This is a genomic window from Streptomyces sp. NPDC005811 (assembly GCF_040630405.1).
Classification (GTDB): domain Bacteria; phylum Actinomycetota; class Actinomycetes; order Streptomycetales; family Streptomycetaceae; genus Streptomyces.
In genome coordinates, this window is record NZ_JBEXXK010000046.1 from 1 (window position 1) to 102964 (window position 102964).

Below are 102964 nucleotides of genomic sequence, written 5' to 3' on the forward strand. Positions count from 1 at the left end.
TTGATTTTTGGCACGCTGTTGAGTTCTCAAGGAACGAAAGCTTCCTTTGTACTCACCCTCTCGGGCTTTCCTCCGGGCTTCCCTTCGGTGTTTCCAACACTATCAGGGTTTTTCCGGCCTCCTGACCACCGTTCCGCAGGCATGCAGAAGATGATCCAGAGTGAGGATCCATCAGAGTCGGTTGCTGCCCTGTTAAGCGCGCTTGATCGCGTCGCTCACCCTCAGGCAGGAGTACGACTGTACACGGGGCCGCAGAGCGCGCGCAAATCCATTACGCTGGTGGTCTAGACCACGGATCGGACTCTCGTGCGGAACCGGTACTTCATCTGACATACCCTGCTGCACAGTGCGCCGTCCGGGACAAGCAGTAACGGCCCTGTACATCTCCACCCCTGGGAGGCTTCCCATGACCACCGTGACGTCCCCTCTTGCAGGACGCGCCATCGGACTGGCCGCGGTGCCCGATCCGGTCTTCTCCGGAGCCATGGTCGGCCCCGGTACCACGATCGACCCGGTGCGCGAACCCTCCGAGGCCGTGTCGCCCGTGGACGGAGTGATCGTCTCCCTCCACCCGCACGCGTTCGTCGTCGTCGACTCCGAGGGGCACGGTGTGCTCACCCACCTCGGTATCGACACCGTGCAGCTCAACGGTGAGGGCTTCGAGCTCCTGGTGAACAAGGGCGACACCGTGGCCCGCGGTCAGGCCGTCGTGCGCTGGAACCCGGCGGCGGTCGAGGAGAGCGGAAGGTCCCCCGTGTGCCCCGTCGTGGCACTGGAGGCCACCGCCGAGGCCCTCGGCGAACTCCGCGAGGACGGCGACGTGAAGGCCGGCGACCTTCTCTTTACCTGGCAGTGATGCCGCCCTCTACACGGCAGTGATGCCGACGCCGTCGTGCTGGAAGGCGCGACGGCACGGAGACAACCAACGCGGCGGCGGGACCCGCCGCTCTATCGGAGACGGGTGAGATGGAGACAACGCTGCGAGGCGTCGGCGTGAGTCACGGTGTGGCGATCGGCGAGGTTCGGCACATGGGAACGGCGGTGCTCGAGCCGCCGGCCAAGCAGATACCGGCCGAGGAGGCGGAGCGCGAACAGGGGCGCGCCCGCCAGGCCGTGGAGGCCGTCGCGGCCGATCTGATGGCGCGCGGCAATCTGGCGGGCGGCGAGGCCCAGGCGGTGCTCGAGGCGCAGGCCATGATGGCCCAGGACCCCGAGCTGATGGTGGACGTCGAGCGGCGTATCGCCGTGGGCAGCACGGCCGAGCGTGCCGTGTACGACGCGTTCGCCGCGTACCGCGAGCTCCTGGCCGGGGCGGGTGAGTACCTCGCGGGTCGGGTGGCCGACCTCGATGACGTGCGGAACCGTATCGTCGCCCGTCTGCTGGGCGTCCCGATGCCGGGCGTCCCGGACAGCGACGAGCCGTACGTCCTGGTGGCCCGGGATCTGGCGCCCGCCGACACGGCGCTGCTCGACCCGACCCTGGTGCTCGGCTTCGTGACTGAGGAGGGCGGGCCGACCAGTCACAGCGCGATCCTGGCCCGCGCGCTCGGTGTGCCGGCGGTCGTGGCACTGCCGGGCGCCGGTGAGCTGGCCGAAGGCACGATGATCGCGGTCGACGGCAGCACGGGCGAGATCTTCGTGCACCCGAGCGACGAGAAGAAGGCAGAGCTCCGGGCCGCGGCCGCGGAGCGCAAGGCCGCGCTGGCGGGGTCGACCGGTCCGGGTGCGACCGCCGACGGTCACAAGGTGCCGCTGCTGGCCAACGTCGGTGGGCCGGCGGACGTGCCGGCCGCCGTCGAGGCGGGGGCGGAGGGCGTCGGGCTGTTCCGTACCGAGTTCCTCTTCCTCGACGACAGCAAGAACGCGCCGTCCGAGGAGAAGCAGGTCGAGGCCTACCGTCAGGTGCTCGAAGCCTTCCCCGAGGGGCGGGTCGTCGTGCGGGTGCTGGACGCGGGCGCGGACAAGCCGCTCGACTTCCTGACTCCGGCCGACGAGCCGAACCCGGCGCTGGGTGTGCGGGGTCTGCGCACCCTGCTGGATCACCCGGAGGTGCTGCGGACCCAGCTGACGGCGCTGGCGAAGGCGGCCGAGGGGCTGCCGGTCCACCTCGAGGTGATGGCCCCGATGGTGGCGGACCGTGCCGACGCCAAGGCGTTCGCGGACGCGTGCCGCGAGGCCGGGCTGCGGGCCAAGTTCGGTGCCATGGTGGAGATCCCGTCCGCCGCGCTGCGGGCCCGTTCGATTCTGCGGGAGGTCGAGTTCCTGTCGCTGGGGACGAACGACCTCGCGCAGTACACGTTCGCCGCCGACCGGCAGGTGGGTGCGGTGTCCCGGCTGCAGGATCCGTGGCAGCCCGCGCTGCTCGACCTGGTCGCGCTGGCGGCCGAGGCGGCCGGGGCCGAGGGCAAGAGCTGTGGTGTATGCGGTGAGGCGGCGTCCGACCCGCTGCTCGCCTGTGTGCTGACCGGTCTGGGCGTCACCTCTCTCTCCATGGGCGCGGCGTCGATTCCCTATGTGCGGGCGTCTCTGGCGAAGTACACGCTGGCGCAGTGCGAGCGGGCCGCTGCGGCGGCGCGGGCGACGGACAGTGCCGAGGAGGCGCGGAGCGCGGCGCAGGCCGTGCTGTCCGGGGAGTAGTCGCCCGGGCCGGCCTCCGGTCGGTGGGTCGTGGGGCGCTCCGCTTTCGAGTGGAGCGCCCCCTTCTTCTTTCAGTGGTGGTGGTCGGGCAGGGGGTCCTCCTCCAGGTCCGGCGGGACGCTGTAGTCGACTCCGGACTCGGGGGCGATGAGGTCGCCGGATTCGGCGTCGGTGCAGTAGGCGTCGAAGACCTCGCCGGCGGTCAGGGGGTCGAGGCCGTCGCCGCGCATGCGCCAGCCGTAGACCCGGTCGGGGCCGCCGGGCGCGCTCGTGCGCATGACCAGGCCGCCGGGTCCGCGGGTGGCGAGGCCGAGGGCGAGGACGGTGGTGAACTCCAGGGCTTCGGCCTCGTCCACCTGTGTCGCGCTGTCGGTCTCGTCGTCGGCGTGGAGGACGGCGACGAGGGTTTCGGGTGTGCCCGTGACGCTGCAGACGAGGTGCCGGTCGCCGGGCGGTGCCGTGTCGAGGATGCGGACGACGAGGTCGGACGCGCGCTGGAAGGCGGCGCGGCCGATGTCCTCGCCGCAGGTGGCGCAGGCCCCGAGGCGGGCGAGCAGGGTGGCGGCGTACTCCCAGGTGGCCTGGCGTACGGCTTCGTCGACGAGGGCGGGGAGCAGGTCGGCGAGCGGCCGGCCGTCGTACGGGATGGTGGGGCCGGTGGTCGCGAGCTGGGCGGTGAAGCGGCTGCGGCTGGCGGGGAGGTCGGGGTCGAGGTTGCCCGCGGCGCAGTAGTCGGCGTATTCCTGCGGGTCGAAGAGGGCGACGGTGGTGTGGGTGCCTTGCAGGGCGCGGGCCCTGAGGAGGTCCTCGACCTGGCGGAGGTAGGTGGTGTGGTCGTCGAAGACGAAGCTGCGGTAGCGCTTCATGGCGCGGAAGTCGTGTTCGTCGGTGAGCAGGCCGATGGTGCCGGCGATTTCGCGGCGCAGGACGCGGCGCATGAGCTGGCGGTCGGTGAGTGCCATGTTTCCCCCTGGGTGCACGGTCGATCAATGCTCACTCACAGTAACCGTCGCCACTGACAATGGCCCTCGCGTGAGCCGTCCGCGGACCAGTCGGTGCTGGATCGCGCAGGTCAGGGCGATGGTGGTGCCGAAGGTGAGCCAGCCGAGGGGGCCGGTGGCGATGGCGGCGGTGACGGCGAGTGGTCCGATGCCGCGCTGGACGGACTGGGCCAGGCCGTGGACTCCGAGATAGGCGCCCTGGGCGGTGTCGGGGGCGAGAGCGACGGAGAGTTCCCAGGAGATCGTGGCGTGGAGGATCTCGGCGAGGGTGAAGAGGGCGGCCGCGGTGGTGAGGAACAGGGTGGTGGTGAGGGTTCCGCCGGTCGCGGAGGCGGCCATGGCGAAGCCGGCGAGGGCGAAGGCCGCCGAGAGCGGGGTGAGGAGGAGGCGGGCGCCGGCCGTGGTGGCGCCGAAGCGGGCCAGGGGGACCTGGAGGGCCACGACCATCACGTTGTTGAGGACCATCAGCAGCGGGGCGAGGCCGTGGGGTGCCGTGCCGGTGTGGGCGATCCAGAGGGGCAGGCCGACCTTGAAGACGGCGTCGTCGAGGAAGAGGACGGTGTCGGTGGCCACGTAGGCGAGGTAGGTGCGGTCGCGCCAGGGGCTGGTCGGTGCGGTGGTGGGCCTCGGGTCCTTGGAGGTGGTCACCGTGCGGGTGTGCGAGCGGGGTTCGCGTACGCGGAGGGTGAGCAGGGCGCAGGCGAGGAAGGAGAGGGCGTCGCCCGCGAGGAGCCAGCGGTAGGCGGCTGTGGTGCCGAGGGCCAGTGCGGCTGCGGCGGCGAGGCCGCCGAGGGCCCAGCCGATGTTGGCGACGGTGCGTTGGAGTGCTTGGTAGCGGACGCGTTCGGGGCCCGCGACGCGGGTGGCGTAGAGCTTGGTGAGGACGTTGGCGGCGCGGTCGCCGAGGCTGCCGAGGGAGCAGGAGGCGACGAGGAGCGCGTAGTGGTCGGTGGTCAGCAGGGCGAAGGAGGCGAGGGCGCGCAGCAGTTGGACCGTGATGAGGACGCGGGTGACCGGGAAGCGGTCCGCCAGGCGGCCGCCGAGGGGGGCTCCGGCGATTCCGGCGGCGCCGGCCACCGCGACCAGGGTGCCGATCTGGGCGACGGAGAGGCCCGAGACGTAGGTGAAGTACAGCACGCTGACGGATGCCCACAGTCCGCTGCCGACGCGGTCGACGAGGGCGATGGTCAGCATGCGGCGTCCGTCGCGCCCTCCGGGTGTGCCGCGGGTCCAGGTGACTGCGCGGTGGATCGGTCGCACGGGCTCCCCCTTGCCTGGAATTATGTATTGATACATACTTGGCAATGTGGCAACACAATATGGGATCAGTGGTACGACGGCCAAGGGGATTGCCGCGTCCGTCGAACGCGGCGTGGCCGAGGGCGCGTTGGGGCCGGGGACCGCGCTGCCGCCGGTGCGGCGGCTGGCGGACGGGCTCGGGGTCAGTCCCGGGACGGTCGCCACGGCCTACAAGGAGCTGCGGCGGCGGGGCATCGTCGTCACGCGCGGGCGGGGCGGGACCGTGGTGGCGCCGGTTCCCGCCGTGGCCTCACGCAGGCCGCCGAGGGTGCCGGAGGGCCTGCGCGACCTGGCGGGCGGGCATCCCGATCCGGCGCTGCTGCCCGCGCTGGTGCCTCCCACGCGCCTGTCCCCCGGCGCCCGTTCGCATCGCGCGACGCCCCGGCTGGAGCGGCTGGAGGAGGCCGTACGGGACTGGCTGCGGCCCGACGGCGTACCGGTGGAGCAGGTGACGTTCGCACACGGTGCGCTGGATCTGGTCGGCCGCCTGCTGTCCGTGGAGCTCCGGCCCGGGGACGCCGTCGCGATGGAGGATCCCGGATATCACCATCTGCTGGACCTGGTCACGGCCCTGGGGCTGCGGATCGTGCCGGTCGCCGTGGACGAGCGGGGGCTGCGCCCGGAGGCGCTGCGGACCGCCGTACGGGCGGGGGTACGCGCGCTGGTGTGCAGTCCCCGGGCGCAGAACCCCTATGGGGGCTGTTTCTCCGAGGCGCGCCGGGACGAGCTGGTCGAGGTGCTGCGCGGCGAGCCGGAGCTGCTGGTCGTCGAGAACGACCATGCCTCCGTGGTCGCGGACGCGCCGCTGTGGTCGCTGACGTCGGGCGGGCTGTCGCGCTGGGTGCATGTGCGGACGGTGAGCAAGTTCCTCGGGACCGACCTGCGGTGGGCGGCGGCGGCCTGTGATCCGACCACGCTGGCCCGGCACGACGGGCGGCTGCTGCTGACGTCCGGGTGGGTCAGCCATCTCCTCCAGGAGACGGTGTACGGGTTGCTGACCGATGACGGCACGCGCGCGTTGGTGACCCGCGCGCGGGAGACGTACGCCCGGCGCAGGGCGGCGTTGCTGCGGGAACTGGCGGACCGTGGCATCGCGGCGCGGGGTGCGAGCGGGATCAACGTGTGGGTGCCGGTGCGGGACGAGTCGGCCGTGGTGAACGGGCTGCGGTCGCAGGGCTGGTGGGTGGCGGCGGGAGCCCGGTTCCGGCTGGCGTCGGAGCCTGGGGTGCGGATCTCCGTGGCCGAGCTGGAGCCGGCCGACGCGGCACGGCTGGCCTCGGACTTCACCGCGGTGCTGGGCGAGTCCGAGGCCACCTACGGCGGCTGAGCGGCCTGGCGGGGCGTACCGCGTGGGTCAGGCCTTCTTGCGCGCGAGTTCCTCGTAGAAGTGGAGGAGTTCCAGGTTGTCGATGGAGCCCGGGTTGACCGCCTTCTCCAGCGGGGTGCCCTGGAGGAGGCGCTTGACGGGGACCTCGATGCGCTTGCCGGTGAGGGTGTGCGGGACCCCGGGCACCTCGATGACCTCGTCGGGGACATGGCGCGGCGACAGCTGCTCGCGGATGGCCTGCTTGATGCGGCCGAGCAGGGCGTCGTCGAGGACGGCTCCGGGGGCCAGATGCACGAACAGGGGCATCCAGTAGCCGCCGTCGGGCTGTTCGACACCGATGACCAGCGATTCCTTGATCTCGGGCAGCCGTTCCACGACCTCGTAGATGTCGGCGGAGCCCATCCGGACGCCCTGGCGGTTGAGCGTGGAGTCGGACCGGCCGTGGATCACGACGGAGCCGCGTGAGGTGACGGTGATCCAGTCGCCGTGGCGCCAGACGCCGGGATAGGTGTCGAAGTAGCTGTCGTGGTAGCGGCTGCCGTCGGGGTCGTTCCAGAAGTGGACCGGCATGGAGGGCATGGGGCGGGTGACGACGAGTTCGCCGACCTCGTCGACGACGGGGTGGCCGCTGGGGTCCCACGACTGCAGATCGGTGCCGAGGCCGGGCGCCTGGAGCTCTCCGGTGTACACGGGCAGGGTCGGTACGGCGCCGGCGAAGCAGGAGCACACGTCGGTGCCGCCGCTGACGGAGGCGATCCACAGATCCTCGCGGACCTCGTCGTGCAGCCAGCGGAAGCCGTCCGGCGGAAGCGGGGAGCCGGTGGTGGCCACGCACTGGATCCTGGAGAGGTCGAAGTCGCGGGCCGGGTGTACTGCGGCCTTGCGGCAGGCCATGACGTACGCCGCCGACGTGCCGTACAGGGTGGCTCCCGTGCGTTCGGCGATCCGCCACTGCGCGCCGGTGTCGGGGTAGCCGGGGCTGCCGTCGTAGAGGACGACCGTGGTGCCGGTGAGGAGGCCGGAGACGAGGAAGTTCCACATCATCCAGCCGGTCGAGGTGTACCAGAAGAAACGATCCTCGGGGCCGAGGTCGCAGTGCAGGCCGAGCTGCTTGAGGTGTTCGACCAGGATGCCGCCCTGGGACTGGACGATGGCCTTGGGCAGGCCGGTCGTACCGGAGGAGTAGAGGACCCACAGGGGGTGGGCGAAGGGGACCTGTTCGAAGACGGGTTCCTCGTCACCGGCCGTGAGGGCCGTCCATTCCAGGGCTCCCTCGGGGGCCTCGGTGCCGAGGAGCGGGATGTGGACGACGGCGCGCAGGGTGGGCAGCTCGCGGCGCAGTTCCGCGACGGTGTCGCGGCGGTCGTGCTCCTTGCCGCCGTAGCGGTAGCCGTCGACGGTGAACAGGACGACGGGTTCGACCTGCTGGAAGCGGTCGAGGACGCTGCGGGCGCCGAAGTCGGGGGCGCAGGAGGTCCAGACCGCGCCCACGGCGGCGGTGGCGAGGAGGGCGACGACGGCCTGCGGGATGTTCGGGAGGTAGCCGCTGACCCGGTCCCCGGGGCGCACGCCCAGGTCGCGCAGCCGTGCGGCCAGCGCGCCGACCTGGCGGCGCAGCTCCGACCAGGTCACCGGCTGTGGTTCATGGGACTCGTCGACATACAGCAGGGCCGGTTCGTCCGGGCGGGTGGCGGCCGCGCGCAGGGCGTGCTCGGCGTAGTTCAGCGTGGCGCCGGGGAACCACTCGGCACCGGGCATGGAGCGGTCGCCCAGCACGCGCGCGTAGGGCGTGGAGAACCGTACGTCGAACCATTGCGTGACAGCTGCCCAGAACGACTCCAGCTCGTCCACGGACCAGCGGTGCAGAGCCGGGTACCCGCCGTCCGCGGGGGCTCCGTGGTGCTCGGCCGCCCAGGCCTGGAACCTGGTGACCTGGGCTTTCGCGATGCGCTGCGGATCTGGCCGCCAGAGCGGCTCGGGGTTCACGGTCGACATGGGGGCGGCTCCCGGACTGTGGCGCGTCGTATGCGTCGTCCGCGCACGTGCGGGGTTGTGCGCGTGACGCGGCTGACAGGGACGATGCCATGTGATCGACTTCTGCACCAGGGTGTGCCCCACACAGTCCGTGTCGTGAAGATGTGGTCCCGACATGGGTGAACGGCAGTTGAACGACACGCGCGTGTGGAGCGGTCAGTGGCAGGGTGAACAGCATGGACGGTCGTGACCTGGTGCGTTCGATGAAGACGGTGGGCTCCGCCGGTGCGGCCCGGGGGCTGCGTACCGTACGGGCCGCCTGGCGCCGACGGCGCGCCGACGCCACCGGGTTGCCGGCGCGGGGGGCCGAGCGGGCCCGGGTGCCGGGCCCGGTGCTGGACGTGGAGCCGGGGCCCGGTGGGGGCACGATCCGCTTCAGCCGCTCGGACCTGCGGATCTTCGTGGCGGTGAACGGGGCGGTCTTCTGGGGCTGGGACGGGGCCGAGCCGGAGCCGTCGTACGCGCTGGCCGGGCGGTGCCCGGAGCCCGATCCGCGGGCGGTACTGGAGCCGGACAAGGACGGCGGCTGGCGGGTGGTGGCCGAGCGGGTGACGGTGGTGGTCTCGCGGCACGGTGCGGTCGAGGTGTGCACCCCGGGCGGGGTGACGTTGCGGCGCGATCTGCCACCGCGCTGGTGGGAGCCGAGGGACGGCGGTCCCGGGCGCTGGATGCAGCGGTCGGAGGTGGCGGCGGACGCGCGTTTCTTCGGGCTCGGCGGGCGGGCGTCGGGGCCCCGGCTGCGGGGCGGGACGTACCGGCTGTGGAACACGGATCCCGGACACGCGTTCGGCCGCGAGGACGATCCGCTGTACCTGACGATGCCGGTGCAGCTGGTGGTGTCCGACGCGGCCACGCATCTGGTCTTCCACGACACCTCCTGGGACGGCACGGTGACCCTGCGGGAGGGCGAGGAGGGCGCCGGGTCGGGGCACGACCGGCCGGGGTCGAGCGAGCTGCGGATGGACGGCGGCCCGTTGCGGTGCTGGGTCGTGGTGGGCACCCCCGCGCGCGTGCTGCTCGCGTGGGCCTCGCTCACGGGGGCTCCGGCGCTGCCTCCCGCGTGGGCGCTGGGGCACCATCACGCGCGCTGGGGCTTCGGCAGCGAGCAGGAGGTGCGGCGGATCGTCGCGGGCTATCACGAGCACGGTCTGCCGCTGGACGCCGTGCATCTGGACATCGACCACTACGACGCGCATCAGGTGTTCACCGTCGACCAGGACCGCTTCCCGAAGCTGCCGGTGCTCGCCGAGGAGCTGCGGCGGGACGGCATCCGGCTGGTGTCGATCGTCGATCCGGCGGTCAGGGCCGAGCCGGGCAACGCCGTCTACGACAGCGGGCTCGCCGAGGACGCGTTCGTCAAGGACGCCGCGGGGCTGCTCGTCGAGGGCGTGGTGTGGCCGGGTGAGTCGGTGTTCCCGGACTTCACGCACGCGCGCGTGCGGCGGTGGTGGGGACGGCTGTACGCGGAGCGCATCGGGCAGGGGTTCGCCGGCTTCTGGCACGACATGAACGAACCGACGTCGTTCACGGCCTTCGGCGAGCCGACGCTGCCCCGGTCGGCCCGGCACGCGCTGGACGGGCGGGACGGCGATCACCGGGAGGCCCACAACGTCTATGCGCTGTGCATGGCCAGGGCGGCGTACGAAGGGCTGCGGGAGCTGCGGCCCGAGGAGCGGCCGTTCCTGTTCTCCCGCTCCGGGTGGGCCGGCCTGCAGCGGTACGGCGGGACCTGGTCGGGGGACGTGGCCACGGGCTGGCCCGGGCTACGGGCGTCGCTGTCGCTGGTGATGGGGCTCGGGCTGTGCGGGGTGCCGTACTCGGGGCCGGACGTGGGCGGCTTCGACGGAAGCCCGTCGCCGGAGCTGTACATCCGGTGGTTCCAGTTGGGCGCGTATCTGCCGTTGTTCCGGACGCACGCGAGCCTGCGGGCGGGTCGCCGTGAGCCGTGGGAGTTCGGTCCGGAGGTGTTGGAGCACGCACGCGTGGCGCTCGTCGAACGTCGGCGGCTGCTGCCGTACTTCATGACGCTGGCGCATCTGGCCCGTCGTACCGGGGCACCGTACGTGCGCCCGGTGTGGTGGGGCGCGCCGGAGGACCGGGCGCTGCGGGACTGCGAGGACGCCTTTCTGCTGGGTGACAGCCTGCTGGTGGCGCCGGTGCTGGATCCGGGGGCCGAGCAGCGTGCGGTGCAGCTGCCGAGGGGGCTCTGGTACGACACGGCGACCGGCCGGCGGCACCGGGGGCCGGGGCAGGTGCTCGTGGACGCGCCCCTGTCGCGGATCCCGGTGTTCGCGCGCGCGGGTGCCGTCATACCGGTGCGCGGGGACGACGGGGGGCTGGAGCTGGAGGTGTGGACGCCGGCCCGGGGGCGGACCGGCGGCGGCCTGGTGGTGCGGGACGCGGGCGACGGCTGGGGCGAGCCCGAGGTCGAACGGTACGTCGCCCGGTGGGAGGGCCGGCAGGTCGTCGTCGAGCGGGAGGGCGAGGACGGCCTGCACGAGCCGTCCCGTCCCGTACGGGTACGCGGGCTCGGCTAGCCCCTGCGGCGCCCGAGGCGTCGAGCGGTGGGCTCAGATGTAGCGGCCCTCGAAGAACGCGCGGGCCGCGTGCGTGTGCAGCGGGAAGGCGAGTTCCTCGGGTCCGCGCAGGACGTGCCAGCCCTCCGTCTCGTCGGTGGCCGCCGACTCCGGGAGGCGGTCGGCGGGGCACTCCGGGAGGAGCCCGAACAGCAGCAGATGGCCGTCGGGCGAGCTCATGGCGTCGGCGAGGCGGACGTCGCGGCTCGCGGCCTCGATGCCGGTCTCCTCGCGGAGTTCGCGGACGACGGCCTGCCGCCAGTCCTCGCGGTGGTCGATGAACCCGCCGGGCAGGGCGATGCCCCCGCGCGCGGGGGCGATGGTGCGGGTGATGACGACCAGGCCGGTGCCCGCCGTGTCGTACACGGGCTGGAGGGCGACGGCCACCGGCAGCGGGTTGCGGTAGGCGATGGTGGCGCAGGCCGGACAGGTGCGGGGCCAGCCGGTGACACCCTCCCCGTAGGGCGCCCCGCAGCTCGAACAATGGGAGTCGCGCGCGGAGTTCGCATGGGAGTGCAGAGATTCGGACACGCGGCGGAGCGTATCCGATCTTGGGGAGGGCGTCGTGCGCGCGGGGCTCAGTCCGCGGTGGTGAGGGATGCGGTGGAGACGGGGAAGTCGAAGTAGGTGTCCGGGTAGGGCTCGGGCTTGAAGGTGTAGTGCCACCATTCCTCGGCGAGGTTCACGAAGCCGAGCCCTTCCAGGGTGTTCTTGAGGAGCAGCCGGTGGGCGAGCTGCCGGCCCTGGATGCGCGGGTCCAGGGTGTGGGCGAGGGTGTCGAAGCAGTCGTAGCCCGTGCCCATGTCGACGGAGTTGTCCGGGAAGCGCTCCTCCTGGGGCGCGTGGCAGGGCACGAGGGTCTCACCGGGTACGTAGGGCCTGGTCGCGAGGGCGGGGAGCTGCACGATCGTGAGGTCCGTGGTGGAGCCGCGGCTGTGCCCGGACTTCTCCGCGATGTAGCCGTCCTCGAAGAGCCGGGTCTTGTCGACGTCCGGGTAGAACTCGCCCTTCGTGGCCTGGTCGTCGAGGTCCTCGGCCCAGCGGACGAAGTGGTCGACGGCGCGCTGGGGCCGGTAGCAGTCGTACACCTTGAGCGAGTACCCCTGGGGCAGGAGTTCCTCCTGGGCCCGGTGGAGGGCTTCGGCGGCCGGCCGGGTGAGGAGGCAGACCGGTTGCAGGTAGCCGTCGACGGGGGCGCCGACGAAGTTGTGCGGGGTGAAGTAGCGCATCTCCTGGAGGATCGTCGGGTCCACGGTTCTCAGGGCGACGAAGTCCGCGGGGGCCTCGGGTGCGGTGTTTGCCCGGGCGGTGGCGGGGGCGGCGGTCGCGGTCAGCAGGGCGGCGAGCAGGGTGACGAGTCCGCGGACCGCTCTGGAGCGTCGTGTCATGTCTCCTCCCTGCCCATTTCCCGGTGTGCGTGCCACACTCCTGACGTTCCGTCAGATCCGGTGCGGAGGAGGCGCCTTGTCACGTACACGCACACCCGTGGTGGCCGGGTGGTTCACCGGGGACGGGGAGGACTTCACCTTGCTCGGCACGCGCTGCACGGCGTGCCGGTCGGTCTTCTTCCCGCGCGAGGACACGCACTGCCGCAATCCGGGCTGCCGGGGCGGAGAGCTGGAGGAGGTCCCGCTGTCGCGGCGGGGACGTGTCTGGTCGTACACGGACAGCCGCTACCGCCCTCCGTCACCCTATGTGACCGATCCGGAACTTCCGTGGGAGCCGTACGCGTTGATCGCTGTGGAGCTGGAGTCCGAGCGGATCGTGGTGCTGGGACAGGCGGTTCCCGGGGTCACCGTCGCGGATCTGGCGGTGGGCATGGAGGTGGAGGTCGTGCCGGGCGTGCTGAGCGAGGACGCGGAGACGACCTGGACGACCTGGCAGTGGCGGCCGACGGGGGTGGCGGGATGACGGCGGAGGTGGCGGTGCTCGGCGTGGGGATGCACCCGTGGGGCAAGTGGGGGCGCGGCTTCGTGGAGTACGGCGTGGCGGCCGCGCGGGCGGCTCTGGAAGACGCCGGTCTGGACTGGCGGGACGTGGGCGCGGTCGTCGGCGCGGACACGGTGCGGGGCGGCTACCCGGGGTATGTGGCCGGGGCGACGTTCGCCAGGGCCCTGGGCTGGCAGGGCGCGCGCGTGACGAGTGTGTACGCGGCGTGCGCGTCGGGCGCGCAGGCGATCGACGCGGCGCGGGCGCGGATCCTCGCGGGTCTGACGGACGTGGCGCTCGTGGTGGGGGCCGACGCGGCGCCGAAGGGCTTCTTCCGGCCCGCGGGCGGGGACCGGCCGGACGACCCGGACTGGCTGCGGTTCCGGGTCCTCGGTGCCACGAATCCGACGTATTTCGGGCTGTACGCGCGCCGGCGCATGGCGGTGCACGGGGACACCCCGGAGGACTTCGCCCAGGTGAAGGTGAAGAACGCCGCCATGGGGGCGCTGAACCCGTATGCGCGCTACCGCAAGCGGGTCACCGCCGAGGAGGTCGCCGCCTCCGCGGTCGTCGCCGATCCGCTGCGGCTGCTGGACATCTGTGCGACCTCGGACGGCGGGGCCGCCCTGGTCCTGTCGAGCATGGAGTTCGCGCGCCGGCACGGGGCGGCGGAGCCGGTGCGGATCCGGGCCGTGTCCACCGTGACGCCCCGTTATCCCGCCACCGTTCTGGATCTGCCGGACATCGCGACCGACTCCGCGGTCGCGGTGGATCCCCCGGACGAGCCGTTCCGCGCGTCGATCGCCCGCGCGGCCTACGAGGAGGCGGGCGTCGGCCCCGAGGATCTGTCCCTGGCGGAGGTCTACGACCTGTCCACCGCGCTGGAGTTGCAGTGGTACGAGGATCTCGGCCTCTGCGGTGAGGGCGAGGGCGCCAAGCTGCTGCGGGAGGGCGCGACGGCGCCGGGCGGTCGCATACCGGTGAACACCAGCGGGGGGCTGGCCTCGTTCGGGGAGGCGGTGCCGGCGCAGGCGATCGCCCAGGTGTGCGAGCTGACCTGGCAGTTGCGGGGGCAGGCGGGTGAGCGTCAGATCCCGCACGCGCGCGTGGGCGTCACGGCGAACCAAGGGCTGTTCGGGCACGGGTCGGCGGTGCTCGCGGTGCGGTGAGGAGCCGTCCGGGCCGACGGGGCCGGTCGGGGTGCCGGAAGCGGGCTCGTCGGCCGGGCGCGGACGGCGTCCGCGAGGGGCCCGGAAACCTGCGTGAACGTCTCGTGAACTGGGCCTGGGCGTCCCTCGGCGGCGCCATCATGCTCCCGTGCAGTCCTGGACGGATACTCTGCGCTTCGCGTTCCAGCCGGTGGTCAATCTGATCACGGGAGGGGTGGCGGGGCTGGAGATACTCGCCCGCCCGGAGTCCGGCGACGTTCTCGCCGAGGCCCGGCGGGACCCCGAACTCGACGGCCGGCTCGCCGTGGCGGCGGTCCGGGCGGCCGCGCGCAGGGAGACGCTGCTGCCGTTGCACGTCAACGTGTTCGCAGGGACCCTGGCCGACCTCGGTGGGCTCACCCCGCTGCACGACGCGGTGCGTGCGGTGGGCCGGCTGCCGTGGGAGATCACGGTCGACGTCGTGCCGCCGTACACCCATGTGCCGCAGCGCGCGCTCCTCGAGGCGGTGGGGGCGCTGCGGGAGCAGGGCTTCCGGATCAGCGCGGACGGGGTCGGGGACGGGGACGTACCCCTGCGGCTGCTCGTCGACCTGGCCCCGGACCTGGTGAAGCTCGATCCGTCCCTGCTCGCGCGGCCCGCGGCGGTCCGGGCGATGCGCTTGTGGTGCGAGGAGACGGGTGCGCTGCTGGCGGTGGAGGGGGTGGAGACCGAACTGCAGTGTGCGGCGGCGCTGTCGGCGGGCGCGCAGCTGGCGCAGGGCGTGCTGTTCGCGCCGCCGGCCCGGCTGCCGGTCGCCGAGGTGTACGTCCCGCCGCGGGTTCCCGGCCCGCCGGCGGTGACGCTGTCGGGGCCGTCGGTCCGGGAGTTCGTGCGGCCGGCCGCACTGCTGCCCGCCACCGCCTCCGCGGGGCAGGTGCGGGCGCTGCTGACCGGTTCGCCGGAGGTCTCCGGAGTGCTCCTCGTCGACCGGGCGGGTGTCCCGGTCCGTTCGGTGCAGCGGTCGCGTTTCCTGCTGTCGCTGTCGGGGCGTTACGGCCATGCCCTGTACGCCGACCGGCCCGCGGCCAGACTCGGCGACCCGCCGCGGACGGTGGGCATCGACGCGACGGCGTGGGAGGTGCTGGACGTGGTCGCGGTCGGCGACCGGGACCGCACCTCCGACGATGTGGCGGTCGTCGACCGGCTCGGACGGTGCGTGGGCGTGGTGCGGCTGGCGGATCTCGTACGGGCGCTGGCCGAGAGCCGGGTCGAGGAGGCGGTGGGGCTCAATCCGCTGACCCGGCTGCCGGGTTCGGACGCGATCACCTCGGAGGTGGACCGGCGGATCGCGGAGGGCCGGGGCTTCGCGCTGAGCTGGCTCGACGTGGACCACTTCAAGCAGGTGAACGACGGCGCGGGGTTCGCGGCGGGCGACGAGCTGATCCGGTCGGTGGGAGGGGCGTTGCAGATCGCGGCGTCCGGGAGCACCCGGGTGGGGCACATCGGCGGGGACGACTTCCTGGTGCTGGCCGATCCGGAGGGGTTGGATCCGCTGGCGGCGTCCGTGCTGGGTGCGCCGTGGTCGGCGGGTGGGCGTCCGGTCACCCTGTCGCTGGCCACCGTCCTGTGTCCCCCGGGCAGCGTGGCCGACCACCGGCAGGCGGCGGCGTGTCTGGCGCCGCTGAAGAAGGCCGCGAAGTCGCTGCGCGGGGCGAGTTGGGTGGTGGGACGGGCGGGGTTCTCCGGCCACGAGGTGCGGCGGGGGTCGCCGGTGGCCGCGGAGGCGGTGGGGGCGGAGCCGGGGCTGGGATGAGCGGGGGGATGAGCAGGGGGCGATGAGCGGAGGGCGATGAGCGGGGCAGGGCGGGGGCCAACCATTGCCGTCCGCCTCCTTGACGCTCCCTGGGCGCCGGTGAACACTTCCCGGTGTCAGCCGACATCGCCGTACATTCTCGGCGTATCCAGGCATGCGCCACGCGGACGTCATCGACCGCGGCCCCCTCTTCCAGGGCGATTCGGCCTCTGACGGCACGCTCGTCACGGACGCCGGGCGGGGCGCGGGAACTCCCTGCCATGGCCGAAGCAGCCACGCGCACCGCACCCTGCACAGCGCACCGGGGCCGATCGCCCCGGGCCGGCCCCAGGAGCCGCCATGAGCAACGGAGACATATTCGTCGGCGAGGTCATCGGTACCGCGATCCTCATCCTGTTCGGCGCGGGGGTCTGCGCCGCCGTCACCCTCAGACATTCCAAGGCGCGGGCGTCGGGGTGGGTGGTGATCGCCTTCGGCTGGGGGTTCGGCGTGCTGGCGGGGGCCTACACGGCCGCGCCGCTCTCGGGCGGGCAGCTCAACCCGGCCGTGACCCTCGGCATCGCCGTCGACACCGGCAAGTGGGACAAGGTCTGGGTCTATCTGCTGGGGCAGATGGCCGGGGCGATGCTCGGTGCCGTCCTGGCGTATCTGGTGTATCTCGCGCAGTTCCAGGCCAACGTACGGCAGCCGGGCGCCGCGGAGGACGCGGCCGAGGAGCCGACGCCGACGCTGGGCATCTTCTCCACCATCCCGGAGATCCGGAATCCCGTCGCCAACCTGATCACGGAGATCATCGCGACGATGGCGCTCGTCCTGCCGATCCTCGCCTTCGGTCTGACGAAGGGTCTGGGCGAGTCGGGCACGCTCGTGCTGATCGTGTCGCTGCTCGTCGTCGGCATCGGGCTCTCCCTGGGCGGGCCGACCGGCTATGCCATCAACCCGGCGCGCGACCTGGGCCCGCGGATCGTGCACACATTCCTGCCGATCCCGAACAAGGGCACCTCCGACTGGGGTTACGCCTGGATCCCCGTCGTCGGCCCGCTGGTCGGCGGAGTGCTCGCGGGTCTCCTCTACCACCTGGCCTTCTGATCGGACCTCTGCATCCAGCCCAAGGGGTAGCCATGACGGACAACGCCGAGAAGTACGTCGCCGCAATCGACCAGGGCACCACCTCCAGCCGCTGTATCGTCTTCGACCACAGCGGCGCGATCGTCGCCGTCGACCAGCGGGAGCACCGCCAGATCTTCCCCAAGCCGGGGTGGGTGGAGCACGACGCCACCGAGATCTGGTCGAAGGTGCAGGCCGTGGTCGCCGGGGCGATCGCGAAGGCGGGACTGCGCGCCGACCGGATCAGCGCGCTCGGCATCACCAACCAGCGTGAGACGACCGTGCTGTGGGACCGCGCCACGGGCAAGCCCGTGCACAACGCCATCGTGTGGCAGGACACCCGGACCGCGGCGCTCTGTCACGAACTCGGCGGCCCGGACGGGCAGGACCGGTTCCGGGACCGGACGGGGCTGCCCCTGGCCAGCTATTTCTCGGGGCCCAAGGCGGCCTGGCTGCTGGACAACGTGCCCGGGCTCAGGGAGCGGGCCGAGCGGGGTGAGATCGCCTTCGGCACGATCGACTCCTGGCTGATCTGGAACCTGACCGGCGGCCCGGACGGCGGCCGGCACGTGACCGATGTGACCAATGCAGGCCGGACCATGCTGATGAACCTGGAGACCCTTCAGTGGGACACCTCCATTCTGTCGGCGATGAACGTGCCCGAGGCCGTGCTGCCGGAGATCAGGTCCTCGGCAGAGGTGTACGGCACCGCCGTGGGACAGCTCGCCGGAGTGCCGGTCGCCTCGGCACTGGGCGATCAGCAGGCGGCGGTGTTCGGGCAGGCCTGCTACGACGTGGGGACGGCGAAGAACACGTACGGGACGGGCAGTTTCCTGCTGCTCAACACCGGCACCCGGCCGGTGCCGTCGAAGAGCGGTCTGCTGACGACGATGGGCTACAAGATCGGCGAGGAGGCGCCGGTCTACTGTCTGGAGGGTTCGATCGCGATAACGGGTGCGCTCGTGCAGTGGTTCCGCGACCAGCTGGGCATCATCCGATCGGCTGATGAGATCGAGACGCTGGCGGCGAGTGTCGAGGACAACGGCGGGGCGTACATCGTGCCCGCCTTCTCAGGACTTTTCGCGCCGTACTGGCGTTCGGACGCGCGCGGTGTCGTCACCGGGCTGACCCGCTATGTCACGAAGGCGCACCTCGCGCGGGCGGTGCTGGAGGCGACGAGCTGGCAGACGCGCGAGGTCGTGGACGCCATGGTCCAGGACTCCGGGGTGCGGATCACCACCCTGAAGGTGGACGGCGGCATGACGAAGAACAACCTGCTCATGCAGCATCAGGCGGACGTTCTCGGGGTGCCCGTGATCCGGCCCAGGGTCTCCGAGACGACCTGCCTGGGCGCGGCGTACGCGGCGGGGCTGGCCACCGGGGTGTGGAACGACCTCGACGAGCTGAAGGCGCACTGGCGGAAGGACGCCGAGTGGACTCCCGCGATGGAGGCTCCGGTACGGGACCGCGAGTACCACAACTGGCGCAAGGCGGTGGAGAAGAGCCTCGGCTGGGTGGAGGACGGTGAGGGCTAGTACGCGCGTGTGCGTCTCCCGCACGTCGTGAGGCTGCGGCCCGTACCCCGGTCGGCGGGGGTACGGGCCCTGCGGGGCTCAGGTGGTGACGGTCTGACGGCGCTCGGTGCCGAAGTCCATCGCGTGCTGGACGACACCCACGAGGACGTCCCTGACGGAGCGCCGGTCGCGCGCGTCGCACAGGATCACCGGAATGTCGTCGTCGAGGTCGAGGGCCCCGCGCACATCCGCCTCCGGGTAACGGTCCGCTCCCTCGAAGCAGTTGACGCCGATGAGGAAGGGGATGCCGCGCCGCTCGAAGTAGTCGACGGCGGCGAAGCAGTCCTCCAGGCGGCGGGTGTCGGCGAGCACGACGGCGCCGAGCGCGCCCTCGGAGAGCTCGTCCCACATGAACCAGAACCGCTCCTGGCCGGGTGTGCCGAACAGGTACAGCACCAGGTCCTCGCGCAGGGTGATGCGCCCGAAGTCCATGGCGACGGTGGTCGTGTGCTTGCGCTCGACACCGGTGAGATCGTCGATCGGGCGGCCGGCCTCGGTGAGGTACTCCTCGGTGCGCAGTGGCCTGATCTCGCTGACGGCGCCGACGAGGGTGGTCTTGCCCACCCCGAAACCGCCGGCGACCAGGATCTTGAGCGTGACGGGCTCGACCGGGGGCTTGCCGCGCTCAGGACGCCCGAGGATCATCGTTCACTTCTCCTGCTTGATGGTGTGACTGGGGTGTGGGGCGGTGGGCCGTAGCCTCCGCCGCCGGGGGTCTCGACGACGAGTACGTCACCGGGGCCGACATCCGTGGAACCGCTCCCGCCGAGCCGGACGACCGTGCCGTCGGCGCGTTCCACCCGGTTGGCACCCGGCGCACCGGGGGCCCCTCCGGCCATACCGTACGGGGGAACCCTGCGGTGTTGGGAGAGGGTGGAGACGGTCATGCGTTCAAGGAAGCGGATCCGGCGTACGGCGCCGTCCCCGCCGTGCCATTGTCCGGCCCCGCCGCTGCCGTACCGCACGGCGAACTCCTCCAGTTGTACCGGAAGCCGCCACTCCAGCACCTCGGGATCGGTCAGCCGGGAGTTGGTCATATGGGTCTGGACGACGGCGGCGCCGTGGAAGCCGTCGCCCGCGCCGGACCCGGAGGCCACGGTCTCGTAGTACTGGTGGCGCGCGTTGCCGAAGGTGACGTTGTTCATGGTGCCGGAGCCCTCGGCCTGGACGCCCAGGGCCGCGTAGAGAGCCCCGGTGATCGCCTGGGACGTCTCCACGTTGCCCGCGACGACGGCTGCGGGCGGTTCGGGGGTGAGCAGGGAGCCGGGCGGTACGACGATCCGGAGGGGGCGCAGGCAGCCGTCGTTGAGGGGGATGTCGTCGGCGACGAGCGTGCGGAAGACGTACAGGACGGCCGCGTTGACGACCGCGTAGGGGGCGTTGAAGTTGGTGGCGAGCTGGGGTGAGGTCCCGGTGAAGTCGACGGTCGCGGAGCGGCTCTCGCGGTCCACGCGCACGCGTACCCGGATGACGGCGCCCGAGTCGGTCTCGTAGGTGTACGCGCCGTCGTCGAGGGCGTCGATGACGCGCCGTACCGCTTCCTCGGCGTTGTCCTGGACGTGACGCATGTAGGCCTGGACGACGTCGAGCCCGAAGTCCTCGATCATGCGGGCGACCTCGTCGACGCCCTTCTGGTTGGCGGCGATCTGGGCGCGCAGGTCGGCGAGGTTGGTCGTCGGGTTGCGGGAGGGGTACGCGGCACCGGTGAGCAGACCGAGTGTCTCCTCCTCGCGGAAGCGTCCGCGCTCGGCGAGCAGCCAGTTGTCGAAGAGGACGCCTTCCTCGTCGATGGTGCGGCTGTCGGCGGGCATGGAGCCGGGGGCGATGCCGCCGATCTCGGCGTGATGGCCTCGGGAGGCCACGTAGAAGAGGATCTCGCGGTCACTCTCCGTGATCTCGCCGCCGTGGGCGTCGAAGACCGGGGTGATCACGGTGACGTCGGGCAGATGGGTGCCGCCGTGGTACGGGTCGTTGACCGCGTAGGTGTCCCCGGGGCGCATCGCCGCGCCGCGGCGGCGGATGACCTCCTTGACGCTGGTGCCCATCGAGCCCAGGTGGACGGGGATGTGCGGCGCGTTGGCCACCAGGTTTCCGTCCGGGTCGAAGAGGGCGCAGGAGAAGTCGAGGCGTTCCTTGATGTTGACGGACTGGGCCGTGGACTCCAGTCGGGCGCCCATCTGTTCGGCGATGGACATGAACAGGTTGTTGAAGACTTCGAGGAGAACCGGATCGACTCGTGTAGCGAGATCGGAACTCTGCGTGACCGCCGTGCGTTCCATGACCAGATGCCCGTCGTGGGTCGGCGCCGCCTCCCAGCCGTCGTCGACCACGGTCGTGGCACTGGCCTCGGTGATGATCGCGGGGCCGATGACGGGCTCGCCGGGAGGAAGGTCCTCGCGGCGGTGCAGGGGTACGTCGCGCCAGGCGCCGCCGGTGTGGAGGCGGACGGTCCGGGGCGTGGCGGTGCGGCCCTCGTAGGGGGCGAGGGCGGACAGATCGGGGGGTGGTGTGATGCCGGTGGCTTCCACGGAGAGCGCTTCGACGACGATCGGGCGGTCGAGCGTGAAGGAGTACGTGGCGTGATGACGTTCTTCGAAGGCGCGTGTCATCGCGGCGGGTTCGGTGAGTGCGACGGTGAGGGTGGTGTCGGTGCCGTCGTAGCGCAGCTGTGCGCGGCGGGTGACGCGGACGCGGTCGTCGGGGACGTCCTCGGCGCGCAGTTCGGCGCGGGCCGCCGCTTCGAGGTCGTCGGCGGTCTTGCGGATGCCGGACATGGCGCCGGCTTCGAGCGGCGCCTCGACGGACTGTTCGCGCATCGCGGTGGTGTCGGCGAGGCCGATGCCGAGCGCGGACAGCACACCGGCCAGGGGCGGCACCAGGACGGTGCGGATGCCGAGCGAGTCGGCGACCCGGCACGCGTGCTGGCCCCCGGCCCCGCCGAAGGTCGTCAGGGCGTAGCGGGTGACGTCGTGGCCCTTCTGGACGGAGATCCGCTTCACGGCGTTGGCGATGCCGGCCACGGCGATCTGCAGGAAGCCCTCGGCGACCTGCTCGGGGGTGCGGTCGTCGCCGGTCCGCTCGTGGATCTCCTGGGCGAGGGCGGTGAAGCGGTCGCGGACCGGGGCGGCGTCCAGGGGCTGGTCGCCGTCGGGGCCGAACACCTCGGGGAAGTGGGCGGGCTGGATGCGGCCGAGCATCACGTTGGCGTCGGTGACGGTGAGCGGGCCGCCCGCGCGGTAGCAGGCCGGGCCGGGGTCCGCGCCGGCGGAGTCCGGTCCCACGCGGTAGCGGGAGCCGTCGAACCGCAGGACGGAACCGCCGCCCGCGGCGACGGTGTGGATGTCCAGCATGGGGGCGCGCAGCCGGACGCCGGCGAGTTGTGTGGTGAAGACGCGCTCGTACTCCCCCGCGAAGTGGGAGACGTCGGTGGAGGTGCCGCCCATGTCGAAGCCGATGACGCGGTCGAAGCCGGCGAGCTGGGACATGCGGGCCATGCCGACGATGCCGCCGGCCGGGCCGGACAGGACGGCGTCCTTGCCGCGGAACTGGTGCGCCTCGGCGAGCCCGCCGTTGGACTGCATGAACATCAGCCGGACGTCGCGCAGTTCGTCGGCGACCCGGCGGACGTACCGGCGCAGTACGGGCGACAGGTAGGCGTCGACGACGGTGGTGTCCCCGCGCGGGACGAGTTTCATGAGGGGACTGACCTCGCTGGACAGCGAGATCTGCGGGAAGCCGATCCGGGCGGCCAGCCGTCCCACGGCCCGCTCGTGCTCCGGGTGGAGATGGCTGTGCAGGCAGACGACGGCGACGGCCCGGATCCCTTCGTCGTACGCCTCGCGCAGGGCGCCCGCGAGGGAGTCCAGGTCGGGGGCGCGCAGCACGGTGCCGTCGGCCGCGATGCGCTCGTCCACCTCCACGACCCGCTCGTGGAGCAGTTCGGGGAGCTCGATCCGGCGGGCGAAGATCCGCGGGCGGTTCTGGTAGGCGATCCGCAGGGCGTCGCGGAATCCGCGGGTGACGACGAGCAGGGTGCGTTCGCCCGTGCGTTCCAGCAGGGCGTTGGTGGCGACCGTCGTCCCCATGCGGACGGCCTCGACGGGGTCGTCCGAGTCCGCCAGCAGGGCGCGGACCCCGGCCACGGCCGCGTCGGCGTACCGCGCCGGGTTCTCGGACAGCAGCTTGTGGGTCAGCAGCCGGCCGTCCGGGCGGCGCGCGACGATGTCGGTGAAGGTCCCGCCCCGGTCCACCCAGAACTGCCAGCCGCTCACGTCCTCACCTCGCTTCCGCGCTGCTCACAGCGCTCGGAGGCCGTTGATCACGTCACGCAGAATACTCACGTCCACCAGTTCGGCAGGGGGTACGGGCCGGTTCACATGGACGAACTCAGTGTCCACGAGGTCTCCGACGAGGACCCGTACCACGCCGATGGGCAGGTCGAGCCCGGCGGACAGCTCGGCGACCGACTGCGGTGCCCCGCGGCACAGGTCCACGATGTGCACGTGTTCCGGGGACAGCGAGGGGTCCGCCTCGGCCTCGTCCGCGTGGGGCTCGGCGACGACGAGTGCGATCAGATCGAGACGGTGCTGGACCGCACTGGTGGTGCGGCCCCGTGTCATGGCGTAGGGACGGACCACCGGACCGGCCTCGTCGTCGAACCAGTGGCTGCTTCCCTGACCGTCTGTGCTCATGCCATCCCACTACCCGCCCGAGGACAGATCGGTGCGCGGAGCGGTGCCCAGATGTACGCCGACCCGCTTGACGAGCAGGGTCATCTCGTAGGCCACCTGGCCCACGTCCGAGTCGGCGTCCGAGAGGACGGCGAGGCAGCTGCCGTCCCCGGCGGCGGTGACGAACAGAAAGGCCTCGTCGAGCTCGACGACGGTCTGGCGGACGTCGCCGGCCTCGAAGTGGCGGCCCACGCCCTTGGCGAGGCTGTGGAATCCGGAGGCGACGGCGGCCAGGTGCTCGCCGTCCTCCCGGGTGAGGTCCCTGGACGTGCCGGTCGCCAGACCGTCGCCGGAGAGCACGACGGCCTTGCGGATGCTGGCGACCCGGTCGACGAGTTCGTCGAGGAGCCAGTTCAGTTCGCCGTTGTTGCTCATGTGGCCGGTCGCCTGCGGTGCGGTCATCGACCGTCCCCCTTTGTCGTTCGTTGTGGTGCTGTGTTGCTGTGGGTCTCGTCGCCCGCGGCGTTCTCTTCGCGGCCGCGCTGCCAGCCGCGCTGGAGCGAGGCCATCCGGCTGCGGACCTCGTCGGCGTCCCGCTCCTCGATGTCGGACCGGTTCGCCGTCGTGCGCGGCGCGGGTCCCTGCCTCAGTTGCGGGGCCAGGTTGGCCTGCCGTACGCGGCGGGGCAGCGCCGCGGGGGCGGAGCCGGTGTCATGAGGCCGGTTGCCGAGGGTGCGGTCCTGCGGGCCGCTTTCCAGCGTGCGCTCCCAAGGGCCGCCTGTGCCACTCAGGCGCGGGTCGGGCAGCTGGTGCGGGCGTGCGGCCGGGCCGTCCTGGGCGCCGGACGTGGCCTGGCGGGTGCGCTGCGGGAGGGCGGGGGGCTGCGACGGGCCCTGGGTGCCGTGTCCGTTGCGGACCGGCGGTGCGGGGGGCTCGGTCGCTCCGGTGCTCCGCGGGATCTGTGCCCCGCTGCCCCGGCGGCGCGAGGGCAGCGGCGCCGGCCCGTCGGTGTCCGCGCGGTGGGCCGCGGGGCGGTGGGCGGAGTCCTCGGCCGTCTCCTGGGGGCGCGGGTCGCCGACCGGGCGGCCGTGCGAGCTGACCAGCTTGGGCGTGCGGCGGTCGGGCAGCGGCAGAAGGGCGGCCGGGGCGTCGGTGCCGTGGTCCGGCTCGCGGGTGTCGGGCAGCCTGCGGTGCTGGTCGACGGAGGTGACGACCGGGTCGTCCTCGGGGCGGGTCAGGGAGCGGTGCGGGCGGAACAGCACACCGCTGTCGTCCTCGTCGTCCAGGGCGGGCGGGAAGCCGCCGAGGGCGTCGAGGCCGACGGGGGCCTCCAGCTCGACGGGGCCGTCCAGCACGGGCAGGCCGGGGAACTGAGCCGACGGGGAGAGCTCGGGCCGGTGGGTCTCGGCGGACTCGGCGGCCTTCGGGGCCCGGGGGCGGTCGAGGCGGAAGCCGATGCCGTTGGTGTCGGGGACGTCGTCGGTCAGCAGCGCGTCGGGGATGAAGACGACGGCGGTGGTCCCGCCGTAGGGGGAGGGCTGGAGCGAGACGCGGACGTTCTGACGCTGGGCGAGGCGGCTCACCACGAACAGTCCGAGGCGGTCGGTGTCGGACAGCTCGAACTCCGGGGTCTCCGCGAGGCGCAGGTTGGCCTCCAGGAGCGCTTCGGGCGCCATGCCGAGACCGCGGTCGTGGATCTCCAGGGTGAACCCGTTGGCGACCCGCTCGCCCAGGACCTGGACGGCGGTGTGCGGCGGGGAGAACACCGTGGCGTTCTCCAGGAGTTCGGCCACGAGGTGGGTGAGGTCGGCGACGGCGGGGCCGGTGACGGCGAGGCGCGGCAGCCGGCGGACCTCGATGCGCTCGTAGTCCTCGACCTCGGCGACGGCGGCGCGCACGATGTCCATGAGCTGGACGGGTTTGCGCCACTGCCGGGAGGGGGCCGCGCCGGAGAGGATCACCAGACCCTCGGCGTGGCGGCGCATCCGGGTGGTGAGGTGGTCGAGCCGGAAGAGGTCGGCGAGTTCCTCGGCGTCCTCGGTGCGGCGTTCCATGGTGTCGAGCAGGGTGAGCTGCTTGTGCAGGAGGACCTGGCTGCGGCGGGCGAGGTTGACGAAGACCTCGGAGACGCCGGCGCGCAGTTCGGCCTGTTTCACGGCGGCCTCGACGGCCGCGCGCTGAAGGGTGTTGAGGGCCTGGCCGACCTCGCCCATCTCGTTCTTGTCGTACTCCAGCAGCGGTACCTCGGTCTCCACGTCGACCTGTTCGCCCGCGGAGAGACGGCGCATGACGCTGGGCAGCCGCACGCCGGACGCCTCGTGGGCCTCCAGTCGCAGCTGGCGCAGGTCGCGGATGAGACCGCGGCCGATGCGCACGGACAGCACGAGGGAGACGATCAGGGCGACCAGTCCGAAGACACCGGCGAAGGCCGCCTTGACGATGACCTCGATGGCGACGGGCCGGACGCGGTCCTGGTAGCGGTCGTTGGCCTGTTCGTCGAGGGTGCCCAGCTCCTGGAGGACGTCTCCGGCGGCCGTGTCCCAGTTCCTCGCGGTGACGCCCTTGGGCAGGTCGCCGGAGCCGGCGGCGACGACGGCCTGCTCGGCGGTGCGCAGGGGGGCGGTGGTGGCGTTCTTCCAGAAGCTCTCGTAGCGCTCGCGTTCCGCGGTGGGCAGCTGGGCGAGGCTGATGTCGTAGACGACGTCGCGCTGCGACCGGAGGTCGGAGACGTCGCGGATCTCGTCGCGGGTGAGCCGGCCGACGACCAGGGCGGAGCCGAGCAGGGCGTCCTCGCGGGAGAGCAGCTCGCGGGCGAGGGCGACGCTGACGAGCGCCCGGTACTGCTTGTCCATCTCCACGCTGTCGACGACGTCCAGCTTGGCGAGCAGGGCGTAGCAGGGGTCGATGAGCTGGTTGTAGAGGTCCAGGGCCTGGGCCCGGGTGACAGTGCCCTCCTCGACGCTGCCGCGCAGGGAGTCGAGCCCGTCGAAGGCGTCGAGGACCGCGGTCAGGCCTTCGGAGTCGTCGGGGTCCAGGACGTCGCGGACATCCGAGTCCCGGGCGTTGCGGCGGATCTCGGCGAGCGCCTCGTCGGTGGCGGTCCTGGTGCGGCGGAGCGCGGAGAGCGCGTCGGCGGCACGGGGATCGGCGAGGTAGACGAGGGTCTGGCGACGTTCCTGCTGGACGACGCGGACCGTATCCTCGATCGGGTAGCCGACCTTCTCCACGAGGGACGACACGGTGAACAGACGGTTCGCCTCACGGCCCGTCAGTACCGTGGCGAAGCCCCAGATCGCGGTCAGGGACACCAGCGGCACGAGAAGCAGCGCCACGATCTTCCGGCGGATCGACTTCCCGCGAAAGCGCATGGCCTCCCCCAGCTCGAACCCCCTCCGTCAGGGGGTACGCATGTGCGTCAACAAACGGCGCGAGCCTACTACCGACGCACAGTGAACTCGAAGAGCGGTCCGGAAGCCGAACTTCCGCACGGGAGCCCGGACATGGGGAATTGTCCGGGCAATACGGCGGATTGCGACCCCGAAACCCGCCTTCGCAAGAAGACCGGATCCGATCGGCCGCGTCGGCGACTTGGCCAGAATTTTTCGGAACTTGGGAATCTTCGCGGCTTCTCGCGCGTCTTCATCATTGGGAATCGGGGGCGGAATCGGCCACAGGAGCCGCAGGGCGTTCCCCGTCGGCGTAAAACAGAGCAAGCCGGGCAGCCACTGGGGAGCCGGGTCTTCGACCCGGAGGTGAGCGGTCTGCCGGCGGTGGGGAGTGACACGGTGATGGGCACGGCGGAGCGGAGCAGAGCGTCCGACGAGGATGCGGCGGCCATGACGCAGGAGCGGTCGTCCTACCGGCCGTTGTGGGTCGAGGAGCCCGCGCGGCGGCGTCGGCTGCCGGATCCGGTGCGGACGGCGGCCGTGCGAGCGGTCCTGATCATCTCTCTGACACTGCTTCAGGCGATGGTGGCGTTGCTGTGCACCCTCGCCGAGTCCTGGCTGGCCTTCCCGATGGTGATCAGCAGTGTGGTCAGCACCGTGGTGGCCACCTGGTCGGTGCTGGACGTCTGGGTGACCCGCCAGGTGTGGAACCAGCGCAACGGCGTGGTGTCGGCGCCCAACAGCACGGCCCGCTCGCTGCGCCGTGAGCGCCGCCGGGCGCGGCGTCAGGCCCGGGCCGCGGAGCGGGCACAGGAGCGGATACGCCGTCAGGGCGGCGCGGGGCAGCTGTCGCACCCCTGAGGCCCCGTCAGCGGCGCCGGACGGCCCTGTGCGGTCGTCCCTGAGGGCCGTCGGCGCCGCTGAAGTCTTGACTCGGCGGCACCGACCGCCCCGTGCCTCCTACGAGGCGCTGGTGGCCGCGCGCTTGTACATCCGGGTCGCGGTGATCTCGCTGTGCACCGCCTCGCCCGCCTGCGGCGGCTGGGGCAGGCCCGGGCGCAGGTGCTCCTCGACGCTGATGTACTTCAGGCCGGCCCTGAGGTCGGCGTCGTTGCGCAGCCGGATGACGAGCGGGAACTCGGCCAGCGCCGTCGTGTCGAACAGGCCGGTGGTGTACAGCAGCTGGACCCCGAGCGCATCCGACACGGCCCGCTGGAGTTCCAGCAGGTAGGTCGCGTTGGCGCGGCCGATGGGGTTGTCGAGGAACAGGGTGCCGGCGTGCCGGTGCTTGTCCCGTCCCCGGTCGTTGGAGCGCAGCGCCGCCATCGTGCAGTACAGGGCGATGGCGGCGGTGAGCAGCTGGCCGCCGGAGAACACGTCGCCCATCTGCCCGACGGGGACGCGCTCGGCGCGCAGCACGGCGTCCGGCTTGAGGATCTCGACCGCGATCCCCTTGGGCTGGAGAGCGGCGCCCACGCCGCGCAGCAACAGTGACATGCCGTCACGCCGCAGGTCGGAGTTCTTCTTGACGGCCGCCCGGGTCGCCTCGTCGATGACCTCGCCGAGCCGCTCGGTGAGCGAGGCCTGGTCGGGCTCCTCGAAGCGGATGAGCAGGAACTCCTGCCCGGACCACTCCCCCAGCCCCTCGGGCAGACGCGACAGCCGCTGGGCCGAGCGCAGGGTGGCGAGCGCCGACTCGACGAGCCCGCGCAGCCGGTCCACGATCGAGTCCCGGTTGCGCTCCAGCTGTTCCAACTCGTCGGTGAGCACCCGGAGTCGGGGGGCGAAGGCGTCGGCCCACTTCTGGGCGTGCTCGGGCAGGGCGGAGGCGGGCAGTTCACGGATCTGCTGCCGGGCGGGCGTACGGACCTGCTCGTAGCGCGTGGAGTTGGCGTGCCGGACGAGCACGTCACTGGCCTCGCGCACGGCGGACTCGGCGGCGGAGAGGTCGGTGGCGCAGCCGCGCAGCGAGCGGCGGGTCTCCGCGGCCGACTGGCGGGCCTCCTCCAGCGTCCCGGGATAGGGCTCCGGGGTCTCCTGCTCCTCCTCGGAGTGCTCACGGGCCTGCTCACGCATCAGGTCGCGCAGCATCGCGGCGATCTCGTCGAAGCCGCCGGCCGCGTCCTCGGCGGCCCGGTGCGCGTCGAGCAGTTCGGCGTGCGCCTCGCGGGCCTGGGCCAGCGCCTCGGTGCGGGAGGCGAGTTCGGCCGTCGCGGTGCGCAACAGGGCCTGGGCGTGCTCGGCGTCGCGCGGTTGGAGCTCCTCGGACAGCTCGGTGTGCGCCTCGCCGTCCTCGGGGGAGTGCCGTTCGGCCTCGCCGCGCAGCCGCCCGAGCTGCTCGCTCGCGGTGGACATACGGGTCTCCAGGAGCTGGACGAGCTCCTCGGCGCGGGCGGCGGCGGCCTGCCGGGACGGCCCGTCGGAACCGTCGGGCGACTGGAGCAGCTGCTCGGCGCGGGTGCGGACCTTGTTGCTCAGCCGGTCCAGTTCGGCGCGGGCGGCGCTCTCGTCGCTCTCCGCGCGCGCCTGCTCGGCCCGCAGGTCGGCGCCGACGCCGACCTTCTCGTAGACCTGGGAGGCGGCCCGGTAGGCCTCGCGCAGGGCGGGCAGGGAGGACGTGGGCGCGTCGGCATCGTCCTGCGGTACGTCGTCGGGGGCGCCGGCGATCTCGGCGCGCTCGGCGCGCAGTGCCCGTGCGGTGCGGCGGGCGTCGTCGGCGGCGCGCTGGGCGGCGCGGCGGTCCTCGTCGGCGGCCCGGGCGCGTTCCAGGCAGGCCTGGGCGCGGGCCTCCGACTCGGTGGCCTCGTCGGCGAGTTCCCGCAGCTTGACCTGCCAGCCGGCGCGCTCACGGAGCCGGAAGGCGAGCCCGGCGAGGGCGTCGGCGGCGCGCCGGGCCTTCTGCGCGGCTTCCTGCTTCTCGTCGCGGACCTGGGCGGCCTCGGCGGCCGCCTCCTCCGCCTCGGCGCGCACGGCGCGGGCCTCGGCGAGTTCGGCCTCGGACTCCTCGGCGAAGAGGCGCGCGTCCGCGGCGGCCCGGTCGAGTTCGGTGAGCCGTCCCGCGGGACAGCCCGTGCGCCAGGACGCCAGGCGGGCCGACAGTTCCCGGTCCTTGCCGAGCCGTGCGGCGAGCCGGCGGATGTCCTCGTCCCGCTCGGTGGCCCGGGCGCGCAGCGCCTGGCGTTCCTCGTCGGCGGCGTGCTCGTCGTGCATGGCCGGGTTCGGCGGGACGAGGAAGACGTCCCCGCTGTGCGCGTCGGCGGCCGGGGTCGGTGCGAGCAGGGCGGCGGCCGTGCCGACCGCCACGGCGGAGCGCGGCAGCAACGCGGCGTCGCCGAGGGCGCCCCGCGCGCGGGCGTGCGAGGCGGGGTCGGTGATGATCACGCCGTCGACCAGTTCGGGGCGGGCGGCGAGCACCCGCGCGTGGTCGGCGGGGTCGACGGCCTGGGCGAGGTAGCGCCAGCCGGGCAGCGCCGGGATGCCGTGCTCGCCGAGGAACTCGACGGTGGCCAGTACGTCGGGGCCGGGCGGCAGCAGCCCTCCGTCGCCGAGCGCGCCGAGGATGCGGGAGTCGTCGGCCGCGGCGGTGCGCAGGTCGAAGAGCTGCCGTTCGGCGGAGGAGACGGCGTCGTCGAGGAGCCCGCGCAGGTCGTCGGCGCAGCGGTCGAGGTCCTCGGGGGTGAGGGGGGCGCCGTCGTGCGAGGCCGCGTCGTCGTCCGTGTCCTGCCGCGGCTGCGGGATGGGGCCGCGTACGGTGCCGCCGGTCAGGCCGAGCAGTTCGGCGAGCCGTCCCTCGGCGGCCAGGGTCTCGGCGAGCCGGATCTCGGCCTCGTACGAGCGCTGTGCCGCCGCGGCCGCGTCCGCCGCGCGAGCCGCGGTCAGCTCGGCACGGGACTCGGCGGAGGCGGCCTCCCGGGCCTGCTCGCCGGCCCGCCGGGCGGTCTCCCGGACGGTGTCCCAGGCGGCCACGGCGGTCTTCTCGGCGTCGCTGGCGGCGAGGGCCGCCCGTGCGGGGTCGGCGTCGGGCGCGCTGTCGTCCAGCCAGCCGGCGCGGACGGCCTCGGCGGTCTCCTGCTCGACCTCGGCCAGTCGCTGGCGCAGATGCCCGATCTCGCTGCGGGCGCGCTGTGCCTCGGTCGCGGCGGAGGTGGCGTCCCGGTGGGCGGTCTCGCCGACCTCCTGGAGGGCGGCCGAGCGTTCCTCCCCCTCGTTGGCGAGGGTCTCGGCGCTCTCGGCGGCCGCGTGCAGGGCCCGTACGAGGTCGACGGCGGCCTTGGCGCGGGCGGCGAGGGCCGGGGCGGCGTCGCGCTCGGCCTCCTGGATCGCGGCGGACACGCGCGCGGCGCGGTCCGCGGCGGCACGGTGGCGCAGGACGGCCTCGGCGGCCTGCCAGGCGGAGTGCAGGGTGCGCGCGTCGGCGAGTTCGCGCTTCTGGGCGGCGGCGGACTTCTCGGCGGCGGCCAGGGCCAGTGAGGCGTGCCGGAAGGCGAGTTCGGCGGCGATCAGCGCGCTGCGCTCGCGTCCCCCTTCGGAGTGGGTGACGGCGTAGGCGGCGGCGGTGACGCGCTGGGCGAGGTCGGCGGCGCGCAACCGCTCCTGCACGCCGCGCGCGGACAGCCGGCGCGCGAGGGTGCGGGTACGGCGCTCGGCGCCCGTGTGGATGTCCCGCGCGCGTGAGCGGCCTTCCGCGGCCTCCACGATCCGGCCGAGCAGATCCACCGAGCCGGCGGTGAAGTCCCGTTCGGCGATCAGCTCGGCGCGGCGGCCGAGCTTGTTGCCGAAGCCGCTGACGAGGTCGGCGAGTCCGTCGGTGTCACGGGTGTCCGTGACCGCCCGCAGCAGCAGATCGGTGAAGTCGGCGTCCTTCTTGACGGCGAAGAGGCCGGCGGCCTCGCCCTCGTCGGCGTTCATCTCCCGCTGATAGCGGAAGAGTTCGGGATCGAGGCCGAGTTCGGTGAGGTGCTCGACCCACCGGTCGTGGATCTCCTCCCAGTGCACCTCCAGGTGCGGGTACGCCTTGCCGGACTCGGTGAGGGCGTCCCGGAACCCCTTCATGGTGCGCCGTCGCCCCTGGGCCCCGGAGGCGCCGTCCACGGGCGGGCGTACGGCGGTGGACTCGGCGACGGGGAGGTTGTCCAGGCTGAGCCCGGGGCCGGGCCGGAAGGAGTAGAAGGCCTCGGCGAACTTCCGCGGGTCGTTGGAGACCTGGCGTCCGCGCCATTCGCTCACCTTGCCGACGACGACGCACTCGCCGGTGAGGACGTGCTGCCATTCCAGGGCCACGTGCCCGCAGTCGTCGGCGAGCAGGAACTTGCGCAGCACGCCGGAGCTGGCGCCGCCGAGGGTGTTGCGGTGGCCCGGCAGCATCACCGAGAAGATCAGTTTGAGCAGGACGGACTTGCCGCCGCCGTTCTCCAGGAAGAGCACGCCGGCGGGCGCGGGCCGGCGCGGCGGACCGACGGGCTCAGCCGCGAAGAACTCCGCCTGCGTGGGGGCGGGGTCGGGCACGACGTCACCGACGCCCCGCAGGTCAAGCACGGTGTCGGCGTAGCGCGCACCGGCGGGCCCGATGGAGTAGAGGCGGACCCGGGACAGCTCGTACATGGCGGACTCTCGTAAGTCTTCGGCAGATCAGGGGGGTTCGGGGGCGGCGGGCGGCCCTGGGGCGGACGGCCGCCGGGCGGGCGGCCGTCAGGAGTGGAACGGCAGTCCGGCGTCGGCCACCAGCTCCAGATCGTCCGTCTCGTCGGGGGGCAGCAGCGTCGCCGTACCGTCGGTGACCGGGACGACGCCCAGTTCCAGCAGCTCGGCCAGGGCCGCGCTGCCCGCCATGTCGCGGACCTGGAGCTGGTAGCGGGCCGTGGTGCGGTACGTCCCGCCGTTGTCGTCGCCGGTGCGCTGGAGGAAGCCGGAGTCGGTGAGGAAGGCGACGGCCTTGCCGACGATCCCGGTGGTCGAGCCGGCGAGTCTGCGGGCGTCCTTGGTGGCTCCGGTGGCGCTGCGTCTGGCCCAGATCCGCCAGGCGGCCTCCAGGCCGGGGGCGTCGGTGGCCGGGTCGGTGTTCTCGCCCTGTTCCTCGGCGCGCTCCTCCAGCCGGCGGCAGGCCTGGCGGACGAAGGCGTCGACGCCGTTGACGCTGACCCGCCCGATGTAGCCGTCGTCGGCGAGGTCCTCGGGGCGCGGGAACGCCATCGCGGCGACCGCGAGATGGGCGAGTCCGTGCAGGAAGCGGTCGCCCCCGTCGGCGGACGTGCGACGCGCGTAGTCCCCCATCCGGACGGCGAACACCGAGTCCTCGGCGGCGGTCACGGCCATCCCCGCGCGTGGGGACACCTCCAGCACGATCAGTCCGAGTCCGGCGGCGACGGCGTCGGCGAGCCGGGCGAACACCGGGTCCTCGCGGTGGCGGCGCAGCAGGTCGGCGTACTCCTGGTCGCGCGCGGGCTGCAGTTTGGGCTGCAGGCCGAAGGCGACGAGCCGCGCCGCGTCGGCGGCGTCGGCGGGGGTGAGGGGCGCGGACACCGGCGCGGGTCCGGTGTCCGGCTCACTCCACTCGACGTGCTCGCTCACGGGTTCGGCTCCTCGGTGTTCTCGTGGTGATTCACGTGCTGATGCACACGGTGCACGCGGTGCTGCAGGGGAAGTCCGGGCCGGCTCATGCCGCCTCCGTGCGGTCGGCCGCCATCCCCGCGGCGTCCAGCAGGGCGGTCCCGACGATGAGGTCGGCGCCGCCGAACTCCGGGTCGTCCAGCTCCGCCCCGTCGTCCACGGCGAACAGCAGCTTCTCCTCGCCCTGCCGGTAGGCGGTGCCGACCGCGGGGCTCGCCGCGTGCACGGCCAGGAGCGCCACCAGGTACGGCAGATCGGGATCGGTCCGCCGGGCCTCGGCCAGCAGGCCGGAGAGTCTGCGGGGCGCGTCCGCCGGGAGGTCGAGCAGTTCCATGGCGGCCGCCAGCTGCTCCTCGCTGAAGCGGCTGTCGTCCGGGGTCGCGATGAGGTCGGGCTCCGGCATCTCCGCGCCCAGGTGCTCTCGCTCCACCGGGGGCGTCAGCAGCAGGTCGACGAGGTCGCCCATGCGCACGGTCGCGGGGGTCCGGAATCCCGTCCCGCGCGCGAAGAACGCACCGGTGACCCGGGCCGCCTGTGCCAGCGGCAGCGGGAGCACGGGGGTGACGAGGTGGCCGTAGAGGTCGATCCCCGACGACGTCATGGGCGTGGCGAAGGCCTGCCGGTCCTGTTCGGCACGGAAGAGCGGACCGGCCTCCAGGAGGCGGGACTGGAGCTGGGTGTGGCGTCGGATGCAGTCCTTGACGATGTCGACGAGTTCGGCGGCGCGCCGCTTGTTCTCGGGGTCCTCGATCTCGTCGCGGGCCTTGCGGATGTTGGTGAGGATCGCGTTCTCGTGGCGGTAGCGGTCGGCCACGTGGTCGAGGGCCTCGGCGATCATGTCGGGGACGGCGTTGAGCCAGTCCACCGCCCGGACGTTGCGCCGGGTGGCCTCCAGGGCCCTGCGGAGGGTCTCGGAGTACTGCACGGTGCGGTAGCGGGCCTGCTCGGCGGCGAGCTGGGCATCGGCCAGGCGGCCGCGGCGGATGAGGACCTCGAGCTTGACCTCGGCCGCGATCTGGGCGCTGGTGACGTCGGTGTCGAGAGCTCCGACGAGGACGTTGACCGCCTCGTCCGTGGTCCGCAGGTAGACCGTGCCGCCGTAACCGGGGACCTCTTCGATCAGCTTGAAGTCGTAGTCGCGGCGCACATAGGTGCCGTCCGCCGCGAAGGTGCCGTACACGGCGCGGAAGCCGCGGTCGACGCTGCCGACGTTGATCAGGTTCTCCAGGACCCAGCGGGCCACGCGCTCGTGCTCGGCGACGGGCCGCCCCGGGGCCTGTGCGGCGATGCGCGGGATGAGCCGGGCCACGATCTGGTCGTGGTCGGCGCCGGTGTCGAAGTCCATGTTCAGGGTGACGAGGTCGATGGAGGCCAGGGCGATCTCCGCCATGCCGTAGACCGAGTACTCACCGGCGAGGTTGGCCTTGCGCGCGTCGAGGTCGTGGAGGGGCGCGGTGCAGGCGAGCGCGCGCAGCCGCCGCGCCAGGCCCTCGTCGGCGGCCGGGCCCGGGGCCGGGCGCGGCGCCGCGCCGGGCTGGGGCGGAACACGGTCCGTCGATGCAGGCGAAGTCACGGTGCACAGCGTAGGTCCTCGGTCTGACAACGACCCAAACGACCGCAGATGCGACCGGGGGCGGGGACCGCGCCGTCGCGGGGCCGCGCGGCGGCCTCAGGCGCCGTCCTCGCCCGCGGCGGCTTCACCCACCCGGCGCCGGTACACCTCGACGACCCGGGCCAGGGAGTCCCGCAGGTACACCTCCAGCAGCCGCTCCGCCTCGACCCGGTCGCCGGCCTCGAGCGCCTGGAGGATCTGGAGGTTGCGCATGAGGTACGGCTCGTGCAGCCGGCGCGGGTCGTCGACCAGGTGGAAGGCGAGACGCAGCTCCGCGAAGACGCTCCGCATCAGCTCGTCGGTGCGGGCGCTGCCGGCCAGGGCGACCAGCTCGCGGTGGAAGTGGATGTTGGCGGTACCCACCACTTTCCAGTCATTCTCCAGCGAGGCCACCTGGCCCTCGGTGACGGCCGCGCGCAGTCCGTCCAGGGCGTACGGCGGCTCGCCCAGGCTCCGTACGACGGCGCACTCGACGAGCGCGCGCGTGCGGTAGATGTCCTCGACATCCTCGACGGTGAGGACCCGCACGAACACGCCCCGGTTCAGCTCGTGGACGAGCAGCCGCTCGTGCGTGAGCAGCCGGAACGCCTCACGGAGCGTGTTGCGGGAGACCCCGAGCGCGCCCCCGATGCTGTCCTCCGACAGCCGGGTGCCCGGCGGGAAGAAGCCTTCGGCGATCCGGCTCCTGAGGATGTCCGAAACCCGTTCGGCCGTGCTGGTGCGCCCCAGGAGGGCGCGGTCGTCGGCCAGTCCCGCCAGCTGCTCTGCCATGCCCGGAATTCAACCGCAGAACACGAGAACGAAACAACAGGGGTATTGAAGGATCGTTCAACGATCCTCTACCTTCCTGTCCACGACACGACACGACACTGCACGACCCGGCACGGCTCACTCCCCGCACCCTTCGTCATCCCTCTGCGAGGTGCCCCATGAGCACGACCCCTCCACCCCAGGCCCCGAGCCACGACCAGCGCCCCGCCACCGCCGCCCACGCCCCCGATGACGGGGCGTTCGCCTGGCTGCGGGCGCTCGGACCGCGTGGCCGCCGCGCCTTCGCCGGCGCGTTCGGCGGCTACGCCCTCGACTCCTACGACTACTTCACGCTGCCGCTGAGCATGGTCGCCCTCACGGCGTACTTCGGCCTGGACAACGGCCAGACCGGTCTGTTCACCACCGTCACCCTGGTCGTGTCCGCGATCGGCGGCGCCGCCGCGGGCATCGTGGCCGACCGGATCGGCCGGGTCAGGGCGCTGATGATCACGGTGATCACCTACGCGGTGTTCACGGTCGCCTGCGGCTTCGCGCCGAACTACGAGACGCTGCTGGTCTTCCGTGCGCTCCAGGGCCTCGGTTTCGGCGGCGAGTGGGCGGTCGGGGCGATCCTGGTGGCCGAGTACGCGAGCGCCCGGCACCGGGGCCGCACCCTCGGCGCGGTCCAGAGCTCCTGGGCCGTCGGCTGGGGCCTCGCGGCGCTCGTGTACACGCTGGTCTTCTCGTTCTTCGACGACGATGTGGCCTGGCGCGTGATGTTCTGGACCGGCGCGCTGCCCGCGCTGCTCGTGGTGTGGATGCGGCGCCGGGTGAAGGACGCGCCGGAGGCGGCCGCGGCGCGCGAGCGGAGCGCGGTGAAGGGATCGTTCCCGGCCATCTTCAGGGGCCCTCTGCTGCGCACCACGCTCTTCGCCGGGCTGCTGTCCACCGGCGTCCAGGGCGGCTACTACACCCTGGCGACCTGGGTGCCGACGTATCTGAAGTCGGAGCGGGGCCTGTCGGTGGTCGGCACGGGCGGCTATCTGAGCTTCCTGATCTCCGGCGCCTTCCTCGGCTACCTGACCGGTGGCCTGCTCACCGACCGGCTGGGCCGGCGCCGCAACATCTGGCTGTTCGCGCTGCTGTCGGCGCTGTGCATCCTGGCTTACGCCCATATCCCGGACGGCGCCAACACCCTGCTCCTGGTCCTCGGTTTCCCGCTCGGGTTCTGCATGTCGGCGATCTTCAGCGGCTTCGGGTCCTATCTGAGCGAGCTGTACCCGACGGCCGTGCGCGGCACCGGGCAGGGCTTCACGTACAACACCGGTCGCGCCGTCGGTGCCGTCTTCCCCACCACGGTCGGCTATCTGGCCGACAGCTGGGGTGTGGGCGGCGCGCTGGTCTTCGGCGCGATCGGCTACGGGATCGCCGCCCTGGCGCTGCTGGGGCTGCCGGAGACGCGTGGGAAGGAACTGGAGTGAACCGTCCGATCCTCACCGAGGACCGCCCCTCGGCCACCGCGGGAGACGTCCCGCTGACCCTGGTGGACCAGCACGCGCACGCGTGGAGCCCGGAAAGCGCCCGGGCCCGCTTCCGGGAGGGGCTCACGGGCCCCACGGCCGGGGTCGCCGCGGGCCACACCCAGGTGAACCTGATCTCGGTGCCCGCGGACTGGGCGTACGACATGCTCCTGTTCTGCCAGCGCAACCCGAAGCCGTGTCCGGTCCTCGACGTCACCGACGCGGGTGCGTGGACGACGGTCCTGGCCGAGGGCGCCGATCTGCGCACCGATCTGCCGCGCTACCGGGTGTGGGAACACGGCGAGCTGGTGGACGAGCCGACGGACGCGCGCGCGTACTGGCGCGAGGACCTGGTGTCGTTCCTGATCGGGTGCAGCTTCACCTTCGAGTGGGCGCTGTCCGGGGCGGGCGTCCCGATCCGCCACCTCGAACAGGGGCGCAACGTCCCGATGTACGTGACGAACCGTCAGTGCCGGCCGGCGGGCGGACTGCACGGCCCGATGGTGGTGTCCATGCGTCCGGTGCCGCCGCGGCATCTGGCGGCCGCCATCCGGGAGAGCAGCCTGCTCCCGGCGGTGCACGGCAGCCCCGTACACTGCGGCGATCCCTCGGGACTGGGCATCGACGACCTCGGCCGGCCCGACTTCGGCGATCCGGTGGACGCCGAACCGGACGACATCCCGGTGTTCTGGGCGTGCGGGGTCACCCCGCAGGCCGCGGTGATGGCCTCGCGCCCGCCGTTCGCCCTCACCCACGCCCCCGGCCAGATGTTCCTGACCGACGCCCGCGACGAGCAGTACCGCGTGGCCTGAACAGATGCACCAGCACCCGCATTTCAGGACGGATTCCAGGAAGGAACCATGAGCGCGATCGATCTGAACGCCGATCTCGGCGAGGGCTTCGGCCGCTGGCGGCTCACCGACGACGAGCAACTGCTGTCCGTGGTGACGAGCGCCAACGTGGCCTGCGGCTTCCACGCCGGGGACGCGGCCACCATGCGGCGGGTGTGCGAGCTGGCGGCCGAGCGGGGCGTGACGATCGGCGCCCAGGTCTCCTACCGGGACCTGGCCGGGTTCGGGCGGCGCGCCATGGACGTGCCGCCCGCCGAACTGACCGCCGAGGTGGCGTACCAGATCGGCGCCCTGGAGGTCTTCGCCCGGGCTGCGGGCGCGCGCGTGGCGTACGTCAAGCCGCACGGCGCGCTCTACAACCGGGTCGTGCACGACGAGGAGCAGGCCGGCGCGGTGGTCGACGGGGTGCTCCTCGCCGACGCCGCACTGCCCGTGCTCGGGCTGCCCGGCTCGCGTCTGCTGGACGCGGCCCGCACGGCGGGTCTGCCGGCCGTCACGGAGGCGTTCGCGGACCGCGCCTACACCGAGCAGGGCACCCTCGTGCCGCGCGGCCTGGACGGGGCCGTGGTCACCGATCCGGTGACCGTCGTGGAGCGGTCGGTGAGCCTGGCCCGTTCCGGCACGGTCGCCTCCGCCGCGGGGTCGATCATCGAGGTACGCGCGCGTTCCCTGTGTCTGCACGGCGACACGCCCGGCGCGGTGGAGCTGGCGCGCCGGGTCCGGCGGCGGCTGGAGGAGTCCGGGGTGCGCGTGGAGGCCTTCGCATGAGCCTGCGTGTCCTGCCGGTCGGCGACGACGCCCTGCTCGTCGAGGTGGCCTCGGGCGCCGCGGCGGAGTCCCTGCACGCCGAGCTGGTACGGCGGCGCGCGGCCGGACTGCTGACGGTCCGGGAGATCGTCCCGGCGGCCCGGACGGTACTCCTGGACGGCGTGCCCGACCCGGTCCGGCTGGCGTCGGAGCTGACGGCCGCCGAGATCCCGCCCGCTCCCCCGCGGACGGCCGAGGTGATCGAGCTGCCGGTGCGCTACGACGGCCCCGACCTCGCGGACGTGGCCGCCCACTGGGGCGTCCCCGCGCGCGAGGTGGCCCGCATCCACGCGGCGACCGAGTTCCGGGTCGCGTTCTGCGGTTTCGCGCCCGGCTTCGGCTACCTCACCGGGCTGCCCCCGGGCCACGACGTCCCGCGCCGGGCCACGCCGCGCACGGCGGTGCCGGCCGGCTCGGTGGCCCTGGCCGGGCCGTACACGGGCGTGTACCCGCGTGCGTCGCCGGGCGGCTGGCAGCTGATCGGCAGCACGGACGTGGTGCTGTGGGACCACGCGCGCGTGCCGGCCGCTCTGCTCGCGCCGGGCACGCGTGTGCGTTTCGTCGCGGCGGAGCCGGTGGGTGCCGGGTGACGGACCGCGCTCTCTCCGTCGTCCGCGCGGGGGCCCTGACCACGGTGCAGGACCAGGGGCGGCCCGGGCACGCCCACCTCGGCGTGCCCCGCTCCGGCGCGCTGGACGGGCCCGCGGCGGCCCTCGTCAACCGGCTCGTCGGCAATGCTCCCGGGGCGGCGGTCCTGGAGACCACCGTCAACGGCTGCGCCCTGCGGCCCCGCCGCGCGGTCACCGTCGCGGTCGGGGGCGCGCCCTGTCCGGTGACGGTCAACGGGCGCCCGGTCGCCTGGGGCGCGCCGGTACGGGTGCCCGCCGGCGCGGTCCTCGACGTCGGGTCCGCCGTGTCCGGCCTGCGCAGTTATGTGGGCGTGTCCGGCGGCGTCACCGTCGAACCGGTCCTCGGCAGTCGCTCCACGGACCTGCTCTCGGGGCTCGGCCCCGCACCCCTCACCGACGGCACGGTCCTGCCCCTGGGCCCGGAACCCGCCGTGCACGCCCGCGTGGACGTCGCCCCTCAGGCCGCTCCCCCGGCCGAACTCGTCCTGCGCGTCACGCTCGGCCCGCGCGAGGACTGGTTCACACGGGAGGCGGTCCGGGTCTTCACCACGCGCGCGTACCGCGTCTCCCCCGCGAGCAACCGCATCGGCCTGCGCACCGAGGGCCCCCTCCTGGAGCGTGCCCTGCCCGGCGAGCTGGCCAGCGAGGGCATGGTGCTGGGCGCCGTCCAGGTGCCGCCCGACGGCCGGCCGGTGGTCTTCCTGGCCGACCACCCGACCACCGGGGGCTACCCGGTGATCGGGGTCGTCCGCACGGCCGACCTCCCGGCCGCCGCCCAGGCGGTACCGGGCACCCCGGTCCGTTTCGTGGCGGTACGACGGCGATGACGGCGGCGACGGCGATGACGGCGGCCGTGACGACGGCGACGGCAGTGACGACGCCGGTCATGGCGTCCCCGGCCCCGTCGCCGTCACCCTAGGCGGCGTCCGGCTGCGGTTCCGTCGCCGACAGCGCCGCCAGGGCCGCGGAGACCGCCGCCGACGCCCGCAGGTCGAGCCGGGCGCTCGTCCCCCGCGCGCGGTGCCGCATCTCGTCGGCGGCCAGCCCGAGCAGCTGGGGCAGCAGGTCGGTGCAGCGCCGGGCCACCCAGCCGGTGCCGGCCGTCGCCAGCCACCACAGGCTCGCGGACGTCGTCGGCGCCGGGTGCTCCGGCTCGGGCGAGGGCGCGGTGCCGGTGGCGAGGCCCGCCTCGGCCAGCAGCGCGTGGAAGCGCACGGCCAGCTGCCGGTGCCCCCGTTCGCCCGGGTGCAGCCGGTCCGCGCTCCACATCGCGCGGTCGGTCAGCCAGGCGCCCTCCGCCGCGTGCAGATGGACGGCCCCGTACCGTTCGGACAGCGCGTGGACGACCGTGTTGACCGCGCGCTGGCGCCGGGCCAGCGGACGGGCGAGGGCTCCGGGCAGGCCGAGCATGGCCCCCGGGTCGGGCAGGCACGCGGTGAGCAGCACCGCGCCCTGCTCGGCGAAGGCGGCGTACACGGTGTCGAGCCGGGCGGCGACGGCGTGGATGTCGAAGGTGCAGCGGAGGGTGTCGTTGACGCCCACGACCACGGACACCACATCGGGCCGCAGTGCCAGCCCGGCCGGGAGCTGCCGTTCCAGCACGTCCCGCGTCTGCGCGCCGCTGACCGCGAGGTTCGTGAACTCCACGGACTCCTCGCCGAGCCCCCTGGCGAGCAGCGCGGCCCAGCCGCGCCACCCGTCGCCGGCCGGGTCGCCCACCCCCTCGGTGAGGGAGTCACCGAGGGCGACGAAACGGGCCCGTCTCATCCGACCCCTCCGGTCACGACGGAACGCACCCGTACCGTCGCGTCGTGAGCCGCGAGGAACGCCTCCACGGACGCCCCCCACCCGAAGCACTCCGCACGCGCGCGTGCCGCTTCCCGGCGCTCCGGCACCGAGCGCTCCAGAAGGCCCTCCACGGCGTCCGCGAAGGCACCGCCCCGGTCGGCCGCGACCGCGCCCGCCTCGCCGATCACCTCGGGCAGCGCCGAGGACGCGCTCACCACGACCGGCGTCCCGCAGGCCATGGCCTCCAGGGCGGCCAGCCCGAACGTCTCCGCGGGCCCCGGCGCCAGGCACACATCGGCACTGGCCTGGAGTGCGCCCAGGGCGTCCCGGTCGGCGACGTGCCCCAGGAAGGTCACCGGCAGTCCGCGCTCGCGGGCGCGCTGTTCCAGGCGCGGTCGCAGCGGGCCGTCCCCGGCGATCACCAGTACCGCCCGGGCGCCCCGCGTCACCAGCGCCTCCAGGGCGTCCAGCGCGGTACCGGGCCGCTTCTCCACGGACAGCCGGGTGCAGGTGACCAGCAGGATCTCGTCCTCGCGCGCGTGGCGGGCCCGTACACCGGCGTCGTACAGCGAGGGATGCCGTGCGACGAGGTCGACGCCGAGCGGGGCGCGCACCACGTTCCGCGCCCCGATCCGCACGAACTCCCGTTCGGCGAACTCGGTGGTGCAGACCACGCGCGCGTAGGTGTGCGCCGTACGGATGTTGAGCGCGTCGGCGGTGCGCCGGGCGGTGGCCTCGGACAGGCCCCAGGTGCGCAGCACCCCGTCGGCGGTCTCGTGGGAGACCATCACGGCCGGGACCCGGGCGCGCCGCGCCCACTTGCCGGTCCAGCGCAGCGTCGTACGGTCGGAGACCTCCAGGCGGTCCGGCGCGAGGTCCTCCAGGAGGCGGGTGAGGCGGCGCCTGTCGGTGAGGACGCGGTAGCCGCCGGTGCCGGGCAGCAGCGGTCCGGGCAGGGTGATCACCCGGCCCTGCTCGGTGTCGCGGTCGCTCGCCCGCTCACCCGGCACGATCAGGACGGGTTCGTGACCCGCCGCGCGGTAGCCCTTGCCGAGTTCGCGCAGCGCGGTGCGCAGTCCGCCCGAGGCGGGGGCCACGAAGTTGGCCAGGCGGACGATCCGCAGCGGCCCACCGCCCGCGCCTCCGCTCACGCAGCCGGTCGCACCCCCGCCGATCGGTCCGCCGCCGATCGGTCCGCCGCTCACGCCGCCACCACCAGTCGGCGCGCGGCCAGCACGTCCCCGTAGTGGCCGATGAGCTGGTCACCGACGGCGGCCCACGTGCGCCCCTCGACCGTGGCGCGCCCCGCGGCGCCGTACGCCGCGCGCAGGGCCGGGTCGGCCGCCAGGGCCGCCACCGCGTCCCGTACGGCGGCCGTGTCGCGCGGCGGGAAGAGCAGGCCGGTGCGGCCGTGGGCGACCAGGTCCAGCGGGCCGCCGGCGGCGGGCGCGACGACCGGCACGCCGCTGGCCATGGCCTCCTGCACGGTCTGGCAGAACGTCTCGAAGGGGCCCGTGTGCGCGAAGACGTCCAGCGAGGCGAAGATCCGCGCCAGGTCGTCGCCGGTGCGGCGGCCGAGGAAGAGCGCACCGGGCAGCGCCTCGTCGAGGTGGGCGCGGCTGGGCCCGTCGCCCACGACCACGACCCGTACGCCCTCCAGCCCGCACACACCGGACAGCAGTTCGACCTGCTTCTCGGGGGCGAGGCGGCCGACGTAGCCGACGATCAGTTCGCCGTTGGGGGCGAGTTCGCGGCGCAGGGCCTCGTCGCGGAGCTCGGGGCGGAAGCGGACGGTGTCCACGCCGCGCTGCCACAGCTTGACCCGGGGTATGCCGTGCGTCTTCAGGTCGTGCTGGGCGGCGCTGGAGGGCGCGAGGGTGAGGTCGGCGGCGGCGTGCACGGAGCGGATGCGCCGCCAGGCGGTGGCCTCGCCGACCCCCATGTACGTACGGGCGTATCCGGCCAGATCGGTCTGGTAGACGGCGACGGCGGGGATGCCGAGCCGCGCGGCGGCCGTCATGCCGCGCACGCCGAGGACGAAGGGGCTGGCCAGGTGGACCACGTCGGCACGGTGCTCGGCCATGGCCGCGGCGACACGTCGGCTGGGGAGGGCGACGCGGACCTGGGGGTAGCCCGGGAGCGGGAGGGAGGGGACACGGACGACGGGACACGGCGCCGAGGCGTCGGGCCCGGTACCGGCCGCGGTGGCCGGTGCGACGACGAGCGGGGAGTGACCGCGATCTACGAGGTGCCGGGCGGTCTGGAGCGCGCAGTGGGCCACGCCGTTCACGTCGGGGGGAAAGGATTCGGTCACGATGACGACACGCATACCGGTGTTGTCGCCGCCCTGGACGTGGCCGCGTCAACGTGGATCTTTCCTGACGACAAACGTCCCATGAGCGTTGCGCTGCGTGCGCCGGCGCACCCCGGACGGCCCGCGCCGCCGGTGACCGAGCAGGTCGGACGGTGTCCATGCCCGCCTGACCCGTGGGTCATCCGGTGTTCACCGGGCGGGCGCACGTCGGCCGCTCCGGCGGCGCCGGGCCGGTCCCGGGCCTACATCGCGGACGCCGCGTCCGGTCCGATGCGGCTGCGTACGGCCGTCTGGACCTCGGCCTCCTCGGCGGGGTCGACGGCGAGCCGCCGGAGGCGTTCGACGACGCGGGCGTCGCCGGTCTCGGCGTGCCGGGCGGCGATCTCCCGGGTGGCCTCCTCGCAGTCCCACAGGCATTCGACGGCGAAGCCGGTGGCGAAGGAGGGGTCGGTGGCGGCCAGGGCGCGGGCGCAGCGCCCGCGCAGGTGGGAGGAGGCCGTCTCTCGGTAGATGTGCCGCAGCACGGGGGCCGCGCAGACGATGCCCAGGCGTCCGGTGCCGTCGACGAGGGTCCACAGGGTCGAGGCGTCGCAGCCTTCGCCGCGGACTGCCTCGCGCAGGGCGCCGAGGACGAGGTCGCTGTCCTTGGTGGCGCCGCGACAGGCGAGCATGCGTCCGGCGGCGGCGCCGAGGGCGTCGGGCCGGTGGGCCCAGCCGCGGGCCCGCTCGACGGCGGCGACGCTGCGCATGCGTTCGAAGGCGTCGACCGCGGCGTCCACGACGGCGTGGGAGCCGGTGGTCACGGCCTGCTCGACGAGGTTCAGCGCGTCGGGGTCGTTGCAGTCGGCGAGGTAGCGCAGGGCGGTGCAGCGGGCCCCGTCGGTGCCGTCCTTGGCGGCCTGCACGATCTCCGGGCGGTCCTCGGGACCCGCCACGGCGGTGAGGCAGCGGGCGGCGGGGACATGGAGGGCGGCACCGCGCTCCAGGCCCTGCTGCGCCCATTCGAAGACGGCCCGGACGCTCCAGCCGGGGCGCGGTCCGCTGGGACTCATCTGGCGTTGCCAGCGGTCGAAACAGCCGGCTTCCTGGGCGGCACGCACCCGCGTGGAGACGTATTCGCGGGGATCCTCGGCCCAGAGGCGCCAGGGCCGTGGCTCGAAGGCGTCCCGCACGGCGGCGGCCAGTTCGGCCTCGCCCTCGGTGTCGGTGGCGAATCTGGCGAGCACCGGTGCGGCGAGGGCGCGCAGGCCGGCGTCGTCGTCCCGCAGGGCCAGCTCGTCCAGGGCCCAGGCCCAGTTGGTGCCCGTGGCCGCGTACCGGCGCAGGAGCTCCAGGGCGTCCCGCCGGCCGTAGGAGGCCAGGTGGCCCAGGACGGCCAGGGCCAGGCCCGTGCGTGACTCCTCGGTGTCGAAGGCGTCCTCGACGTCGAAGAGGTGCGCCTCGATCTCGTCCAGCTCGCCGCTGAGGTCGAGGTAGAGACGGGCGTAGTAGAGGGAGCGGTTCTCCACCTGCCAGTCGTGGCGGGGATCGCGCAACACACAGTGGTTCAGTGCCGCGAGCGCTTCGGGCCGCGGGGCGGTGAGCGCGTGCAGCGTACCGTCGCCTCGGCCCCTCTGGAGGAGGCCGAGCAGGGTACCGCTGGGCGCTATGACCGGATCGAACATGGGAAACAGCCTCACATCAAGCGTCGACGCAACCGGGGACGTGCATTACCTGGCCGCGTGACAACACGTCGGGGCGCCCGCCGTTTCCTGCTTGCTGTAGACCATTTTCCTCTGCCTCTCGTAGGTGGCCCATGCGGACCGCATCACGGCCCGCGCGGTGCGGCAACACCTGCCCAGCCATCGCGTCCGTGAATCACGTCGTCATGATGACCCGGCGCTTCTGCCTGCCGCGACCGATATTTCCGGCGGCCTTGTACCGCCTCCCCCGTGGTCGTCTGTTTACCTGCTCAGGAAATTCGTATGACCTGATCGCAAGCCGTGGATGCGACGGCTAGGAGCCGCCCGCCCCCTGGGCCGCGAACAGTTCCAGCAACTCGGCCCGGGCGAACATCCGGGCCGTGTCGACGGCCGAGGGGGTGCCCGCGGCCGGGTCCGCGCCCGCCTCCAGAAGGACCTTGATCACGTCCGTCTCCCCCTTGAAGGCGGCCCCGGCGAGCGGGGTCTGCCCCCGGTCGTTGATCCGGTCGGCCTCGGCGCCGCGGGCCAGCAGGGCCCGTACCGCGTCGGCGTGGCCGTGATAGGCGGCGAGCATCACCAGACAGTCGCCGCGATCGTTGGTGAGGTTCGCCGGAACGCCCGCGTCGACATACGCCACGAGCTCCTCGGTCCGCCCCTGCCGGGCCAGATCGAAGATCTTGGTCGCCAGCTCCACGACCTCGGGGTCGGGGGCTTCAGTCATCGGCCTGGACCGCCTCTCGCTCACAGCTCGACTCAACCGTTCAGGTGAATCGCCAGCGTACTGGCTCGTGCCGCACATGCGCGGTCCCGTCCGAGGCAAAGATCACGGAGCAACCCGTTCGCCACAATTCTCCTGCTCAGGCAGCCCAGCAGATGCTCCACCATCAGGGTGAAATGCACGGAAAATCATCCAGTTGCACCTTTTATCGTATGGATACATCCTGTGATCCTGGAAGTACTCATGGTGACTGTCCCCACGCGAACCAGGAGATCCTCAATGATCCTGTCCATGTCAGGCGTCGTCCTGCTCGGCATCATCGTCTTCCTCTTCTTCCGCAAGGACGGACTGAAGGCGTCGCACGCCTGCGTCTCGGCCCTGTTCGGCTTCTACCTGGCGAGCACGGCCATCGCCCCGAGCATCAAGGCGGGCGGCGAGAGCCTGGCCGGCCTGCTCGGCGGCATCAAGTTCTGACGCCGCCCCTCCCGCCGACCGTTCCTTCCGCACGCACGATCAGGAGACAGCAGTGGCCCGGCGCCCCCTCCCCCGCATCCTGAGCACAGGCAGCGCCCAGATCGCCCGGAGCCGGGAGCTGGCCCGGACGGCGGCCGACAGCGCCACCGACGTCCTCCAACCGCTGATCACGATCACGCGCGGTCTGCGCCGGCTGGCCTCGGCCGGGCGGCGCAGATGGGCCGAGACGCCCAAGGACAAGCGCGGCCCGCTGCTGTTCCTGGCAGCCTCGGTGATCCTGGTCGTGGCGCTCGTGCCGTACGGCCCGCTGCTCGCCGTCATCACCCTGATGGCGGCGGCGGCCTGGCAGGGCCGGGACCGCACCCCACCGGATCCCGAAGGCCCCGACGAGTCGCAGACCCAGCGGCTCGAGTCGCTGTACGAGGCCCTGGTCCCGTACTTCTCGACGGCCGAGGACCCTTCTCCCCTCTACGCCCACGGCGGCGAGTGGGAGAAGGCCTTCCCGGCGTACGAGTTCGACGGCTCCGGCCGCATCACCCAGCTCGTGATCCGCTACCCGGCCTACTTCCCGGACGGCGAGGCCGAGCCCCGCGCGCGGGTCGAGCTGCTGCTCACCGCGAAGTCGGGCCGTGGCCGCGAGTACCTCTTCACCTGGGACGAGGAGGGCAACGAACTCACGGTCGGGGTCCTCGCCCCGCTCCCCACCGACATCGCCGCCCAGCGGTTCGTGACGGCGCCGGGCGAGGCCGTCCTCGGCTTCACCGACCCCATCCGCGTGCAGCGCACGCTCCCCCTCACCCACGGCACCGAACAGCGCGACGTCCCTCCGGTCGTCTGGCGCACCGGCGCCCGCTCCACCGAGCCGCATCTGCTGGTCGTCGGCCAGCCCGGCAGCGGCACCTCCACCCTGCTGCGCTCCCTCGCGCTCCAGGCCCTCCCGTACGGCGACGTCCTGATCGTCGAGGGCGGCGGCACCGGCGAGTACGCCTGCCTCACCGGCCGGGACGGCGTCCTGGGCGTCGAGGTCGGTCTCGCGGGGGCGCTGACCGGACTGGAATGGGCGGCCCAGGAGACCGAACGCCGGCTGATCGCGGCCAACCAGGCGCGCCAGGCGGGGCAGACCCCGCCGGAGGACACCAGGCGCCCGCTGTGGATCCTCCTCGACCGGCCCACCGCCTTCTCCCCGCTCGCGGCGGCGGACGGCCGCGAGGACCCGCAGTCCCTGCTCCAGGTTCCGCTGCGGCACGGCCGCGCGGCCGCGGTCACCGTGGTCGTGGCCGAACAGTTCGACAGCCTCGACCTGCTGAGCGAGGCCGTACGGCAGCACACACGCGCGCGTGTCGTGCTCGGGCCCGCCTCGGCGGGGCGACTGGCCGCGGTCCTCGGCGCCCCTCCGCACACCACGCCCGTGGAGCAGGTTCCGCCGGGGCGGGGGTACGCACGGCTGGGGACGGGGCCGGTGCACCGGCTCCAGGTGCCCGCCACGCCGGATCCGTACGACGACGCGACGAGCGAGGCGCAGCGGCAGGCGGTGCTGGAGCTGCTGCCGCCGCGGAGCACACCGGCGGACGAGGGGCCGGTGGCCGTGGAAGCGGCAGTCGTGGCCGAAGCCTGAGAAGCCACGGCACGTACCCTCGCCGGCTCCGTTAGGTCGGGTCCGCAAAGTCCCGAGCGCACGCTCCCCCACGCTCGGCTGTACTCGGCGGGCGGGGCCCCCACGACGCCGCAGGGCCCGACCTTCGGGCGGACGACGGGACTTCGCGGACACGACCTAGGCCACGAACGTACGCGGTGCCTCGCCGCCCGCCGTCCCTCCGTTCCGGACGATCTTCGCCGCCGCCGCCAGGCGGGCTGCGGCTTCGTCCGCCACCGCGCCGCCCACCGTGAAGGGAAGGCGGACGAATCCCTCGAAGGCGCCGTCGACCCCGAAGCGCGGGCCCGACGGGACGCGGACCCCGACCCGCTCGCCCGCCTCGGCGATGCGCGAGCCGGACAGGCCGCCGGCCCGGACCCAGAGCGTCAGCCCGCCCTTCGGCACGGCGAACTCCCAGTCGGGCAGCTCCCGCCGGAGCGCCGCGACCAGGGCCTCCCGGTTCTCCCGGGCCTGAGCCCGCCGCAGATCGACGGCCTGCTCCCAGCCACCGGTGCTGAACAGCCAGTTCACCGCGAGCTGCTCCAGCACGGGGGTGCCCAGATCGGCGTAGGCGCGGGCCGCGACCAGGCTGCGGATGACGTCCGGGGCCGCCCGTACCCAGCCGATGCGCATCCCCGCCCAGAAGGCCTTGCTCGCCGAACCGACCGTGATCACCGTCGACCCGGCGGGGTCGAAGCCGCACACGGGCCGCGGCATCTCGACGTCGTCGTCCAGCCACAGCTCGGTCATCGTCTCGTCGGCGACCAGCACGGTCCCGGCCGACCGGGCCGCCTCCACCAGCCGGCGCCGCTGGTCCTCGTCGGCCAGGGCGCCGGTCGGGTTGTGGAAGTCGGCGACGACGTACGCGATCCGCGGCGCGGCCTCGCGCAGCACCTGGCGCCAGCGGTCCATGTCCCAGCCGGAGAGCCCCTCGGCCATGGCGACGGGCACCAGCCGGGCCCCCGCCTCCCGCATGAGCTGGAGGATGTTGGCGTAGGAGGGCGACTCCACGGCGATGCGTTCGCCGCGCCCGCCGAAGAGATGGCAGATCGCGTCGATGGCGCCCATGGCACCGGTCGTCACCATGATCTGCTCGGGCATCGTCGGGATCCCGCGCGCGGTGTAGCGGTCGGCGATCATCGAGCGCAGCGCGGGCAGGCCCGCCGGATAGTCGCCGTGGGTGTGGGCGTAGGGAGGCAGCTCCTCCAGGGCGCCCTGGACGGCGCGGGTGAGCCAGGGCTCGGGCGCCGGGAGGGCCGCGCAGCCCAGGTCGATCACCGAGCCGAGGGCCTCAGGCGGCAGGGGCTCCAGCCCGCGCGCGGGCAGCGGATTGCCGGCCGGGACCGCCGTCCAGCTGCCCGCCCCGCGCCGGGACTCCAGGAAGCCCTCCGCGCGCAGCGCCTCGTAGGCGGCGGCGACGGTCGTCCGGCTCACGGCGAACGACAGGGCCAGTTCGCGCTCGGCGGGCAGGCGCGCGGCCACCGGGACCCTGCCCTCCAGGACCAGCAGCCGGATACCGTCGGCGAGCGCCCGGTAGGCGGGCGGACGACGGGTGCCGGGGCCGGCCGGGCGGTCCTGCTGGGACTTGAGCAGCCGCGCGAGCTGGGCGGCCCCCACCGCAGAGGTCCACTGCGCCATTGATACCAGTCCACCTTCCCCGAATTGGCCATGGATGACGATTCCTTCCAAGCCACAGAGTGTCATGCGTCAGGCCACTACCACCACCAGGGGGCTTCCCTTGTCCACGCCGGCCCGGTCCACCAGGGGACCTCTCGTCCGCCGACTGCTCCAGCTGTACGTCGGGCTCGCCCTGTACGGTGCCAGCGCCGCGCTGCTCGTCGAGGCGGGTCTCGGCCTGGAGCCGTGGGGTGTCCTGCACCAGGGCCTGGGCAAGCTCACCGGTCTGACGATCGGTGTCGTCTCGATCGTCGTGGGCGCGGTGGTGCTGCTGCTGTGGATCCCGCTGCGCCAGCGCCCCGGCCTCGGCACCGTCTCCAATGTCTTCGTGGTCGGTCTCGCGATGGACGGCACCCTGGCCCTGGTCCCGGAGGTGCACGCCCTGGCGGTGCGCGTTCCCCTCCTGCTGGCCGGTGTCCTGCTCAACGGGGTGGCCACCGGCCTGTACATCACGGCCGACTTCGGGCCGGGTCCGCGCGACGGGCTGATGACCGGTCTGCACCGGCGCACCGGCCGCTCGATCCGGCTGATGCGGACGGCGATCGAGGTGGCGGTCGTCGTGACCGGATTCACGCTCGGCGGCACCATCGGCGTCGGCACCCTGCTCTACGCGCTGTCCATCGGCCCTCTCGCCCAGTTCTTCCTGCGGGCGTTCGCCGTTCCGAAGGCATCCGACGGCAGCACGGTCGTTGCCACGGGGACACCCCATGGGGCGATACTGCGCAGGTGACCACGCTCATACGCCACCCCTACCTCGACCATCCGGGGCCCATCCCGTTCGCGCACCGCGGCGGGGCCGCGGACGGTCTGGAGAACACCGTGGCGCAGTTCCGGCGCGCGGTGGAGACGGGGTACCGCTACATCGAGACCGATGTGCACGCCACCCGGGACGGCAAGCTCGTCGCCTTCCACGACGGGACGCTGGACCGGGTCACCGACGGCGCCGGCCGGATCGCCGACCTGCCGTGGGCGGACGTACGGCACGCGCGCGTGGCGGGCAGGGAACCGGTGCCGCTCTTCGAGGAGCTGCTGGAGACCTTCCCCGAGGTGCGCTGGAACGTGGACATCAAGGCGGAGCCGGCGCTGCATCCCCTGCTCAACCTGATCGCGCGCACCGGCGCCTGGGACCGGATCTGCGTGGGCTCGTTCTCCGAGGCCCGGGTCGTGCGCGCCCAGCGGCTGGCCGGGCCGCGCCTGGCGACGTCGTACGGCACCCGGGGTGTGCTCAATCTGCGGCTGCGGTCCTGGGGCGTGCCCGCGGTGCTGCGGCCCTCGGCGGTGGCGGCGCAGGTGCCCGAGGCCCAGTCGGGCATCCAGGTCGTGGACCGGCGTTTCGTCCGGGTCGCCCATGCGCGGGGGTTGCAGGTGCACGTGTGGACCATCAATGATCCCGATGCCATGCACCGGCTCCTGGACCTGGGAGTCGATGGCATCATGACCGATCACATCGACACGTTGCGCAAGGTCATGGAGGACCGGGGCGTCTGGGTCTGACCCGCCGCACACCGTCGTCGCCCGCCTTCGCACCAGCGGGAAGCGAGGGCACGGGTGGGCACCGACACCGTGCGGACGACGGCGTCCGACGAGGCCGCCGGGCGGCGGCGCGAACAGCGCGGCTGGTACTTCTACGACTGGGCCTGCTCCGTCTACTCGGCGAGCGTGCTCACCGTGTTCCTGGGGCCGTATCTGACGTCGGTCGCCAAGGAGGCGGCGGACGCGGACGGGTATGTGCATCCGCTCGGCATACCGGTGCGCGCGGGGTCGTTCTTCGCGTACTCCGTGTCCCTGTCGGTGATCCTTGCGGTGGTGGTGATGCCTCTGGTGGGCGCCGCCGCCGACCGCACCGGGCGCAAGAAGCCGCTGCTGGGGGTCACCGCCTACGTGGGCGCCACGGCGACCACCGCCATGTTCTTCCTGGGCGGCGACCGCTATCTGCTCGGCGGGGCGCTGCTGGTCGTGGCGAACGCGTCCATGTCGGTCGGCACCATGCTCTACAACTCCTATCTCCCGCAGATCGCCCCGCCCGAGGAACGCGACGCGGTCTCCTCGCGCGGCTGGGCCTTCGGGTACGCGGCCGGTTCGCTGATGCTGATCGTGAACCTGGTCCTCTATCTCGCCCATGACTCCTTCGGCGTCTCGGAGTCGACGGCCGTGCGCATCTGTCTGGCCTCGGCGGGCGTGTGGTGGGGCGGGTTCGCCGTCATCCCGCTGCGGCGGCTGCGCGACCGGGGCCGCACCGAGCCGGACGCGCGGCGCGAGGCCACGGCTCCGGGGCTGCGCCAGCTCGCGGCGACGATCCGCGACATGCGCCGCCACCCCCTCACCCTCTCCTTCCTCCTCGCGTACCTCATCTACAACGACGGCATCCAGACCGTGATCTCCCAGGCCTCGGTCTACGGCTCCGAGGAACTCGGCCTCGGCCAGTCCACGCTCATCGGCGCCGTCCTGCTGGTCCAGGTGCTGGCCGTCGCGGGCGCCCTGGGCATGGGGCGGCTGGCCCGGACGTACGGCGCGAAGCGGACGATCCTCGGCTCGCTGGTCGCCTGGACGCTCACCCTGGGCGCCGGGTACTTCCTGCCGGCCGGGGCCCCGGTGGGCTTCTTCCTGCTGGCCTCCGCGATCGGGCTGGTCCTCGGCGGCAGCCAGGCGCTGTCCCGGTCCCTGTTCTCCCATCTCGTGCCGCCGGGCAAGGAGGCCGAGTACTTCTCCGCGTACGAGATGAGCGACCGCGGGATGAGCTGGCTCGGGCCCCTGCTGTTCGGGATCACCTACCAGTTCACCGGAAGTTATCGGGACGCGATCATCTCCCTGGTGGCCTTCTTCGTCATAGGGTTCGTGCTGCTCGCACGGGTTCCGGTACGGCGGGCGATCGGGGCCGCCGGAAATCCGGTACCCGAGAAGATTTAGCGCTCAAGGCGAAAGGGCGGTAGTGTACGCGTTTGGCCTGCCAGGCGTACCGTTACTGCGCGTCAAAGATGCCGAAACGCTGGGTGACATCTCCTTTCAGATGTGACAAACCGGGCGCCGGTGGGTACTGCACTGGTTGACAAGGCTGCGGCTACGACGGCGACGCAGGACCCGGAACGGGACTCGGAACGGGAATCTTTACCGCCGACCGGACGTTGACCGGATGACGACGACAGCGACACCTGTCCTGTGGGCGACAAGCCCGGGAGGCACGATTCATGAGTGAGCGAGCTCTTCGCGGCACGCGCCTCGTGGTGACCAGCTACGAGACGGACCGCGGTATCGACCTGGCCCCGCGCCAGGCCGTGGAGTACGCATGCGAGAAGGGGCACCGGTTCGAGATGCCCTTCTCGGTCGAGGCGGAGATCCCGCCGGAGTGGGAGTGCAAGGTCTGTGGTGCCACTGCACTCCTCGTGGACGGCGACGGCCCTGAGGAGAAGAAGGCCAAGCCCGCGCGTACACATTGGGACATGCTGATGGAGCGGCGGACCCGCGAGGAACTCGAAGAGGTCCTCGAGGAGCGGCTGGCCGTTCTGCGGTCCGGGGCGATGAACCTTGCGGTACATCCCCGGGACAGCCGCAAGTCGGCCTAGCGGGAAAGCCGGTATTTCAGCGCACGCACATGACCGCGGGCGCCGTACGTGTCTCACGTACGGCGCCCGCGGTCGTTGTGCTGCCTATCGCTCGTCCCCCTGCTCGTCCCGGATGACCTCGCCCTGGACCACCTTGCCGTCGGGGCGGTGGATACGGGCCTGCTGGAAGGCGTCACCCAGGGAGCCGGGGGCCGCGGCGGCGAGGAACCTGCGCTCGGCGTAGGAGCCGATCGCCTTCTGGACCGGCGGGAGCAGCAGAAGCAGGCCGGCCGCGTCGGAGATCAGGCCCGGGATCATCAGGAGCAGGCCGCCGAGCATCATCAGGCCGTTGCCGGAGCCCTTCGAGGGGGAGCCGCCCTGCTGGAGGGCCTCGTTGAGGTTCCGGAAGGCGCGCCGGCCCGCGCGCTTGATGACCACGGAGCCGAGGACGAAACCGGCGACGAGCAGGAGGAAGACCACGAACCCGCTCGTCGCGGCCGCGACCGTGGACAGCAGCCAGATCTCCAGCACCAGCCAGGTGGCGAGCCCGAGCGGCAGGTACGTCCGCAGGCGCGAGCGCCGGGGGCGGGTGGGGGTGGAGTCGGAGCCGGAAACGGGGTAGGTCGGGATCGGAGCGCCAGTCGTCATGCTTCCAGTGTGCCCGGACCCGGCTCAGAGCGGCATAAAAGGACGATCAGCCCTCGCTGTGGGGCTTCGCCGTCGCCTCCGTCGCCTCGCCGGACGCCGGGGCGGAAGCCTGGGCGGCGGGGGCGGAGGCCTGGGCCGCCGGGGCTGAGGCCTCGGCAGTCGGGGCTCCCGGGGTGGAGGTCTCGGCAGCCGGGGCGGAGATCTCGGCAGCCGGGGCTGAAGCCTCGGCAGCCGGGGCTGAAGCCTGGGCCGCCAGGGCGGAGGACTCGGCCGGGGCGGAGGACTCGGCCGCCGGGGCTGAAACCTGGGCTCCCGGGGTGGAGGTCTCGGCAGCCGGGGCTGAGGCCTCGGCAGTCGGGGCGGAGGACTCGGCCGCCGGGGCTGAAACCTGGGCCGCCGGGGCGGAGGACTCGGCCGGGGCGGAGGTCTCGGCCGGCGTCCGCGGGGACTCCGGATGGTCCGCGGTGCGGCCCGTGATCTTGCCCACCCGCTCCCCCACGCCCCACGCCGTGACCCGCCACAGCGCCTCGACGAGGATGTCCCGGCTCATCTTGGAGTCGCCGAGTTCACGCTCGACGAAGGTGATGGGGACCTCGACGACGTGGAAGCCCGCCTTGACGGCCCGGCGGGCGAGGTCGACCTGGAAGCAGTAGCCCTGGGAAGCCACCTCCTCCAGGCCGAGGCCCTCCAGGGTCTCGCGCCGGAAGGCCCGGTAGCCGCCGGTGATGTCGCGCAGCGGCAGGTCCAGGGCGAGGCGGGAGTAGAGGCTGCCGCCGCGGGAGATGAACTCGCGGGACTTGGGCCAGTTCACCACCCGGCCGCCCGGCACCCAGCGGGAGCCGAGGACCAGGTCGGCGCCCTTGAGCGCGGTGAGCAGGCGGGGCAGTTCCTCGGGCTGGTGGGAGCCGTCGGCGTCCATCTCGATGAGGACGCCGTAGCCGTTCTCCAGGCCCCAGCGGAAGCCCGCGAGGTAGGCGGCGCCCAGGCCCTCCTTGCCCTTGCGGTGCAGGACCTGGACACGCTCGTCCCCGGCGGCCAGTTCGTCCGCGAGCTTGCCGGTGCCGTCGGGGCTGTTGTCGTCGGCCACGAGGACATGGGCCTCGGGAACGGCCTCGCGCACCCGGCCGACGATGCCCTTGATGTTCTCCGCCTCGTTGTAGGTCGGAATGATCACCAAGGCGGTGCCGAGCGGGCCGAACTGCCTCCCCCGCCTCTGTGCCGCGAGGGTCCCGTCGCCGTCGTTCACTGCTGCCCCTTCGTGTCCGTACGCAGGCCACCACCATAGTGGCCACCGCCTGCGATGACGTGACAGGACGATCGAATGGTGGTGTCGATTCCACAAGAGCGGGGTAAGAACTGACTTTTGGCCTTGTATGTACGAACGTACCCCGACCGGGTGAGTCGAAGCGTGCTGCGGATGGGGGCCCGGCGCCCTTCGGGCCGACCTGGGACCCGCTGGCTGCGGGTCGACCGAAAGCCGTTGTCTACTGAGCGCCCGGGCCCCACCCGGGTCACACCTCCCCGGCCGGACGGAACGTTCCCTCGCTGCGGCGCTGGCGCTGAGCCTGGCTGCCAGTGGCGGTGCCCCGGTGCGGCACACCGTCCCTGACCCAGCGGCGCCGCCGCGAGTGCGCGGACGTTCTGCGGCGGGGCGTCCGGTGGTGGACCCGGCCGAACCTACCCGCCTCCGGCCATCGGCTGTCAACAGCCGTTCGACCTGCGGCTTTGCGGTCAATGCCCTGGTCAGCGGGGAGGTGGTGCCGGACACACCTCGGCGTGCGGACGGGTGATCTTCCCCGCACCGGCCGCCGAGATCACTCGCCCGGCCGTACGAACACCGTCCTTCCGGCGACGACCGTGCGCAGGCACACGGGCAGGTCCGCGCCGGGGGTGAGGTCGGGCAGGCCGGGGGTGCCGGAGCGCGGGTCGGTGGACCAGCGGGCGACCCGGTCGTCGGGGGCCTGGACGACGAGGGCGTCGGTGCGCCAGACCGCGTAGTCGGCGGGCGCGCCGGGGACGAGGACCCCGGCGTCGTCGCGGCCGATCGCCCGCCAGCCGCCCCGGGTGTGGGCGGTGAAGGCGGCGCGTACGGAGACGCGGTGCTCGGGGGTGCGGTGGAAGGCGGCGGCACGGACCGTGCCCCACGGGTCGAGCGGGGTGACGGGGCTGTCGGAGCCGAACGCGAGCGGGACACCGGCCCGCAGCAGGGCCGCGAAGGGGTTGAGGGTGCGGGCCCGCTCCCCGCCCAGCCGCTGGGCGTACATGCCGTCCTCGCCGCCCCACAGGGCGTCGAAGGCGGGCTGCACGGAGGCGGTCAGGCCCAGCTCGGCGAGGGCCGCCACGGTGTCGGGCGTCAGCATCTCGGCGTGCTCGACCCGGTGCCGGGCGGCGCGGATCCGGGCGAGGCCGGTCTTCTCGGCGGCCGCCCGCACACCGTCCACCACGGTGGTCACGGCGGCGTCGCCGATGGCGTGGAAGCCCGCCTGGAGGCCCGCCTCGGTGCAGGCGACCACATGGGCGGCGACGTCGGCGGCGGTCAGGTAGGCGGTGCCGGTGTGGGCGGCGTCGGTGTAGGGGGTGTGCAGACAGGCGGTGTGGGAGCCGAGGGCCCCGTCGACGAACAGGTCACCGGCGGCGCCGAGCGCTCCGAGCTCCCGGGCGCGGTCGACGTCGCGTTCGGCCCAGTAGCCGACGACGCGCGGGCCGCTCTCCTCGGCGGCGAGCCGCAGCAGGGCCGTGAAGTCGTCCTCGGAGGAGATCTCGGGTCCGCCGCACTCGTGGACGGAGCCGATGCCGAGCGAGGCGGCGTGCGCGAGGGCGGTCCGCTGGGCCTCGGCGCGCTGGGCGGGCGTCACGGCTGCGAACGCGGCGGCGCGGGCCCTGTGATGGGCGTTGCGGGTGAGCGGCTCGCCGTCCGCGTAGCCCGGCTCGGTGCGGGTGCGGGGCGCCAGGTCGAGCAGGGCGGTGGTGACCACGGCCGAGTGGACGTCGATCCGGCTGAGGTAGAGCGGCCGGCCGCCGGTGGCCTCGTCCAGTTCGGCGCGGCGGGGAGCGCGCCCCTCGGGCCAGCGGGAGGCGTCCCAGCCGTGTCCGAGCAGCACCTTGTCCCGCGGACGGGCGGCGGCGAAGTCCCGGACCAGGGCGAGGGCCGCCGTGAGGGAGGGGGCGGACGACAGATCGAGGCCGGTGAGGGCGAGGCCCGTCGAGGTGGTGTGGACGTGCGCGTCCGTGAACGCCGGGGTGACGAGGGCGCCGTCCAGGTCGACCACCTCGTCGACGCCGTCCGCGAAGGCGTCGGCCGCGCCCTCCGAGCCGACCCAGGCGACCTGGCCGCGCTCGACGACCATCGCGGTCGCGAACGGGTCGGCGGGGCTGTGGACCTCTCCGCGGCGGAGCAGGACGGTCTTCGGCTCGGGCGTGCGCTCACTCATGACCGACAGTTTCTCGCGCCGCGGGAGCGCGCACGCACCTGGGGCGTACCGAGGGGGCATCGGGCATCCCGGACCCGCCCTCCGCCCGGCGTCCCAGGTCGTGTCCGCAAGGTCCCGTCGTCCGCCCGGAGGGCGGGCCCTGCGGCGTCGTGGGGCCCTGCCCGCGCGAGCGCAGCCGAGCGTGGGGGAGCGTGAGTGGGGGTGCCCCCTCTGGGGGAGCGTGCCGGGCGTCGCGGGGCTGGGGGTACCCCCTCTGGGGGAGGGACCTTGCGGACACGGCCTAGATCCGCGGCGGGCGCGCCTCGTACGGCGTGGACAGGACGACGGTCGTCCGGGTCGACACCCCGGCGAGGGCGCGGATCCGGCCGAGCAGCTCCTCCAGCTCGTGCGGGGTGGCCACCCGCACCTTGAGGATGTAGTTCTCGTCGCCCGCGACGCTGTGGCAGGCCTCGATCTCGGGCACGCCGGCCAGCCGGTCGGAGATGTCGTCGGGGGCGCTGGGATCGAACGGTTTCACCGAGATGAAGGCGGTCAGGGGCAGCCCGACGGCCTCGGGGTCGACGACGGCCGCGTAGCCCCGGATGACACCGCGCTGTTCCAGCCGGCGCACCCGCTGGTGCACGGCCGACGTGGACAGGCCCGTGGCCTTGCCCAGGTCGGTGTAACTCATCCGCCCGTCCTTGACGAGCAGCTGCACGATGTGGCGGTCCAGCTCCTCCATGACGCAAGAACCTACAGTGCGTGTGATCTCCTCGGATACCTATGCAGCCCAGGTCATACCCGGTTCGTGATCTGTCGGGCGGCGGGAGCGGGTTGGCACCTGCGGATGGCATGTGACGAAGACCACAGCGCGCGTAGATGCTTCGTGATGTCCTCGTGATTACCGCCGAGACGGGCTGGGAAGTGCTTGCTGTGGTCGAGGCCTCAGTGCCTGGCGGCCCAGCCCGAGGGGGAGAATCCCATGCAGAGTCTTAAGCGCCCTGGTCGCACCGCGCCCAAGCGGCTGTCCGTGGTGGAGCCCGAGCCGGAGGGCGTCGAACCCGACGCGTTCGACGCCGACGAGCTCGACGCGTACGACACCTTCGAGATGTTCCGGGTGATCTGCCCGGACTGCGCGCAGTCCATCGCGCTGCTGGAGGACGAGCAGGTCCTGCCGGAGCACGCGCTGTGCGCCTCGCCGTGGAACCCGTTCGGGCTCACGGTCTGCGCCGGCACCGGGCGTTCGGCGTCCGAGGCCCGGTCGGCGGACGAGTCCGACACGGACCGGGAGCAGGACATCGCGGTCGTGCTGACGCTCCCTCAGGGGCTCGACTGGCGTATGCAGCCCTTCTCGCACGTCGGCGGCCCGAGCTCGCGCCCGATGCGCGTACCGGCGATGCGCCGCCAGGCCGCCTGAGCCGCGACGCCCACGCCCAGGGGTCCGAGTCCCCCGAGCGCGTCCCTCAGGAGCCCGTCTCCCAGTAGCTGCCCTGCACCATGGCCCGCAGGCTGCCGTGGTGCAGGATCAGTGTGTCCGGATCCGCCGGCACGGCCACCTCGCCGAAGTACGCCTGGCGGTAGGCGATCCGCAGCATGACGATCGCGTGCCGCAGCGCCGCGTACAGGGTGTGGAACTCCATGTCGCGCGGCGGATGCCCGGTGAGCTGCGCGTAGCGCTCCTCCACGCGGTCGCGGCGCAGGAAGCCGGGCAGTCCGCGCTGTCCGGAGGCGGCCGTGAGGTCCTGGAAGAAGCGGTGCAGATAGACGGTCCAGCCGAGGTCGACCTCGCGCGGGGCGAGCGCGGCCATCTCCCAGTCGAGTACGGCGGCGGGCTCGAAGCCGTCGTAGACGATGTTGCCGATCCGTGCGTCGCCCCAGCTGAGGACGGGTGGGGCCGCCTCCTTCGGCCACAGGTCCTCCAGCCGGGCGAAGGCGGACTCGATCAGCGGGGACGGGGCGAGTCCGGCGATCACCCAGTCGTAGTAGGCGCGTTGGGCCGTGACATGGCGGCGCAGGGCGTCACCCTCACCAGGGAACGCGAGGAACTCGACCTCCTTCAGGGGCACTTGGTCGTGAAGCCGGGCCAACAGGCCGATCGTCGCCGCCTCCAGCCGCTCGCGGTCCGCGTCGCTCGCGGAGTGCAGCCAGTTCCCCGCGTAGGTGTAGGGCATGACATCGGGCGGGACCCTGCCCTCGACGCGTTCCATGACGAAGAACGGGGCGCCGAGCGGGCCCGGGTCCTCCTCCAGCCACAGCACGCGCGGCACGGGCACGTCCGTGTGCGCGGCCACCAGCCGCAGGGTGCGGTACTGGCGGACCATGTCGTACACGGGGAAGACGGTGTACGCCGCCGGGTCCGCCGCGATCCGCAACGCGCAGCGCCGCAGCGGTGGTTCGGGATGGTCGAGGTCGAAGAGCAGGGTCTCGCTGGACAGGCCGTTGGAGGCGGGCACGGTCACTCCGGTGGCCCGGGCGCCGGGCAGCCGGGTGCCGAGCCAGGCGGTGAGCCGGCGGGTCAGTTCCTCGGGGTCGCGGGTGGTGGTGCGCGGTCGTGGTGCCGTCGTCATGGGTCGACCTCCCTGTGGTTCAGCCTCCTCGCGGGGCGACCGAGTCGAAGCCGGTGAAGCCGCTCGGATCGTGGCGGCCGAACGAGCCGTGCTCGAAGATGCCGTAACCGGTCTGGCCGTCGAGCCGGAAGCGGGCCGCGTGGTCGGTCACCCCATAAGCAGCACGGGGGTGAGGGGCCGTCAGGTCGTAGCTGCGGCGGTCGGTCCAGCGCGGGCCCTGCCAGGTGCCGTGCTGCCAGTCGTCGGCGGGTGGATAGCCGGCGCCGATCGCGAGCGGGGAGGAGACGAGGATCTCCGCCTCCAGCTCCAGGGGTTTGCGGACGTCTCCGAGGTGGACGAGGGCGTGTTCGGGTCGGCGGGTGCCTGGCCAGTAGGTGATCTCTGCCTGTGGCCAGCCGAGTTGGCGGTCGCGGCGGCCGGGGCGGACGAGGGTGGCGTCGTTGAGGGAGCGGTGGCCGTCGGCGTCCTCCTGGGTGATGACCATCAGGAAGCGGTCGTCGAAGCGGACCGGGCACCAGATCCAGTGGAAGCCCTCGGTCGGATGCTCCTGCGCCAGCCGGCCGCCCTCCTCCCCCGGCACCGGGCGCACGCCCCAGCTGCGGTCCCGGGTCCCGGTCCAGGCGCCGGCCGTCAGCCGGGTCGTCTCCCCGCCCGCCCGCAGCCATCCCACGCACCGGCCGGCCTGCACGAACCGCTTGCCCTCCAGGGTGAGCCGGCCGCCGCGCCGCTGCTGGTGGTGCGGTTCCCACAGGGCCGGGAAGTCGGCCGACCAGTGGATCTCGTACGACAGTCCGTCCGGGTCGTCCGGGTCGGCGGCGCAGCTCAGCACGAAGTCCCGCAGCGGGCGTTCGACGCGGATGCGCAGCGGCCCCACCTCCAGGCGCATCCGGTCCTCGCCGAGGGCGTCGGAGGCGCGGACGGCGTACAGGGTGTCCCCGCGGCGGAGGGTGGCGTAGGCGTCGATCACCCCGAGGTTGGGGTAGACGCCGAGGCCGGCGATCAGCAGGGTGCTGCCCCGGTGGTCGAGCACATGGAAGATGCAGCGGTCGTAGGCGTTGCGGTCCCCGGTCGCCACATGCTTCATCGACAGGGGCACCTGGTGGACGGGGTACTCGTCGAGCGGCACGGGGCGGTCGTCGGCCATGGGCACTCCTCCCTGGACGCAAGAGATTTGACGGTACGTCAGGGATGCCGCGGCGGCCAGAGTCGGGACCGGCCGAAACCGTGGCCGGGGGCTGCCGAACGCACGCCCGGGTGAACGGGGCGTGACCTGGCCTCACGCCCTCGCGTTGGCCCCGGTATGACCCTCACCTACACGACGGCCCGTGGACGGCATCGCCAGCCCGGTGCCTCCGCGGATCCCGGAGACACCGGACACAGACCCGCAGAATCGGTTCCCCTGCCCCCGCCGGCCCCGGCCGCCCCGGCTCCCCCACCGGACCCGCCCCTCTACCGTGAGCTGCTCCGGGCCTGGGCCGACCGGGGCCGCACCCTGCCGGGGCGGCACGACCCGGAGTGGGTGCGGCTGGTGACTCCCCAGGTGCGGCCGGGACAGTTCAGCGCGTCTGCGGGCCCAGCAGATGCCGGGCGATGACCATCCGCTGGATCTGGTTGGTGCCCTCGACGATCTGGAGGGCCTTCGCCTCGCGCAGATGGCGCTCGACGGGGAAGTCGGCGGTGTAGCCGTAGCCGCCGAGCACCTGGACGGCGTCCACGGTGACCTGCATCGCGGCGTCCGTGCAGTGGAGCTTGGCCATGGCCGCCTGCCGGGCGAACGGCCGGCCCGCGTCCCGCAGCCGCGCCGCCGCCAGATACAGCGCACGGCCCGACTCGACCCGGGTCGCCATGTCGGCGAGCAGGAAGCGCAGGCCCTGGAAGTCGGCGAGGGGCCGGCCGAACTGCCGGCGCCCGGTGGCGTGGGCGACGGCCTGGTCCAGGGCCGCCCGGGCGAGGCCGACCGCGCAGGCCGCGATGCCGAGACGCCCGGAGTCCAGTGCGGCCAGGGCGATCGCGAAGCCCTCGCCCTGCCCGCCGAGGCGGCGGTCGTCGCCCACCCGGACGCCGTCGAAGTGGAGCTGGGCGGTGGGCGAGCCCTTCAGTCCCATCTTCCGCTCGGGCGGCGCGGCGGTGAGACCGTCGGCGTCACCGGGCACGAGGAAGGCGGTGATGCCGTGCGGGCCCTCACCGCCGGTGCGCGCCAGGACGGTGTAGAAGTCGGCGATCCCGCCGTGGGTGGTCCAGGCCTTGGTGCCGTCGATCACCCAGGCACCGCCGTCCCGTACGGCCCTGGTCCGCAGCGCGGCCGCGTCCGATCCGGAGGACGGTTCGGACAGGCAGTACGCGCCGAGCAGCCCGCCGCCGAGCACGCCCGGCAGATGCGCGGCCCGCTGGGCGTCGGTGCCGTGCGCGGCCAGCGCGTACGCCGCCAGCGTGTGGACGCTGACCCCGAGCCCCACGGTGAGCCGGGCCGCGGCGAGCTCCTCCAGGATCTGGAGGTAGACCTCGTACGGCTGGTCGCCGCCGCCGTACCGGGAGTCGTACGGCAGTCCGAGCAGCCCCGCTGCGGACAGGAGGGTGAACAGCTCGCGCGGGAAGCGTCCCGCGTCCTCCTCCTCGGCGGCCGTCGGGGCGATCTCCCGACGGGCGATGTCCCGGACGAGGGCGAGCAGTTCGCGTGCCTCCTCCGTGGGCAGGAGGCGGTCCACCGGCTCCGGTGCGCGCTCGGCCATGCCGCACCTCCTCACCGCCGGCCTGCGGCTTCGCGCTGTGAGTATCCCCTCGGGACGCCCTCCCCGCACGGCGGGGCGACTGCGGGACCGGTCCGGACCGCCGGCCGGACCGGCGTACGACCGGGGGCGCGGGAGCACGGGTCCCCGCCCCTTCGGTCCGTGCGCTCAGTCCCTGCGGGCCGGCTTCGGCGCGGGGAAGGCGGGATCGAGTTCCTCGATCGCGCGGAGGGTGCCGCCCAGGGACTTCACCAGCAGGTCGCACATGACGTCGCGGGAGAGCTCGGGGCGGTCGATCCAGTCGAGCGTGGCGCCCTCGACGCTGCACACCCAGGAGAGCAGGCCCATCCGCGGCAGCGGCGGGATGTCACCGTCACCGTAGGCGCCCTCGGCGATGGTCGCGACGATCGCCGCGCGCACCCCGTCCCGGATGGCGTGCACCTCGGCGTCGAAGCCGACCCCGCCGCTGACGATCGTGCGGAAGGCGGCCTGGTTGTGCTCGGCGTACCGGAGATAGCCGTCGATGGTGCGCTGGACCCGGTCCACCTGGGCCAGTTCCAGACCGCTCGCGGCGAAGGAGACCAGATCGGCGACGGAGTCCTGGACGATGGCCAGGTAATACCCGCGCTTGGACTGGAAGTAGTAGTAGATCAGCCCCTTGGCGACGTGCGCCTGCCGGGCGATGTCGTCCATCGAGAGCGCGTCGTAGGACGTGTCGGCGAACAACTTGCGCCCGATGGTGATGAGTTCGGCGCGGCGCGCCAGTGAGCGCTCGGTTCCCCGCGCCCGGGGACGGACGGCATCGCGCTGGTGGCTGATATTCAATTTCGACCTGGTCTCCAACGGCCGGCGGGACCACGTCAGTATGTCAGGTCGAACAACCGCTCAGCCCACGCCGGCGACGGCCGATCAGCGGAGGTCAGAGCAGTCCGAGCCGGGTCACCAGCATCGCGACGACGGCGGCGAGGACCCAGCCCAGGACATGCTCGACGATCTTCGGGCCGTCCTCGCGCGGGCCGCCGGTACGGGTGCGGGTGGCGGAAGCGGCATGTGCGGTCATGGTGTCCACTTTGCCACCGCCCAGGGCTTTTGCGGCCGAGACCTTGCTCACACGGTGACCCCCACCGCCTTCAGCGCCGTGCACTGGCGCAGGGTCGGACGCACCGGGAAGTACAGGTAGCACACGCCTCCGCTGCCGGAGACGGTCTTGCCCGCCGCGTTGTACCGCTTGGTCCTGAGCCAGATGTTCTCGAACTGCCGCCGCAGGTAGACGCGCCGCACCGAGGCGTCGTCCGCCGAGTTCGGATCGTTGGCGATCACATCGCCGTCGGCCGTGAAGCCGATCACGGTCATCAGATGGCCGGCCGTGCCGTACCCGGCGCCCGTGAGCTCCTCCTTGAGGAAGGACTGGGACGTCACGGCCGGGATGCCCGCCGCGATCAGCGTCTCCAGATCGGTGAGGGACGTCAGCCGGGTGACGACACTCTGGAGGCCGTCGAAGGTGGCCGCGTAGGCGGCGTTGAAGGGCCAGTTGCCGCAGCCCGCGTACTGATGGTCGTACGTGTACCGGGCGGCGTGGCACACCTGGGGGTCGGCGTAGGCCGGGTCGACCCACTTCAGCTGCGCCGGGGTCAGCCGGCCGCCCCAGTACTCGATGATCATCTGGGAGGAGGTCGGGCTGCACCAGGCCTCGCCGCCGTTGTCGTACTCCGGGTACTGGCCCTGGTGGATCTCCTGCGAGTAGCGCGGGACCGCCAGCTCGCGCGCCGGGCCGGGCACCGAGGACGGGACGGTGAAGCGGTCCGGGAGGGCGGAGCCCATCACGCCCAGCCGCCACACGGTGGGGGTGAGCGTGGTGCCCGGGCGGCGGTACAGGGTGAGCCGGATCCGGTACGCGCCGACGCGCAGCCCCGTCGTGGCGTCGTCGACGGCGAGGGTGTCGGTCCACACGGTGCTGCGGCCGTCGGTCTGCCCGTCGACCGAGGCCCGTCGGATGTCCTGGTCGCCGGAGGCCCAGCGGCCCATCACGTACCAGGGGGTGTCGGTGCCGTCCGTGTACGTGGCCCGCAGCTCCACCTGGAGCCAGGTGCCGGCCGGGGTGCTCGCGTTCCAGGAGGCGATCACCTCGGTGGCGGGGACGGCGAGCCGGTGGACGGGGGACGTCCAGGTCGCGTACTCCCAGTCGGCGGTGGTCCTGGCGTGCGGATCGGTGAAGGCCAGGGTGCCGGCGGCGCTGCCGCACACCAGGCCGGGACGCTCGCCCGCGACGGCCCGGGTGCCCTGCGCGGAGCCCGAGCTCCAGTCGGCGTGCGTGAGCCAGGAGCGGAGGTCGACGAGCCGGGCGGGGGCGGACCCGGCGGCCGGGGTGCCTGCCATGGCCTCGGTGTCCGGGGTCTCGGCGGGTGCTGCGGCGTCCGGGGTCGCGCCGGGGGCCGGGGCGGCCTGGGCCGGGGCCGGGCCGCCCGCCACCACGACGGCGACCGTGGCGGCAAGAACGGTTCTGCGGGAGGGGTGGTCTGAGCTGCTCATGGGCGGAAGGACCCCCAGGGTGTCCGGTGCACGACTGTGCGCCCACTATGAGCGTGGACGGCCGCCCCCACCAGCACCGCAGCCCCGGAGGTCACCCGTGTCGCACTAGACTTCCGCGCCGTGCACGTCCGTCTCCCGTACCCCGTCCTGTGAAGCCGCCGGCTCCCGCCGTCCCGCGGCTCGCCGCCCGGCTCCGCCGGCTCCCGCCGTCCTGCGGCCCGGTCCGGCTGATCGGGGTCGACGGGCACGCGGGCTCCGGGAAGTCCACCTTCGCGGGCCGGCTGGCCGAGGCGCTCGGCGGGGCGCCGGTGCTGCACCTCGACGACATCGCCAGCCACGCGGAACTGTTCGCGTGGACCGGGCGGCTGCTGACCGAGGTGATCGAGCCGTTCGGCCGCGGCGAGAGCGCGCACTACGCCCCGTACGACTGGCGCGAGCACCGCTTCGGCCCGCCCCGGCCGCTGCCCGCGGACCCCGTCGTCCTGATCGAGGGGGTCGGGGCGGGCCGCCGCGCCCTGCGTCCGCATCTGGCCTGCCTGCTGTGGCTGGAGATGGCGCCCGAGCAGGCCTGGGCGCGCGGGCGGGCGCGGGACGGGGAGGAGCAGCGGGAGTTCTGGGACGGGTGGGTCCGGGCGGAGGCGCACCACTTCTCGGACGACCCTTCGCGCCCCCATGCCGGGCTGCTGGTACGGCAGTTGAGCGAGGGGTACGAGGTGCTGCCGGGGCCGTCGGGAGACCCCGTGGGGCACCCGGATGTCACCCACCGTGAGGGACCACCCGCGATGTGGTGAAGGTGTGAAAAGCCCTCCACCCGAACTTCGCCAAGTGCCTCAACTTCGCTTGACCGGCGGCCCGTACAGGTCTTACGTTCTGAATGTGCGGCCATCGCAGCCGCCCCAAGTCGCGAAGCCCCCGGTTGTTCCCCCGTGATCGGGGGCTTCGTTCTGCCCTCAGGGCGCTCCGCCCGCCCCTTTTCCGTGCGCGCCACGACGCCGGACGCTCACCGAGGGTCACTGTTGCGGGATGCGCCCCGTCCGCTCCCACCTCGTCAAACGGCCTGGGCGGCACCCTTCGGCAGGCACTCCTCCGCAGGTACGATGCCCTCGGTGCGACCTACGGACAGCTGCTTCGCGCACCTTGCAACTCCGGTCCGCGGCACAGCGGTTCGACCAAGGCAGCCGGCGGGCGTGGGCCCGGTGGCAAACCGACGGGGGCACGGTTTGTGGGGGACGTGATGGATTTCGGCACGCAGGGCCTGGAGGCCCCGGCCGACCTCGCCTGGCTACGAGGCGTGGACGCCTACACCATGGGCGCGTATCCGCAGGCGGAAGAAGAGTTCCGCACGGCGGTACGGATCGATCCCGGGATGGCCGACGGCTGGCTCGGACTGCACGCGCTGCGCGTGGACACGACGACCGCGCTGCTGCGGATGTACCGGCACCGGGACCGCTTCGGCGAGCAGCGCACCCGGCACCGCCGGACGCTCAACTCCTGGTACTGGCTGGGCTGGTGGGTGCAGCCGGTGCTGGAGAGCCCGCGTGATCTGCTGCTCGCGCACGCCTCGCACTGGCTGGACGGCCGGCATGTGCCCGAGCTGGACCGGGCGCTCGCCGGGCTCCCGCCCGTCGACACCGACCACCAGGTCCGGTTCCTGCACGCCTGCCGCGCCTATCTGGTCAAGGACTGGGAACAGCTCGTCCGGCACACCGACCCGCTCCTGGACGACCCGCTCCTCGGGATCGAGGCCGGGCTGTTCGGCGGGATGGCCCGGGTCCGGCTGGAGATGTACGGCCAGGCCGAACCGCTGCTCTCCGCCGCGCTGATGCGCTGCCGCAGCGAGCAGCCGCAGCGCAAGGAGCTACGGTACTGGCTGGCCCGGGCGCACGAGGGCACCGGCCGCTCGGCCGCCGCGCTCCCCCTGTACCGGGCGGTGCACCGGGTCGATCCCGCCTTCATGGACACCTCGGCCCGGCTCGCCGCGATCGCCGAGGGCGACGGCTACGACGACCCCGCCGACCTCGCGGCCATCACGCTCACCGGGATCGGGCAGGACGTGGGGGACGGCCCGGACGCCCTCGACCCGCTGTTCGGCACCGAGGGCCGCGACCTCAAGCTCACCGACCCCTCGGACCTGCCGCCCGTGGGGCCGCTGCCGTCGGTCGCCGATCCGGCGGTCCGCGCGAAGACGGTCGTGGGGTCGCCGCTGCCGGCCGGTCCCACCGACCCTGGCTTATTGGAGGAGGCGCTCGCCGAACTGGAGCGCATGGTGGGCCTGGAACCCGTGAAACGCCAGGTCAAGGCGCTGTCGGCGCAGCTCAACATGGCCCGGTTGCGGGCCGGGCAGGGCCTTCCGGTCCAGCCGCCCAAACGGCATTTCGTCTTCTCCGGCCCCTCCGGCACCGGCAAGACCACGGTGGCCCGCATCCTCGGCCGGGTCTTCTACGCCCTCGGTCTGCTCGGCGGCGACCATCTGGTGGAGGCCCAGCGGGCCGACCTGGTCGGCGAGTATCTCGGCCAGACCGCCGTCAAGGCCAATGAACTGATCGACTCCGCCCTCGGCGGTGTCCTCTTCGTGGACGAGGCGTACTCGCTGTCCAACTCCGGGTACGGCAAGGGCGACGCGTACGGCGACGAGGCGCTGCAGGTGCTGCTGAAGCGGGCCGAGGACAACCGGGACCATCTGGTGGTGATCCTGGCCGGCTACCCGGAGGGCATGGACCGGCTGCTCGCCGCCAACCCCGGTCTGTCCTCCCGCTTCACGACCCGCGTCGACTTCCCCTCGTACCGCCCCCTCGAACTCACCTCCATCGGCGAGGTGCTGGCCGCCGAGAACGGCGATGTGTGGGACGAGGAGGCGCTGGACGAGCTGCGCTCGATCGCCGGGCACGTCGTCGACCAGGGGTGGATCGACGAGCTGGGCAACGGGCGGTTCCTGCGGACGCTGTACGAGAAGAGCTGCGCCTACCGGGATCTGCGGCTGTCGACGTACCCCACGGCCCTGACCCGGGACGATCTGTCGACCCTGCGGCTCCCGGACCTCATGCAGGCGTACGGCGAGGTGCTGTCGGGGCGGGGGCCGCAGGATCCGTCGGCGACGTAGCGGGGACGGCCGGCCGGCGCGTTAGCCGGCCATCGCCTCCTCCGGCTCCCCGCTGGCCCTCGGTTCCGTCAGTCTGACCTCGGGGACCTCCCGGTGCGCCGGGTCCGTCACCTCGCCGACCAGGAGTTCCAGTACGTCCTCCAGGGCGGCCAGGCCCAGGACCTTGCCGGAGGCGTCCGCGACCTGGGCGAGGTGGGTGGCCGCGCGGCGCATCACGGTCAGGGCGTCGTCGAGGGGAAGGTCCGAGCGCAGGGTCGTCATCGGGCGCCACAGCTGCTGGGGCACCGCCCGCTCGGAGTCCTCCACGTCGAGGACGTCCTTCACATGGACGTAGCCCATGAAGGCGCCGTTCTCCGCGGCGACGGGGAAGCGGGAGTAGCCGGTGCGGGCGGTGAGCTCGACGATCTGGCCGGGCGTGACCGACGGGGGCACCGTGATCAGCGACTCCCGTCCGAGGAGGACGTCGGTCACCGGACGCGAGCCCAGTTCCAGCGCGTCCTCCAGGCGCTCCTGCTCCTCGGGATCGAGGAGGCCCGCCTGGCCGGAGTCCTCCAGCAGCCGGTTGAGCTGCTCGCTGGTGACGACGGCCTCGACCTCGTCCTTGGGCTCGACGCGGAAGAGCCGCAGGATGGCCTGGGCGCAGGCGCCGAGGGCCACCGTGATCGGGCGGCAGAGCCGCGCGAAGGTGACCAGGCCCGGGCCGAGCCACAGGGCCGCCTTCTCGGGGGCCGCCATCGCGAGGTTCTTCGGGACCATCTCGCCGATGACCAGGTGGAAGAAGACCACGGCGGCCAGGGCGATGACATAGCCCAGCGGGTGGATCATGCCGTGCGGGAGGTGGATCCACTCGAAGAACGGTTCCAGCAGCTCGGCCACGGTCGGTTCGGCGACCGCGCCGAGGGTGAGGGAGCACAGGGTGATGCCGAACTGGGCGGCGGCCATCATCTGCGGCAGGCGCTCCAGGCCGTGGAGGACCTGGCGGGCGCGCGCGGTGCCCAGGGGCTCGATCTGGCTGCGGCGCACGGAGACGAGCGCGAACTCGGCGCCCACGAAGAAGCCGTTGGCCAGCACGAGCAGCGCGGCGAAGACGAGTTGGAGGACGCTCATCGGGCGGCCTCCGCGGCCTGGGCCGCCGCGGCCTGACCGAGCCGGCCGACGTGGACCAGCCGGATCCGTTCGGCCCGGTAGTGGCCGACGCGGCGCACGGACAGCCGCCAGCCGGGCAGTTCCGCCCGGTCACCGACGGCCGGGATGCGTCCGAGCAGGTCGGCGACGAGGCCCGCGACCGTCTCGTACGGTCCCTCGGGCACCTCCAGGCCTATGCGCTGGAGGGTGTCGACCCGGCAGCTGCCGTCGACGTCCCAGGCGGGCTTGCCCTCCTCGGGCGGGGCGGCGGCCAGTTCGGGGGTGTCCTGGCCGTCGTGCTCGTCGCGGACCTCGCCGACGATCTCCTCGACGATGTCCTCCAGGGTGACCACGCCCGCCGTGCCGCCGTACTCGTCGACGACGACGGCGATGGGCTGCTCGATGCGCAGCCGGGCCAGCAGCGGCTGGACGGGCAGGGTCTCGGGCACCAGCAGCGCCGGACGGGCGATCCGGGCGACGGGGGTGCGCAGCCGGTCCTGGACGGGGACGGCCAGGGCGTCCTTGAGGTGGGCCATGCCGACGATCTCGTCGATCTTCTCGCGGTAGACGGGGAAACGGGACAGGCCGGTGGCCCGGGTCAGATTGACCACGTCCTCGGCGGTGGCCGAGGACTGCAGGGCGCTGACCTTCACCCGGGGGGTCATCACATGCTGGGCGGTCAGCTCGGCCAGTGACAGGGTGCGGACGAACAGGTCCGCCGTGTCCTGTTCCAGGGCGCCGGCCTGGGCGGAGTGGCGGGCCAGGGAGACGAGTTCACCGGGGGTGCGGGCCGAGGCCAGCTCCTCGGTCGGCTCGACGCCGAGGGCGCGCACCAGCCGGTTCGCGACGGTGTTGAGCACCGAGATCACCGGCCTGAACAGACGGGAGAAGGCGTGCTGCGGGCCGGCGACGAACCGCGCGACCTGGAGGGGCCTGGACACCGCCCAGTTCTTGGGCACGAGTTCACCGACCACCATCTGGACGGCGGAGGCGAGCAGCATGCCGACGACCACGGCGACACCGGAGACGGCGCCCTCGGGCAGGCCGATCGCGGTGAACGGGGTGTGCAGCAGCTCCGCGAGCGCCGGTTCGGCGAGCATGCCGACGACGAGCGAGGTGATGGTGATGCCGAGCTGGGTGCCGGAGAGCTGGAAGGACAGCTCCTTGAGGGACTCCACGACCGTACCGGCTCGTCTGTCGCCTTCGGCGGCGGCCTTCTCCGCTTCCGGCCGCTCGACCGTGACGAGGCCGAACTCGGCGGCCACGAAGAAGCCGTTGGCCAGGATGAGCAGGAACGCGGCTGCCAGGAGCAGCAAGGGGATGGTCATGATGCCGCCACCTCCGGAACGTGCCGGATGGGGGCGGCGCAGGTACTACAGGACGAACCGTCCATCGCCGGAGAGGGTCACTCCTCGGGTAGCAGGAAACCCCTGTGCACCGGCAGGGCACCACAGGGGTGGAGGCACAAAGGGAACGCCTCCGTCACCAGATTAATCAAGACAGGGCCTTGAGCGGCAGGGGCGACGGCCCCGAGTCAGCCCCGATCTTGCCCGGTGGGCGTCTCGGGGTCCCGGACCGAGCGGGCCTCGACGAGGGCGCGAAGGGCCCGGGCGTCCCTGATGGCCTGCTGCTTGTCGATGCCGGGCTGGATGCCGAGCGCGGGCAGGCTGGTGCCGTCGGTGAGGTTCAGGAACACCCAGGGGTCGCCCGGACGGAGGTTCACCTGGATGATCTCGGCCCAGTCGAGCCGCCGCCTGCTCGCGATGTTCACCACGGTGACCCCGCCGTCGTCGGCGGCGACCCGGACGCGCGCGAGCTGGGCCAGTACCCAGAAGATCAGGGCGCCGGTCACGACGAAGCTGAGCCGCTCCCCCGGGCCGAGCTTCTCCAGCAGCAGGGCGACGCCGGAGATGACGAGGAAGATCACCACCCCGGCCGAGAGCAGCACCGCGCGGGTGCGGCCCGGCCGGAAGGTGACGGGAAGGGTGGGCAGCTCGCTGCCCGGAAGATCGGACATGTTCCCGGTGGAGGTCGTGGTCGTGGTCAGAGGCGGCAGGCGTGGATCGCCGTGGTGAGGATGGCGCGGGCGCCGATGTCGTACAGGTCGTCCATGATCCGCTGCGCCTCCTTGGCGGGGACCATGGCGCGGACGGCGACCCAGCCCTCGTTGTGCAGCGGGGAGACGGTCGGGGACTCCAGGCCGGGGGTCAGCGCGACGGCCTTCTCCAGCTGCTCGACCCGGCAGTCGTAGTCCATCATCACGTAGGTCCGGGCGACCAGGACGCCCTGGAGGCGGCGCAGGAACTGCTGCACCTTGGTCTCGGCCTCGTCGGGCTCGGCGTCGGTGCGGCGGATCACGACGGCCTCGGACTTCATGATGGGCTCGCCGAAGACCTCCAGGCCCGCGTTGCGCAGCGAGGTGCCGGTCTCGACGACGTCGGCGATGACCTCGGCCACGCCCAGCTCGATGGCGGTCTCGACGGCGCCGTCGAGGTGGACGACGGAGGCGTCGATGCCGTGCTCGGCGAGGTGGCCCTCGACGATGCCCTCGTAGGAGGTGGCGACGGTGCGGCCCTTGAGGTCCTGGACGCCGTCCGCCGTGCCCGGCTTGGCGGCGAAGCGGAAGGTGGAGCGGGCGAAGCCGAGCGGGAGGATCTCCTCGGCGTGGGCCCCGGAGTCGATCAGCAGGTCGCGGCCGGTGATGCCGATGTCGAGCTTGCCGGAGGAGACGTAGATCGCGATGTCGCGGGGCCGCAGGTAGAAGAACTCGACCTCGTTGGCCGGGTCGACGATCCGCAGTTCCTTGGACTCGCGGCGCTGCCGGTAGCCGGCCTCATGCAGCATCTCCGCCGCAGGGCCTGACAGGGAACCCTTGTTGGGGACGGCGATGCGCAGCATGAGGTCGGCTTCCTTCGCGTGAGAGTGGGTGTGGGTCGGAATCAGGTCTTACAGGTGGGCGTAGACGTCGTCCAGCGAGATTCCGCGGGCGACCATCATCACCTGGACGTGGTAGAGCAGCTGCGAGATCTCCTCGGCGGCCGCCTCCTTGCCCTCGTACTCGGCGGCCATCCAGACCTCGGCGGCCTCTTCGACGACCTTCTTGCCGATGGCATGGACGCCCTTCCCGACGAGTTCGGCGGTGCGGGAGGTGGCGGGGTCGCCGGTGGCGGCCTTCTGCTGGAGCTCGGTGAAGAGCTCCTCGAACGTCTTCTTGGACATGGTGCGTCCCACCCTAGCCGTAATGCCGGGCCGCCTACCTCCAGGGTTCAGATACTGAGCGGAGGGTGGCCGCGGTGGCCACGGCGGCGGTCACGGCCTCGTGCCCCTTGTCCTCGTTGGAGCCCTCCAGGCCGGCCCGGTCGAGGGCCTGCTCCTCGGTGTCGCAGGTGAGGACGCCGAAGCCGATGGGGACTCCGGTCTCGACGGAGACCTGGGTGAGGCCCTGGGTGACGCCTCCGCACACGTACTCGAAGTGCGGGGTGCCGCCGCGGATGACGACACCGAGGGCGACGATCGCGTCGTAGCCGCGGCCCGCGAGGACCTTGGCGACGACCGGGAGCTCCCAGCTGCCGGGGACCCTGAGCAGGGTCGGCTCGTCGATGCCCAGGTCGTGCAGGGCGCGCAGCGCGCCGTCGACCAGACCGTCCATCACCTTCTCGTGCCACTGGGCCGCGACGACGGCGACCCTGAGGTCACCCACATTGCGTACGGACAGTTCCGGTGCGCCCTTGCCGCTCACGTCTCTCCTAGAGGTGTTTCTTGGCTTACTGGTTGCCGCAGGGGGACACGGGGGCCGTGTCCAGCCAGGGCAGGTCGTGTCCCATCCGGTCCCGCTTGGTGCGCAGGTAGCGGATGTTGTGCTCGCCGGCCTGGACGGGCATCGGCACCCGGTCCGTGACCTTCAGGCCGTGCCGGACGAGCGCGTCGCTCTTCTCGGGATTGTTGGTCATCAGACGGACGCTGCGCACGCCGAGGTCGGTGAGGATCTGCGCGCCCGCCCCGTAGTCGCGGGCGTCGGCGGGCAGGCCCAGTTCCAGGTTGGCGTCGAGGGTGTCGTGGCCCTGTTCCTGGAGCTCGTAGGCCCGCAGCTTGGACAGCAGGCCGATGCCGCGCCCCTCGTGTCCGCGCAGGTAGACGACGACGCCGCGGCCCTCGCTCTGGATGCGTTCCAGGGAGGCGTCGAGCTGGGGGCCGCAGTCGCAGCGCTGGGAGGCGAAGATGTCGCCGGTGAGGCATTCGGAGTGGATCCGGACCAGGACGTCCTCGCCGTCGCCGAGCTCGCCGTGGACGAGGGCGACGTGCTCGACGCCGTCGGCGGTGGAGCGGTAGCCGTACGCGGTGAAGGTGCCGTGGACGGTGGGCAGCCGGGTCTCGGCCTCGCGGCGGACGGTGGGTTCGGCGCTCCGGCGGTAGGCGATCAGGTCCTCGATGGAGATGATCGTCAGGCCGTGCTTGCGGGCGAACGGGATCAGTTCGGGCAGCCGGAGCATCCGGCCGTCCTCGCCGGCGATCTCGACGATCGCGCCGGCCGGGCGCAGTCCGGCGAGGCGGGCGAGGTCGACGGCGGCCTCGGTGTGGCCGTTGCGGGTCAGGACCCCGCCGGAGCGGGCGCGGAGCGGGAAGATGTGGCCCGGGCGGACGAAGTCGGTCGGCTCGGAGTCGCCGCTCGCCAGGAGCCGGAGGGTGGTGGCGCGGTCGGCGGCGGAGATGCCGGTGGTCACGCCGTGCGCCCCGGAGGCGTCGACGGAGACGGTGAAGGCGGTCTTCATCGACTCGGTGTTGTCCTCGACCATCTGAGGGAGCTTCAGCCGGTCGAGTTCGTCGCTCTCCATGGGGGCGCAGATCAGGCCGCGGCACTCGCTCATCATGAACGCGATGATCTCGGGGGTGGCCTTCTCGGCGGCGATGACGAGGTCGCCCTCGTTCTCGCGGTCCTCGTCGTCGACGACCACGATCGGGCGGCCGGCCGCGATGTCGGCGATGGCCTGCTCGACGGGGTCGAGGGTGAGGTCGTCGAGGCCGTCGGTGCTGTACAGGATCGGTGCCGTGCTCATGCCGGCGCTCCTTCCAGGGTGGGGTGCGCGGCCTTGCGGGAGCGCAGCCACCAGTCGCGCATGCCCCACAGGACGAGCGCGCCGTAGATGACGTAGACGAAGCCGGAGAAGGCGTAGCCGTTGGCGAAGTTGAGGGGGACGCCGACCAGGTCGACGAGGAGCCAGGCGATCCAGAACTCGACCATGCCGCGGGCCTGGGCGTACATGGCGACGATGGTGCCGACGAAGATGTAGGCGTCCGGCCAGGGGTCCCAGGACAGGGACGGGTAGGCCTTGAAGAGCAGGGCCACGGCGACCGTGCCGAGGGCGGCGGCGCCGAGCATGGCCGCGCGTTCGGTCCAGGTGGCGAAGCGCGGGACGATGTGCCCGTCGCCCGAGCGGCCCTTGTCGCGGTTCCACTGCCACCAGCCGTACAGGGCGACGACCATGACGACGACCTGCTTGCCGGCGCTGCCGGCCAGGTGGCCGTAGAAGGCGGTGAACAGGACCAGGCCGGAGAGGAACTGGACCGGCCAGGTCAGCAGGGAGCGGCGCCAGCCGAGGGCGAGGGTGATCAGGCCGAGGATGTTGCCGATCATGTCCGACCAGATGATGTGCTGGTCGAAGGCGACGAACGCTTCGGAGTTCAGCCAGTTCACCGGCCCGCTCCCTGCTGGGTGGTGGTCAGCAGGCGCTCGACGTACTTGGCGACGATGTCCACCTCGAGGTTGACCGGGTCGCCGGGCTGCTTCAGGCCGAGCGTGGTCAGGTCGAGGGTGGTCGGGATGAGGCTGACGGTGAAGAAGTCGGGGCCGGCCTCGACGACCGTGAGGCTGATGCCGTCGACGGTGATGGACCCCTTCTCGACGACGTACCGGGTGAGCCCGGCCGGGAGGGAGACCTTGACGATCTCCCAGTTCTCGGAGGGCCTGCGCTCCAGGACCTGCCCGGTGCCGTCGACATGGCCCTGCACGATGTGCCCGCCGAGACGGGCGCCGACGGCGGTGGGGCGTTCGAGGTTGACGCGGGAGCCGACGGCGAGGGCGCCGAGGCTGGAGCGGTCGAGGGTCTCGGCCATGACGTCGGCGGTGAACTCGTCGCCCTCGTGTTCGACGACGGTGAGACAGACCCCGTTCACGGCGATGGAGTCGCCGTGCTTCGCGCCGTCGGTGACGACGGGGCCGCGCAGCCGGAAACGGGAGGCGTCGCCGAGATTCTCGACGGCGGTGACCTCACCCAGTTCTTCGACGATTCCGGTGAACACTTCCCGGGTCCTCCTGCCTCGTTAGGGCACGGACTCCGGGGCCTGTCGATGACGACAGCAGACACGAGCGGGGATATCGGGGGGCGACGCCGACAGACTCGTCCGCATGGACGAGTACACAGACGGCGGCGCGCACGAATGCCCGCCCGCCGCGCACTGCCTCCCATCCGGACTTTAACCGTCGGTCCAGGAATTTCACCTGGTCAACCGGCCACTGGAAGTGACCGGGTCGCGGACTGTAACCGCCGGTTCGGACTTTCACCGACCCCGGAGTGCGCTGCTTTAGGTACAGGGCCAGTGTGCCACGCCCGATCGTGGTCCATACGGGCGAAGTATGTGGGCTCGCTCACAGATGCAGAGGGCACACCCGACGGCTGGTCCGGACCTAATGACCAATTGGTCTAGTCCTCTTAGGGTCGTCGGGTGCGTCCGGCGGCGGTGACGACGGCCCTTGCCCGTCGCCGGGCCTCCCAGCGGGGCTCTGACAGGGTGAGCCCATGACGACGATCGCGAGCGCCGACGAGTTCGAGACGCACCGGCCACGGCTGTTCGGGCTCGCGTACCGGATGCTGGGGTCGGCCGAGGAGGCCGAGGACGCGGTCCAGGACGCGTATCTGCGTTTCAGCGGGGCCGACCGCACCGCGATCACCCACCCGGCGGCCTGGCTGGCGAAGACCGTCACCCATCTCTGTCTCACCCGGCTGACCTCGGCGCGGGCACGGCGCGAGCGCTATGCCGGGCCCTGGCTGCCCGAGCCCGTGGTCACCTCCGACGGCACGCTCGGCCCCCTGGAGTCGGCCGAGCAGCGGGACGCCGTGTCGCTCGCGCTGCTGGTGCTGCTGGAGCGGCTGACACCGACCGAGCGGGCGGTGTACGTGCTGCGGGAGGCGTTCGGCTACGGCCACCGGGAGATCGCCGGGGCGCTCGATCTGGGCGAGGCCAACTGCCGCCAGCTGTACCGGCGGGCGGTGCGGCGGCTGGCCGCCGGGGAAGGCCGCTTCGACGTGCCCGTGCGGCGGCGGGAGGAACTGGTCGCCTCCTTCCTCACGGCGGCCCGGGACGGCGACCTCGCCGGTCTGGAGCGGATCCTCGCGGCCGGCGTGACCTGGTGGAGCGACGGCGGGGGCCGGGTCAGCGCGGCCCGGCGGCCGATCGAGGGGCGCGAGAGGGTGCTGCGGTTCCTGGCCGGCGGCTCGCGGAGCTTCGCGGCCGGCTTCACGTACACCGCCGTCGAGCTCAACGGCGCGCCGGGGCTGCTCGCCCTGGACGGCGGCATCCTGGTGGCCGCGATCGGCTTCGACTGCGGCCCGGACGGGATCACCGGCCTGCGGGCGGTGCTCAACCCGGACAAGCTGGACTTCGTACGACGTCAGCTCGCGTGAGCGCGGGGGTCTGTCACATACGGCGGGCGCCACGTGGTCTCAGCGGGTGAAGGGCGTGTCCGTCCGGGAGCGCCCCGGTGTCCGAAGGAGCTGAACGGCATGACCACGATCCTGGTGACCGGCGGTACCGGAACCCTCGGCAGGCTCGTCACCGACCGACTGCGGGCGGACGGGCACGAGGTGCGGGTGCTGAGCCGGCACAGCCGGCCGTACGCCGTCGATCTGCGGGAGGGCGGGCCGGGGCTGGACGCGGCCCTGACCGGGGTGGACACGGTGGTGCACTGTGCGAGCACCCCGCGCGGAGGCGACGAGAAGGCGGCCGCGCAGCTGATCGCGGCGGCCCGGAGGGCGGGGGTACGGCACCTCGTGTACATCTCGATCGTCGGGGTGGACCGGGTGCCGTTCGGCTACTACAGGGCGAAGCTGGCCGTGGAGCGGCTGGTGGCGGACTCGGGGCTGGGCTGGACCGTGCTGCGGGCGACCCAGTTCCACGATCTGGTGCTCCAGGTGCTGGAGGCGCTGGCCAAGGTGCCGGTGCTGGTGCTGCCGGCCGGGGTGAGCGACCAGCCGGTGGAGGTGGCCGAGGTCGCCGACCGGCTCGCGGAACTGGCGGCCGGGGCTCCGGCGGGGCGCGTCGAGGACATGGCGGGACCCGAGGTCCGCACGTTCGAGTCGCTGGCCCGCGCCTATCTGAAGGCGAGCGGCAAGCGGCGCCGGGTGCTGAACCTGCCGCTCTTCGGCGCGGCGTACCGGGCGTTCCGGGAGGGCGGCCACCTGGCACCGGAACGGGCCGTGGGGAAGGGAACGTTCGAGGACTACCTGACGGCACGCACGCGCAGGGCCCGGTGAACGGCACGCGCGCGTGGGGCCGGTAGGCCTCCGGCCGGCCACCGCCGCGCGCGCCTCACGGCGTGCCGAAGAGTTCCTCCTGCGCGGACTCCCGGGCGGTGAGGAGGGCTCCGCGCAGGACCGCCGTGCCGCCGAGCAGACCGGGCCGGACCTCGGTGGGCAGGGGCGTCATGCGGCGGAGCCGCTCGGCCACCCGTCCCGCCAGCTCCGGCCCACCCGCCTGCCCGATCTCGCCCCCGAGGACCACACACCCGGGGTCGAGGACGGCCACTACCGAGGCGGCCCCGATCGCGACGCGGTCGGCGAGGGCGTCGAGGAAGGAAGCCGGTCCCATGGCGTCGCCCCGCTCCAGTGCCTCCCGGACCACGGCCGCCCCGGGCGGCTCCTCGCCCTCCGGCCCCGCCGTCAGCCCGTGCCGCGCCGCCAGTGCCGTGATCGCCGCCGAGCCGGCCAGGGAATGGAAACCTCCCTCACAGTCCGCGGCGGAGGGGAGCGCGTCCGTGCCCGGGACCGGAAGGAAACCTATCTCCCCGGTACCGCCGGAGGCGCCGCGGCGCAGGGTGCCGTCGAGGACGACGGCGGCGCCGGTGCCGTGGCCGAGCCAGAGCAGGACGAACGTGTCCCGGTCCCGGGCCGCGCCCTCCCGCTGCTCGGCGAGGGCGGCGAGGTTGGTCTCGTTCTCGACGCTCACGCGCGCGTGCGGGAAGCGTTCCTGAAGGGCCGCCACCAGCCTCCGGTGCCATTCAGGCAGGCCGATGGAGTTGCGCAGCTCTCCCCCGGCCGGGTCGATCAGCCCCGGCGCGCCGATGCCGACGGTGTGCAGCCGGTCGACGCCGGCCTCCTTCACGGTCCGCTCGACGAGCGTCACCGCCTGCTCCACGGCCGGACCGGTGCCGATGTCACCGGCGATCGGCACGGAGGCCTCCGCCAGTACCCGGCCCACCAGGTCGGACACCCGGACGGCGACCCCCTCGGTGCGCACGTCCAGCGCGGCCAGCTGGGCCCGGTCGGCGACCAGGCCGTACAGCTTGGCGTTGGGGCCGCGCCGCTGCTCCCCCGCCTCCCCGGCGACCTCGATCAGTCCGGCGGCCGTGAGACGTTCGACGAGGTCGGCGACCGTCGGCCGGGACAGGCCGGTGAGTTCCTTCAGCCGTCCCGCCGTCAACGGGCCTTCGTCCTGGAGCAGTTGCAGGGCCAGCCGGTCGTTGATGGCCCGGGCGGTGCGCGGCGATGCGGGCATGCGGGGAATCCTCCCACGGGCCGGACGAGTGCCGGTCCGAGAGCGCTCTCTTTTTATCAGGCAGGGTTCCTGATAGTTTACGGCGGCACCGCACCCGAGCGGTGCACGGCCGGGAGGGGCGGAAGAATGAACGAAGTGGTCCACGTACCGTCCCCGGTACGGCGCGCCCGGTACGCCGTGGCGGCCGTGTTCACCGTGCACGGCGCGGTGACCGGCTCGTTCGCGACCCGGGTGCCGTGGATCCAGGACCATGCGGGGGTGAGCGCGGGTCAGTTGGGCTTCGCCCTCGCCTTCACCGCGTTCGGCGCCTCCTGCTCGATGCCGCTGGCCGGCCGGATCGCGCACACCCTCGGTTCCCGGACGGCCCTGAGCCTGCTGATCTCGCTGTGGACGCTCTCCCTCACCCTGCCGTCGCTCGCGCCGAACCTGCTGACGCTGTGCCTGGCGATGTTCGCCTACGGCGCGACCTCGGGCATGGCCGACGTGGTGATGAACGCGCTCGGCGTGGAGGTGGAGCGGCTGCTCGGGAAGTCGATCATGTCGGGGCTGCACGGCATGTGGAGCGCCGGGGCGCTGATCGGCTCGGCGGGCGGGACGCTCGCGGCGCATCTGGGCGCGGACGCGCGCGTGCACCACGCGCTGGCGGCCGCCGTCCTCACCGCGCTCGGCCTGCTGGCCTGCCGGTGGGTGCCGGACCTGCGGCCGCAGGAGGACGAGGAGCCGCCGCCGCGCTTCGCGCTGCCGCCGCGCTCGGCCCTGCTGATCGGCGCGGTCGGGTTCTGCGCGGTGTTCGCGGAGGGGGCGAGCCTGGACTGGTCGGCCGTCTATCTGCGCGATCAGCTGGAGACCTCGGCCGGGCTCGCGGCGGCCTGCACGACCGGCTTCATGCTGACCATGGCGGCGGCCCGGCTCGTGGGCGACGCGGTGGTGAACCGCTTCGGCGCCGTGCGGACCGTGCGGGCGGGCGGGGTGCTGGCCGCGCTGGGCGGGCTGCTGATCGTGTTCGCCGGGCATCCCGCGGTGGCGATGGCCGGGTTCGGGCTGATGGGGCTCGGGATCGCCGTGGTCGTCCCGCTGTGCTTCGCCGCGGCCGGGCACAGCGGACCCAACCCCAGTCAGGCCATCGCGGGCGTCGCGACGATCACGTACACCTCCGGGCTGATCGCCCCGAGCCTGATCGGCGGGGTGGCGCAGGCGACGAGCCTGGTGGTGTCGTTCGGCGTGGTGACGCTGCTGGCGTGCGGGCTCGCGGTGTTCGCGGGTGTGCTGCGCGGCGGCGGGCGGACCGGGGCGAAGGTCAGTCCGCGGGCCGCAGCAGTGCCCGACCCGCGGCCCTGAAGCCCTCGCTCCACGGCGTCGGCCGCAGGGTGGCCGCGTCGAGCCGGACCAGGACCCGGGTGCCGCGCGCGTACGTCGCGGCGCCGTCGGCCGAGCAGAGGCGGAAGCCGTACGTCAGCCCGGTGCCGCCGAGCCGCTCCAGCCACAGGTGGACGGCGTACGCGCCGCTGCGGGTGACCGGGGCGTCGTAGGAGATGAGCAGTTCCCTGACCACGTTGCAGGCGTCCCCGGCGGCCGCCCAGTCACCCTCGAAGCGGACGCCGTTCGCCTCCCAGAACTCGGTCCACGCGCGCTCGACCAGCAGCGGGTAGCGGGCGTTGTGCAGCATGCCGAGCGCGTCGAGGTCGTCGAAGTGGACGGTGACGGGGATCAGCCGGCCGTACGACAGGGCGGGGGCGATCGGGGCTTCGGCGGTCACGGGCGGGGCTCCTGTGCATGTATGGGACAACGACACCATCGTACGGGGTCGCTAAGCGGTCGCTCACCTTCCGTTCGCGGGTGAGAATGATCCGGAACCTGCACCCGTACGAGCGAAAGCGATACCGCACCATGGATCTTGGCGTCCGCTGGAAACTGCACGGCGACGGACGCACCCCGGCGCCCGGCGCGGTGGTCCGGCCCGACGAGCGGCTCACCTGGCCCCGCACGGTCGGGCTCGGCGCCCAGCACGTGGTGGCGATGTTCGGCGCGTCGTTCGTCGCGCCCGTCCTCATGGGTCTGGACCCCAACCTCGCCATCATGATGTCCGGCGTCGCGACCGTGATCTTCCTGCTCGCGACCCGCGGCCGGGTGCCCAGCTATCTGGGCTGCTCCCTGTCCTTCGTGGGCGTGGCCGCGGTCATCCGGGCGCAGGGCGGCACCAGCGCCACCGTGACCGGCGCGGTGCTGGTGGTCGGTGTCGCGCTGTTCCTGGTGGGGCTCGCCGTGCAGCGGTTCGGGGCGCGGATCATCCACGCGGTGATGCCGCCGATCGTGACCGGCGCGGTCGTGATGCTGATCGGCTTCAACCTCGCCCCCGTGACGGCCTCCACCTACTGGCCGCAGGACCAGTGGACGGCCCTGCTGGTGATGCTGTTCACCGGCCTGGCCGTGGTCTGTCTGCGCGGCTTCTGGTCCCGGATCGCGATCTTCCTGGGGCTGCTCTTCGGCTACGGCATCTCGTGGGCGTTCGACCGGATCTTCGGGCGGATCCACGCGGCCGACGGCAGCGGCAGGGTCACCGACCACTGGCGGCTCGATCTCTCCGGGGTGGGCAGGGCGGACTGGGTCGGGCTGCCGGACTTCCACGGCCCGTCCTTCCAGTGGTCGGCGATCCTCGTCGCGCTGCCGGTCGTGATCGCACTGGTCGCGGAGAACGCCGGGCACGTCAAGGCGGTCGGCGAGATGACCGGCGCATCGCTCGACGACAAACTGGGCACGGCGATCGCGGCCGACGGCATCGGCTCGGTCCTGTCCACGGCGGTGGGCGGCCCGCCCAACACCACCTACTCCGAGAACATCGGGGTGATGGCCGCGACCCGCGTCTACTCCACGGCCGCCTACTGGGCCGCCGCCGGATTCGCCCTGCTGTTCGGTCTGTGCCCCAAGTTCGGCGCGATCGTCGCCGCGATCCCGGGCGGGGTCCTCGGCGGCATCACCGTCATCCTCTACGGCATGATCGGCCTGCTCGGCGCCCAGATCTGGATCAACGCGGGCGTCGACCTGCGCAATCCGCTGAACCTGGTCCCGGCCGCGGCCGGCATCGTCATCGGCGTCGGCAACGTGACCATGACGTTCACCGACACCTTCTCGCTGAGCGGCATCGCGCTCGGCACGCTCGTCGTCATCACCGGCTACCACGCCCTGCGCGCCTTCGCCCCGGCGCACCTGAAGACGCAGGAACCGCTCCTGGACGAGGGGACCAGCTCCTACGACGAGGACGGTTCGTAGCCCCGGCGGTGCGCGGCCGGTGACCTGCCGGCACCTTCCCGGCTCCCGCGCGGCGGGCCCGTTCCCCCGTTCCGGGGAAGCGCCCGGCCCGCCGACGCGCGGGGCGGCCCTGGGCTGTCACCCTTCCCCCATGCCGCAAACGGAACAGTTCACCCCGGCCGTCGACCCGGCGTCCGACGCGAGCGTGCACGACGTGATCGCCCGGATGCGGGCCCTGGACGCGGCCCTGCCGGCCCCCGACGGGATCGCGGTCTTCAACCGGGTCTACCTCGCCGTGACCCAGGAGGTCGACCGGCGGATCGACACGGGCCGCTTCCCGGACGCGCGGGCCGCACGCACCCTGGACCTGCGGTTCGCGGAACGCTATCTGGCCGCGGTGGACGCGGCCCTGAGCGACCGGCGCCCGCCCGCCTGCTGGCGCCCGCTGTTCCAGATGCGCCGCCATCCCGGCGTACGGCCGCTCCAGTTCGCCCTCGCCGGCATCAACGCCCACATCGGGCACGACCTGGCACTCGCCGTCGTGGACGCCTGCCGTGACCTCGGCTGTGAACCGGCCGATCTGGCGGACGAGTACGAGCAGGTGGGGGATCTGCTCGTCGCGCTGGAGGAACGCATCCGCGAGGAGCTGATGCCGGGCCCCGACCTGCTCCAGATCGCCGATCCGCTCACCCATCTGCTGGGCTCCTGGAGCCTGGAGCGGGCCCGGGACGCCACCTGGACGGCGGCCCGGGCGCTGTGGGCGCTGCGCCGGCTGCCCGACGTCGCCGGGGAGTTCACCGAACGCCTCGACACGGCGGTGGGTTTCGCGGGGCGCATGCTGCTCACGCCCCTGCGGGACTGAAGGGCCCGGTCCGCCCGGTCCGCTCGGTCCGCTCAGTCCTCCGGCAGCTCGACCGGGGCGATCTCGTCGTACACGTCACCCGGGCCCGGGTTGGTCGCGTCGGTCGCACCGCCGAAGTGGTGCATCACGCCCCAGACCGCGTTGAGCGCGGTCTGGACGGCGCCCTCGGCCCAGCCCGCCGTCCAGGAGATGTCGTCGCCGGCGAGGAAGATGCCCCGCTTCTCCTCGGGCAGCCGGTCCTGCATGAAGTGGGTGAACAGGCGCCGCTGGTAGCGGTAGTGGCCGGGCAGGTTGGCCTTGAACGCGCCCATGAAGTAGGGCTCGTTCTCCCAGGAGACGGTCACCGGGCTGCCGATGACGTGCTTCCTGATGTCGACGTTCGGGTAGATCTCGCCGAGCGACTTCAGCATGACCTCCATCCGCTCGTTCGCGGACAGCGGCAGCCACTTCAGGCTGTCGTCGCACCAGGTGTAGGAGAGGCAGATGACGGCGGGCCGGTCCGGACCGTCGTCGAGCAGGTAGGTCCCGCGCGTCATGCGGTCGGTGAGCGTCATCGACATGACGTCCCGGCCGGTCGGATTTCCCCTGTCGTCGACGGCCTTGTCCAGCCAGAACGGCCGGTCCACGGGCACGAAGAGCTTGCTCGACTCCATGTAGTGGGTGCGCTCGATCGCCGTCCAGTGGTCGATCGGGAAGAGGGAGTCGTCGCAGTCGATCTTCGACAGCAGCATCCAGGACTGGGCGGTGAAGACCGCCGCCCGGTAGGTGCGGATGTCGCCGTGCGCGTCGGTCACCGTGATCCGGTCGCCGGCCGTGCGGTGCATCCGGGTCACGGCCGGGCGGGGCTCGCCGCCCTCGTGCAGGCTCGCCAGCGAGGTGCCGTACGCCCAGTGGACGATCTTCTCCGGCTCGCGCTCCCACAGCCGCACCGGCAGCTGCTGGGAGCCGCCGACGATCCCGCGGTGGTGGTCGTCGGCCTCGGTGTAGACGACGCGGAGGATCTCCAGGATGGAGTTGGGGAAGTCGGTGTCCCAGCCGCCGGTGCCGAAGCCGACCTGGCCGAAGATCTCCCGGTGCCGGAACGACTTGAAGGCCTCGGAGTCGCAGAGGAAGCCGTAGAAGGTCTGGTTGTCGAGCTTCTCGACGAGCTTCGCCCAGATCTCGCGGATGCGCGGCACGTCCCGCTCGCGCATCGCGCGGTTCATGTCGGAGAAGTCGGCGCCCTCTTCGAGGCACTTGTTCCAGGCCTGCGCGACATCGCGGTAGACCTGCGGGAGGTCGTCGATCGTCTCGGCGTAGTGGGACTCGCCCTTGAGGTCGACGACGGTCGAAGGCGTCGCCTCGGCGAGGGGGTTGGGGAAGGGACTGGTCTTGAGCCCGACCAGGTCGATGTAGTGCTGGAGGGCCGTGGACGAGGGCGGGAAGCGCATCGCGCCCATCTCGGCGGTGAGCCCCTCGGCGCCGGCGCCGTCGAACCCGACGGTCCGCAGCCGGCCACCGATCCGGTCGGCCTCGTACACGACGGGCTTCAGGCCCATCTTCATCAGCTCGTACGCGGCCACGACGCCCGACAGTCCGCCGCCGATGACCGCGACCTCGGTGCCGTGCTCGGTCGCCGGTATCTGGCCGAGGCCCGCCGGGTGCGCGAGGAAGTCGTCGTACGCGTACGGGAAGTCCGGGCCGAACATGGTGATCGGGGGCTGCTGCGGCTCGTCGGTGTGCTCGACGGCGTTGGGCACCATGGACGTCATGGGGTGAGGGCTCCTTGCGGCTTACGACAGGAAGGTTCGGGGGCTCAGACGTAGAGCTCGGGACGCCGGTCCCGCAGATACGGGTTGGCCTCGCGGGAGGCGGCGAGGGCCACGGGGTCGGTGTCGGCGAGGACCAGTTCCTCACCGCGTCCGGCGCGGGCGCGGGCCACCCCGTCCGGACCGGCGAGGGTGGAGAGCCCGACGAACTCGAACTCGCCCTCCCGGCCGACCCGGTTGACGTAGGCGACGTACATCTGGTTCTCGAAGGCGCGCACCGGGATCATCGACTCGGCGACGAACTGGAACGGGTGCATCTGCGCGGTCGGGACGAGCAGGAGGTCCGTGCCGGCCAGGGCGTGGGCCCGGACGTTCTCCGGGAACTCGACGTCGTAGCAGATCAGAAGGCCGACGGTGAGCCCGCCCAGCTCGGCCTGGACGACGGGCCGCTCCCCCGGGGCGAAGTGGTCGTGCTCGAAGCAGCCGAAGAGATGGGTCTTGCGGTAGTTCGCGAGCCGGGTGCCGTCGGCGGAGATCAGCTGCGCGGAGTTGTACACCGTCTCGCCGGAGCGCTCCGGGTAGCCGTAGGCGACGGCGAGCCCGTGCCGGGCGGCCAGCTCGGCGATCGCGTCGGCGGAGTCGCCGTCGGCGGGCTCGGCGAGGCGCGCGATGTCGTCGCCGATCGCGTAGCCGGTGAGGAACAGCTCCGGTGCGACCAGCAGCCCGGCCCCCGCGGCGGCGGCCCGGCCCGCGGCCTCGTCGAGGACCTTGAGGTTCTCGACGACCGCGCCGGGGCGGCCGGAGCTCTGGAGCAGGGCTGTGCGCATGCGGGGTCCTCACCGGGCGAAGGGGGGTTCGGGGGGGGCCGCCCGGAGCGTTTCGGGGGCCTACTAGACGGTACGGTCGGGCGCTCCGGCCGGACAAGAAGGAGCCGTTGCGCGCCCAGGAGCGATTCGTTGCGTGCGCCGACGGCCGCGCGGCGATTCGTTGCGCGCCCTCACCGGTCCCCTCGTCGGTCCCCTCGCCGACGCCCTCACCGGCCCCTCACCGGCCCCTCCCCCGGGCCACGGCCACCGCCGTCACCAGGTACGGCACCGCGCACAGCGCGAACACCGTGCCGTGCGGGAAGGTGGAACCGAGGGCGCCGTACGCGCCGTAGACCCCGATGGTCAGGACCTCGGTGCCGAGGCTCGCGACCGAGGTCAGGGTGGCCCGGCCGGTGCCGTCGATGCGCCGCTGGAGGCGGGCGTCGGCGACGACGGTCGCGAGCTGGAAGCCACCGAAGGCGAGGGCGACCAGGCCGATACCGGCGGGGGTGCCGGTGAGGGCGCCGGCGGCCAGGGCCAGCGCGGAGCCGGTGAGGAGGGTGGCGAGCCCCCTCGGGCCCAGCCGCTCGGCGGGGCCGGACAGCAGGCTGCCGGCCGTGACCCCGGCCCAGATCAGCATCAGCCAGTAGGGGACGGCCGCCTCGGGCACACCGGTGTCCCGGACCAGCAGGGAGGTGTACTCGTCGAGGGCGCCCCACACCGCGGCCACGGCCGGGACGAGCAGCAGGGCGCCGCGCACCGAACGGTCGCGGCGGGCGTCGGCCAGCCCGGCCCGCAGGGTCCCCGCCCAGCCCTCGTCGGCTTCCGTGGCGGTCCGGTGTTCGGGGAAGCGGGTCGCCGTCGCGGCGCACAGCAGACAGGCCAGGACACTCGCCGCGCCGACCGCGGGATAGCCGCCCCACGCGAAGACCGGGCCGGCCAGGCCCATCGCCGCCATCACGGCCACCTGGCCCGCCGCGTGGGCCCGGCCCATGACAGCCGCGTACCGGTCGGCCGCGCCGAGCCGCTCCAGTTCCTCGTAGACCAGCGCCTCCAGCGCACCGGAACCCAGCGCTCCGCGGACGCCCCACAGGACGAATCCGGCGGCGAAGGCCCAGAACGACGGGAAGAGCACCCACAGGGCGAAGCCGGCGCCGCCCAGCAGCGGGCCCAGCCACAGCAGCAGCCGACGCGAGACGGCGTCGGCCCAGGCGCCGGAGGGGACCTCGAGGAGAACACCGGTGAGCGACCACAGGACGAACAGGGAGGAGATCTGTCCGACGGACAGCCCGGTGTCCGCGAACAGCAGCGCGTACACCGGGTAGAGCAGCACGAACTCGTCGAGGAACGCGTACGCGTGGAGCGTGGCGGTCAGCCGACGGGTGCCGGGGGCGGTCGTGGATCAATGTCGCCAGGTCATGCCCTCGATGTTAGACACCGTCCGGCTCGGTGCCCAGCCGTTCTCCGGGGACGGCGAAGGTGGTGACCACCGCCGCGTGGTCGGAGGGCCAGTCGTTGTCCTCGACGTCCGGCCAGGGGCGGGGGTCGCCGCTGACGTACGTCCGCGAGTCCAGCACCCGCAGACCGCCCCGGTGGAGCACGAAGTCGATCCGGTCCTGGGGCTCGGGGCGGCCGCTGCCGTCCTCGTGCTCGGCGTGCACCGGCGACCAGGTGTGTCCGGGTTCCCGTACGGGGTCGGGGTGGGCCTCGCGGTAGGAGTCGGCGAGCCCCGCCCGCTCGGCCGCCCGGGTCACCGGCCAGGCCACGTCCGGCCGGTCGAGGTGGGAAGGGCTGTTGAAGTCGCCGACGAGGACGACCGGCACCGCCGGGTCGAGCCGGCGCAGGGCGTCCCGCAGCTGGGCGAGCCGCACCTCCTCGTGGGCGATCAGGCCGTCGGCCGGCAGCCCGTCGAAGGCCGCCTCGTAGGGGCCGTACGGCGTGTAGTCGAGGTGGACGGTCCAGACGTCGACCTCGGTGCCGGCCACGTCGAGCCGGACCCCGGCCGCCCCGTAGAAACCCACGTCCGGGTCGCCGAGGACGGCGGTGATCGGGTGGCGGCTGATCACGCCGAGGTTGTCGCCGGCCCGGTGGTGGTGCCAGCCGAGCGCCTCGGCGAGTTCCCCGGCGGCGCCGCCGTACGTCTCCTGGAGGCCGACCACGTCCACCTCGGTCTCGGTGATCGCCTTGAGCTGCTTGGCCCGGTGGTCGTGGACCTTGGTGCCGCCGTACCAGAGGTTCCAGGTCATGACCCGCAGCCGCGGCGGGGTCAGGGCGCGCAGCCGCTCGGGGGTCACGTCCTCCAGGCTGGTCAGCACGGTCCGGCCGGGGGCGGCTCCGATGGGGGCGAGCGAGGGCACCGCGAGGACGGCGCAGCCCGCCGCCTCGGCGGAGGCGACCCCGGTCTCGGTGTCCTCGACGGCCACGCAGGCCGAGGGGTGGACGCCGAGGGCGCGGCAGGCGGCGAGGTAGGGGTCGGGGGCGGGCTTGGTGTGCTCGGTGTCGTCGGCGGTCACGGAGATCGCGAAGCGGTGGGCGCCGAGCGCTTCGAGGACGGTGTCGGCGACGGCCCGGGGGGACGCGGTGACCAGGGCGGTGGGCACGCCGTCGCGGGCCAGGGCGTCGAGCAGGGCGAGCGCGCCGGGGCGGGGGACGATGCCGGTGCGCACCCGGTCGGCGAACTCCCGGTGGAGGGTGTCGGCGAGGTCCGCGGCCGGCCGGCCCGTGGTCGCGGCCAGCCAGTCGGCCGTGTGCTCCACGGGCCGGCCGAGCACCTCCGGCTGGTCCGCCTCGGTCAGGGCCCGGCCGGCCACGCCTTCCACCGCCTCCCACCACAGCCGCTCGGTGTCGACGAGCGTGCCGTCCATGTCGAACAGGACGGCCTGGAGCGGGAGTCGCGTCACGGTCACTCTCTTTCTGCGCGGAGGGAGGAGGGGGGAGGGGGGATCAGGGGGTACGTTCGGCGACCAGGACCGGCCGCTCGGGCAGCGACACGGTGACGGCCGTCCCGGCGCCGAGGCCGCCGGCCTCGTGTGCGGGCAGGTCGGCCTTCACCTCGGTGCCGTCCGCGAGCCGGACGGTGACGCGGACGGCGGCGCCCAGGAAGGACGTGGCGACCACGCGCGCGTCCCCGTCGCCGTCGGCGCGCACGCCGACCGCCTCGGGCCGCACCAGCACCTCGACGCCCGGGCCGGCCGGCACGGGTCCGTCGACGGGCAGCCGCTGTCCGAGCACCTCGACGCCGCCGTCGGCGAGCCGTCCGGGGATCCGGCTCATGGTGCCGACGAACTCGGCGACGAAGGCGGTGGCGGGCCGGCCGTACAGCTCGGCGGGCGGCGCGCACTGTTCCAGCCGCCCGGCGTGCATCACGGCGACCCGGTCCGCCATGGACAGGGCCTCCTCCTGGTCGTGGGTGACGAACAGGGTGGTGATGCCGAGGTCCTGCTGGAGCCGGCGGATCTCCTCGCGCAGGCTCAGCCGCACCTTGGCGTCCAGCGCGGACAGCGGTTCGTCGAGGAGCAGCACCCGGGGGCGCAGGGCGAGGGCGCGGGCCAGGGCGACGCGCTGCTGCTGGCCGCCGGAGAGCTGGTGCGGGTACTGGCCACCCTTGTCGGCGAGGCCGACCAGGTCCAGCAGCTCGGCCGCCCGGGCCCGCCGTTCGGAGGTGCGCACCTTGCGCATGCGCAGGCCGAAGGCCACGTTGTCGAGCGCGTCGAGGTGCGGGAAGAGGCTGTACGACTGGAAGACCATCCCGGCGTCGCGGCGGTGGGCCGGGACCCGGGTGACGTCCTCGCCGTCGATCAGCACCTCGCCGGAGTCGGGGTGCTCGAACCCGGCGAGCATGCGCAGCGCGGTGGTCTTGCCGCAGCCGGAGGGGCCGAGCAGGGCGAGGAGTTCACCGGGGCGGACGGTCAGGTCGAGTCCGTCCAGGGCGACGGTGGTCCCGAACTCCCTGCGCAGGCCGCGGAATTCCACGGTGGCTGCGGTCGTCGCCGTCTTGTCGGGCGCGGTCACGGTCATGGTTCATCCCCGGGATGCGGTTCGGGTACGCCCGCCGGCACCGGCGAGCGCGAGGAGCAGGACCCATGTCACGAGCAGGCTGAGCACGGACACGGCGACGGAGAGCTGGGCCTGCGAGCCGCTGACGTTCACGATCCACACGGCGAAGGGCTGGAAGCCCAGCAGCTGGGCCACGGTGAACTCGCCGAGCACCAGGGCCAGGGTGAGGAAGGAGGCGTTGAGCAGGGCCCCGCGCAGATTGGGCAGCACGGCCTGGACGAGCGCCTGCGGCCAGCCGGCGCCGCAGCTGCGGGCGGCCTCGACGAGGGTGCGGACGTCGACGGCGCGCAGACCGGCGTCCAGGGCCCGGTACACGAACGGCAGCGCCATCACGACGTACGCGAGGACGAGCACGACGGGGAAGTCCGGGTTCTGGATCGCCACGAAGGTCTGGAACAGCGGGGTGCGGGAGAGGTGTTCGGGCCCCCACTTGAGCACCGTCCCGATGCCGGCGACGAACGCGATCGGCGGGACGACCAGCGGCAGTGAGCACACCACTTCGACGACCGGTCGCAGCCGGGGCGCGCCGAGCCGCAGCGCGACCATGGCGGGCACCATCAGCAGCAGGACGACGGCGATGGTGGCGGCGGCCAGTTCCAGCGAGAGCAGCAGGCTGGAGGTGAAGCCGTCGGTGGAGAAGATCTGGGTGTAGGCGTCGAAGGTGACCCCTTGGCCGGGCACGTCGACGGTGAAGACGACGGACGCGGCGAGCGGGACCAGGAAGTACAGCCCGGCGAGGCCGAGGACGCCCCACCGCCACAGGGTCAGGCGAGCCATCGCGCGCTCCTCCGTTGCAGGGGCAGGTACACGGCCATGACCAGGCCGGCAACCAGGACCATGTCGAGGCTGAGGGCGAGCGCCACGTTCTCCTGGCCGACCAGGACGTTGCCGGAGATGGCGTCGGCGATCTGGAGGGTGACCAGCGGGATGGAGCTGCCGACCATCGCGGCGGCCGTGGCGTACGCGGCGAAGGCGCTGCCGAACAGCAGCACGAGTCCGCCGAGCAGCGAGGGCAGCAGCACGGGCAGGGCCACGTGCCGCCAGTACTGCGCGGGGGTCGCGCCGTTGTTCTGGGCGGCCTCGCGCCACTGGGTGCGCAGGCCCTCCAGGGCCGGGGTGATGGTGAGGACCATCAGCGGGATCAGGAAGTACAGGTAGACGATCACCAGGCCCCAGAAGCTGTACAGGTCCCAGCCCTGGTCGGTCAGGCCCAGGTGCCGGGTGAGGACGCCCGCGTTGCCGAGGGTGGCGACGAAGGCGAAGGCCAGCGGGACGCCGCCGAAGTTGGCGAGCACTCCGGAGGCGGTGAGCACGGCCTCGCGCAGGGCGCGGAACCGGGAGGTGACGACGGCCTGGGCGAGCGGCAGCCCGAGGAGGGCGCCGAGGGCGGCGGAGACGGCCGACAGCTTGACGCTGCCGAGCAGGGCGGTCAGGTACGCCCCCTGGAGCGAGGCCGTCAGATTGCCGCTGGTGTAGGAGGTGGCGCCGGTGGCCGGGTCCTTGGCGGTGAACGCGCCGTCGAGCATGGCCAGGGCGGGCAGCCCGAAGGCGAGCGCGGTGAAGGCGAGCAGCGGGACGACCGCGAGCCAGCCGAGCGACCGGCGCCGCCGCTTCACCGCAGCGGCGGGCGCCGAGTCGACCCGTACGGCGGTGGCCGTCATCCGGAGACGGCCTTCGCCCAGCCCTGTCCGAGCACGGTCTTGGCCTTGCTCTGCTGGTCCTCGGTCGGGAAGGCGGGGGTGCCGGAGACCTCGGGCAGCTTGGCGGCGGCGGTCTTGTCGAGGGTGCCGGCCTTCTCCAAGGCGGTCATCAGGACCGGGCGGGCGTAGCCCTTGAGCCAGAGGTTCTGGCCCTCGGCGCTGTAGAGGTACTCCTGCCACAGGCGGGCGGCCGCGGGGTGCGGGGCGTCCTTGTTGATGGCCTGGGAGTAGAACTGGGAGAACTGGCCGTCGGTCGGGACGGCGACCTTCCAGTCGACGCCCTTGGACTGGAACTCGTCGGCGTACCCGGCGTTGAGGTAGTCCCAGTCGATGCTGATCGGGGTCTCGCCCTTCTCGACGGTGGCCGGGGTGGACTCGACGGGCGTGTAGTTGCCGTTCTTCTTCAGCTTGGCGAAGAAGTCGAGGCCGGGCTGGATGTCGTCGAAGGAGCCGCCGCTCGCGAGCGCCGCCGCGTAGACGCCGCCGAAGGCGGAGCCGGACTTGGTGGGGTTGCCGTTGAGGGCGACCTGGCCCTTGTACTGCGGCTTGAGCAGGTCGGCGAAGGTGGTCGGGCAGGTCTTGACGCGCTTGGCGTCGCAGCCGATGGAGATGTAGCCGCCGTAGTCGTTGTACCAGCGGGCCTGGGCGTCCTTCTGGCCCTCGGGGATGTCGGCGTACGAGGCGACCTTGTACGGCGCGAGCAGGCCCTGCTGGGCGGCGCTCAGGGCGAAGGAGCTGCCGAGGTCGAGGACGTCCGGCGCGCGGTCCTGGCCCTTGCGGGAGGTCACGGCGTTGATCTCGTCCTGGCTGGAGCCGTCCGGGTTCTCGACGGCGATCTTGATGCCGTACTTCTTCTCGAAGCCGTCGATGAGGGCGCCGTAGTTGGCCCAGTCGCGGGGCAGCGCGATGGCGTTGAGCTTGCCCTCCTTCTTCGCCGCCTTCACCAGGGCGTCGAGGCCCCCGAAGTCGGCTGCGGAGGTGGCCGTGGCGGCGTTCTTGCCGTCGGCGGTGGTGGTGGAGTCGTCGGGGGCGGCGCCACAGGCGCTCAGGGCGAGGGCGGCGATGACACCGAGGGCGGCGGTTCTCGGCAGGGACACGGTCACAGCTTCTCCAGGGGACGCGCGGAGGTGCGGGAGATCAGGAGACGGGGCTAACTTGTCTGAACAAGTTGGCCCCAGTAACCACGCCGCTGATGTCCCCCCGGTAAACTCCGATGAAACCCTGATCCCTTATTTCGCGCACACTCCGGGCTGTCGTTCATCACGTTTCGATGTCGACTAGGCTGGTCAGGCTGTGCACAGCAGCTGGAGCGAAGGGGAAGCATGGCGGCCCGACACGAGGAGATCGCCGACGCACTGCGCCGGGCGATCGACCGCGAGGAGTACACGGTGGGCGCCCGGCTGCCCGCCGAGACCGACCTCGCGGCCCGCTACGGAGTCTCGCGCGGGACGGTCCGCCAGGCCGTGGCGGCGCTGACCGCCGAGGGGCTCATCGGCTCCCGCCAGGGCGCCCGGCGGGTGGTGCTGGCCAGCCGCCGCAGCCAGAGCTTCGCGGAACTGCGCAGCTTCGCCGAGTGGGCGCGGGCGATGGGCCGCGAGGCGACCGGCCAGGTGGTGGCCCAGTCGTACCACCCGGCCACGCACGAGGACGTCGTCCGCCTCCAACTCCCCCTCGGCACCCCGGTGCTGCACGTCCTGCGGGTGCGCGGCCTGGACGGCGAGCCGGTGCTGCTGGAGCGGACCGTGTACGCCGACTGGATCTCCCCCGCCGTCGAGGCGATCGAGCCGGACTGCCCCTCGGTGACCCAGCGGCTGCTGGACGACACCGGGCTGGTCTTCGCCTACGGCGAGCACGTGATCGACGCGGTGGCGGCGGGCGCCCAGGACGCGGAACTCCTCGGGGTGCGCCGCACCAGCCCGCTGCTGCGGGTCCGCCGGGTGACGACGACCCACGAGGGCCGCCCCGTGGAGTGGTCCGACGACCGCTACCGCTCGGACGCGGTGAGTTTCAGCGTCCACAACTCGATCGGCAACAACGCGCTGGCGCGCAAGACGGCCGACTGACGGACACCCGCGCCGGGGTACGGTCGTCGCCGCGGAACCCGCCGCCGTGTGGCGCCCCTGCCGGGAGCCGGTGTTCATCGGGCGTCTGCTGTCGGCGATCCGCCGCCGGGCGGAACGGCTCAGGTGGGCGAGCCGGAGGAGAAGCGGCGCAGCAGGGGGGACAGCACCAGCACCGACTTGGTGCGTTCCACGAACGGCTCCCCCGCGATCCGCTCCAGGACCCGCTCGAAGTGGCGCATGTCGGCCGCGAAGACCTGTGCGACCGCGTCGGCCTCGCCGGTGACGGTGGAGGCCGCCACGACCTCCTGGTAACGCTCCAGGCCCCGCTGGATGGTCTCCGGCGAGGTGTTGCGCCGGCAGTAGATCTCGACGAACCCCTCGGTCTCCCAGCCGAGCGCCGCCGGATCCACCCGTACGGTGAAGCCGGTGATGGCGCCGGTCGCCCGCAGCCGGTCCACGCGCCGCTTCACGGCGGGCGCGGACAGACCGACCAGGTTGCCGATGTCCGCGTAGGAGCGGCGGGCGTCCTCGGCGAGGGCGTGCACGATGCGTTCGTCGAGATCGTTCAGCACGGTGGGTGGTTCACTTCTCAGCTGGTGCGGGTGTGGCGAGGCGGGAGCGGCGTTGGCCGTACACGAAGTAGACCACGAGCCCGACGGCCATCCAGACACCGAAGACCACCCAGGTCACGGCCGACAGACTGCCCATCATCCAGACGCAGAAGGCGAAGCCCAGCGCGGGCAGCACCGGCGACAGCGGCACCCGGAAGGTGCGGGGCATCTCCGGCCGGGTCCGGCGCAGCACCACGACGGCCACATTGACCAGCGCGAACGCGAACAGCGTGCCGATGCTGGTGGCGTCGGCCAGCTGGCCGAGCGGGATCGCGGCGGCGAGGACCCCGCAGAACAGGGACACGATCAGCGTGTTGGCGCGGGGTGTGCCGGTCCTCGGGTGGACGCGCGAGAACACCTTGGGCACCAGCCCGTCCCGGGACATGGCGAACAGGATGCGCGTCTGGCCGTAGAGCACCGTCAGCACGACGCTCGCGATGGCGACGACCGCGCAGAACGCCAGCAGGGTCGCCCAGAAGGACTGCCCCGTCACGTCGCGCATGATCTGCGCCAGCGCGGCCTCCGAGTCCCCGAACCGCCGCCAGGGCTGGGCGCCGACGGCCACGGCCGCGACCAGCACGTACAGCGCGGTGACGATGACGAGCGACAGCATGATCGCGCGCGGCAGGTCGCGCTGGGCGTTCTTCGCCTCCTCACCGGCGGTGGAGGCGGCGTCGAAGCCGATGTACGAGAAGAACAGCGTGGCCCCGGCCGCGCTGACGCCCGCCATGCCCAGCGGCATGAAGTGGGCGTAGTTGCCGGAGCGGAAGCCCTGGACGCCGATGGCGCAGAACAGCACCAGCGCGGCGATCTTCACGGCGACCATGACGGTGTTGGCCCGTGCCGACTCCCGCGCCCCGCCGAGCAGGAACGCCATGGCCAGCAGGACGACGATCAGCGCGGGCAGATTGAACACGCCTCCGTCGCCCGGCGGCGCGGACAGCGCGTCCGGGAGGGTCACGCCGATGGTCCCGTCGAGCAGCTCGTTGAGGTACTCGCCCCAGCCGACGGCCACGGCGGCCACCGACACGCCGTACTCCAGGACCAGGCACCAGCCGCACACCCAGGCGATCAGCTCGCCCATCGTGGCGTACGCGTACGAGTACGACGATCCGGCGACCGGGATGGTGCCGGCCAGCTCGGCGTAGGACAGGGCGGAGAACAGCGCCGTGAGACCGGCGATCACGAAGGACAGCGTGACGGCCGGTCCGGCCTTCGGCACGGCCTCGCCGAGGACGACGAAGATGCCCGTGCCGAGCGTCGCACCGATGCTGATCATGGTGAGCTGCCAGAGCCCGAGAGACCGCCGCAGCGCCCCTCCCTCACCCTGGCCGCCCTCGGCGACCAGCCGTTCCACGGGCTTGCGCCGCACGAGCCGCGCGGCGAACCCCGGGGACGGTGGGGCGGCCTGGGTGCGGTCCTTCGGGGGTGCGCCTTGGTCGAGCACGCGCTGACTCCTTCGTCGCTGCCTCTCGACGCGACAAAGACCGTGCGGGCGGGAACCCACAGAGCGGGGTCCCTGCCACGCCACGTACAGCGCTCGACCCTATGAGCAGGGCCGTAGCGGTCGTAATGAGGCAACCTTGCGCACCCACGCAAGATCGTTGCGTTGATGGCAGCGAGGTGCACTTTTGTTGCTGCGGGGCTCTACCAGCTGGCGTGCAACGGCTTTCCCTCCGCGTAGCCGGCCGCGCTCTGGATCCCCACGACCGCCTTCTCGGCGAACTCCTCGAGGGAGCCCGCGCCCGCGTAGGTGCAGGAGGACCGGACGCCCGCGATGATCGAGTCCACCAGGTCCTCCACCCCCGGCCGGCCCGCGTCGAGGAACATCCGCGACGTCGAGATGCCCTCCTCGAACAGCGCCTTGCGGGCCCGGTCGTACGCCGACTCCTCCGCCGTACGGTTGCGCACGGCCCGTGCCGAGGCCATCCCGAAGGACTCCTTGTACGGCCGCCCGTTGGCGTCGTGCTGAAGGTCGCCCGGCGACTCGTACGTCCCCGCGAACCACGACCCGACCATCACATTGGACGCACCGGCGGCCAGCGCCATGGCGACGTCCCTCGGGTGCCGGACACCGCCGTCGGCCCAGACGTGCTTGCCGTGCCTGCGCGCCTCGGCGGCGCACTCCAGGACCGCCGAGAACTGCGGCCGGCCCACCCCGGTCATCATCCGGGTGGTGCACATGGCGCCGGGGCCGACGCCGACCTTGATGATGTCCGCGCCCGCCTCGATCAGGTCCCTGACGCCCTCGGCGGAGACGATGTTGCCCGCCGCGATCGGCACCTGCGGGTCGAGCGCGCGCACGGTGCGGATCGCGCTGATCATCGACTCCTGGTGGCCGTGCGCGGTGTCGATGACGAGCGTGTCGACGCCCGCGTCGAGCAGTTCCTTGGCCTTGCCCGCGACATCGCCGTTGATCCCGACGGCGGCGGCGATGCGCAGCCTGCCGTGCGCGTCGACGGCCGGTGTGTACAGCGTGGCGCGCAGGGCGCCCTTGCGGGTGAGGATGCCGGCGAGACGGCCGTCGTCGTCCACGGCGGGCGCGTACCGCCGGTTGGCCGCGTCGAGGATGTTGAAGGCCTCGCGGGGGTCGATGCCGGCGTCGAGGAGGAGCAGGTCGCGGGACATGACGACCTCGAGCTGGGTGAAGCGGTCGACACCGCTGAGGTCCTGGTCGGTGACGACACCGACCGGCCGGGAGTCCTCGTCGACGACGACGCCCGCGTTGTGCGCGCGCTTGGGCAGCAGCGCGAGGGCGTCCGCGACGGTCTGGTGCGGGGCGAGCACGATCGGCGTGTCCAGCACCAGGTGCCGGCTCTTGACCCAGCCGATCACATCGGTGACGACGTCGTTGGGGATGTCCTGCGGGATCACGACGAGTCCGCCGCGCCGCGCCATCGTCTCGGCCATCCGGCGTCCGGCGACGGCCGTCATGTTGGCGACGACCAGCGGGATCGTGGTGCCCGTGCCGTCCGGGGCGGCGAGGTCCACGCCCTGCCGCGACCCGACCGCGCTGCGGCTCGGCACCATGAAGACGTCGTCGTAGGTGAGGTCGTACGCGGGCTGGATGTCGTTGAGGAAACGCACGTGCTGCACATCCCAGTCGTTCAGAGGTGACCCCCTGACAGGTCAGCCAGGGGGAAGAGCACGTACTTCATTGTCCCATGACGACCGCAGGGCGATGCCCGGACAGAACGTCCAAGCAGCTCAGAGGCGGTTAGGAGGATCCTCCGAGCGTCCTTCCGTGGGCTCCTCCGAGAGCGAGCACCACGGAGAGCGCGGGCACCTGGTTCACCGCCGAGGAGAACACCTCCTGCGCGATCTCCCACTCCTCCGGCCGCGCCTTCGCGTACGGCTGCCAGTTCCGTACGACGACCAGCACGGGGCCGGACTCGGGCCCGTCCGGCAGGTCGGTGAGGCTGTCGGCGAGGGCGTCCCAGTTGCGGCCGAACCAGTCGGGCAGTTCGAGGTCCCGGACACAGCGGTCCATCAGGGCCGCCTTGTCCATGATCCCGTCGAGGTCCAGCGTGAGCACGTGCTCGGTCATCCAGGCACCGTCCCTGAGCAGTCGTGAGTGCGGAAGGGGGCGGCCGAGAGGACCGCCCCCTTCCGATCTTCCCTCAGATCCCGTCCGGGTCCGCCCGGTTGAGGGCGGGCTTCGGCGTCGGTCCCGCCGTCATCAGATAGTCGGCCGCGGAGGTGTCCGTGACCAGGCTGGTGACGAGTCCGGACCGCAGCACCGCGTCGATCGCGGCCGCCTTGCGCTGCCCGCCCGCGATCGCCACGACCTCGGGGACCCGGCGGAGCTGGTCGGCCTTGACCGTGATGCACCGCTCGCCCAGGTCCCGTCCGACCCGGCGGCCCTCGGCGTCGAAGAGGTGCGCGGACATCTCGGCGGCGACCCCGAGCGAGGCGTAGTGGGCCCGCTCCTCGTCGCTGAGCATGTCGTGCACCGTCGAGATGCCGGGCTCCCAGGAGCCGATGGAGACACAGGCGACCGTGACCTTGTCGAAGTACTCGAAGGCCCGGGCGATCCCGGTCTGGTTGCGCAGCGCGGCCGCGGTGGCCGCGTCCGGCAGCAGCATCGGCGCGTAGATGGGGTGCGCGTCGCCGCCGGACACCTGGGCGGCGCGCCGGACGGCCTCGACGGAGCCGCGCTCGGCGGTCCCCGCGTCGTACACGCCCGTCAGCTGCACCACCGTGCAGGGCGGCAGCCGGTCCAGGGCCGCCGCCATGTGGATGGTGGAGCGGCCCCAGGCCAGGCCCAGGACGTCTCCCTCGTTCACCAGCTCGCCGAGCAGGTCGGCGGCCACCTCTCCCAGGTTCTCGGGGTCGGGCGAGTCCTCGGCCTCCGCCGGCGACTCGACCACCACGGCGTGCCTGAGGCCGTAGCGGGCGCGGAGCGCGTCGGAGCGCTCGGCGTCCAGCTCGGCCGGGACACGGATCTCGATCCGTACGAGATCCCGTTCGAGGGCGGTCTCCAGGACCCGGGCCACCTTGAAGCGGCTGACGCCGAACTCCTCCGCGATCTGGATCTTGGACTTGCCCTCGAGGTAGAAGCGGCGGGCCATGGCCGCCGCCTGCACCAGCTCTGCGGGTCCCATCCGCATGGCTGACCGGCCCGCCGACATACCCGACACGGCGATCTCCTCACTGCTGTTCACACTCTGGATACGCCGTTCATCCTTGCAGATCCGGCGCACTTGATCAGCCCTGATGGGAGCCGTTCACGTACCTGTGGCCCACTGTCCGCATGGGCTGCGTGTTCAGTGGGCTACGTATGGTGTCGGCCCGCTGTTCAGAAAGCCATGGTTCACGGGCCCTGCTCCGAGGGCCACGGTCGGTTCAGTGGGCGCAGGCCCAGCTCGCCTTCGCGGTCGCCGCCTCCGCCTGGGCGCGCAGGGCGCGGACGGCCTCGGCGGGGTCCTCGGCGCCGTACACCGCGGATCCGGCGACGAACACGTCCGCGCCGGCCTCCGCGCACCGCTCGATCGTCGAGGCCGCGACGCCGCCGTCCACCTGGAGCCACAGCTCCAGGCCGTGCTTGCTGATCAACTCGCGGGTGCGGCGGATCTTCGGGAGCATGATGTCGAGGAACGCTTGGCCCCCGAAGCCCGGCTCGACCGTCATGATCAGCAGCATGTCGAGTTCGGGCAGCAGGTCCTCGTACGGCTCGATGGGCGTCGCGGGCTTGAGCGCCATGGAGGCACGGGCGCCCTTCGCACGGATCTCGCGGGCGAGTCGCACCGGCGCGGCGGCCGCCTCGACATGGAAGGTGACGGACGAGGCACCCGCCTCGACGTACTGCGGGGCCCAGCGATCGGGGGCCTCGATCATCAGATGGCAGTCCAGCGGAGTGTCCGTCGCACGGGCCAGAGACTCTACGACCGGCACACCGAGCGTGAGGTTCGGGACGAAATGGTTGTCCATCACGTCGACATGGAGCCAGTCGGCTCCTTCGACCGCCTTCGCCTCGTCCGCGAGGCGGGCGAAGTCGGCGGACAGAATGCTGGGGTTGATCTGCGCGGCCATGCCCCAAGCCTGCCATGCCCTCCGGGGGTGGGCCGCATCGGTCCCTGGGGGTGCGTCGTCGGGTGCGGGTGCGTGGTGGTCGATCGCGCAGTTCCCCGCGCCCCCGGACAGCTGGGGTCGGCATGAAGGCCACCGCGCATCTCGTCTGTGGGCGGCGGGCCAAGTGGCTGGTGCTCGGGGTGTGGCTGGTCGTGCTGTTCTTCATGGCGCCGTTCGCCTCCAAGCTCACCGGCGCCCAGGACAACGACGCGGCGTCCTGGCTGCCGGGGTCGGCCGAGTCGACCCAGGTGCTGGAGATCTCCAAGGGGTTCCGGCCGGAGCAGATTCCCGCGATCGTGGTGTACGCGCGGGACGACGGGCTGACGGCACGGGACCGCGCGCAGATCACGGCGGACGCGGTGCAGCTCAGGCGGCTCACGGACCACGGGATCCGGGGGGCCGAGACACGGGGGCCGGTGTTCGACCGTCCGGTGGATCCGCGCGCCGCGCAGATCTACGTGCCGATCACCATGGACGAGAAGGGCTGGTCGCGGATCTCGCCGGCCGTGGACTCGATCCGTGACGTCGTCGGCAAGGGCGGCGCGGGGCTGGCCGTGCACATCACCGGCCCGGGCGGCACCTCCGCGGACTTCGCCAAGGCCTTCGAGGGCATCGACTCCACGCTGCTGGTGGCGGCCATGGGCGTCGTCGTCGTGATGCTCCTGATCACCTACCGCAGTCCGACCCTGCTGCTGGTCCCGTTGATCGGCGTGGTGGTCGCGCTGTTCACGGCGCAGGCACTGATCTACTTCCTGGCCCACTACGCGGGCCTGACCGTGAACGGTCAGAGCGCCGGCATTCTCACGGTCCTCGTCTTCGGCGCCGGGACGGACTACGCCCTGTTGCTCGTGGCCCGCTACCGGGAGGAGTTGCGCCGGCACGAGGACCGCCACGAGGCGATGGCGCTGGCCCTGCACCGGGCGGGCCCGGCGGTGCTGGCCTCGGGCGCCACGGTGGTGCTGAGCATGCTGGTGCTGACGGCCGCCGAGATGAACTCCACCGCCGGCCTCGGACCGGTGGCGGCCATCGGCGTGGCGGTCGCGCTGCTCGCGATGATGACCCTGTTCCCGGCCCTGCTGGTGATCTGCGGCCGCTGGCTCTTCTGGCCGGTGATCCCCCGCTTCGGCTCCGCCGATCCGACGGCGCGGGGTTTCTGGGCCCGCAACGGGGCCGGCATCGCCCGCCGCCCGCGCATGATCTGGATCGTGACCGCGCTGGCGCTGGCGGTGTGCTCGCTCGGTCTGATCCAGCTGCGCGCGGCGGGCATCAGCAACGCCGACGCCTTCACCGGGAAACCCGACTCGATCACGGGCCAGGAGGTGTCCGAGAAGTACTTCCCGGCGGGCAGCGGCGACCCCCTGGTGATCGTCTCCAACCAGGCACAGGCCCGTCAGGTGGGCGCGGCGGTGGCCGCCACCGACGGCGTCGTGCCGACCTCGCTCGGGCTGCCGCCGGGCACGAAACCCCTCCACGACGGCAAGGTGCTGTTCGAGGCGACGACGACCGCCCCGTCCGACAGCGAGGCCGCCAAACAGACGGTGGACCGGGTCCGGGACGCGGTGCACGCGGTGCCCGACGCCGACGCGCAGGTGGGCGGCGGAACGGCGGCCCTGCTGGACGCGGACCGGGCCACCACCCACGACAACATCCTGATCATCCCGTTGGTGCTGGGCGTGGTCCTGCTGATCCTGTGCGGTCTGCTGCGCGCCCTGATCGCCCCGCTGCTGCTGGTCGGGACGGTGATCCTGTCCTTCACGGCGGCCCTCGGCATCAGTGCGCTGGCCTTCCGGCACGTGTTCGACTACGCGGGTGAGTCGACGGACTTCCCGCTGTTCGTCTTCGTGTTCCTGGTGGCCCTCGGTATCGACTACAACATCTTCCTGACCACCCGGATCCGTGAGGAGGCGCTGCGGAAGGGCACCCGTACGGGCGTGGTGACGGGCCTCGCCGCGACGGGCTCGGTCATCACCTCCGCGGGCCTGGTGCTCGCGGGCACCTTCGCCGCCCTCGGCACGCTCCCCATGGTGGGTTTCGCCGAGATCGGCTTCGCGGTCGCCCTGGGCGTCCTCCTGGACACCTTCGTCGTACGGTCCGTGCTGGTCACGGCGCTGTTCCTGGACGTGGGCCCGAAGGTGTGGTGGCCGCACCGGCTGGCCCGGGACGACGGCCGGGCGGTGACCGAGGGCGCGCCGGAGCCCGCCACCCGGTCCCGCGGCTGACCGGATCCCGCGCCGGGCGCGCCCCTCAGGAGGCCTGGTCGCCCCCCGCGACCGGGACCGGGGTGCCGGTGTCGCCGTGGGAGACCAGGATGCGGGCGCTGCCCTCGGCGAGCCGGTAGGCCATGCCCACGACCGCCACGTCGCCCGTGTCCACCTGGTCCGAGAGGGTGCGGGAGCGGTCGAGGAGCAACTGCACGGTGTGCCTTATGTGCTCGTCGACGATGTCGCTGTCGGAGGTCAGTCCGGCGGCGCGGGCGGCCAGCACGCTGGGGGTGACCCGCTCGACCACGTCCCGGACGAAGCCGGTCGAGGGCAGTCCGTTCGCCACGGCCTCCCGGGCCGCCGCGACGGCCCCGCACGAGTCGTGCCCGAGGACGACGACCAGACGGCAGCCGAGCACGGCCGTGGCGTACTCCACGCTGCCCAGCACCTCCGCCCCGAGCACGTGCCCGGCGGTCCGGACGACGAAGAGGTCGCCCAGCCCCTGGTCGAAGATGATCTCCGCGGCGAGCCGGGAGTCCGAGCACCCCAGGATGACGGCGAAGGGTTCCTGGCCGGGCGCGAGCTCGGCCCGGCGGGCGGCGTCCTGGTTGGGATGGCCGGGCGTGCCGGCGACGAATCGCTCGTTGCCGGAGAGGAGGGCGTCGAGGGCGACGGCGGGGGAGGTGCGTGGCATGGGGCCACCCTAAGGTGCCGGGTGACCGGGGAGCGGGCGGGGCTGACCACCTGTTTCCTGACGACGGTCGAGTCGAGGCCGCGGACGCCGGGGAGCGGGGCGAGGACGGTCTCGTACAGCGGCCGGTGCCGGCTCCCCGACAGGTTCCCGCTCACGACGGCCCGCGGCGGTACGGCGGCTGCTCACGGCCGCCGAGGGGCGGTGAGCACACGGCCGGTGCCGGTGGCACTCCCCGAGGCCGGGCCGCGGCGGTCGGCGTGATCGCACCCGGAGAGTGGCCGCCAGGGCCGTGCCGACCCTCCGAGCGCTCACCACGACCCGCGGCAGTACGGCGGCCGCTCACGGCCGCCGAGGGGCGGTGAGCACACGGCCGGTGCCGGTGGCACTCCCCGGGGCCGGGCCGCGGCGGTCGGCGTGATCGCAACCGGAGAG

General features: G+C 72.8%; 87 protein-coding genes, 2 pseudogenes and 1 riboswitch. Of the genes and pseudogenes, 33 read left to right on the forward strand and 56 right to left on the reverse strand.

Features of this window, described 5'->3' with window-relative positions; all coding sequences use genetic code 11:
• The 3 genes from ABZ490_RS37455 to ptsP all read left to right on the forward strand — a co-directional run.
• On the forward strand, positions 1–288 hold a 288-nt coding region (locus tag ABZ490_RS37455; RefSeq protein WP_359000821.1), incomplete at its 5' end, for a hypothetical protein.
• A 118-nt stretch (positions 289–406) separates the two neighbouring features.
• Positions 407–856 (forward strand): PTS glucose transporter subunit IIA, encoded by a 450-nt coding sequence (locus tag ABZ490_RS37460; RefSeq protein WP_359000824.1) that lies wholly within the window; start codon positions 407–409, stop codon positions 854–856.
• A 110-nt stretch (positions 857–966) separates the two neighbouring features.
• Positions 967–2637 (forward strand): phosphoenolpyruvate--protein phosphotransferase, encoded by a 1671-nt coding sequence (ptsP, locus tag ABZ490_RS37465; RefSeq protein ID WP_359000826.1) that lies wholly within the window; start codon positions 967–969, stop codon positions 2635–2637.
• A gap of 71 nt (positions 2638–2708) precedes the next feature.
• On the opposite strand, the gene ABZ490_RS37470 is transcribed toward ptsP, so the two are convergent.
• Positions 2709–3599 (reverse strand): hypothetical protein, encoded by an 891-nt coding sequence (locus tag ABZ490_RS37470; protein WP_359000829.1) that lies wholly within the window; start codon positions 3597–3599, stop codon positions 2709–2711.
• Positions 3600–3623: 24 nt separating this feature from the next.
• Positions 3624–4832, reverse strand: coding sequence for an MFS transporter (locus tag ABZ490_RS37475; protein WP_359000832.1), 1209 nt, complete (start codon positions 4830–4832; stop codon positions 3624–3626).
• 112 nt (positions 4833–4944) lie between these two features.
• Here ABZ490_RS37475 and ABZ490_RS37480 point away from each other — a divergent pair, with 112 nt between their 5' ends.
• Positions 4945–6264 carry an aminotransferase class I/II-fold pyridoxal phosphate-dependent enzyme gene (locus ABZ490_RS37480; RefSeq protein ID WP_359000835.1) on the forward strand — a complete coding sequence of 440 codons (1320 nt, stop codon included), beginning with the start codon at positions 4945–4947 and terminating at the stop codon, positions 6262–6264.
• A gap of 27 nt (positions 6265–6291) precedes the next feature.
• Here ABZ490_RS37480 and ABZ490_RS37485 read toward each other — a convergent pair whose 3' ends face one another.
• Positions 6292–8259: an acetoacetate--CoA ligase gene (locus tag ABZ490_RS37485; RefSeq protein ID WP_359000837.1), complete on the reverse strand. Its 1968-nt coding sequence runs from the start codon at positions 8257–8259 to the stop codon at positions 6292–6294.
• Positions 8260–8474: 215 nt separating this feature from the next.
• Here ABZ490_RS37485 and ABZ490_RS37490 point away from each other — a divergent pair, with 215 nt between their 5' ends.
• The gene (locus ABZ490_RS37490) at positions 8475–10835 is read left to right on the forward strand and encodes a TIM-barrel domain-containing protein (RefSeq protein ID WP_359000840.1); all 2361 of its coding nucleotides are present in this window, start codon (positions 8475–8477) and stop codon (positions 10833–10835) included.
• A gap of 33 nt (positions 10836–10868) precedes the next feature.
• Here ABZ490_RS37490 and ABZ490_RS37495 read toward each other — a convergent pair whose 3' ends face one another.
• Both ABZ490_RS37495 and ABZ490_RS37500 read right to left on the reverse strand, forming a co-directional pair.
• The gene (locus ABZ490_RS37495) at positions 10869–11405 is read right to left on the reverse strand and encodes an NUDIX domain-containing protein (protein WP_359000842.1); all 537 of its coding nucleotides are present in this window, start codon (positions 11403–11405) and stop codon (positions 10869–10871) included.
• Positions 11406–11452: 47 nt separating this feature from the next.
• Positions 11453–12262, reverse strand: coding sequence for a M15 family metallopeptidase (locus tag ABZ490_RS37500; protein WP_359000844.1), 810 nt, complete (start codon positions 12260–12262; stop codon positions 11453–11455).
• A gap of 97 nt (positions 12263–12359) precedes the next feature.
• Between ABZ490_RS37500 and ABZ490_RS37505 the strand changes: the two genes are divergently transcribed.
• From ABZ490_RS37505 to glpK, 5 genes are all read left to right on the forward strand, one after another.
• Positions 12360–12785 carry a zinc ribbon domain-containing protein gene (locus ABZ490_RS37505; protein ID WP_359001046.1) on the forward strand — a complete coding sequence of 142 codons (426 nt, stop codon included), beginning with the start codon at positions 12360–12362 and terminating at the stop codon, positions 12783–12785.
• Positions 12782–13972, forward strand: coding sequence for a lipid-transfer protein (locus ABZ490_RS37510; RefSeq protein WP_359000846.1), 1191 nt, complete (start codon positions 12782–12784; stop codon positions 13970–13972). Before ABZ490_RS37505 ends, ABZ490_RS37510 begins: the two co-directional genes overlap by 4 nt.
• Before the next feature lie 148 nt (positions 13973–14120).
• Entirely contained in the window at positions 14121–15764 is a 1644-nt protein-coding gene (locus ABZ490_RS37515) for a GGDEF domain-containing protein (protein ID WP_359000848.1), read from the forward strand.
• A 339-nt stretch (positions 15765–16103) separates the two neighbouring features.
• Positions 16104–16853, forward strand: coding sequence for an MIP/aquaporin family protein (locus ABZ490_RS37520; RefSeq protein ID WP_359000850.1), 750 nt, complete (start codon positions 16104–16106; stop codon positions 16851–16853).
• Positions 16854–16885: 32 nt separating this feature from the next.
• A complete protein-coding gene (glpK, locus tag ABZ490_RS37525) occupies positions 16886–18406 on the forward strand; it encodes a glycerol kinase GlpK (protein ID WP_359000853.1) in 1521 nt (506 codons plus the stop codon).
• 78 nt (positions 18407–18484) lie between these two features.
• On the opposite strand, the gene ABZ490_RS37530 is transcribed toward glpK, so the two are convergent.
• The 5 genes and pseudogenes from ABZ490_RS37530 to ABZ490_RS37550 all read right to left on the reverse strand — a co-directional run bounded on the left by ABZ490_RS37530 (position 18485) and on the right by ABZ490_RS37550 (position 26483).
• Positions 18485–19090 carry an ATP/GTP-binding protein gene (locus tag ABZ490_RS37530; RefSeq protein ID WP_359000856.1) on the reverse strand — a complete coding sequence of 202 codons (606 nt, stop codon included), beginning with the start codon at positions 19088–19090 and terminating at the stop codon, positions 18485–18487.
• Positions 19071–22716: pseudogene (locus ABZ490_RS37535) on the reverse strand (hydantoinase B/oxoprolinase family protein). Before ABZ490_RS37535 ends, ABZ490_RS37530 begins: the two are co-directional and overlap by 20 nt.
• 24 nt (positions 22717–22740) lie before the next feature.
• A complete protein-coding gene (locus tag ABZ490_RS37540; RefSeq protein ID WP_359000859.1) occupies positions 22741–23136 on the reverse strand; it encodes a DUF742 domain-containing protein in 396 nt (131 codons plus the stop codon).
• 9 nt (positions 23137–23145) lie between these two features.
• Positions 23146–23577 carry a roadblock/LC7 domain-containing protein gene (locus ABZ490_RS37545; RefSeq protein ID WP_359000862.1) on the reverse strand — a complete coding sequence of 144 codons (432 nt, stop codon included), beginning with the start codon at positions 23575–23577 and terminating at the stop codon, positions 23146–23148.
• Positions 23574–26483: a nitrate- and nitrite sensing domain-containing protein gene (locus tag ABZ490_RS37550; RefSeq protein WP_359000865.1), complete on the reverse strand. Its 2910-nt coding sequence runs from the start codon at positions 26481–26483 to the stop codon at positions 23574–23576. Before ABZ490_RS37550 ends, ABZ490_RS37545 begins: the two co-directional genes overlap by 4 nt.
• Positions 26484–26903: 420 nt before the next feature.
• Between ABZ490_RS37550 and ABZ490_RS37555 the strand changes: the two genes are divergently transcribed.
• On the forward strand, positions 26904–27362 hold the full coding sequence (locus ABZ490_RS37555) for a hypothetical protein (protein WP_359001049.1): 459 nt from the start codon (positions 26904–26906) through the stop codon (positions 27360–27362).
• Between the two features lie 99 nt (positions 27363–27461).
• Here ABZ490_RS37555 and ABZ490_RS37560 read toward each other — a convergent pair whose 3' ends face one another.
• The 4 genes from ABZ490_RS37560 to ABZ490_RS37575 form a co-directional block, all read right to left on the reverse strand.
• Positions 27462–32102: a hypothetical protein gene (locus ABZ490_RS37560; protein WP_359000868.1), complete on the reverse strand. Its 4641-nt coding sequence runs from the start codon at positions 32100–32102 to the stop codon at positions 27462–27464.
• Positions 32103–32189: 87 nt separating this feature from the next.
• Complete coding sequence (locus ABZ490_RS37565; RefSeq protein WP_359000871.1) at positions 32190–33068, reverse strand: hypothetical protein; 879 nt, start codon at positions 33066–33068, stop codon at positions 32190–32192.
• 85 nt (positions 33069–33153) lie between these two features.
• Positions 33154–34680, reverse strand: a complete 1527-nt coding sequence (locus ABZ490_RS37570; protein WP_359000874.1) for a hypothetical protein — start codon at positions 34678–34680, stop codon at positions 33154–33156.
• Between the two features lie 96 nt (positions 34681–34776).
• Positions 34777–35490 (reverse strand): GntR family transcriptional regulator, encoded by a 714-nt coding sequence (locus tag ABZ490_RS37575; protein WP_359000877.1) that lies wholly within the window; start codon positions 35488–35490, stop codon positions 34777–34779.
• Positions 35491–35648: 158 nt separating this feature from the next.
• On the opposite strand from ABZ490_RS37575, the gene ABZ490_RS37580 reads away from it, so the two are divergent.
• From ABZ490_RS37580 to ABZ490_RS37600, 5 genes are read left to right on the forward strand one after another with little or no spacing between them, the layout of a single operon-like run.
• Positions 35649–36950 carry an MFS transporter gene (locus ABZ490_RS37580; protein WP_359000880.1) on the forward strand — a complete coding sequence of 434 codons (1302 nt, stop codon included), beginning with the start codon at positions 35649–35651 and terminating at the stop codon, positions 36948–36950.
• Complete coding sequence (locus ABZ490_RS37585) at positions 36947–37801, forward strand: putative hydro-lyase (RefSeq protein WP_359000883.1); 855 nt, start codon at positions 36947–36949, stop codon at positions 37799–37801. Before ABZ490_RS37580 ends, ABZ490_RS37585 begins: the two co-directional genes overlap by 4 nt.
• Positions 37802–37849: 48 nt before the next feature.
• Positions 37850–38608, forward strand: a complete 759-nt coding sequence (locus ABZ490_RS37590; RefSeq protein ID WP_359000886.1) for a 5-oxoprolinase subunit PxpA — start codon at positions 37850–37852, stop codon at positions 38606–38608.
• 2 nt (positions 38609–38610) lie between these two features.
• Positions 38611–39237, forward strand: coding sequence for an allophanate hydrolase subunit 1 (locus tag ABZ490_RS37595; protein WP_359001052.1), 627 nt, complete (start codon positions 38611–38613; stop codon positions 39235–39237).
• Entirely contained in the window at positions 39234–40103 is an 870-nt protein-coding gene (locus tag ABZ490_RS37600) for a biotin-dependent carboxyltransferase family protein (protein ID WP_359000888.1), read from the forward strand. The genes ABZ490_RS37595 and ABZ490_RS37600 overlap by 4 nt, the downstream gene beginning before the upstream one ends.
• A gap of 88 nt (positions 40104–40191) precedes the next feature.
• Here ABZ490_RS37600 and ABZ490_RS37605 read toward each other — a convergent pair whose 3' ends face one another.
• The 5 genes from ABZ490_RS37605 to ABZ490_RS37625 form a co-directional block, all read right to left on the reverse strand.
• Positions 40192–41043, reverse strand: coding sequence for an SGNH/GDSL hydrolase family protein (locus ABZ490_RS37605; protein WP_359000891.1), 852 nt, complete (start codon positions 41041–41043; stop codon positions 40192–40194).
• Positions 41040–42215, reverse strand: a complete 1176-nt coding sequence (locus ABZ490_RS37610; protein WP_359001054.1) for a glycosyltransferase — start codon at positions 42213–42215, stop codon at positions 41040–41042. The genes ABZ490_RS37605 and ABZ490_RS37610 overlap by 4 nt, the downstream gene beginning before the upstream one ends.
• 50 nt (positions 42216–42265) lie before the next feature.
• Positions 42266–43393, reverse strand: a complete 1128-nt coding sequence (locus tag ABZ490_RS37615) for a glycosyltransferase family 1 protein (RefSeq protein WP_359000894.1) — start codon at positions 43391–43393, stop codon at positions 42266–42268.
• Positions 43394–43620: 227 nt separating this feature from the next.
• Complete coding sequence (locus ABZ490_RS37620; protein WP_359000897.1) at positions 43621–45042, reverse strand: HEAT repeat domain-containing protein; 1422 nt, start codon at positions 45040–45042, stop codon at positions 43621–43623.
• A 331-nt stretch (positions 45043–45373) separates the two neighbouring features.
• A complete protein-coding gene (locus ABZ490_RS37625) occupies positions 45374–45781 on the reverse strand; it encodes an ankyrin repeat domain-containing protein (RefSeq protein ID WP_359000900.1) in 408 nt (135 codons plus the stop codon).
• A gap of 276 nt (positions 45782–46057) precedes the next feature.
• Here ABZ490_RS37625 and ABZ490_RS37630 point away from each other — a divergent pair, with 276 nt between their 5' ends.
• Together ABZ490_RS37630 and ABZ490_RS37635 are read left to right on the forward strand one after the other, a co-directional pair.
• Positions 46058–46252, forward strand: a complete 195-nt coding sequence (locus ABZ490_RS37630; RefSeq protein WP_055638461.1) for a hypothetical protein — start codon at positions 46058–46060, stop codon at positions 46250–46252.
• Positions 46253–46304: 52 nt separating this feature from the next.
• Positions 46305–47867 (forward strand): hypothetical protein, encoded by a 1563-nt coding sequence (locus tag ABZ490_RS37635; protein WP_359000904.1) that lies wholly within the window; start codon positions 46305–46307, stop codon positions 47865–47867.
• A 156-nt stretch (positions 47868–48023) separates the two neighbouring features.
• Here ABZ490_RS37635 and ABZ490_RS37640 read toward each other — a convergent pair whose 3' ends face one another.
• Positions 48024–49523 carry a PLP-dependent aminotransferase family protein gene (locus tag ABZ490_RS37640; RefSeq protein WP_359000907.1) on the reverse strand — a complete coding sequence of 500 codons (1500 nt, stop codon included), beginning with the start codon at positions 49521–49523 and terminating at the stop codon, positions 48024–48026.
• Positions 49524–49587: 64 nt separating this feature from the next.
• Here ABZ490_RS37640 and ABZ490_RS37645 point away from each other — a divergent pair, with 64 nt between their 5' ends.
• From ABZ490_RS37645 to ABZ490_RS37660, 4 genes are all read left to right on the forward strand, one after another.
• Complete coding sequence (locus ABZ490_RS37645; RefSeq protein WP_359000910.1) at positions 49588–50292, forward strand: hypothetical protein; 705 nt, start codon at positions 49588–49590, stop codon at positions 50290–50292.
• Positions 50289–51056, forward strand: a complete 768-nt coding sequence (locus ABZ490_RS37650) for a glycerophosphodiester phosphodiesterase (protein WP_359000915.1) — start codon at positions 50289–50291, stop codon at positions 51054–51056. The genes ABZ490_RS37645 and ABZ490_RS37650 overlap by 4 nt, the downstream gene beginning before the upstream one ends.
• Before the next feature lie 54 nt (positions 51057–51110).
• A complete protein-coding gene (locus ABZ490_RS37655) occupies positions 51111–52469 on the forward strand; it encodes an MFS transporter (RefSeq protein ID WP_359000919.1) in 1359 nt (452 codons plus the stop codon).
• 278 nt (positions 52470–52747) lie between these two features.
• On the forward strand, positions 52748–53122 hold the full coding sequence (locus tag ABZ490_RS37660; protein ID WP_055637205.1) for an RNA polymerase-binding protein RbpA: 375 nt from the start codon (positions 52748–52750) through the stop codon (positions 53120–53122).
• An 84-nt stretch (positions 53123–53206) separates the two neighbouring features.
• Here the strand turns inward: ABZ490_RS37660 and fxsA are convergent, their stop codons facing one another.
• The 4 genes and pseudogenes from fxsA to ABZ490_RS37680 all read right to left on the reverse strand — a co-directional run bounded on the left by fxsA (position 53207) and on the right by ABZ490_RS37680 (position 57901).
• Positions 53207–53749 (reverse strand): FxsA family membrane protein, encoded by a 543-nt coding sequence (gene fxsA / locus ABZ490_RS37665; RefSeq protein WP_359000923.1) that lies wholly within the window; start codon positions 53747–53749, stop codon positions 53207–53209.
• Positions 53750–54215: 466 nt separating this feature from the next.
• Positions 54216–54995 (reverse strand): annotated as a pseudogene (locus tag ABZ490_RS37670) (polyprenol monophosphomannose synthase); the annotation flags it as partial.
• Between the two features lie 568 nt (positions 54996–55563).
• Entirely contained in the window at positions 55564–57180 is a 1617-nt protein-coding gene (locus tag ABZ490_RS37675; RefSeq protein ID WP_359000926.1) for an amidohydrolase, read from the reverse strand.
• Between the two features lie 280 nt (positions 57181–57460).
• Positions 57461–57901, reverse strand: a complete 441-nt coding sequence (locus ABZ490_RS37680; RefSeq protein ID WP_067249881.1) for an Lrp/AsnC family transcriptional regulator — start codon at positions 57899–57901, stop codon at positions 57461–57463.
• Between the two features lie 240 nt (positions 57902–58141).
• On the opposite strand from ABZ490_RS37680, the gene ABZ490_RS37685 reads away from it, so the two are divergent.
• Positions 58142–58576, forward strand: coding sequence for a hypothetical protein (locus tag ABZ490_RS37685; RefSeq protein WP_359000931.1), 435 nt, complete (start codon positions 58142–58144; stop codon positions 58574–58576).
• A 46-nt stretch (positions 58577–58622) separates the two neighbouring features.
• Here ABZ490_RS37685 and ABZ490_RS37690 read toward each other — a convergent pair whose 3' ends face one another.
• Both ABZ490_RS37690 and ABZ490_RS37695 read right to left on the reverse strand, forming a co-directional pair.
• Positions 58623–59726, reverse strand: coding sequence for a phosphotransferase family protein (locus tag ABZ490_RS37690; RefSeq protein ID WP_359000933.1), 1104 nt, complete (start codon positions 59724–59726; stop codon positions 58623–58625).
• A 19-nt stretch (positions 59727–59745) separates the two neighbouring features.
• On the reverse strand, positions 59746–60870 hold the full coding sequence (locus tag ABZ490_RS37695; RefSeq protein WP_359000936.1) for a hypothetical protein: 1125 nt from the start codon (positions 60868–60870) through the stop codon (positions 59746–59748).
• Positions 60871–61125: 255 nt separating this feature from the next.
• Here ABZ490_RS37695 and ABZ490_RS37700 point away from each other — a divergent pair, with 255 nt between their 5' ends.
• On the forward strand, positions 61126–61320 hold the full coding sequence (locus ABZ490_RS37700; RefSeq protein WP_359001057.1) for a hypothetical protein: 195 nt from the start codon (positions 61126–61128) through the stop codon (positions 61318–61320).
• Here ABZ490_RS37700 and ABZ490_RS37705 read toward each other — a convergent pair.
• The 4 genes from ABZ490_RS37705 to ABZ490_RS37720 all read right to left on the reverse strand — a co-directional run bounded on the left by ABZ490_RS37705 (position 61283) and on the right by ABZ490_RS37720 (position 64981).
• Positions 61283–62455, reverse strand: a complete 1173-nt coding sequence (locus tag ABZ490_RS37705) for an acyl-CoA dehydrogenase family protein (RefSeq protein ID WP_359000939.1) — start codon at positions 62453–62455, stop codon at positions 61283–61285. The two genes, ABZ490_RS37700 and ABZ490_RS37705, sit on opposite strands and share 38 nt — an antisense overlap.
• 165 nt (positions 62456–62620) lie before the next feature.
• Positions 62621–63277, reverse strand: a complete 657-nt coding sequence (locus tag ABZ490_RS37710) for a TetR/AcrR family transcriptional regulator (protein WP_359000942.1) — start codon at positions 63275–63277, stop codon at positions 62621–62623.
• Between the two features lie 94 nt (positions 63278–63371).
• Positions 63372–63512, reverse strand: coding sequence for an SCO1431 family membrane protein (locus ABZ490_RS37715; protein WP_359000945.1), 141 nt, complete (start codon positions 63510–63512; stop codon positions 63372–63374).
• 47 nt (positions 63513–63559) lie between these two features.
• Positions 63560–64981 carry a peptidase C39 family protein gene (locus tag ABZ490_RS37720; RefSeq protein WP_359000948.1) on the reverse strand — a complete coding sequence of 474 codons (1422 nt, stop codon included), beginning with the start codon at positions 64979–64981 and terminating at the stop codon, positions 63560–63562.
• Positions 64982–65130: 149 nt separating this feature from the next.
• Between ABZ490_RS37720 and ABZ490_RS37725 the strand changes: the two genes are divergently transcribed.
• On the forward strand, positions 65131–65772 hold the full coding sequence (locus tag ABZ490_RS37725) for a hypothetical protein (protein ID WP_359000951.1): 642 nt from the start codon (positions 65131–65133) through the stop codon (positions 65770–65772).
• A 443-nt stretch (positions 65773–66215) separates the two neighbouring features.
• Positions 66216–68081 carry an AAA family ATPase gene (locus ABZ490_RS37730; RefSeq protein ID WP_359000954.1) on the forward strand — a complete coding sequence of 622 codons (1866 nt, stop codon included), beginning with the start codon at positions 66216–66218 and terminating at the stop codon, positions 68079–68081.
• A gap of 21 nt (positions 68082–68102) precedes the next feature.
• Here ABZ490_RS37730 and ABZ490_RS37735 read toward each other — a convergent pair whose 3' ends face one another.
• The 9 genes from ABZ490_RS37735 to ABZ490_RS37775 form a co-directional block, all read right to left on the reverse strand.
• Entirely contained in the window at positions 68103–69188 is a 1086-nt protein-coding gene (locus ABZ490_RS37735; protein WP_359000957.1) for a hemolysin family protein, read from the reverse strand.
• On the reverse strand, positions 69185–70534 hold the full coding sequence (locus tag ABZ490_RS37740) for a hemolysin family protein (protein ID WP_359000960.1): 1350 nt from the start codon (positions 70532–70534) through the stop codon (positions 69185–69187). The genes ABZ490_RS37735 and ABZ490_RS37740 overlap by 4 nt, the downstream gene beginning before the upstream one ends.
• Positions 70535–70740: 206 nt before the next feature.
• On the reverse strand, positions 70741–71223 hold the full coding sequence (locus tag ABZ490_RS37745; RefSeq protein ID WP_359000963.1) for a PH domain-containing protein: 483 nt from the start codon (positions 71221–71223) through the stop codon (positions 70741–70743).
• Positions 71224–71249: 26 nt separating this feature from the next.
• Entirely contained in the window at positions 71250–72104 is an 855-nt protein-coding gene (hisG, locus tag ABZ490_RS37750) for an ATP phosphoribosyltransferase (protein WP_359000966.1), read from the reverse strand.
• A gap of 48 nt (positions 72105–72152) precedes the next feature.
• On the reverse strand, positions 72153–72425 hold the full coding sequence (locus tag ABZ490_RS37755) for a phosphoribosyl-ATP diphosphatase (protein WP_086760055.1): 273 nt from the start codon (positions 72423–72425) through the stop codon (positions 72153–72155).
• Between the two features lie 34 nt (positions 72426–72459).
• Positions 72460–72945, reverse strand: coding sequence for a 6,7-dimethyl-8-ribityllumazine synthase (ribH, locus tag ABZ490_RS37760; protein ID WP_359000971.1), 486 nt, complete (start codon positions 72943–72945; stop codon positions 72460–72462).
• A 25-nt stretch (positions 72946–72970) separates the two neighbouring features.
• On the reverse strand, positions 72971–74260 hold the full coding sequence (locus ABZ490_RS37765) for a bifunctional 3,4-dihydroxy-2-butanone-4-phosphate synthase/GTP cyclohydrolase II (RefSeq protein ID WP_359000974.1): 1290 nt from the start codon (positions 74258–74260) through the stop codon (positions 72971–72973).
• Positions 74257–74898 (reverse strand): nicotinamide riboside transporter PnuC, encoded by a 642-nt coding sequence (gene pnuC / locus ABZ490_RS37770; protein ID WP_359000977.1) that lies wholly within the window; start codon positions 74896–74898, stop codon positions 74257–74259. The genes ABZ490_RS37765 and pnuC overlap by 4 nt, the downstream gene beginning before the upstream one ends.
• Positions 74895–75503, reverse strand: a complete 609-nt coding sequence (locus ABZ490_RS37775; RefSeq protein ID WP_359000980.1) for a riboflavin synthase — start codon at positions 75501–75503, stop codon at positions 74895–74897. Before ABZ490_RS37775 ends, pnuC begins: the two co-directional genes overlap by 4 nt.
• 149 nt (positions 75504–75652) lie before the next feature.
• Positions 75653–75783, reverse strand: a riboswitch (FMN riboswitch).
• A 217-nt stretch (positions 75784–76000) separates the two neighbouring features.
• Here ABZ490_RS37775 and ABZ490_RS37780 point away from each other — a divergent pair.
• Together ABZ490_RS37780 and ABZ490_RS37785 are read left to right on the forward strand one after the other, a co-directional pair.
• On the forward strand, positions 76001–76885 hold the full coding sequence (locus ABZ490_RS37780; RefSeq protein ID WP_359000983.1) for an RNA polymerase sigma-70 factor: 885 nt from the start codon (positions 76001–76003) through the stop codon (positions 76883–76885).
• A 99-nt stretch (positions 76886–76984) separates the two neighbouring features.
• Positions 76985–77734 carry an SDR family oxidoreductase gene (locus ABZ490_RS37785; protein ID WP_359000986.1) on the forward strand — a complete coding sequence of 250 codons (750 nt, stop codon included), beginning with the start codon at positions 76985–76987 and terminating at the stop codon, positions 77732–77734.
• Positions 77735–77789: 55 nt separating this feature from the next.
• Here ABZ490_RS37785 and ABZ490_RS37790 read toward each other — a convergent pair whose 3' ends face one another.
• Positions 77790–78974 (reverse strand): ROK family transcriptional regulator, encoded by a 1185-nt coding sequence (locus tag ABZ490_RS37790; protein ID WP_359000989.1) that lies wholly within the window; start codon positions 78972–78974, stop codon positions 77790–77792.
• Between the two features lie 126 nt (positions 78975–79100).
• On the opposite strand from ABZ490_RS37790, the gene ABZ490_RS37795 reads away from it, so the two are divergent.
• On the forward strand, positions 79101–80312 hold the full coding sequence (locus tag ABZ490_RS37795; protein ID WP_359000992.1) for an MFS transporter: 1212 nt from the start codon (positions 79101–79103) through the stop codon (positions 80310–80312).
• Here the strand turns inward: ABZ490_RS37795 and ABZ490_RS37800 are convergent.
• Positions 80272–80730 carry a thioesterase family protein gene (locus ABZ490_RS37800; RefSeq protein WP_359000995.1) on the reverse strand — a complete coding sequence of 153 codons (459 nt, stop codon included), beginning with the start codon at positions 80728–80730 and terminating at the stop codon, positions 80272–80274. The genes ABZ490_RS37795 and ABZ490_RS37800 overlap by 41 nt on opposite strands.
• Positions 80731–80861: 131 nt before the next feature.
• On the opposite strand from ABZ490_RS37800, the gene ABZ490_RS37805 reads away from it, so the two are divergent.
• Both ABZ490_RS37805 and ABZ490_RS37810 read left to right on the forward strand, forming a co-directional pair.
• Positions 80862–82241 (forward strand): solute carrier family 23 protein, encoded by a 1380-nt coding sequence (locus ABZ490_RS37805; protein ID WP_359000997.1) that lies wholly within the window; start codon positions 80862–80864, stop codon positions 82239–82241.
• Between the two features lie 130 nt (positions 82242–82371).
• A complete protein-coding gene (locus ABZ490_RS37810; RefSeq protein ID WP_359001001.1) occupies positions 82372–83082 on the forward strand; it encodes a DUF5995 family protein in 711 nt (236 codons plus the stop codon).
• 32 nt (positions 83083–83114) lie between these two features.
• Here the strand turns inward: ABZ490_RS37810 and ABZ490_RS37815 are convergent, their stop codons facing one another.
• The 8 genes from ABZ490_RS37815 to ABZ490_RS37850 all read right to left on the reverse strand — a co-directional run bounded on the left by ABZ490_RS37815 (position 83115) and on the right by ABZ490_RS37850 (position 92495).
• A complete protein-coding gene (locus ABZ490_RS37815; protein WP_359001004.1) occupies positions 83115–84833 on the reverse strand; it encodes an NAD(P)/FAD-dependent oxidoreductase in 1719 nt (572 codons plus the stop codon).
• A 44-nt stretch (positions 84834–84877) separates the two neighbouring features.
• Entirely contained in the window at positions 84878–85657 is a 780-nt protein-coding gene (locus ABZ490_RS37820; protein ID WP_359001006.1) for a carbon-nitrogen hydrolase family protein, read from the reverse strand.
• 217 nt (positions 85658–85874) lie between these two features.
• The gene (locus ABZ490_RS37825; RefSeq protein ID WP_359001009.1) at positions 85875–86969 is read right to left on the reverse strand and encodes an MFS transporter; all 1095 of its coding nucleotides are present in this window, start codon (positions 86967–86969) and stop codon (positions 85875–85877) included.
• 97 nt (positions 86970–87066) lie between these two features.
• A complete protein-coding gene (locus tag ABZ490_RS37830; protein WP_359001012.1) occupies positions 87067–88536 on the reverse strand; it encodes an HAD-IA family hydrolase in 1470 nt (489 codons plus the stop codon).
• A 43-nt stretch (positions 88537–88579) separates the two neighbouring features.
• A complete protein-coding gene (locus tag ABZ490_RS37835; RefSeq protein WP_359001015.1) occupies positions 88580–89653 on the reverse strand; it encodes an ABC transporter ATP-binding protein in 1074 nt (357 codons plus the stop codon).
• A gap of 3 nt (positions 89654–89656) precedes the next feature.
• The gene (locus ABZ490_RS37840; protein ID WP_359001018.1) at positions 89657–90469 is read right to left on the reverse strand and encodes an ABC transporter permease subunit; all 813 of its coding nucleotides are present in this window, start codon (positions 90467–90469) and stop codon (positions 89657–89659) included.
• Complete coding sequence (locus ABZ490_RS37845) at positions 90457–91353, reverse strand: ABC transporter permease subunit (RefSeq protein WP_359001021.1); 897 nt, start codon at positions 91351–91353, stop codon at positions 90457–90459. Before ABZ490_RS37845 ends, ABZ490_RS37840 begins: the two co-directional genes overlap by 13 nt.
• On the reverse strand, positions 91350–92495 hold the full coding sequence (locus ABZ490_RS37850) for an extracellular solute-binding protein (protein ID WP_359001024.1): 1146 nt from the start codon (positions 92493–92495) through the stop codon (positions 91350–91352). The genes ABZ490_RS37845 and ABZ490_RS37850 overlap by 4 nt, the downstream gene beginning before the upstream one ends.
• Positions 92496–92714: 219 nt before the next feature.
• Between ABZ490_RS37850 and ABZ490_RS37855 the strand changes: the two genes are divergently transcribed.
• The gene (locus ABZ490_RS37855; RefSeq protein WP_359001027.1) at positions 92715–93455 is read left to right on the forward strand and encodes a GntR family transcriptional regulator; all 741 of its coding nucleotides are present in this window, start codon (positions 92715–92717) and stop codon (positions 93453–93455) included.
• 119 nt (positions 93456–93574) lie between these two features.
• Here ABZ490_RS37855 and ABZ490_RS37860 read toward each other — a convergent pair whose 3' ends face one another.
• The 6 genes from ABZ490_RS37860 to rpe form a co-directional block, all read right to left on the reverse strand.
• Entirely contained in the window at positions 93575–94027 is a 453-nt protein-coding gene (locus tag ABZ490_RS37860) for an Lrp/AsnC family transcriptional regulator (RefSeq protein ID WP_359001030.1), read from the reverse strand.
• 10 nt (positions 94028–94037) lie between these two features.
• Entirely contained in the window at positions 94038–95513 is a 1476-nt protein-coding gene (locus tag ABZ490_RS37865; protein WP_359001033.1) for an amino acid permease, read from the reverse strand.
• A gap of 200 nt (positions 95514–95713) precedes the next feature.
• Entirely contained in the window at positions 95714–97153 is a 1440-nt protein-coding gene (locus ABZ490_RS37870) for a GuaB1 family IMP dehydrogenase-related protein (protein ID WP_359001060.1), read from the reverse strand.
• Between the two features lie 130 nt (positions 97154–97283).
• Positions 97284–97613: a barstar family protein gene (locus ABZ490_RS37875; RefSeq protein WP_359001035.1), complete on the reverse strand. Its 330-nt coding sequence runs from the start codon at positions 97611–97613 to the stop codon at positions 97284–97286.
• Positions 97614–97686: 73 nt separating this feature from the next.
• On the reverse strand, positions 97687–98730 hold the full coding sequence (locus ABZ490_RS37880; protein WP_359001038.1) for a sugar-binding domain-containing protein: 1044 nt from the start codon (positions 98728–98730) through the stop codon (positions 97687–97689).
• A gap of 181 nt (positions 98731–98911) precedes the next feature.
• Positions 98912–99598 carry a ribulose-phosphate 3-epimerase gene (gene rpe / locus ABZ490_RS37885; protein ID WP_133916352.1) on the reverse strand — a complete coding sequence of 229 codons (687 nt, stop codon included), beginning with the start codon at positions 99596–99598 and terminating at the stop codon, positions 98912–98914.
• A gap of 122 nt (positions 99599–99720) precedes the next feature.
• Between rpe and ABZ490_RS37890 the strand changes: the two genes are divergently transcribed.
• The gene (locus ABZ490_RS37890; RefSeq protein WP_359001041.1) at positions 99721–101856 is read left to right on the forward strand and encodes an MMPL family transporter; all 2136 of its coding nucleotides are present in this window, start codon (positions 99721–99723) and stop codon (positions 101854–101856) included.
• Between the two features lie 25 nt (positions 101857–101881).
• Here the strand turns inward: ABZ490_RS37890 and ABZ490_RS37895 are convergent, their stop codons facing one another.
• A complete protein-coding gene (locus ABZ490_RS37895) occupies positions 101882–102532 on the reverse strand; it encodes a carbonic anhydrase (protein ID WP_359001044.1) in 651 nt (216 codons plus the stop codon).
• Between the last annotated feature and the right edge of the window lie 432 nt (positions 102533–102964).

Excerpts from the sequence above, each read along its gene's own strand:
- ABZ490_RS37460 (WP_359000824.1), top strand. The coding sequence starts at position 407 with ATGACCACCGTGACGTCCCCTCTTGCAGGACGCGCCATCGGACTGGCC.
- ptsP (WP_359000826.1), top strand. The coding sequence starts at position 967 with ATGGAGACAACGCTGCGAGGCGTCGGCGTGAGTCACGGTGTGGCGATC.
- ABZ490_RS37470 (WP_359000829.1), bottom strand. The coding sequence starts at position 3,599 with ATGGCACTCACCGACCGCCAGCTCATGCGCCGCGTCCTGCGCCGCGAA.
- ABZ490_RS37475 (WP_359000832.1), bottom strand. The coding sequence starts at position 4,832 with ATGCTGACCATCGCCCTCGTCGACCGCGTCGGCAGCGGACTGTGGGCA.
- ABZ490_RS37485 (WP_359000837.1), bottom strand. The coding sequence starts at position 8,259 with ATGTCGACCGTGAACCCCGAGCCGCTCTGGCGGCCAGATCCGCAGCGC.
- ABZ490_RS37490 (WP_359000840.1), top strand. The coding sequence starts at position 8,475 with ATGGACGGTCGTGACCTGGTGCGTTCGATGAAGACGGTGGGCTCCGCC.
- ABZ490_RS37500 (WP_359000844.1), bottom strand. The coding sequence starts at position 12,262 with ATGACACGACGCTCCAGAGCGGTCCGCGGACTCGTCACCCTGCTCGCC.
- ABZ490_RS37510 (WP_359000846.1), top strand. The coding sequence starts at position 12,782 with ATGACGGCGGAGGTGGCGGTGCTCGGCGTGGGGATGCACCCGTGGGGC.
- ABZ490_RS37520 (WP_359000850.1), top strand. The coding sequence starts at position 16,104 with ATGAGCAACGGAGACATATTCGTCGGCGAGGTCATCGGTACCGCGATC.
- glpK (WP_359000853.1), top strand. The coding sequence starts at position 16,886 with ATGACGGACAACGCCGAGAAGTACGTCGCCGCAATCGACCAGGGCACC.
- ABZ490_RS37530 (WP_359000856.1), bottom strand. The coding sequence starts at position 19,090 with ATGATCCTCGGGCGTCCTGAGCGCGGCAAGCCCCCGGTCGAGCCCGTC.
- ABZ490_RS37540 (WP_359000859.1), bottom strand. The coding sequence starts at position 23,136 with ATGAGCACAGACGGTCAGGGAAGCAGCCACTGGTTCGACGACGAGGCC.
- ABZ490_RS37545 (WP_359000862.1), bottom strand. The coding sequence starts at position 23,577 with ATGACCGCACCGCAGGCGACCGGCCACATGAGCAACAACGGCGAACTG.
- ABZ490_RS37550 (WP_359000865.1), bottom strand. The coding sequence starts at position 26,483 with ATGCGCTTTCGCGGGAAGTCGATCCGCCGGAAGATCGTGGCGCTGCTT.
- ABZ490_RS37555 (WP_359001049.1), top strand. The coding sequence starts at position 26,904 with ATGGGCACGGCGGAGCGGAGCAGAGCGTCCGACGAGGATGCGGCGGCC.
- ABZ490_RS37560 (WP_359000868.1), bottom strand. The coding sequence starts at position 32,102 with ATGTACGAGCTGTCCCGGGTCCGCCTCTACTCCATCGGGCCCGCCGGT.
- ABZ490_RS37575 (WP_359000877.1), bottom strand. The coding sequence starts at position 35,490 with ATGGCAGAGCAGCTGGCGGGACTGGCCGACGACCGCGCCCTCCTGGGG.
- ABZ490_RS37580 (WP_359000880.1), top strand. The coding sequence starts at position 35,649 with ATGAGCACGACCCCTCCACCCCAGGCCCCGAGCCACGACCAGCGCCCC.
- ABZ490_RS37590 (WP_359000886.1), top strand. The coding sequence starts at position 37,850 with ATGAGCGCGATCGATCTGAACGCCGATCTCGGCGAGGGCTTCGGCCGC.
- ABZ490_RS37605 (WP_359000891.1), bottom strand. The coding sequence starts at position 41,043 with ATGAGACGGGCCCGTTTCGTCGCCCTCGGTGACTCCCTCACCGAGGGG.
- ABZ490_RS37615 (WP_359000894.1), bottom strand. The coding sequence starts at position 43,393 with ATGCGTGTCGTCATCGTGACCGAATCCTTTCCCCCCGACGTGAACGGC.
- ABZ490_RS37620 (WP_359000897.1), bottom strand. The coding sequence starts at position 45,042 with ATGTTCGATCCGGTCATAGCGCCCAGCGGTACCCTGCTCGGCCTCCTC.
- ABZ490_RS37625 (WP_359000900.1), bottom strand. The coding sequence starts at position 45,781 with ATGACTGAAGCCCCCGACCCCGAGGTCGTGGAGCTGGCGACCAAGATC.
- ABZ490_RS37630 (WP_055638461.1), top strand. The coding sequence starts at position 46,058 with ATGATCCTGTCCATGTCAGGCGTCGTCCTGCTCGGCATCATCGTCTTC.
- ABZ490_RS37640 (WP_359000907.1), bottom strand. The coding sequence starts at position 49,523 with ATGGCGCAGTGGACCTCTGCGGTGGGGGCCGCCCAGCTCGCGCGGCTG.
- ABZ490_RS37645 (WP_359000910.1), top strand. The coding sequence starts at position 49,588 with ATGCGTCAGGCCACTACCACCACCAGGGGGCTTCCCTTGTCCACGCCG.
- ABZ490_RS37660 (WP_055637205.1), top strand. The coding sequence starts at position 52,748 with ATGAGTGAGCGAGCTCTTCGCGGCACGCGCCTCGTGGTGACCAGCTAC.
- fxsA (WP_359000923.1), bottom strand. The coding sequence starts at position 53,749 with ATGACGACTGGCGCTCCGATCCCGACCTACCCCGTTTCCGGCTCCGAC.
- ABZ490_RS37675 (WP_359000926.1), bottom strand. The coding sequence starts at position 57,180 with ATGAGTGAGCGCACGCCCGAGCCGAAGACCGTCCTGCTCCGCCGCGGA.
- ABZ490_RS37680 (WP_067249881.1), bottom strand. The coding sequence starts at position 57,901 with ATGGAGGAGCTGGACCGCCACATCGTGCAGCTGCTCGTCAAGGACGGG.
- ABZ490_RS37685 (WP_359000931.1), top strand. The coding sequence starts at position 58,142 with ATGCAGAGTCTTAAGCGCCCTGGTCGCACCGCGCCCAAGCGGCTGTCC.
- ABZ490_RS37690 (WP_359000933.1), bottom strand. The coding sequence starts at position 59,726 with ATGACGACGGCACCACGACCGCGCACCACCACCCGCGACCCCGAGGAA.
- ABZ490_RS37695 (WP_359000936.1), bottom strand. The coding sequence starts at position 60,870 with ATGGCCGACGACCGCCCCGTGCCGCTCGACGAGTACCCCGTCCACCAG.
- ABZ490_RS37705 (WP_359000939.1), bottom strand. The coding sequence starts at position 62,455 with ATGGCCGAGCGCGCACCGGAGCCGGTGGACCGCCTCCTGCCCACGGAG.
- ABZ490_RS37715 (WP_359000945.1), bottom strand. The coding sequence starts at position 63,512 with ATGACCGCACATGCCGCTTCCGCCACCCGCACCCGTACCGGCGGCCCG.
- ABZ490_RS37720 (WP_359000948.1), bottom strand. The coding sequence starts at position 64,981 with ATGAGCAGCTCAGACCACCCCTCCCGCAGAACCGTTCTTGCCGCCACG.
- ABZ490_RS37730 (WP_359000954.1), top strand. The coding sequence starts at position 66,216 with ATGGATTTCGGCACGCAGGGCCTGGAGGCCCCGGCCGACCTCGCCTGG.
- ABZ490_RS37735 (WP_359000957.1), bottom strand. The coding sequence starts at position 69,188 with ATGAGCGTCCTCCAACTCGTCTTCGCCGCGCTGCTCGTGCTGGCCAAC.
- ABZ490_RS37740 (WP_359000960.1), bottom strand. The coding sequence starts at position 70,534 with ATGACCATCCCCTTGCTGCTCCTGGCAGCCGCGTTCCTGCTCATCCTG.
- ABZ490_RS37745 (WP_359000963.1), bottom strand. The coding sequence starts at position 71,223 with ATGTCCGATCTTCCGGGCAGCGAGCTGCCCACCCTTCCCGTCACCTTC.
- hisG (WP_359000966.1), bottom strand. The coding sequence starts at position 72,104 with ATGCTGCGCATCGCCGTCCCCAACAAGGGTTCCCTGTCAGGCCCTGCG.
- ABZ490_RS37755 (WP_086760055.1), bottom strand. The coding sequence starts at position 72,425 with ATGTCCAAGAAGACGTTCGAGGAGCTCTTCACCGAGCTCCAGCAGAAG.
- ABZ490_RS37765 (WP_359000974.1), bottom strand. The coding sequence starts at position 74,260 with ATGAGCACGGCACCGATCCTGTACAGCACCGACGGCCTCGACGACCTC.
- ABZ490_RS37780 (WP_359000983.1), top strand. The coding sequence starts at position 76,001 with ATGACGACGATCGCGAGCGCCGACGAGTTCGAGACGCACCGGCCACGG.
- ABZ490_RS37785 (WP_359000986.1), top strand. The coding sequence starts at position 76,985 with ATGACCACGATCCTGGTGACCGGCGGTACCGGAACCCTCGGCAGGCTC.
- ABZ490_RS37790 (WP_359000989.1), bottom strand. The coding sequence starts at position 78,974 with ATGCCCGCATCGCCGCGCACCGCCCGGGCCATCAACGACCGGCTGGCC.
- ABZ490_RS37795 (WP_359000992.1), top strand. The coding sequence starts at position 79,101 with ATGAACGAAGTGGTCCACGTACCGTCCCCGGTACGGCGCGCCCGGTAC.
- ABZ490_RS37805 (WP_359000997.1), top strand. The coding sequence starts at position 80,862 with ATGGATCTTGGCGTCCGCTGGAAACTGCACGGCGACGGACGCACCCCG.
- ABZ490_RS37810 (WP_359001001.1), top strand. The coding sequence starts at position 82,372 with ATGCCGCAAACGGAACAGTTCACCCCGGCCGTCGACCCGGCGTCCGAC.
- ABZ490_RS37815 (WP_359001004.1), bottom strand. The coding sequence starts at position 84,833 with ATGACGTCCATGGTGCCCAACGCCGTCGAGCACACCGACGAGCCGCAG.
- ABZ490_RS37820 (WP_359001006.1), bottom strand. The coding sequence starts at position 85,657 with ATGCGCACAGCCCTGCTCCAGAGCTCCGGCCGCCCCGGCGCGGTCGTC.
- ABZ490_RS37835 (WP_359001015.1), bottom strand. The coding sequence starts at position 89,653 with ATGACCGTGACCGCGCCCGACAAGACGGCGACGACCGCAGCCACCGTG.
- ABZ490_RS37840 (WP_359001018.1), bottom strand. The coding sequence starts at position 90,469 with ATGGCTCGCCTGACCCTGTGGCGGTGGGGCGTCCTCGGCCTCGCCGGG.
- ABZ490_RS37845 (WP_359001021.1), bottom strand. The coding sequence starts at position 91,353 with ATGACGGCCACCGCCGTACGGGTCGACTCGGCGCCCGCCGCTGCGGTG.
- ABZ490_RS37855 (WP_359001027.1), top strand. The coding sequence starts at position 92,715 with ATGGCGGCCCGACACGAGGAGATCGCCGACGCACTGCGCCGGGCGATC.
- ABZ490_RS37875 (WP_359001035.1), bottom strand. The coding sequence starts at position 97,613 with ATGACCGAGCACGTGCTCACGCTGGACCTCGACGGGATCATGGACAAG.
- rpe (WP_133916352.1), bottom strand. The coding sequence starts at position 99,598 with ATGGCCGCGCAGATCAACCCCAGCATTCTGTCCGCCGACTTCGCCCGC.
- ABZ490_RS37890 (WP_359001041.1), top strand. The coding sequence starts at position 99,721 with ATGAAGGCCACCGCGCATCTCGTCTGTGGGCGGCGGGCCAAGTGGCTG.
- ABZ490_RS37895 (WP_359001044.1), bottom strand. The coding sequence starts at position 102,532 with ATGCCACGCACCTCCCCCGCCGTCGCCCTCGACGCCCTCCTCTCCGGC.